The organism is Streptomyces sp. CB02414 (assembly GCF_001905385.1).
GTDB lineage: Bacteria > Actinomycetota > Actinomycetes > Streptomycetales > Streptomycetaceae > Streptomyces.
The window spans coordinates 278214-388242 of record NZ_LIPF01000010.1; the positions used below are offsets into that span (position 1 = coordinate 278214).

Sequence of the window (110029 nt, forward strand, 5' to 3'; positions counted from 1 at the left end):
GCTGCCGCGCACGGCGGCCCAGCAGTACAACAAGACCAGGCATGTCTCGGCCAAGAACCGCAAGGCCGGTGACCTGGTCTTCTTCCATTCGGGCCGCAGTGTCTACCACGTCGGCATCTACGCCGGTAAGGGCAAGATCTGGCACGCCCCGAAGACCGGGGACGTGGTGCGCCTGCAGAAGATCTGGACCGGCAGCGTCTGGTACGGCCGGGTCAAGTAGCCCGCCCGGGACGGGTGACGGTGTACTGATCCGCCGTCACCCGTCCCGGGTGCCGGATGCGCGCGGTGCCGGATGTCCGCGTCACCGCCGGGGTTGCTCCTGGGTGCCCGTGCCCTGTCCCGCGACCGCGGCCGGTTCGGGCGCGACCGCGCGGTCCGGCGGCGTCCAGGGAAGTTCGATGGAGATGGTCTTGCCCCCCTCCCGCGTGGGGCGCACCCTCAGCTTGCCGCCGCACTCCGCCGTCAGCCAGCGAATGATCACCATGCCCCGGCCGTTGTCCTGCTGGACGGCGGCCGGCAGGCGTTTGGGGAAGCGCGGATGGCTGTCGGTGACGCCGATGCGCAGCCGCTCGTCGCGGTCGAGCGCCAGGTCCACCGTGAAGGTGGGCGACTGGCCGAAGGTGTGCTGGACCGCGTTGGTCGCCAGCTCCGAGACGATGAGCCGGACGGTCTCGGACACCTCCGCCTCCGCCGGCAGGCCCCACTCCGCCAGTGTGCCGACCACGTAGGTCCGCGCGGCGGCCACCGAGGCCGGATCGCTCGGCAGAGTGACGGATGCTTCCAGATGGTCTGCCATGGCGACGTCGTCCCTTTCCCACGGGACCGCAGCCCGACACGGAGCGGATGGTTCGAGTACGGTCCCGGACTGGTGCTTCGCCGTCAGAGTGCCATCACCGGGGCGGTGATGAGCGGCGATCCACCAAGATATGCATATATCTGTCGCTCGATGCGGTGAACTCTGCGACGGCAGAGCGTATTCGGGCGACTCATAGGGAGTAGAGGAGTGGCCCATGCAGCACGGTCCCGTGGTGCGCCGTCGGAAGCTGGGCGCCGAACTGCGCGCCCTGCGCACGTCGGCGGGGATCACCAGCGGTGAGGCGGCCCGCCTCGTGGGCTGGCACCAGTCGAAGGTCAGCCGGATCGAGACCGGCACGAGCGGGGCGAAACCGGCCGACGTGCGGTTACTGCTGGACGCCTACGGCGTGGACGACGCCCAGCTGCGGGAACTGCTGGTGGTGCTGGCCGGCACCGACGGGCAGGGCGGCGGCCGGAACGACTGGTGGCACGCTTATCGCGGAGTACTCCCGCCGACCTACCGGGACTTCATCAGCCTGGAGTCCCAGGCGAGCGCGATGCGCACCCTGGAGACCACGGTGGTCCCCGGCCTGCTGCAGACGCCGGAGTACGCCCGCGCGGTGACGCGCGCCGCGGCGGACGGACTGCCGGAGGAACGGCTGGACACGTTGGTGGAGGTCCGGCTGGCCCGGCAGGACGTGCTGCGGGCCGAGCCGCCGCTCCGGCTGAGCGCGGTCCTGGACGAGGCGGTGCTGCGCCGCGAGGTCGGCGGACCGGGTGTCATGGCCCGTCAGCTGGAGCGGCTGGTCGAGGCCGCGCGCCTGCCCCATGTCCGGCTCCGGGTACTGCCGTTCGCCGCCGGGGCGCACATCGGTGTCACCGGCCCTTTCGTAATCTTCTCTTTTTCGAGCACTTCTGATCTCGACGTGGTTGTTCTCGACCACTTGACGAGTAGCCTGCATCTCGAACGGAAAGAAGACCTAGAGGCCTACACCGAGGCCTTCAACGCCCTTCTGGTTCATGCCCTTTCGCCCGAGGACTCGTTGGACTTCATCGCCGCGACCGCGGCGGGCGCGTAAGGAGGCACCATGTCAGGCACCACGTCAGGAACCGCGACGGCACGTGTGCGGAACATCCCCGTCAGTACCGAGTTGCCCGGCGCGCGCTGGCTGCGCAGCAGCTACAGCACCGGGGCGAACAACTGTGTGGAGACGGCCCGGCCGTCGGCCGGCCCCTGGGCCGGACTGCTCGCCGTGCGCGACTCCAAGGACCCGGCCGGACCCGCGCTGCTCTTCTCCCCCGGGAGCTGGGCGTCGTTCACCGCCTCGGTCCACCGCCACTGATCCGGTCGGTCGTCGGTCGGCGCACGGCCGTGTCACGCCGACTCATGGTCGCGTTCCGCCGATGACCCGTACAGCGCGTTCGATCTGTTCCCCGGAGAGGTCCGCACGAGCGGTCAGCCTGAGCCGTGAGACGCCGTCGGGCACGGAAGGAGGACGGAAGCAGCCCACGGCCAGGCCGGCCGCACGGCAGTCGGCCGCCCACCGTACGGCCCCCTCCGGGGAGGGGGCGCGCACCGAGACGACCGCGGCGTCCGGACGTACCGCGGAATGCCCCTCTGCGGTCAGGCGTGCGTGCAGTCCGGCCGCCACCGCCCGCGCCCGCGCCGCCCGTTCGGGCTCGCGGCGCAGCAGCGTCAGCGCCGCCAGCGCCCCGCCCGCCGCCGCGGGGGCGAGACCGGTGTCGAAGATGAACGTCCTGGCCGCGTTGACCAGATGCTCGATCACCCGGGCGGGCCCGAGCACGGCACCGCCCTGACTGCCGAGCGACTTGGAGAGCGTCACCGTCACGACGACGTCGTCGGCGCCCGCGAGGCCCGCCGCGTGCGCGGCGCCCCGGCCGCCCTCGCCGAGGACACCGAGACCGTGCGCGTCGTCGACGACCAGCCCGGCCCCGTACTCGCGGCAGGCCCCGGCGAGCGCGGCCAGTGGCGCCGCGTCACCGTCGACCGAGAAGACCGTGTCGGACACCGTGACCGCGGGACCGTCGTGCGTCGCCAGCGCCTTGCGCACGGCGTCCGGGTCGGCGTGTCCCACGACCTGGGTCGTGCCGCGCGCCAGGCGGCAGCCGTCGATCAGGGAGGCGTGGTTGCCCGCGTCGGAGACGACGAGGGAGCCGTGCGGGGCCAGGGCGGTGACCGCGGCGAGGTTGGCCGCGTAGCCGGAGGAGAAGACGAGGGCGGCCTCGAAGCCGCAGAAGTCGGCCAGTTCGCGTTCGAGTTCGGCGTGCAGTTCGGTCGTGCCGGTCACCAGCCGGGAGCCCGTCGCGCCGGCGCCCCAGCTCCGCGCGGCCCGCGCCGCCCCCTCGGTGACCTCCGGGTGCCGGGCCAGTCCGAGGTAGTCGTTGCTCGCCAGGTCCAGCAGCGGCGAGTCGGCCGGACGGGGGCGCAGAATCCGGACGAGGCCCGCCCGGCGACGCGCCCGGGCCTGCTCGTCGATCCAGCCGAACGCCATGGGTGAGCCCTCCGGGGTTTTGTAGGCAATGGACAGACGATAGCCGTACCGCCACCCCCGCGAGGTGTGGCAATACCCACACGGTGATCTGTCAGTGTTGTGCAAACTCTCCTTGGCCCCGGGCGGCCCCTTAGGACAGGATCGGCTCTCATGGACCTGCTGAACACGCTGGTGGACAAGGGGCTTCGGCGCGAGACGCCGACCCGCGAGGAGGCCCTTGCCGTCCTCGCCACTTCCGACGACGACCTGCTCGATGTGGTGGCCGCGGCCGGCAAGGTGCGCCGGCACTGGTTCGGACGGCGGGTGAAACTCAACTACCTCGTCAACCTCAAGTCGGGTCTGTGCCCCGAGGACTGCTCCTACTGCTCGCAGCGGCTCGGCTCCAAGGCCGAGATCCTCAAGTACACCTGGCTCAAGCCCGACCAGGCCTCGCAGGCCGCCGCGGCGGGCGTGGCCGGGGGCGCCAAGCGGGTGTGCCTGGTGGCCAGCGGACGCGGGCCGACCGACCGGGACGTGGACCGGGTCTCGGACACCATCAAGGCCATCAAGGAGCAGAACGAGGCCGTCGAGGTGTGCGCGTGCCTCGGCCTGCTCTCCGACGGCCAGGCGGAGCGGCTTCGCGAGGCCGGCGCCGACGCCTACAACCACAACCTGAACACGTCCGAGGCGACGTACGGGGACATCACGACCACGCACACGTACGCCGACCGGGTGGACACGGTCAACAAGGCGCACGCCGCCGGGCTGTCCGCCTGCTCCGGGCTGATCGCGGGCATGGGCGAGAGCGACGAGGACCTGGTCGACGTGGTCTTCTCGCTGCGCGAGCTCGACCCCGACTCGGTACCGGTCAACTTCCTGATCCCGATGGAGGGCACGCCGCTCGCCAAGGAGTGGCACCTCACCCCGCAGCGGTGCCTGCGCATCCTGGCGATGACGCGGTTCGTCTGCCCGGACGTCGAGGTGCGCATCGCGGGCGGGCGCGAGGTCCACCTGCGCACGATGCAGCCGCTGGCCCTGAACCTGGCCAACTCCATTTTCCTCGGCGACTACCTCACCAGCGAGGGGCAGGCCGGCCATGCCGACCTGGAGATGATCGCGGACGCCGGGTTCGAGGTGGAGGGCGCCGGCGAGGTGACGCTGCCGGAGCACCGGGTCGCGGACCGGGGCGGGTGCGGGTCGCACGGGGAGGGCGGGGGCTGCGGGTCCTCGCACGAGGGCGGCGGTGTCTGCGGGTCCGTCCCGGCCGAGGGCGCCGGCGGCTGCGGTGCCGCCGTGCCCGCCGAACCCGCCGTCGCGGGCGAACCGCGTACGGACCTGGTCGCCGTACGCCGTCGTGGTGCCGGAACGGATCTCGCGCCCAATGCCTGAGCCCGCACTGACCGTGGACGAACTGCTGGCGCTCGACCGGCGGCACGTCTGGCATCCGTACGGTCCCATGCCCGGCCGGCAGGACCCGCTCGTCGTGGAGTCGGCGAGCGGGGTGCGGCTGCGGCCGGCCGACGGCTCGGGCGAGCTGGTCGACGGGATGTCGTCCTGGTGGTCGGCGATCCACGGCTACAACCACCCGGTCCTGAACGAGGCCGCGCGCGAGCAGCTGGAGCGGATGAGCCACGTGATGTTCGGCGGGCTCACGCACGAGCCCGCCGTGCGGCTGGCGAAGCTCCTTGTCGACATGTCGCCCGAGGGTCTGGAGCACGTCTTCCTCGCCGACTCCGGATCGGTGTCGGTCGAGGTGGCCGTCAAGATGTGCCTGCAGTACTGGCGCTCGCTGGGCCGCCCGGCCAAGCGCCGCCTGCTGACCTGGCGCGGCGGCTATCACGGCGACACCTGGCAGCCCATGTCGGTGTGCGACCCCGAGGGCGGCATGCACGAGCTGTGGCAGGGCGCCCTGCCGCGCCAGGTCTTCGCGGACGCGCCGCCGGCGGAGTACGAGGAGACGTACGCGGATCACCTGCGCGCGTCGATCGAGCGGCACGCCGACGAGCTGGCCGCGGTGATCGTGGAGCCGGTGGTGCAGGGCGCGGGCGGGATGCGCTTCCACTCCCCCGCGTATCTGCGGGTGCTGCGCGAGGCGTGCGACGCGCACGGCGTGCTGCTGGTCTTCGACGAGATCGCGACCGGGTTCGGGCGCACGGGCGCGTTGTTCGCGGCGGAGCACGCGGCGGTGACGCCGGACGTGATGTGCGTGGGCAAGGCGCTGACCGGCGGTTATCTGACGATGGCGGCCACGCTGTGCACGTCGCGGGTGGCCGAGGGGATCTCGCGGGGCGAGGTGCCGGTGCTGGCCCACGGGCCGACGTTCATGGGCAATCCGCTGGCGGCGGCCGTGGCGTGCGCGTCGATCGGGCTGCTGCTCGGCCAGGACTGGCTCGCGGAGGTCAAGCGGATCGAGGCGGGCCTGCGGGACGGTCTGGCGCCCGCCGCCGCGCTGCCGGGCGTGACGGACGTACGCGTCCTCGGGGCGATCGGTGTGGTCCAGCTCGACCACGCCGTCGACATGCGGGCGGCGACGGCTGCGGCGGTGCGCGAGGGCGTGTGGCTGCGGCCGTTCCGCGACCTGATCTACACCATGCCTCCGTACGTCACGGGCGACGCGGACGTGGCACGGATCGCCCGCGCGGTGTGCGCGGCGGCACGGGAGGGATGACATGCCGGTACTGGTGATCACGGGAACGGGCACGGAGATCGGCAAGACGGTCGTGACCGCGGCCGTCGCCGCGACGGCGCTGGCGGCCGGGCGGTCGGTGGCCGTGCTGAAGGCCGCGCAGACGGGCGTACGGCCGGACGAGCCCGGGGACGCGCAGGAGGTCGCGCGCCTCGCGGGCGCCGTGACGGCGGCGGAGGTCGCCCGCTATCCGGAGCCGCTGGCACCGGCCACGGCGGCGCGCCGGGCCGGCCGGGCGCCCGTGCGCCCGCACGAGGTGGCCGAGGCGGCGGGCAAGCTGGCCACCGAGCACGACCTGGTGCTGGTCGAGGGTGCGGGCGGGCTGCTCGTACGCTTCGACGCGGCCGGCGGGACGCTGGCGGACGTCGCCGGTCTGCTGGACGCGCCGGTGCTGCTGGTGGCCTCGGCCGGGCTGGGCACGCTGAACACCACGGAGCTGACCGCGCGTGAGCTGCGCTCCCGTGGCCTGGAGCTGCCGGGCGTGGTGATCGGCAGCTGGCCCGGGGCGCCGGACCTGGCCGCACGCTGCAACCTGGCCGACCTCCCCGACGTGGCCGGCGCGCCGCTCCTGGGCGCCGTTCCCGCCGGCGCGGCGGCCCTCCCCCCGCCCGCCTTCCGGTCGGCGGCACCGCACTGGCTGGCACCACGGTTGCAGGGCACGTGGGACGCGCAGGCGTTCGGGCGCCGGGAGGCTCCCTGACCCGCGAGGTCACCGTGCCCGGCGCGGCGCGCCGGCGGGGCTCGCCGGGCGGAGGCCGCGACGGCAGGCTCGCGGGGGGCGCCGTGGCGGGCGGCGGCGGAACCCGTCGTCCGCGCGGCGGCGCACGAAGGCGAAACCGCAAGGCTCAGCGCGGGGCCGGCCCCGCACCGACCGGCTTGGCAAGCGCGAACGGAACCCACCGCGCCCGCGACGCGGCACGCGAAGGCGGAACCCGCGCGGCGGCGCGTGGAGCGACACCCGCACGGTGACGCCCAGGCCCCAACGGCGGAGCCCTTCGGCACGCACGGGCAGAACCCGCCGCCCGCGCGGTGGGTGCGGGGCGTGGGTGCGGGGGACAATCGCGGTAAGGCACCACCTCGTGAGGGAGGTCCCATGCCAGTGCGATCCGCCCGTTCCCGCGCGGTGCCGCGGGACGCCGTGCACCATCCGCTGTTCGCCCGCTACTACGCCCGGTTCAGCGTGAGCGCCGAGACCCGGATGGGCATGGGCCGCGTGCGCGAGCGGCTGCTCGCCGGGCTGTCCGGGCGGGTGATCGAGGTCGGCGCGGGCAACGGGCTGAACTTCGCCCACTACCCGGGCACCGTCTCCGAGGTCGTCGCCGTCGAACCGGAGCGCGTGCTGCGGCGGTTGGCCGTGGAGGCGGCGCTGCGCGCCCAGGTGCCGGTGGACGTGGCACCGGGCGCCGCGGAGGCGCTGCCGGTCAAGAGCGAGGCGTTCGACGCGGCCGTGGTGTCGCTGGTGCTGTGCAGTGTCCGCGACGTGCCACGCGCGCTGAGTGAACTGAGGCGGGTGCTGCGGCCCGGCGGCGAGGTGCGGTTCTTCGAGCACGGCCGGGGCGGCGGCCGGGTGATGACCTTCACCCAGCGCGCGCTGGACCGGACGCTGTGGCCCCCGCTCAGCGGCGGCTGTCACCTGTCCCGCGAGCCGATCACCGCGCTGCGGGAGGCCGGGTTCACGCTGGGGCCCTACCGGCGGACCATGATGCCGGAACACGGTCCGGCGCTGCCGAGTTCGTACTGCGTGCTCGGCACGGCGTGGCGTCCGCCCGGCGACGGGGCGTAGTCACGCGGTCCACCGGCGCAGCTCGTCCGCGATGTCGTCGACCGACGCGTCACCGTTCTTGACGAGCAGGGCCAGGTCCCGCACCTGCTCGGCCGTGGTGACGATCCGGACCCCGCTGGCGACCAGGTAGGCGTAGGCGACCGCGGAGGCGAACAGGGCGTTGGAGCGTTCCAGGGCGGGGACGTGGATGAGCAGCTGGAGCAGCGCGGCCGCGCGGGCGTGCGGGCCGTCGTAGACGGGGGTGTCGAATATCTCGGCCCGGTGGCGGGCGACCGCCGCGACGAGGGCGCCCCAGTCGGTGACCTGGGGGTCTCCGGGGGTGCGCTGTTCGGCGAGCATCAGCAGCCAGGCGAGGTCGATCGTGAGGTCGTTCATCCGTGTGCGTGCGACGGCTCAGCGGCGGCCCTGGCCCTCGCCGACCTCTTCCGCGAACACCTTCTCGTACTGCCGCATGAAGTCGGCGGCCGCGTCCACGAAGGTGCGGCCGGCCTCGCCGGTGTCCTGCCGGACCAGTTCCTCGATGTAGCGGTTGACGCTCATCCCCCGTGCCACGGCCCGCTCCCGGGCGGCCCGGGCGGTGCCCTCGTCCACCCGCACGTTCAGCTGGGCCTTCCTGCTCTTCGCCATACCTCGAAGCTAGCGCCGGAACGCTAGCAGTGGCAAGGGCGGCGCGGCGCCACCCGCGGCGCATCAGCGTGCGCTGGCGCCCGTCACCCCTGGGTGATTGACTGCCGTGACCCGAACTTCCGTCCGTGCGAGGAGAGTTCATGTCGCGTCCGTACCGCTTCGGTGTCAACCTGACGGTCCCCGCCCCGGCCGCGGAGTGGAGCGCGAAGTGCCGGCGGGCCGAGGAACTGGGGTACGACGTCATCCAGGTCCCGGACCACCTCGGCATGGTGGCACCGTTCCCGGCGCTCGTCGCGGCGGCCCGGGCCACCGACCGCCCCAGGCTGGGGACCTTCGTGCTCAACGCCGCCTTCTGGAACCCCGCCCTGCTGGCGCGGGAGGTGGCCACCACGGACGCCCTGACGGGCGGACGCCTGGAGCTCGGGCTGGGCACCGGCTACGTGCGGGCGGAGCACGACACGGCCGGGCTGCCGTTCGGCTCGCCGGGCGAGCGGGTGGACCACCTGCGGCGCACCGTCGAGGAGCTGGAACGGCTGCTCGGCGACGAGGAGCACCTGCCGCGCCCGGCACAGCGGCCCGGGGTGCCGCTGCTGATCGGCGGCAACGGCGACCGGATGCTGGAGCTGACGGCCCGGCACGCCGACATCGCGGCGTTCACGGGCGGGCGTACGGTGCGGGGCAGTACGACGGGGCAGCTGGCCCCGGTCACCGCCGACGAGCTCGACGAGCGCGTCGCCCGGTACCGGGAGTTCGCGGCGGACCGCGCGCAGCCGGCCGAGCTGAACCTGCTCATCCAGATGGTCGTCGTGACCGAGGACCGCGAGGCCGCCGTACAGCCGTTCCTCGAGTACCTGCCGGACCTGACCACGGACCAGGTGCTGGAGCTGCCCGTCTTCCTGGCGGGCACCGTCGAGGAGATCACCGCGCGTGTGCGGGCGCAGCGGGAGCGGTACGGGTTCACCTACCTGTCGGTGCTGGAGCCGTACATGGAGGCCTTCGCCCCGGTGATGCGGGCGCTGCGCGGCGACTGACGCTCCCGGGGACCTGGGCAGCCCCGGGACGCAGACGGTCCCGGCCGTCCGCATGCCGGAATTCGCACGTGAACGCGCGCCGTGCGTGGTGGGATCGCGTTATGACCGACCTGCGCATACGGGCCGCCGGGCCCGAGGACCTGGACGTCGTGCTGGCCTTCTGGAAGACGGCCGCCGAGGGGACGAGCATCAGCGACGACCGGGAGGGAGTGGAGCGGCTCGTCGCCCGCGATCCCGAAGCGCTGATCCTGGCCGAGCGGGACGGGGACCTGGTGGGCACGGTGATCGCCGGCTTCGACGGCTGGCGCTGTCATCTGTACCGGCTGGCCGTGCACCCCGGCCACCGGCGCCAGGGGATCGCCTCGGCCCTGCTGGCCGCCGCGGAGGAACGGTTCGTACGGCTCGGCGGGCGCCGCGGGGACGCGATGGTGCTGCGGCGCAACGAGCGGGCGCAGCATGCCTGGCGGGCCGCCGGGTACGCGCCCGAGGAACAGTGGCGTCGCTGGGTGAAGCCCCTCACCGGCTCCGTCACCGACTGAAAGGCTGTGACCGACGGCGCATGAGCGAGCCCCCATCGGCGACACCCCGGTCGGCGCCTCCGCCGTTGCCTCCGTCGGCGCACGACATCGCGCGGACTCCGGCGGCCTGGCCGATCATGGATCCGAGGTGACCCGATGACGGAAGTGCTCCTGCTGCTGGTGGCGGTCCTGCTCTCGCTCATGTGCGGCGCCTTCGTCGCGGCCGAGTTCTCACTGACCACCGTGGAGCGCGGTGAACTGGAGCGGGCCGCCGGGCGGGGCGAGCGGGGCGCGACGAGCGCGCTGAAGGCCGTACGAAACCTGACGTTCCAGCTTTCGGGGGCACAGCTCGGGATCACCGTGACCAACCTGGTGGTCGGCATGCTCGCCGAGCCCTCGGTCGCCGCGCTGATCTCGGGTCCGCTTCAGAGCGCGGGGATGTCGGGCTCGGCGGCCTCCTCGCTGGCGCTGGTGCTGGGCACCGCCCTGTCGACGGTCTCCCTGATGATCGTCGGGGAGCTGGTGCCGAAGAACTGGGCGATCTCCTCCCCGCTGGCGGTCGCGAAGCGGGTGGGAGGCCCGCAACGCTGGTTCAGCGCGGCGTTCCGGCCCTTCATCACCCACCTGAACAACACGGCCAACCGGCTCGTGCGCCGGTTCGGCGTCGAGCCCGCCGAGGAGCTGGCGTCCGCCCGGAGCCCGCAAGAACTGGCGGCGCTCGCCCGGCACTCGGCCAAGGAGGGCGCGCTGGAGGCCGACACCGCCGAGCTGTTCGTACGGACGCTGAACCTGGCCGACCTGACGGCGCAGAACGTGATGACCCCGCGCGTCCAGGTCGTCGCCCTCGACGCCCGGGCGACCTGCGAGGACGTGGCGAACGCGACGCGGGCCACCGGGCTGTCCCGGTTCCCCGTCTACCGGGACACCCTCGACGCCGTGGTGGGGACCGCGCACGTCAAGGACGTACTCGCGGTACCCGCCGAGCGGCGGGCGGGGCTGCCGGTCGCCGAGCTGATGCGCGAGCCGCTGCTGGTCCCCGAGTCGCTGACCGTCGACCGGCTGCTGGACCGGCTCTCCGGGCGGCGCACGATGGCCGTCGTGATCGACGAGTACGGCGGGACGGCGGGCGTGGCGACGCTGGAGGACATCGTCGAGGAGGTCGTCGGCGAGGTGCGGGACGAGCACGATCCGCACGAGACGCCCGAGCTGGACCCGGCCGGCAGCGACGAGCAGGGCCGCGCGCTGTACCGGGCCGACGGCGCGGCACGCGTGGACCGGCTCGCACGTCTGGGGCTCAAGGTGCCCGAGGGGCCCTACGAGACGGTCGCCGGGCTGGTCGCGGCGGAGCTGGGCCGTATCCCCGCCGTCGGCGACAGCCTGGAGGTCGCGGGCTGGCGGCTGGACGTCGTGGACGCCACGGGACGCAGGGCGGCCCGCGTGCTGCTGCACGCGCCGCTCGCCGACGCGCGCGCCGCCGACGACGACAAGAGCGCCGATGAAGGGGAGGCCGGGCGGTGACGGCCGTACAGCTGCTGATCGGTCTGGCGACGCTCGTCGTCAACGCGTTCTTCGTCGGCGCCGAGTTCGCCCTGATCTCCGTGCGCCGCAGTCAGGTCGAGCCGTACGCCGAGGAGGGCGACCGGCGGGCGAGGAGCGTGCTGTGGGGTCTGGAGCACGTGTCGGCGCTGATGGCGGCGGCCCAGCTCGGCATCACGCTGTGCACGCTGGTCCTCGGCGTGGTCGCGGAACCGGCGATCGCGCACCTGCTGGAACCGGTGTTCCACGCGGTGGGCGTGCCCTCCGGCGCGGGGCACGCGGTGTCGTTCGTGATCGCCCTCGCGCTGGCGACGTACCTGCACATGCTGCTCGGCGAGATGCTCCCGAAGAACATCGCCCTGGCCGAGCCGGTGCGCAGCGCGCTGCTGCTCGGGCCCCCGCTGGTGGCACTGTCCCGGGCGCTGCGCCCGGTGATCTTCACGATCAACGCCTTCGCGAACGCGCTGCTCAAGCTGCTCAGGGTGGAGACGAAGGACGAGGTCTCGGCGACCTTCACGGACGCGGAACTGGCCGAGATCGTCAAGGACGCCGGCGAGGCCGGGCTGATCGACGACCGGGCCCAGGAGCGGCTGCACGACGCGCTGGAGCTGGGCCGGCGTCCGGTGCGGGACGTGGTGCTGCCGCTGGAACGGGTCGTCCACGCGCGCGTGGGCATCACCGCGGAGCAGTTGGAGCGGCTGTCGGCGCAGTCCGGGTTCTCCCGCTTCCCCGTCGTCGACGACGGGCGGCGCATCGTCGGCTACCTGCACGTGAAGGACGCCTTGGACGCCTCGCCGCGGGACCTGCCGTTCCGGCTCGGCGACATGCGGCCCATCGCGCGGGTGCGGGAGAGCACCCCGCTGGACGACGTGCTCACTGCGATGCGCCGCAGCCGCACCCATCTGGCGGCCGTCCTCGGGTCCGACGGGCGGCTGGCGGGGCTGGTGACCATGGAGGACGTCCTGAGGGAGCTGTTCGGGCAGCGGACCTGAACTCGGGGGCCGGCGCACGTGGCCGGACCGGCGGAGCCGCGGCCGCTGCCCGACCGGCGGAGAGGGGGGCCCGCAGCCGGAGCGGCGGAAGGCCCGCCGGACCACGGCCCTCCGATCGGTCCGGCGGAACGCCGGCCGGGCCAGCGAACGTAAGTACGCGCTGTCCGGTGGGACGGGCTCGTGGCCGCACCCGTCGCCCGCACGGCGGCGGAGCCGGTCGTCGGAGAGGGACGGGAGCGCCTTCCGAGGGCGGCGGGAGCGGCTTCTTCCGAGGGTGACCGACCGTCGGGTATGTGCGTGGGGCTACCATTTCTGTCGCCATGCAGACGAATCCCACCCACACCAGTCTCGTCGCCGTCGGTGACTCCTTCACCGAGGGCATGTCGGACCTGCTCCCGGACGGCTCCTACCGGGGCTGGGCCGACCTCCTCGCCGCACGGATGGCGGCCCGCTCCCCCGGCTTCCGGTACGCGAACCTCGCCGTGCGCGGCAAGCTCATCGGGCAGATCGTCGACGAGCAGGTCGATGTGGCGGCGGCCATGGGGGCCGACGTGATCACCCTGGTCGGCGGCCTCAACGACACCCTGCGGCCCAAGTGCGACATGGCCCGGGTGCGGGATCTGCTGACGCAGGCCGTGGAACGGCTCGCACCGAACTGCAAGCAGCTGGTGCTGATGCGCAGCCCGGGCCGCCAGGGCCCGGTGCTGGAGCGGTTCCGGCCACGCATGGAGGCGCTCTTCGCGATCATCGACGACCTGTCCGCGCGCCACGGCGCCGTGGTCGTCGACCTGTACGGCGCCCAGTCGCTGGCCGACCCGCGCCTGTGGGACGTGGACCGGCTGCACCTGACCGCCGAGGGGCACCGCCGCGTCGCGGAGGCCGTGTGGCAGTCGCTCGGCTACGAGCCCGAGGACCCCGACTGGCACGCGCCGGTCCCGCCGACGCCGCCGCCCGGCTGGGTCATGCGCCGGACCGCGGACGCCCGGTTCGCCCGGCAGTACCTGCTGCCCTGGATCGGCCGCAGACTGACCGGCCGCTCGTCCGGTGACGGGCGGCCGGCGAAGCGTCCCGAGCTGCTGCCGTACGAGGACCTGACGCCGTGATCGTCCAGGTCACAGCGGTCTCGTAGGTTCCGACGAGGAACCCCGTGGCGCCGGCCTGCAGGAATCGCCAGTAAACTTTCGCTACGTGACTTCCGCTCCCGCCAAGCCCCGCATCCCGAACGTCCTCGCCGGACGCTACGCCTCCGCCGAGCTCGCCACGCTCTGGTCGCCCGAGCAGAAGGTGAGGCTGGAGCGGCAGCTCTGGCTCGCCGTGCTGCGGGCCCAGAAGGACCTCGGCATCGAGGTGCCCGACGCCGCCATCGCCGACTACGAGCGCGTCCTCGACCAGGTCGACCTGGCCTCCATCGCCGAGCGCGAGAAGGTCACGCGGCACGACGTGAAGGCGCGGATCGAGGAGTTCAACGACCTCGCCGGGCACGAGCACGTGCACAAGGGCATGACCTCCCGGGACCTGACGGAGAACGTCGAGCAGCTCCAGGTCCGGCTGTCGCTGGAGCTGATCCGCGACCGCTCGGTGGCCGTCCTGGCCCGCCTCGGCAAGCTGGCCGGCGAGTACGCCGAGCTGGTCATGGCCGGCCGCTCCCACAACGTCGCCGCGCAGGCCACGACGCTGGGCAAGCGGTTCGCCACCGCCGCCGACGAGCTGCTGGTCGCGTACGGCCGGGTGGAGGAGCTGCTGGGCCGCTACCCGCTGCGCGGCATCAAGGGCCCGGTCGGCACCGCTCAGGACATGCTGGACCTGCTCGGCGGGGACGCGGACAAGCTCGCGGAGCTGGAGCGGCGGATCGCCGGTCACCTGGGCTTCTCCGAGGCGTTCACCTCGGTGGGCCAGGTCTACCCGCGCTCCCTGGACTACGAGGTCGTCACCGCGCTGGTGCAGCTCGCGGCGGCGCCGTCGTCGCTGGCGAAGACGGTCCGGCTGATGGCCGGGCACGAGCTGGTCACCGAGGGCTTCAAGCCCGGCCAGGTCGGCTCCTCGGCGATGCCGCACAAGATGAACACCCGCTCCTGCGAGCGCGTCAACGGCCTGATGGTGATCCTGCGCGGCTACGCGTCGATGACCGGCGAGCTGGCGGGCGACCAGTGGAACGAGGGTGACGTGTCCTGCTCGGTGGTGCGCCGGGTGGCGCTCCCCGACGCGTTCTTCGCCCTGGACGGGCTGCTGGAGACGTTCCTGACGGTGCTCGACGAGTTCGGTGCCTTCCCGGCCGTCGTGGCCCGGGAGCTGGACCGCTACCTGCCGTTCCTGGCCACCACCAAGGTGCTGATGGGCGCGGTGCGGGCCGGGGTGGGCCGCGAGGTCGCCCACGAGGCGATCAAGGAGAACGCCGTCGCCTCCGCGCTGGCGATGCGCGAGCAGGGCGCCGAGCGCAACGAACTGCTCGACAAGCTGGCCGCCGACGAGCGCATCCCGCTGGACCGGGCCGGACTGGAGGCCCTGATGGCCGACAAGCTGTCCTTCACGGGCGCGGCGGCCGCCCAGGCCGGCGTCGTCGTCGGCCGGATCGAGGAGATCGTCAAGCAGCGCCCGGACGCCGCGGGATACACCCCCGGAGCGATCCTCTGACGCGCTTCACCCCGGCGGAGCTGGAGGCCGCCCGCGACCGTCTCGTCCCGGACGTCGTCGCGGACGGCCTGCGCGTGCTGTTCTGCGGCATCAACCCCGGTCTGATGACGGCGGCGACCGGCCACCACTTCGCCCGCCCGGGCAACCGCTTCTGGCCGGTGCTGCATCTGTCCGGGTTCACCCCGCGGCTGCTGAAGCCGTCGGAGCAGGGGGAACTGCCGTCGTACGGGCTCGGGATCACGAACGTCGTCCAGCGGGCCAGCGCGCGGGCGGACGAGCTGACCGCCGAGGAGTACCGGGAGGGCGGCCGGCTGCTGGCGCTGAAGGTGACGCGGCTGCGGCCGCGTTGGCTGGCCGTCGTCGGTGTCACCGCGTACCGCGCGGCGTTCGACGACCGGAAGGCGCGGGTCGGCCCCCAGGAGCGGACGATCGGGGACACGCGGATCTGGGTACTGCCCAATCCCAGCGGTCTCAACGCGCACTGGACGGCGCAGACCATGGCGGAGGAGTTCGCACGGCTGCGGGCCGCGGCGGACACGGAGGAGTAGTCCGGGTTCACGGGGGCGCCTCCTGTGTGACGACGGCCAGCAACTGCACCTCGTCGGTCTCGTCCAGGTCGGCGACGGCGACCGCTACCCAGCGGCCGGTCCCCTCGGCCTCCCACAGGTGTGCCAGGCGCGCACGGGCGCTGAGGGCGGCCCACGGCTCGGGTATCTCCTCCCGCTCGGTCCGCAGGAGGACCGTCTGCAGGTTCCAGGGCTCCGGCTCCCCCCAGCGGGTGGCGAAGCGCTCGTGGAGGGCATCGCGGCACTTCTCGTACTGCTCCTCGGTCGCCGCCCGCTCCCCTTGATCGCCGTCGCGCAGGCCGTGGCTGCTCTCCAGCACCGCCACGAAGTGGCCGTGCTCCGCCGGGAAGGGGCGGAAGCACAGCTCGTCGATGAGGGCGATGTGCCGCGCGATGTCCATGCCGTCCAGTAAACCGGCCGCCACTGACAATTGGCGGGGCGTCAGGCGTCCCGGCCGCGCAGCCGCCAGGCGCCGGCGATCAGGGCGGCCCCCGCCCAGACCGCTGTCACGGCGAGCCCCGCCCAGGGCCCCAGAATCCCGTCGTGCGTCTGGTGGATGACCACCTGTCCGGCCTGGTCCGGCAGGAACTCCGTGGCGCCGCCCGCCGCGTCGCCGATCACGAAGGCGATGATGAGGATGAACGGGATCAGGGTGGACAGGGTGGCCACACCACTGCGGAAGAGGGCGGTCAGGCCCGCCGCGAGCAGGGCCATCAGCATGAAGTAGATCCCGCATCCCACGACACCGCGCACCTGCTCGCCCGCGCTGAGCCCGTCCGCGGCCGCGCCGAGGCCCGCCCTGGCGGCGACGAGCGCGGCGAACGAGGTGAGCAGCCCGACCACGAGGGCCGGTACGGCGACGACGACCAGCTTCGCCGCGAACCACCGCCCGCGCTGCGGAACGGCGGCCAGGGACAGGCGGATTCCGTTGCCCTGGTACTCGGCCGACACGACCGTGGCGCCGAACGCGATGGCCGCGATCTGACCGGGCATGACGCCGGAGAGGGCCATGAACAGCGGGTCGAAGTCCGGGTCCGAGGTGTCGGAGACCCCCGCCAGCGCGGAGAAGGCGGTGGTGCAGACGAACACGGCCAGCAGTGTGCCGCACAGCGAGCGCAGGGTGAGCACCTTGAGCGCCTCGGAGCGGAGTACGGGTGCGAAGTGCATGGTCAGGCCTCCTGGGGCTGTGCGGTGAACTCGGCCTCGGTGGCCGTCAGGTCGAGGTAGGCCTGTTCCAAGGTGCCTTCCGTCGAGCTCAGTTCGAGGATCGGGACGCCGGCACCGGACACGGCACGGCCGATGTCGTCCACGCGTGCGTGCGGCACGGTCCAGTACCCGTCGTGGTGTTCCACCGCCTCGTGCCCGTGCCGGGCGAGAGCGGCCTTGAGCGCGGTGGGGTCCGAGGTCCGGACGCGGACACTGGGCTGCACGCGCGCGTCGATGAACTCCCGCATCGGGGTGTCGGCGAGCAGCCGGCCCCGGCCGAGGACGACCAGGTGGTCGGCGAAGGACGCGGTCTCGTTCATCAGGTGGCTGGAGACCAGGACGGTGCGTCCGTCGGCCGCGAGCCGGCCCAGCAGTCCGCGGATCCAGATGATGCCCTCGGGGTCCAGTCCGTTGGAGGGCTCATCCAGCATCACCACCTCCGGGTCGCCCAGCAGTGCGGCGGCGATGCCGAGCCGCTGGCGCATCCCCAGGGAGTACGTCCTCACCCGGCGGCGCGCCACCGACGCGATGCCGGTCTCCTCCAGGACCTCGTCGACCCGGCGTGCGGGAAGACGGTTGCTCGCCGCCAGGACGCGCAGGTGGTCCCGGCCGGTGCGGGAGCCGTGGGCGGCGTCCGCGTCGAGCAGGGCGCCCACGTGCCGCAGCGGCTCGTCGAGGGTGGCGTAGGGGCGTCCGCCGACGGTCGCGGTGCCGGAGGTCGGCCGGTCGAGGCCGAGGACCAGGCGCATGGTGGTGGACTTCCCGGCGCCGTTGGGGCCGAGGAAGCCGGTGACGCGGCCGGGGCGGACGGTGAAGGTGAGGTCGTCGACGGCTCGTCGGGTGCCGTACTCCTTGGTGAGGTTCTGGACGTCGATGCTGGTCATGGCATCAGCGTGCCGGTCCGTACGGGGGCGGGTCCTCCCCCGCCGGTGGAGATCGTCTCCCCCGTGCGGGGGAGCCGGGTGTCAGTGGCGGCTGGCACGATGTGCGAATGGTCCGCTTCCTGCGCCCGCTGTTCCGGGGGGCTACTTACACACGGCTCGTGTACCTGTGGGTGCCGATGCTGATCGTGAGCGTGTGGGCGCTCATCGACGACACCAACATGTGGGTGCCGGCGGCCCTGCTGCTCCCGGTCGGTCTCATTCCGGCGGTGCGGACCGGCGAGGGGGTGCAGGCGCGGTGGCTCCTCACGCCGGGTCAGGGGGACGGCGGCTTCTCGGTGGCCCCGTCGGCGACCTGGCGGGACCGCCTGCGCACGGTGGTGTGGCTGCAAGGCCGCCTCGTCCTCGGACTGCTGACCGCGGGTGTCTGCGTCTGGCTGCCGATCCTCTCCGTCGAACTGGTCCGGCACGCCGCCGGGCACCGGGTCGATGACATCCCGGTGCTGCGGGACACCGCGCCGCACTGGGCGTACGCCCTCCTCGCGCCACTCCCCCTCCTCGGCCTGTACGGCGCCGTCGTGGGCCTCGGCCTCCTGGCGACGGCGGGGGCCCGCGCGCTGCTCGGCCCGTCCGCCGCCGAGCGGCTCACCGCCCTGGAGGAGCGCACCGAACAGCTCCTGGAACGCAACCGCATCGCCCGTGAGCTGCACGACTCCATCGGCCACGCGCTGACCGTCGCCGTCATCCAGGCGGGGGCCGCCCGCGCGGCGAACAGCCCCGAGTTCACCGACCGCGCGCTGACCGCGATCGAGGAGACCGGCCGGGCCGCGCTGGAGGATCTGGAACGGGTGCTCGGCGTCCTGCGGGAGGCGGAGCGGCCCGTGAGCGCCCGGCCGACGCTCGCGGACGCCGACCGCCTCCTGGAGTCCGCCCGGGCCTCCGGGGCCAAGGTCGACGCCGAGGTCACCGGTCCGCTGGAGTCCCTGCCGGGTCCGGTGTCGCGCGAGGGATACCGCATCCTCCAGGAGGCGCTGACCAATGTGCTGCGGCATGCGGGCACCGTGCCCACCCGGGTGCGGGTCGATGTCAGCGACGGCGCGCTCACCCTTCAGGTGTGCAATCCGCTGCCGGACGGGAGGGCCGCGCCCGGTCGTGGCAGCGGGCTGCGCGGGATACGCGAGCGGGCCGCGCTGCTGGGCGGGCGGGCGCACACGGGCCCCGGCGACGCCGGTGACTGGGAGGTGCGGGTCGAGCTGCCGCCGGGCTGATCTACGCTGGGCGGATGCCGGTCAGAGTGCTCCTCGTGGACGACGAACCCCTGGTACGCGCGGGTCTGCGGGCGGTGCTGGAGGCGCAGCCGGACATCGAGGTGGTCGGGGAGGCAGCCGACGGGGCGGCGGTGATTCCGCTGGTGCGTCAGGTGCGGCCGGACGTGGTTGCCATGGACGTCCGGATGCCGCTGCTGGACGGGATCGAGGCCACGCGGGCGCTGCTGCGGACGATGACCGATCCGCCGAAGATCCTCGTGGTGACGACCTTCGAGAACGACGAGTACGTGTACGAGGCGCTGCGCGCGGGCGCGAACGGGTTCCTGCTGAAGCGGGCCCGCCCGGCCGAGATCGTGCACGCGGTGCGGCTGATCGCGGACGGCGAGTCCCTGCTGTTTCCGGCGTCGGTGCGGCAACTGGCCGCCGAGTACGGCGACGGCGGCGGCAACCGCGCGGCCCGCGCGCTGCTGGAGCGGGCGCAGCTGACCGAGCGGGAGGGCGACGTGCTGCGGCTGATGGCGCGCGGGCTGTCGAACGCGGAGATCGCCGCCCGGCTGGTGGTCGGCACGGAGACGGTGAAGTCGCACGTGAGCGCGGTGCTGGGGAAGCTGGGGGCACGGGACCGCACGCAGGCGGTGATCACGGCTTACGAGTCGGGGTTCGTGGCACCCGGCTGAGGCGCCGGTGCCGCAAGGGCGGGGGCGGACCGGCACTCGCCGGGGCGGAGCGGGCCGAGTACGATCCGCCCAACACGCGCACGAGCTGGGAGGACGGAGTTGGGCGGGCTGACCGGTGGGGACCCGTCGCTGCTGCGGAGGATCAACTCCGCTGTGGTGCTGCACGCGTTGCGGGCCACGGACTGCGCGACGCTGACCGAGATCACTCGGGTGACGGGACTGTCCCGGCCCACCGTCGAGGGCGTCGTCGAGGGGCTGATCGAGGCGGGTCTGGTCGTGGAGGCGGCCGCCGACGAGCGTACGACCCGCAGGCAGGGGCGGCCCGCGCGGCGGTTCCGGTTCCGGGCGGAGGCCGGGCACCTGCTGGGCCTGGAGATCGGTCCGCACCGCGTGGCCGCGCTCCTGTCCGACCTGGACGGCCGGGTGATCGGTGCCCAGGCCAAGGACGTCGACGTGAGCGCGCCGGCCGACGAGCGGCTGGAGCGGGTGCGCACCGCGGTCGCCGAGCTGCTGCGCCGGGCCGGGGTGGCGCGTGGCTCGCTGCGGGCCGTGGGTGCCGCCTCGCCGGGGATCGTGGAGGCGGACGGCACGGTGCGGCTGTGCACCGCGCTGCCCGAGTGGACGGGGCTGCGCCTGGGCGAGCGGCTGAACCGTTCCTTCAAGTGTCCGGTGCTGGTGGAGAACGACGCGAACGCGGCGGCGGTCGCCGAGCACTGGAAGGGCGCCGCCACCGAGTCCGACGACATCGTGTTCGTGCTGGCCGGGCTGAGCCCCGGGGCCGGGTCACTGATCGGCGGGCGGCTGCACCGGGGGTACGGCGGGGCGGCGGGCGAGACCGGCGCGCTGCACCTGCTGGGCCGGGACGTGACTCCGGAGACCCTGCTGTCCACCACGGACGAGCCGCTTCATCCGCTGGACGAGCAGGCGGTCGCCAAGGTGTTCGCCGAGGCCCGGCAGGGCGACCAGCGGGCCCGCGCGGCCGTCGAGCGGTACATCCACCGGCTGGTGCACGACGTGGCGGCGATGGTGCTGGCCCTCGATCCCGAGCTGGTCGTCATCGGAGGCTGGGCGGCCGGGCTGGACGACGTGCTGGAACCGTTGCGGCGCGAGCTGGCCCGTTACTGCCTGCGTCCGCCGAAGGTCGCGCTGTCCCTCCTCGGTGAGGCCGCCGTGGCGACGGGCGCGCTGCGCCTCGCCCTCGATCACGTCGAGGAGCAGCTGTTCGCCGTGGAGGGCGCCACGGCGCGCCGCTGAGCCGCGGGGCTCCGGGCCGGCAGGCTCAGGAGGCCCGGGTCTGGGGGCCGTGGTGGATCTCCACGTCGCCGGAGTCCCCGAAGGTCAGCCGGCAGGTGTCGGCGCGGTAGGTGGCGACGGAGAGCGCGGCGGTGCGGCCCTCGGCGAGGTAGCGGGTGGTGACGACGAGGACGGGCGCTCCCGGAAGGCGGTCCAGTTCCTTCGCGTCCTCGGCGCCGGCCGATCCCAGCTCCACGGCGCTGTCCCGGCGCTCCAGTTCGCCGCGCTGCAGTTCGCGCAGGACGGCACGGGCGCGTGCGGCCGCGGAGGGCGCGTCGATGGCGGTGAGGTCGGGCACCGAGGACGGCGGGACGTAGAGCAGCTCGGCGGCGACGGGCTGGCCGTGCGTCACGCGGGAGCGGCGGACGGTGTGCACGGGCTCGTCGCGGGCGGTGCCCAGGGCTTCGGCGACCGCGGCGGGCGGCGTCGCGAGCTCGCAGCCGGTGGCCTCCCAGGCGTCGTCGGCCGTTCCCGGCCAGGCGTGCTGTGCGGTGCCGACGGCCACGCCGACGCGCGGCGGGGCGACGGTGGTGCCGACGCCCCGGCGGCGCTGGAGGCGGCCTTCCAGTTCGAGCTGCTCAAGCGCCTGGCGGAGCGTGGCGCGGGCGACGCCGAAGCGGGCGGCGAGGTCCCGCTCGTTGGGGAGGATCTCGCCCACCGAGAACTCCGAGTCCAGGGCCTCGCTCAGTACGGTCCTGAGGTGCCAGTACTTCGGTTCCGGCACCGATTCCAACTGCGTGGTCCCCACCCTGTCCTCCGCAATCGCCGTGGTCCGGCGGCGTTTTGACGCCCTTGTTTATTAAAGGTTGTTGCAGTTCTCTGCGACGATAAGGCGGCCCACCCCCTTGGTCAAGACCAATCCGGCGACCGGACGGCGAAAGCCCCCGTCGCGGGACGGGGGCTTTCGGGGGTCGCGGCCGGTCGGCGGGGCGCCGCGGCGCGGCTAGCCGAGGTCGGCCAGGTGACGCAGTTTGTCGGGGTTGCGGACGATGTAGACCGACTGGACCCGTCCGTCGACGACGTCGAGCTGGAAGACGGAGTCCGGCTTGCCCCCCGACAGGACGAGCAGGGCCGGTCCGCCGTTGAGCTCCTGGAAGCGGAAGGAGACGTCCGGGATGCCCTTCCGCGCGACGCCGTGCAGGAAGCGGCCCACCTTGTCGGCGCTCTCCAGCACCCGCAGCGGCGCCTTGGACTTGCCGCCGCTGTCACCGATCAGCCGGACGTCCGGTGCGAGCAGGGCCATCAGGCCGTCCAGGTCACCGTCGGTCGCGGCGGCGAGGAAGCGTTCGGTCAGGTCACGGCGCTGGGCCGGGTCGACGTCGTAGCGCGGCCGGCGCTCCTCGACGTGCTTGCGGGCACGCCCGGCGAGCTGGCGCACCGCGGCCTCCCCGCGTTCCAGCATGGCGGCGATGTCGGCGTAGGGGTAGCCGAACGCCTCCCGCAGGACGAACACCGCCCGTTCCAGCGGGGACAGCGATTCCAGCACCACGAGGACGGCGAAGGACACCGAGTCGGCGAGGACGGCGCGCTCGGCGGTGTCCGGCACGGTCCGGCCGAAGTCCGTGGCACAGGGCTCGGGAAGCCACGGTCCGACGTACGTCTCGCCCCGCGACTTGATCTGGCGCAGCCGGTCGATGGCCAGGCGGGTGGTGGTCCGCACCAGGTAGCCGCGCGGCTCGCGGACGGCGGAGCGGTCGGCGCCGGACCAGCGCAGCCAGGACTCCTGGACCACGTCCTCCGCGTCGGCGAGGCGGCCCAGCATGCGGTAGGCGACGCCCAGGAGGACGGGGCGGTGCTCTTCGAAGATGTCGGTCGCGGTTTCGGTGGTCACCGTTCCATCCCAGCGGACGCGTTCGGCCGTGTCCAGGCGACGTCGCCCACACCGGCGGCCAGGGGGCTACCCGTCGGTAGCTCTTGCTGACAGGCTGTCTACGCAATGCCGTCATCGTTCATGTGTTCCCGACAAGGAGCCCCATGTCCGCAACGCTCTCCTTCACCGTCCCCACCGAGTACGGCCCCCAGGACATCACCCTTTCCTACGCGCGCGTCGGCGCCGGTGAACCGCTGCTCCTGCTGCACGGGATAGGTCACCACCGGCAGGCCTGGGACCCGGTGGTCGACATCCTGGCGACCGAGCGGGAGGTGATAGCCGTGGACCTGCCCGGGTTCGGGCAGTCGTCCGCGCTGCCGCCGTCACTGCCGCACGACCTGCCGACGACCAACGCGGTGCTCGCCGCCTTCTGCGCCGCGCTGGGGCTGGACCGGCCGCACGTGGCGGGCAACTCCCTGGGGGGCCTGCTGGCCCTGGAGATGGGCCGGGAAGGACTGGCGCGGTCGGTGACGGCTCTGTCCCCGGCCGGTTTCTGGAACCAGGCCGAGCGGCGCTACGCCTTCGGGGTGCTGCTGGGGATGCGCCGGACCGCCCGGAGCCTGCCCCTCCCCCTGGTCGAGCGCATGTCCCGCACGGCGCTCGGCCGTACCGCGCTCACCAGCACGATCTACGCCCGTCCCGGCCGCCGCTCCCCCGAGGCGGTGGTCGCCGAGACGCTGGCGCTCGCGCACGCCGAGGGCTTCACCGAGACCCTGCGGGCCGGACGGACCGTGCGGTTCACCGACGACGTCCCCGGCATCCCGGTCACCGTGGCGTGGGGCAGCCGCGACCGGCTGCTCGTGCCCCGGCAGGGCGTCCGCGCCAAGCGCGTCGTCCCGCGGGCCCGGCTCGTGCGCCTACCCGGGTGCGGCCACGTCCCGATGAACGACGACCCGGCGCTGGTCGCCCGCGTCGTCCTCGACGGCAGCCGCGCTCAGTCGGCGAGCGCCTCGAGCACCTCCTTCAGCACGGTCGCGTTGTAGGGCATGCTCACGTGCGGCGTGTGGTCGTCCGGGTCGATGTCCTGGAGGACGACGTTCTTGACGTAGCGCCCCTCGGTCTCCGCCAGGGCGCACGAGGTGTACGGGGTGACCACGTCGTCGTAGCGGGTGGCGATGACGGTGTGCCGCACGCCCTCCGTCGTCTCGCCGAGTTCGGCCAGCTCGCGCTGGAAGGGGTGGTCGTGCTGGAGCTGCGGCCAGGCCGGCACGACCTCCCCGACGGGGCCCTGTTCGACCAGTTCCACCGCTCCGGGGATCTGCCGGGCGAGGTTCATCAGGCCCTGGGCCGTGACGCCGTGGTTGCTGGGCGAGATGCCGACGAAGTTGTGCACCTTGGGCCCTCCGCCGAGGGCGTTGAGGTAGTAGCGCGGCATCATGCCGCCCTGTGAGAAGCCGACCAGGTCGACCTGCTGGGCTCCCGTGCGCCGCAGCACCTCGTCGACGAAGTCCGCGAGCTGCCGGGCCGAGTGCTTGATGTCGCCGAGGCCGAAGATCACGGGGTTGCCGTGCTGGCCGTAGTCGAGCCGGAAGACCCGGTGGCCGTGCTGCCGCAGCAGGGGCGTGGCCGTGTTCCAGGTGTAGCCGCGGTTGCCGAAGGTGCCGTGGACGAGCACCACGGGACGCGGATGCTCCTCGGTGGGCGGGAGGTTCCAGTCGTCCTCTCCCGCCTGTACGTCGACGGTGGCGATGACCTGCGCTCCGCCGGCCTGGGCGACCGCGCCCAGGCGGTGCGGCGCCTCGGTGATGTCGGTGACGACGTCGTCCGAGGTGACGCCGGGGAGGCGGGGGTTGAGGAAGCTCATGGTGTTCTCCCGGATGCTCACGGTGAGGGAGCGGCCGGCTCCCGGGCCGGTTCGGTGGGGCAGCTTCTGAAGGCGAGTACGGCGTTGTGGCCGCCGAAGCCGAAGGAATGGCTCAGGGCGAGGCCGACGGGCTGCGCCCGGCTGGTGCCGGTGACGGCGTTGATCTCGGCGTCTCCTTCCTGTTTCTCGAGGTTGGCCACGGGAGGCACCCGGCCATGGGCCACGGACAGGACGGTGATCGCCGCTTCGACCGCCCCGGCCGCGCCGAGCAGGTGGCCCAGGGTGCCCTTGACCGAGGTCACCGAGGGCTGGTGAGGGAAGAGGCGACGGATCAGACGGGCCTCGGCGGCGTCGTTGAGCGGCGTGCTGGTGCCGTGTGCGTTGATGTGCTGCACGTCCGCGGGGCGGGCGCCGGCGTCGTCGAGGGCCCGCCGCACGGCGAGGGCGGCGCCCTTGCCCTCGGGGTCGGGTGCCACGGGGTGGTGGGCGTCGGACGATGCCCCGTAGCCCGCCAGCAGGGCGTAGCCGGGGCGTCCGCGAGCCCTGGCCGCACTCGCCGGCTCCAGGACCAGGGCCGCACCGCCCTCCGCCATGACGAAGCCGTCCCGGGCGGTGTCGAAGGGCCGGGAGGCGGCCGGCGGGTCGTCGCCGCGCCGGGACAGCGCGCCCATCCGGTCGAAGCCGGTGACCCAGAAGGGCTGTACGACCGCGTCGGAGGCGCCCGCGACGGCGATGTCGCAGGCCCCGGAGCGCAGGAGTTGCAGGGCGGTGCCGATGGCGGTGGCGCCGGAGGCGCAGGCGGTGACCGTGCACAGCGCCGGACCCCGGGCCCGCAGGTGGATGGTGAGCTGTCCGGTGGCCATGTTGGGCAGGAACATCGGCAGCAGCAGCGGTGAGACGCGCGCCGTGCCCACTTCGAGCAGTTTGCGGTGCTGTTCCAGCATGGTGCCGGTGCCGCCGGCCGAGCTGCCGAAGACCACTGCGACGCGGTCCGCGTCCCAGTCGGCCGGGTCCAGACCGGCGTCACGGACCGCTTCCAGGGCGGCGTAGAGGGCGAACTGGGTGAAGCGGTCGTACTGCCAGGGGCGTGAGCCGGGGACGTGACCGCGGGGGGAGAAGTCCGGTACGAGGCAGGCGAAGTCGACCGGGAGGCCCTTGAGTTCGGGGACGTGCCGGGCGGTGGGGCGGCCCGCGCACACGCCGTCCCAGGTGGCCTCACGACCGGTGCCGGCCGGAGTGACCAGGCCGATCCCGGTGACAGCGACGTCGGGACGGGCGCCGGTCACGACTTGACGGCCTCGACCATGAGGTCGGCCACGCCGGCCAGGGTGAGGTCCGGGTCGGCCTCGCCGTCCTGTACTTCGATGCCGAGCTCCTCGGTGAGCACGACGAAGAGCTCCACCACGGCCAGCGAGTCGAGGTCCAGCTGCTCGAAGGTCGCGGTGGGGACGACGGCCTCGGGGGGCACTTCGAACTTGTTGCTGAGAACCGAGGCGAGCAGGTCGTAGGCGCGGCTGTGGGGTGTGGTGTCGGTGGTCATGTCGGGGGGTGTCCTTTCCAGTCCGACGGGCGGTACCCCGGGGGTGGTGGGGTCCCGTGTGGTGGGGTTTCGTGGCGGCGGGTCGGCGGTCAGCCGAGCGCGGCCGGTGCCTCCAGCTCCTCCTTGACGTCCTTGAGCAGGGCCATCGCGTCCCTGCCGTTGACCACCCGGTGGTCGTAGACCAGGCCGAGGTGGACGAACCGGTGGCTGCGAGGGGTGCCCTGCGCGTCCAGGAGCACCTGGTCGTCGACGGCGCCGACGGAGATCACGCAGGTCTGGCCGGGAAAGACGATGGGGGTGGCCAGGACCATGCCCTCGGTGGTGTGCGGGGCGACCATGATGTTGGCCCCGGCGAGTTCGGCGGCCTGGAACGTGCCCCGGAACGCCTTGCTCCGAAAGCCGGTCAGCAGGTCGGCGATCCGGTCGCCGCTCAGCTCGGCGGCGTCGTGCACCACCGGGGTGTACAGGCCTCGGCCCGCGTCCATGGTGACGCCCACATGGGCCCGTTCGCTCTCGCGCACCGTGCCGTCGTCGGTGAGCGCGGCGAACATCAGGGGGTGTGCCGCGTGCCGGCGCGCCACCGCCTTGATCAGCAGGACGGGCAGGGAGACGAAACTGCCGGTGCGCTCGGACAGCTGCCGGGCCAGTTCCTCCGCCTGTCCGACGTCGACCTTGGCGTAGGCGGCCGCGGCCGGAACGGTCCGCATCGACTCGGTCACCACCGCCCCCACCGTCCGCTGCCGCTTGGACAGTTGGCGCTCGGCGGAGGCGGGTGCCGACGCGGCCTGCCGCACCAGGGCCTCGACATCGGCGGTACGGATCACCGTGCGCCCGAGACCGCGCAGCTCGGCCTCGGACACGCCGTGGCGGTCGGCGAGCGCACGGGCCGCGTTGGTGATGCTCAGCTCCGCGCCGGGGGGTGCGGATGTCGCCGCCGGGGTGGCGGCCGACGCCCGGTAGGAGTCGCGTTCCTCGGCCGACTCGAAGAGGTAGGCGATGGTCTGCCCCGGCCGGCAGTCCTGGCCGCCGCCGACGAGGACGTGCAGGATTCCGGGGCCGGTGCTCTCGATCTCCTCGCTGGCCTTGGAGGTCTCCACGAGCGCCAGCGGTTCCTCGCCCTCGATGCTGCTGCCGTCGGGGACGAGCCACTCGACCAGGGTGTAGCTGGAGTCGTTCGTGTTGAGCGTGGGCAGCTCGATGCCGATCACTTCATCGCCTCCGTGATCGCGCGGTGGATGGTGGACGGCTGGAGCAGCACGTCGTGCTCCAGGTGTGCCGCGGTCGGCACGATGCTCGACTCGGCGCTCAGCGGCAGTACCGGGCGGGCCAGCCGGCTCCACAGCTGCTCGTGGATCTGCTGTGCGAGCAGCTCGCCCCAAGTCCCGTCGGCCGCGGAGTCCTCCAGGACACAGATGCGGTCGGCACGGGACAGCACCGGGAGCAGCGGCTTGCTGTCGAAGGGGTAGAGCTGGGAGGGCACCAGCAGTTCACACGTGATCTCCTCTTCGAGGAGCAGGGTGCGCAGGGCGGTGACGGCCCGTTCGGTGAGCCCGCCCGGGGCCAGGACGATCCAGTCGGGGGGCCCGCAGTCCGGCGCGAACACCCGGGCGGTCTCGCTGGGATCGGCCAGCACCTCGTAGCGGAAGAGGTCGTCCACGACCCCGTCCTGGTACATGGCGCGGGTGTAGAGCACCTTGTCCTCGAAGAGCACACCGGGCTCCTCGCGGTCGAGCATCGCGGTCAGTACGCGCTGGTTGTCGTGGAACGGCGAGACTTCCCGCAGGTGCAGCGAGGGAATGCCGAGGAAGTGCTTCTGCAGGCTCTGGCTGTGCGTCGGGCCGTACCCCCGATTGCCGCCGGTGGGGCAGCGGACGACCATGCTCATCGGGACCCTGCGGCCGTACATCGACACGGACTTGGCGGCGAAGTTCAGCAGCGGGTCGAAGGCCAGCGCGGCGAAGTCCGAGAACATCATCTCGACCACGGACCGGTTGCCGGACAGGGCCAGGCCCGCGCCCACGCCGGCGATGCCGCCTTCGCTCAGCGGTGAGGAGAGCACCCGGTCCGGGAAGCGGTCGGAGAGCCCCCGGGTCACTTTGAACGCCCCACCGTAGGGGTCGGCGACGTCCTCGCCGATCAGATAAGTGCCGGGGTGGGCGCCCAGGAGGTGGTGCAGTGCGCTGTTGAGGTTCTCGGCCACGCGCTGGCGCCTGGTCATCGGGCCTCCCATCGGGACGCCGGACGCGCGCCGACCTCTCGTACGACGGCCGCGACGGCCTCCGCCTGTGCCTGGTCGGCGGCGGCGAACTGCGCGGGATGGTCCTGCCGGTAGCGGCGGTACCAGTCGTGCCGGGCGGCTCGCTCACGGACCTCGGCCGCGCGGGTGTCGTCCCCCTTGCTGTGCGGGCCCACCCGGTGGGTGACGCACTCGACCACGTAGGGCCGGTGCCGGTCGCGGACCTGCTCGACCACGGGGGTGAGGGCGGCGCGTACGTCGGTGACGTCCACGGAGTCGATCCGCAGGTGCCCGACGCCGAAGGCCGCCGCCCGGGCCGCGACGGTGCCGGACATCTGCCGCTCGGTCGGTGTCGACTGGGCGATCCCGTTGTGCTCCACCACGACGAGCACCGGGACCTGCCAGAGCTGCGCCATGTTGAGCGCCTCGTACACGGCGCCCTCGCCCCAGGTGCCGTCGCCGATGTGGACCACCGCGATCCGGCCCGGCTCGGCCCCTTTCAGGTGCAGGCCGACTCCCACGGCGACGGGCAGGCTCTGGCCCTGTACGCCGGTCGACAGGTAGCGGTCGCGGTAGATGTGCTGGCTGCCGCCCACGCCGTGGCAGACGGCACCGGCCCGCCCCATGATCTCCGCGAGCAGACCGTGCGGGTCGTGGAAGCGGGCCAGGTAGTGGCCGTGCCCGCGGTGGTTGCTGAAGACGTAGTCGCCCTCGTCCAGCAGCGGGTAGAGCGCGACGGGGATGTACTCCTGGCCGAGGCAGGTGTGCGTGGTGCCGTGCAGCCGGCCCTGGGAGAACAGCCCCAGCACGGCCAGTTCGAAGTGGCGGATCATCAGCAGGGTGCCGAGATCGGCGTCGGACAGACGGGACAGAGGACGGGCCACGACACCGGCTTCGGGTGCGCCGACGGGCCCGAGGTCGGCCGCGGGGGACGCGGACGTGACGTTCATGAGGTGCTCCTTACGGAAGTTCGACCACCTGGGCGCACCAGGTCAGCCCGGCGCCGAAGCCCAGGAGCAGCGCCTTGTCGCCTGGCCGTACGGTGGCCGAGGCGAGCAGCGACTCCAGAGCCAGCGGGATGGACGCCGAACTGGTGTTGCCGTCGGTGACGATGCTGCGGGCGATCGCCACGTGCGCGGGCGGACGCAGTCGGCGCACCATCGCGTCGATGAGCCGCCCGTTGCACTGGTGCGGCACGAAGGCAGCGATGTCGTCCCAGGTGAGCCCGGCCGCGTCGAGTGCGTCCCGGGCCACTTGCGGCATATGCGAACCGAACCAGCGGACCACCCGGGTGCCGTCCATGTGCATGTACGGGCGGGCGGCACCGGGTTTGGGCGGGGCGCTGGTCATCCATGGCTCACCGGGGCCGTGGGTTCCCCACACCGCCGGTCCGATCCCCGCGTGCTCCGCGGCGCTGACCACCGCGGCCCCGGCGGCATCGCCGAAGACCATGACGGTCCCGCAGTCGTCGGGGTCGGTGATGTCGCTCAGCCGCTCGGCGGCGACGACCAGGATCTGATGCGCCTGCCGTGCGGCGATGAGTCCGGAGGCCACGGTCAGCCCGTAACTGAACCCGGCGCACCCGCCGTTGACGTCGAACCCGCCGGCCCGGCCGGCTCCGATGCGGTGGGTGAGACTGGCGGCCCGGCACGATGCCCGGCCGACGCTGCTGGCGGAGGAGAACAGGACGCAGTCCAGGTCCTCGGCGAGCACTCCGGCGTGAGCCAGGGCCTTGTCCGCCGCCTGCGCGGCCATCTCGACGAAGGTGTCGTCGGGGTCGGCCCTCAGCCTGGTCCGGATTCCGGTGATCTGCTCGATATAGCCGTCCTCGTGACCGAACCTGGTGTCGAGTTCGGCGCTGGTGAGCACGCCGCCGGGGCGGTAGACGCCGATACCGGTCAGCCGTCCCGCGCCCCGGGCCATCAGTGGGCTCCGTCCGCCGCGGTGACGGCTGCCCGGCCGTTCACGTAGTCGAGGGTCCGCCGGACGGTGCGCAGGTCGTGCACCGCCTCGTCCGGGATGGGAACGCGGTAGCGCTCCTGGATCCGCTCGGCCAGTTCGATGACGGCCATCGAGTCGAACCCCAGCGATGTGAAGGGCGCGTCGGCCGGCTGCTCCGAGATCGCCCGGGCCGCTTCGGCGCCGGCGATCTCGGCCACCATCGCCGTCAGGTCTTCCAGAGTGAAAGGGGGCATGCGAAAACTCCAGCTGATGAGATGTGGTAAGGGGTGCGCGGGAGGGGAGGACCGCGCGTGGGTCACTGGGCGGGCAGCATGGCGCCACGGCTCAGAAAGGCGAGCATCCTGCGGAAGTAGTCGGAGTCGAGCACGGGCGGGGCGCGGTGCGCGGACGCCGCGGTGGGGCCGGCGGTGTCCTGCCCGGGGGCCGGGATCATCTGCCGGAGGGTCTCGCCGGCCAGCCGCAGGGTGCTGCGGGGGACCTCGTCGCCCAGGTCGCGAAGCCGCTCCAGCCAGGTGTCGAACGGAACGAGCGGAAGGTCGACACCCGCGTCCGCGAAGCCCTGGAAGTACGACCGGAAGGGCAGCGGCTCGGGATCGATCACGTGGAACACCTGTCCTCGGGCACGCCGGCTCAGGGACAGGTCGACGATGGCGCGGCTGGTGAAATCGACCGTGCCCACCGGCAGGAGACCGGGGTGGTCGGGGGCGCAGCCGGCGCGGATGCTCGCCGTCGTCAGGTGGACGAACCAGTCCGACTTCCCCACCAGGCCGGTGCGCGAGTCCGCCAGGACCACACCGGGCCGGTGCACCATCGTGGGCGATCCGCGGTCCGCGGCCTGCGCGACCAACTGCTCGGCGACCCATTTGGTGGCGCAGTAACCGGAGACACCGGTCCCGGCCTCTCGGGCCGCCGGAATCACCCCCATCGTCGAGATGTAGTGCACGGGAATTCGGCGGGTCCGGGTCGCCAGTCTCAGGATTTCCTGAGTTCCCGACACATTGCAACCGCGCAGGATCGGGTAACTCGCCAGAAGATTGACCCAAGCACCGCAGTGGTAAATGACGTCGATGCCGCGCGAGAGGCCCGAGAACTCGGCGTCGGTCAAGCCGAACCGCGGCTTCGCCAGGCTACCGGGCACGACGTCGATCCGGGACATGTGGTGCTCGGGCACATCCCGGGCGCGTAGCTGACCCGCGAGCCGCTCCCGGGCCTCAGCGGCCGACTCCGCCCTCACCAGGCAATGGATTCGAGCTTCGGTGGCATCCAGCAGGTCGGCGAGCAGGAAGCCGCCGAGGAATCCCGTGGCTCCCGTCAGCAGAATTCCCTCGGGCGGCCCTTCGGGAACATCCGTCAGAGCCGACGCATCGATTTCCGCCGGAAGTCGCAAATCGTCGGTGATCGGAAAACTGGCCATACCAACACCGCATTTCAGCACAGACGAGATTCGGTCCTGCCCTGAACACTCCCCGCACCTCACGAGGTTTACTACAGGAATCTTCCACCAGTGGGAGCGCAGGGCGCATCCTCCTGGCCGTCACCCGCACCCGCACCCCCACAACGGGTGAGTAGGGCTCATTCATTCGAACAGGCGACGGCTCCGAATGGGCGGCCGGAACGCACGCCCGGAGCGCGATACCGGTGTCGCGCGCCGTCGGTTGCACGCCAACGCGCTTACTCAGACGGAGCGTTGCGAAACGGGGGGCGGGGGCGAGGGCCGCGCGAGCGTAAAGACAAGTGAGACGGACACAGCCAATTGGTCACGAGGCAAGGGGGGTTGAGCCATGACCGCAGGGCCTGAGATGCCGGAGGTCTCCGATTCCGGTGGGAGCGGGGCGAGTTCGCGCTCCGCTCCATCGAAGGTGTTGCCCGAGGCATGGCAGCCTCTGCTCGGCCGCCCGGCCCTCGCGGAGCTGCTCGGTCACCCCCTCGCGGGCGCCGCGCTGAAGGAGATGTGCCGGCTCCTGCCACCCCACGTCGCCGTGCACTCTCTGCGGACGTTCCTGCTGGCCGACGCCTGTGCGCGGGCCCACGGGACCGCCTACGACCGGGTCGGCCTGCTGGCCGCCGCGGCGTTCCACGACGCCGGGCTGGTAGGGCGTACTCCGCTCGGCCGCGGTGGATTCCCATGCCGCTCCGCCCAGTTGCTCGATCACTTCCTGGCCCTGCACCAGGTGGGAACGGTGCGGCGCACGGCCCTCACGCGTGCGGTGCGCGAGCACATGCGGCCGTTCCCCGCTCGCGACGCCGGACCCGAGGCGCGGCTGCTGCACTTCGGCGTGTGGCTGGACGTCACCGGGCGCGGCGGGCGTCAAGTGCCTGATGACCGCCGCCTGTTGGCCCGACTGGCGCCCACCCCCTGGTTCGCCGCGTCCTTCTCCGCCCGGTTGCTGGCCTGCGGGCTGCGCCGGGTGCTGCCGGGCTCCCCGGTCACCCACCGGTGACCGGGGAGCCCGGCGACTCGCCCTTCCCGTCGCGAAAGGAACCGCAGACATGCAAGAAGACCAGCGTGTTTTCGATGTCGCCATCGTCGGAGGCGGCATCGGCGGGACGATGCTGGGGACCGTGCTCGCGCGTCACGGCGTGCGCGTGCTGCTGCTCGAAGGCAGCGGCCACCCCCGGTTCGCCATCGGAGAGTCCACCGTCCCCGAGACCACGTTCGGCCTCCGGGTCCTGGCCGGCCGCTACGACGTCCCCGAGCTCGAGCACCTGGCGACCAACGCGGCACTGCGTCGCCACGTGTCGTCGAACAGCGGGGTCAAGCGGAACTTCAGCTTCATCTACCACCGGGAAGGTGAGCCCACCCGGCCCGACGAGTGCACCCAGTACCCCACCTGGGGACCTCCGCTCGGTCCCGACTCACACTACTACCGGCAGGACGTGGACGCGTACATGTTCCACGTCGCCGTGTCCTACGGCGTGACCGCGTACACCCACACCATGGTCGACGACGTGAAGTTCGAGGAGGACGGCGCGACTCTCGTCACCCGGGACCGGGGCACCTTCCGGGCCTCGTACGTGGTCGACGCCGGCGGCATGCGGGCGGTCCTGCCCGAGCGCCTCGGGCTGCGGCAGGAACCGCCCTACCTCACGAGGTCGCGCACGATCTTCACGCACATGGTGGACGTGCGGCCCTTCGACGCCGTGGCGCCTTCGCGTGCACAGCACGGCATGCCGAGCCCGTTCAGCCAGGGAACGCTCCACCACATGTTCCCGGGCGGATGGTTCTGGGTCATCCCGTTCGACAACCAGTCGACCAGCACGAACCAGTTGTGCAGTGTCGGCCTCAACCTCGATCTCGACCAGCACCCCCGGCCGGAGGGCATCTCGGCTCAGGAGGAGTTCTGGCAGTACGTGCGCCGGTTCCCCAGCGTGGCCCGGCAGTTCGAGCGGGCGCGGGCGGTCCGGCCGTACGTGTCCACCGACCGCACCCAGTTCGCCTCGCAGAAGGTCGTCGGCGACCGGTGGTGCCTGCTGCCGCACGCCAGTGACTTCATCGACCCGCTCTTCTCCAGCGGACTCGCCGTCACCGTGATGGCGCTCAACGCCCTGGGCCACCGGCTGATCGACGCCGTCCGCGAGGACGACTTCGACACCGCCCGGTTCGCGTACCTGGACCACTGGACCAAGCGCATGTTCCGGTTCTACGACGACCTGGTGTCCTGCAGCTACATCGCGTTCGACGACTTCGACCTGTGGAACGCCTGGAACCGCGTGTGGACCATCACCACGCTGTACGGCACGAACGCCCAGAACCAGGCCGCCGTGACGTTCGAGAAGACGCACGACCCGGCCTGTTTCGACATGCTGGAGCAGCCGCCGTACCGAGGTCTCCAGGGTATGGACAACCCCTGGGTGGAGCGGATGTTCGACCAGTCGCGGGATGCCGTACTCGCCTATCGTGCGGGCGAGTTGACGAAGGAGCAGACGATCGCACGCATCTACGAGCTGCTGGGCGAGAGCGGACTGGTCCCGGCGGTGTGGGGCACCCTGGACCCCGACGACCGGTGCCCGTCCGGGGTGTTCACCCTCTGGCCGCTGATGAAGATTCTGCTGTGGGGCAAGTTCCGCTCACCGCAGCACGTCCGGGGTTCCTACTTCACCGGCGGAGCGCGGCTGGTGGGCAAGGAAGCGGTCCAGGCGTACACCACCGAGCTGCGCGCCGGCAGCTCCCAAGTGCACCAGACCGTACGGGACATGTGGCGCAACTGGAACCGCGACTGGACGCGGCGGCCCGCTCCTCGGAAACGAGTACGGAAAAACATTCCTGCCGACTGACGGAGGCGTATATTCCGGTTTGCCGCTCCAGGGCCTCGGGTAGGAAATCCACATGGCCGAACAAATGGAAAGTCGGCCGCAGTTCTCCCTGCTCAATCCGAGAGACAACGGGCTGCAATCCACGATGGTGCGACATTCCACCTGCCAATCGCCCGCTGAATGCTCCTGGGAAGAAATCTTCCAGCATCAGGACCGCCTCATGCGGCTGGTTCGGCGAAGACTACCGAATTTTCAGGACGCCGAGGACTGCGTTCAGGAAACCATGGCCCGGGCAGCCGCCCACGCCGCGTTGGACAGGAATCGACTCGGTGCCTTTCTGACGTCCGTGGCGCTTCGCCTCTGCATCGACTTCTACCGTGACATGGACCGTCGCAGCAGACTCCTCCAGCGCGCGGCGCTCGCGGAGACCCCGGGTACGACTGAGGAAGACGTCTGCGACGAGGACTTCGGCAGATGGCTCCTGGGCCAGGTACAGCACCTGCGGGGGCGTGAGCAGGAGGTCATACTCGCCCGCGCCAAGGGTATTTCCACTGCGGAATTCGCCCGCATACACAACATCTCCGTCAAGGCGGCCGAAGCCGCCTTCACCAGGGGCCGCGCGCGATTGAAGAACGTCTGCGCGAAAGCCTTGGAAGGCTGCGCCCGATAACACCCGAAAACCGCACCTCTACCCTCGCAGAGAAACGGAAAGGGACCCCACTCATGGGCAACAGCAAGAACGTCCAAGACATCTTCAAGGATTTGGTCGGTGATATGACCGACAGCTGGAAGGAGGCTTTCGACGACCTCCTGAACCGAGACGACGACTCAGGATCGTCGCGCGGCTCAGGATCGTCGCGCGGCTCCGGCAACGCCGTCGACACACTGGCCGGGCTGCCCCCGAACGCCCTCGCCGCACTGGCCGGGGCCGTCAACCCGGCGACCGCGCTCGCGGGTGTCACCAATCCGCTGGCCGCCCTCGGCGGGATCGGCGCGGCCGGCAACCCGCTCGCCGGCCTCGCCGCGGGGGCCGCGGGCCCGCTGGGGAACATCGCAGGCGCGGCGCAGAACCCCCTGGCCGCGCTCACCGGTACCGCGGGCGGCGGCAACCCGCTCGCGGCCGCGCTGGGCGGGGCGGGCAATCCCCTGGCCGCGCTGGGCGGGGCGGCCAATCCGCTCGCCGCGGTCGGCGGCGCGGCCGGCGCGCTCGGCGGGCTCGGTCAGCTGGCCGGCGGCCTCGGGCACGCGGCGAGCGGGGCGGGCGACCTGATGGCGCTCCCGGGCCAGCTCACCCAGCTGCTCCAGGTGCTGCCCAAGCTCCTCGAGGCGGTCCAGGGCCTGCAGAACCTGACCAACCTGCCGGCCCAGGCCGGTCAGCAAGGGCTGGCGGCCCTGCAGGGCCTGACCGGTCAGCAGGGGCCGGGCGGAAAGCCGTCCCAGGGCGGACAGTCCTCGACCTCGGGCTGACCGGCCGTGCCACCGTCCCGCCCGGCCGTCTCCGTGGTGCACGCCGACCGCCGTTCCGTACCCGGATCCCGATCTGAGGAGGATCACACACGATGACGTCTGTCGTCGGCGATCGGCTGCGTCTCGTGGTCAGGGTCCTGGGCAGCCTCGTGGCCGACGAGGTGGGGCAGGCGACCCGGCTGCGGAGGCGTACGAAGCGGGACACGCGGTCCTCGGCGGAGGACACCGATGTCTCCGCCGGGTCCGCCGCCGACGCCACCGCCGGGGCGGAGCAGCGCCGTGCCAAGGCGGTACGGCATGCCCTGGAGAGCCTCGGCCCCTTCTATGTCAAACTCGGCCAGGTCCTCTCCACCCGGCCCGACATGGTCCCCCAGTCCATCCGGGACGAACTGCAGAACCTGCACGACGAGGTCGACGTCCAGCCGTTCTCGGAGTTCGAGCCGGTACTGGCCCGGGACCTCGGGCCGAACTGGAAGCTGCGCTTCGACGACATCGAGACCGTTGCCCCGCTGGGGGCGGCGTCCCTCGCCCAGGTCTACCGCGTGACGCTGCCCGGCGGGCGCGCGGCCGTGGTCAAGATCCAGCGACCCGGCATCCGCGAGGGCGTACTCGCGGACATGGCCCTGATGCGCCGGGCGTCGAAGATCGTGGCCCGCGTCGCGCCCCGGTTCAACGAGGTCATCGACATAGAGGCGATGCTCGGCTCGGTCTTCGACGCCATGGAGCCGGAGCTGGACTTCACCGGCGAGGCCCGCAACATGGACGAGGCCCGCGAGCACGTCCGGTCGTTCCGTTCGCTGGAGGTGCCCCGGGTACTGCACGCCAGCCCCCGGGTCCTCGTCCAGTCGCTGGCCGACGGGAAGTCGGTGCGGCACGTCGACCGCGCGCACTTCACGGACGACGAGCGCGTGGAGATCGGCAAGGACCTGCTGCGGTTCATGTACCACGGGTACTTCGTCCATCGCTTCTTTCACGCCGACCCGCACGCCGGCAACGTCTTCGCCGCTCCCGGCGGACCCGCGACGCTGATCGACTGGGGCATGGTCGGCCGCCTGGACCGCAGGACCAGTCTTCAGCTGCTGCCGCTGTTCATGGCCTTGGCGCAGAGCGACGGGGCCGGGACGGCGCAGCACTGGGCGGAGATGGGCCGGTTGACGCCGTGGGCCAACATGCCCGCGTTCGCCGCCGACATGGCCGCGTTCGTGCCCAGCGTCTCCCATCTCTCACTGGAGGACATGAACTTCGGCGTCGCGCTCACCACCGTGCTGGCCAAGGCGACCAAGCGCGGGATCGGTTCGCCGCCGGCCGTCTCACTGCTGGGCAAGTCCTTCGCGAACCTCGATGGTTCGGTGCGGTGCATGGCTCCCGAGATCACGCTGCCCGAGGTGTTCCAGGCGGAGGTGCCGAAGATCCTTTTCGCACTGGGCCGCGAGTTCCTCGGCCGCAACCAGTTCGCCCGGAACTCCATGGAGCTGCTGCTGGCCGCCGTCACCAGTCCGGAACAGGTCCGCGGCGTCCTCTCCGACGTGGCCAACCGTCAGTTCGCGCTGAACATCCACGAGCCGCGCACCCCCGCCGCGATGGGCGGCCAGCGGCCCACCCGCCCCTCCGGAAGCCTGCTCGCGCTGGGTGCCGCGGCCTTCCTGCTGGGCCGTCGCCGCTCCGGATGATCCGGATCCGCACAGCCACCCCGCCCCACCTCAAGGAGATCCCATGCCGGAATCCACACGTCGGCAGTCACCGTTCGCGCCGGCCGCCGCAACCCCGCACGGCATTTCCCGCGCGGCGCTCTGGACGGCCGCCGCACACGCGGCGGAGAACCTCCGGCCCGCGCCGCTCGTCCGCGACCCGTGGGCCGCCGACTTCCTCCACGCGGCCGGGTTCGACGGGGGCCCGCCCGGTGACGGACCGATGCAGCGCCTGCTGCCCGACTATCAGGTGGTCCGCACCCGCTTCTTCGACGACTGCCTTCTCGCCGCGGCCCGTTCGGGCTGCCGCCAGGTGGTGCTGCTCGGCGCCGGGCTGGACACCCGTGCCTTCCGGCTCGACTGGCCGACCGGGGTGCACGTCTTCGAGGTGGAGGACGCGGCCGTACATGCCTTCAAGGAGTACGTACTGGACTGGAGCCGGCTCTCCTGCGGACGCCGCACCGTCGTCGATGCCGACGGCACGGCATCCTGGGGAGAGGAACTCAGGGCGGCGGGATTCGATCCCGGCAGGCCCACCGCATGGCTCTGCGAGGCACCCCTGTACTTCCTCCGGCCCCCGGAGGTGGCGGCCGTCGTCGCCGCGATGACCGAACTCTCCGCGCCCGGCAGCATGTTCGGCGCCGAGTGCGTGAACTCCGCGACCACGTCCTCCCCGTTGGTCGCGCCCTTCATGGACGCCCTGTCGACGATCGGACTGGCCTGGAACTGGCAGATCGCCGACCCGGAGCGCTGGTGGGCCGAGCACGGCTGGGACGCGGCGGCCGCCGACCTGTACACGCTGCCGTACGCGGTCGAGCGCCTCACCCCGTATCTGCCGCTGATCGGCACGGCCGCCGCGGAGAGCGTCTTCCTCACCACCGGAACGCTGCGCGGCACTCCCTGACACGGCACCAGGCGCAGGCCCCGGACGGTGCGTCCGGGGCCTGCGCGTGGTGCCGTGGCTACGGCCGCTCCAGCTCCAGCAGCGCAGCGAGCCACAGGTCGGGGAGTTCGTCCGCGGTCGCCAGGGCCTCGTCGTGAACGACGCTCAGGCACGCGGTGTCGTGCTGGCTCGTCAGCGTCGTCACACACCGGATGCCTTGCGCGACGCCGGCGAAGACGGCCGCGCGACGGGCCGCGACCCCCTGGTGGACCAGGGCCGTGCCGAAGTTCACGCTGCTCACCGGGCCGGCCACGAACGCCCCGCGGACCAGGCGGGCGCCGACGGTGGCGCCGAGCGCCCGCGGGGAGGCGGACAGCAGCAGGCGCATGGCGTCGCGCCGCCGGCTCTCCCGCAGCCGGCCCGTACGGGCGACGACCCGGGCCAGGGCCCGCTGGGGTGACTCCTCGTCGCAGGGCAGCAGGAGCCGGGCGGTGACCATGCGGTTGCCGGGGGCGTACTCATCCCCCGGGGCCCGGACCGACATCGGGATCGACACGGGCAGCGGCGGATGGGCCGAGCCGGTGTCCTTCAGGTACCAGGTGCGGACGGCGTGGGACAGGGCCGCGAGATAGACGTCCGTGACCGTGCCGCCGTGGGCGCGGGCGATGGCGCGCAGCCGGGCCAGCGGGGTGTCGGCGTGGCAGACGTCGACGCGGCCCGTGGATTCTCCGTCGAACGCGGGTTTCGGGGTGGGCGCGCGGAAGGCGGCCACCACCTCGCCCAGGGCGTCCGCGAGGCCGTGTGCGGTGGGCCGGGCGGGACGCCGCGGGGCCGGTCCGCCCTCGGGGTGGTCTCCGAGGAGAGCACGGGCGGTGTAGGCGGCGCCCATGCCGTCCTGGAAGGTGTGGTCGGTTCGGTAGACCAGGGTGTAGCGGTCCGCCGGGCCGTGGACCAGCCACACATCCCAGGGCGGCCGGTCGTCCGTGCTCATCGGCCGGGACAGCATCAGGCGGCTGGTCTCCGACCCGTCGGTGTCCTCGGGCAGCCACGCCTCGTGCACATGCCGGTCCGCCGCGACCCGGTCCACTCGCCGGAATTTCCTGCGGTCCCGTGCGATGCGGTAGCGCAACGTCGGGACGCGGTGGACGCGTTCGGCGACCCGCGCGCGTACGGAGTCCAGGCTGGGGGCACGGCCTTCGAACCCGAACGTGAACGCGAGGGGCACCGGGTTGCCGCCCGTCGCCAGGTGGAAGGCGACATCTGCGGTCCCCATGGACAGGGCCGACGGCAGGCGGCCGTCCATACCGAAGTCGGGTCGCACTGTGGAACCTCCTGGTCGGGTTCTGAGAGTCTGCGGGGCTGCGGGGGGCTGGGGTCCGCGGAGCTGGGGTACGGATGCGTGCCGCGCCCGCCGTCAGCATGTATGCCGCGCGATTCGCCCCATTGCGTCCACGTACGCCTGCAGCAGGGGCCGAGCGGGTCCGCGTGCGGGCAGGCGCGGGGCCCGGGAGCGGTGCCACGGGAGCGGTTCGCCGGATTCCGGCTCACCCAGCAGGGCCGCGGCCACGTGCGCGCCGTGCGCCACGGACAGGGCGAGTCCGTGCCCGCAGCAGCCGCCGATGTACCAGACGTCGTCGAAGCCCGGCACCGGTCCCACCACCGGCAGGTCGTCGCCCGTCATGCCGATGCGGCCGGACCAGCGGTGCGTGACCCGTACCCGGGCGAGGTCCGGATGCAGGGACCGCAGCCACCTCTCCAGCCAGACCCAGGCACGCTCCCTGACGGCCTGGAGACGGGGAGCGCCCATACCCGCCGGGACCGTGGCGGTACCGCCGCCCGCCACCAGGCCCCGGTCCGGGAGCAGCCGGAAGTACGGTGCCATCGGGACGGCGTCGACGACGGAGTGTCCGGCGCGCCCGCCCAGGGCCTCGTAGGCCGGGGCGCTCAGCGGTTCGGTGGCGACGGCGTACACCTCGAGCGGCAGGACGGTGCCGACCGGCAGGTCCAGTGCCTGCGCGGCGGAGTTGACGGCCAGCACCGCCTGACCGGCGTAGAGCCTGCCGTGCGGGAGGACCAGCTCGGGGCCGACCAGGTCGCCGGGGCGGAGGGCCAGCAGCGGGCTGCGGCCGTAGAACCGCACGCCCTTGTCGGCGCAGGCACGGGCGAGGGCGCAGGTCAGGGCGGCCGGGTCGAGGGTCGCGGCGGGGCGGTGCAGGAGTGCCGCCCGGTAGGGCACGCCGACCCGGTCGCGGATGCCGGCCGGGGTGAGGACGGGGACGTCCAGACCGAGTTCGCGGCAGACGCGGGCCTGGCGGGCGAGTGCCACCAGGCCCGCGGTCGACCGCGTGGCCACCAGCTGCTCGCCGGGCCGCAGCCCGCAGGGCACGTCGAGCCGGGCGCACAGGGCGAGAACGTCCCGCACCGCCCGCTCACTGGCCCGGTGCATCCTGCGCGCCGTCTGCGGGCCGAAGCGGCGCACCGCGCGGTCGACCGCGGGGCCGGCCCGGGGGCCCAGCAGACCGGTGCCCCGGCCGCTGGCGCCGGCGGCCGGGTACTCGGCGTCCACCACCGCGATGTCGAGCCCGGGGGCACGTTCCGCCAGGTGGTAGGCGCAGGACAGCCCGGCCAGCCCGGCCCCGACGACGGCCACGTCCGCGGTGGCCACGCCGTGCAACTGGGGCTGCGCCGGCAGTTCCGCGGGGTCCCAGTACGGCGTTCCGGCCGGCGGCCTGGTCATCCGGCGGCGTCCGGCACCGGCTCGGTCAGCGCACCGAACCGGCGGTCGTGCCACAGCAGCGGGCGTCCGCCGCCCACGTGCACGGCGGCGACCCGGCCGACGACGAGGTGGTGGTCGCCGTAGCGGCGTACGTCCTCGGTCAGGCACACCGACCAGGCGAGCGCGCCGGCCAGCACGGGCACCCCCAGGACCTGCCGGGTGTCGGTCCCGGCGAACCGCTCGTCCGCGGTCGTCGTCGGGGACGCGAACCGGCCCGCGAGGTCCTGCTGTTCCTCGCGCAGCAGGTGCACGGCGAAGGCCCGGCGGGCGCGGACGGCGGCGAGGGTGCGGGAGCCGTCACGCAGACAGGCCAGCAGCAGCGGCGGGCGGGCGGAGAGCGAGGTGACGGCGGACACCGTCATGCCCAGCGGGCCGCCCTCGCCGCGGGCGGTCACGACGGTCACGCCGGCGGCCAGCTTGGCGTACAGGCCGAGACAGCGGGCAGCGCCGGGCCCCGGTTCCTCGTGCAGCGGTTCCTCGTGCGGCGGGTCGGCGGCCGGGGGCGGGGCGCCCGCGACGGCCGCCCGGTCAGCCACGAGCCTCAGCCGCGCGCTCATCGATCACCTCCGCGCCCGCGAGGCCCCGCAGCACGCGGGCGATGTTGGTCCGCAGGGTCGACTCGGCCACCGGGTCGAGGATCTCGGCCATGGAAGGGATGCCGAGGTCGAAGGCCGCGGTGTAGACGACGAGCGTGCCGCCGTCCCTCGCTTCGCAGCGCCAGCTCCCCTCGAAGGTCTGGAAGTCGCCGCTGAGCTGTTCGAAGGCGATGGAGTACGTCTCGGGCGAGTAGGTGTCGCGTTCCCGCCACCGCATCAGGCCGCCCCGGAACTCGACGGTCCAGTCCGAGACCGTGGAGCCGTCGGGCAGCGAAGGCTCGACGTGCACCTCGCGGAAGGTGTCGCTGTGCTCGGGATAGCGGCGGAAGTCGCTGATGCGGCCGTAGACGTCGGCGGGTGCCAGGTCGTCGGCGAGGGCGTGCAGAACCACGTGGCGCATGGGTCGTTCGGTTCCTTCCCGGAGGGTTTCCGGACGCTGGTGTCCGGAGCTGGTGGCTGGCGCCGGCGCTTGGAGCCGGTGTCAGCTGGTCATGCGGTCGGCCGTGCCGCGCAGGGCCGCGCCGAGGGTGGTGAGGAACAGGTCGAGCGCGGAGTCCTCGACCACGGCCGGCGGGGTCAGCCGCAGCACCCGGGTGGAGTTGAGGGAGTTGTTGACGAGCACACCGCGGGAGATCAGTTCCAGCATGAGTTCGCCGACCGCCTGTTCTTCGGCGAACTCGATACCGATCAGCAGGCCCCGGCCGCGCACTTCGCGGACCAGTCCGCCCTCGTACGGCGCGCACACGTCCCGTACGGCGGAGAGGATGCGCAGTCCGAGCGCGGCGGCCCGGGCCACGGTGTCCTCCTCCTCCATCGCCCGTACGGTGGCGAGGGCGGCGGCGCAGGCGATCGGCGAGGCGCCGAAGGTGGAGGTGTGCAGGTAGGGGTCGCGGCTGAAGGGGGCGTAGGCCTCCGCGGTGGCGGCCATCGCGGCGACCGGTACGACACCGCCGCTGAGTCCCTTGCCGACGAGCAGCACGTCCGGACGCACGCCCTCGGCGTCGACGCCCCACCAGGTGCCCAGCCGTCCCATGCCGGTCTGGATCTCGTCGACGACCAGCATGGCGCCGTACGCCTGGCACAGGGCGCGGACCTGGCTGAGGTAACCGGGACGCGGGATGCGTACGCCGCCCTCGCCCTGGACGGGTTCGACGATGACGCAGGCCCGGTCGCGGCGGGCGGCCAGCGCCTGTTCGAGGTCGGCCAGGTCGTCGTAGGCCACCTGGGTGACGTCCGGGAGCAGGGGCTGGAAGGGCGTCTGGTACGTGGCGTTGGCGGTGACGCTCAGCGCGCCGAGGGTCTTGCCGTGGAAGCCGCTGCGGGTGGTGATCACCGAGGTGAGTCCGTGGGCGCGGGCCAGTTTCAGGGCCGCCTCGGTGGCCTCGGCGCCGGAGTTGACGAAGTGGACGTAGTCGAGGCCGGGCGGGGTGTGGGCGGCCAGGGCCTGGGCGGCCCGGGCGGCGACGGGTTCGAGGAAGACGCGGCTGGCCAGCGGGTGGGTGTCGATCTGCCGGTGCACCGCTTCGACGACGGCCGGGTGGCGGTGACCCATGATGAAGACGCCGTAGCCGCCGAAGTCCAGGAAGCGGCGGCCGTCGTCGGCGTGGATCCAGGCCCCCTCGGAACGGACCTCGGCCATGCCGCCCATGACACGGCCCATCACAGCACGGCCGGAGCCGATGTGCTTCAGGTAGAGGTCCACGATGTCGGGCCGGTCGGTCGGCGCGGCGGTTCCGGAGCGCGGCCCGGCGGCCCCGGAGGACGGGGTGGAGGACCCGGCGGACGGCCCGGTGGTCCCGGTGGTGGACGGGGGTGACACGGTCATGACGCCACCTCCATGGGGGCGGTCGCGGCGGATCGGTTCCGGCTGAGCAAGCCGGCCCTGTCCCCGGTCCAGCACTCCGCGTTGCGTACGAGCGCGGCCCGGATGTCGGTCCGGGTCAGGCGGGTGCCGCAGTCGGGTTCGCCGAGGGAGGTGTCGAACGGCAGCTCCCGCTGGAACACCAGCAGCAGCTCCGCGTAGTACTCCAGCCGCCGCCGGAGGGACGCGGGCAGCGAGGTGCCCTCCAGCATGGGCAGGAGCAGCCGGTGCACGGCATCGACGGGGACGAGCCGGGGCCGCTGGGGCCGGGGCAGGCCGTGGCGTACGGCGACGTCCGCGCAGACGTCGGCGAACTCCCGCAGGCCGATGGCCTCCTTGCCGGCCGTCAGCCAGTACTCGCCGTCGGCCACACCGCCCCGGACCAGGTCGCCGATGGCCCGCGAGACGTAGTCCCGGGGCACCATGTCGATCCGGGCCTCGGGGGCTCCGGGCAGCACCGGGGTCTGCCCCAGGACCATCGAGCCGATCGCCTCGGTCAGCCCCTGCTGACCCATGACGACCGAGGGCCGGACGATGGCGCCGGGCACGCCCGCCTCGCGTGTCATCTGTTCGGCCCTGGCCTTGGAGTCGAGGTAGGCAGCTGCACCCGGGAAGCGCCGGCGGTCCTCCTCGGTGGGGGTGTTGGCCACGAACGCGGTACTCACCAGGTACAGCGGGGCGTCGGCCCGGGCCGCCAGGTCGAGCATGTTGTCGGCACCGCGCAGATTGGTGCGCGTGATGTCCTGTGGCGGGGTACGCCAGTCGGTCTCGGCGGCGCAGTGCAGCACCACGTCCACCTCGAGGGCCAGTTCGTGCCAGGCCAGTGGACTCAGTCCGAGCCGGGGAGCGACCAGGTCGCCCTGGAGCTCGCGCACCCGCGGATCGCGCAACGGTGTCTTGCGGCGCAGGCACAACAGGTCGAAGTCGGGTGCCAGCTCGTCGATCAGGGCACGTCCGAGCACTCCGGAACCGCCGGTGAGCAGCAGGGAGGGGCGGTCGCGCCGTCTCGTACGGCCGACGGGCAGGAGGGCGAGACGCTGGTTGTCTGACGGCATGGGGGTGTGTTCTCCCAACGGGTCTCGGCCCACCGGTGGACGGTGGGGGCGCGGTCAGGCGATGGCGAGTGGCCGGTCGGCCAGGTACGCGGCGAACGGGGCGGTCATCCGGGAGCGCGACGGCGGGTGCAGGGAGAGTCCGTTGGCGCAGGCGGCCAGGTGGCCCACCTCGTCGGACGTCATGAAGTTGAGGCCGCCGAGGAGTTCGACCGCGCGCGGGACGACCCGGGCGATGGCGTCCTGGACGCCGTATCGCACGTACAACGCCTGTGCGAGCGCCGACTCGTCGAGGTCACCGGCGTCGATACGCCGGGCGACGCCCTCGGCGGTGGCCACGGCGGCCTCGGTCTCGACGAAGAGGCGTACGCGCTCGTGCTCGGGGATGCGGTCGTTCAGCAGCACCCGCTCCACCAGCGCGCTCGCGGCGCCGAGGTAGCTGCCCGTCATCAGCGTCTGGAACCAGATCAGACCGGCCGTCTGAAGTTCGTCGAGCTGTTCACCGGAGGTCGTCCCGGTGCGCAGCAGGAGTTCCGGCGGTACGAGGACGTCGGTGAGCGTGACCTGTTCGCTCTCCGCCCCGGCGAGGAAGGCGCTGGACCAGAAGCCGCTGACGCTCATCCCCTCGCTCTCCGCGGGCACGACGGCTACGGCGAGTTCGTCGCCCTGCCCGTCCTCGCGCGGGATCGTCACGCTGGCGGTGAGCACGTCCATGGAGCGGGCCAGGCTGCACGGCCGTTTGACGCCGTTGATCCGGACGCCGTCCGCGGTCACCGTGGCGGTCATCGACGGGTCGAGGATGCCCGCGCCGCTGTGGCCCTCGGCGAAGCCAGAGGCGATCACGCGGTTGGACGAGGCCACGCCCTCGATCAGCATCCACTCCAAGCCGTCGCCGAGGCCGCCGATCCCGACCAGGGTGGCCATGGAGAAGTGGTGCATGGTGGTGGCCACGGCCAGGGACGGCGAGCGGCTGCCGATGGCCCGCTGCACGCGCAGGGCATCGAGCGCGGTGGCACCCCTGCCCTGGTGGGACTCGGGCACGAGCAGACCTGGACCGCCGCTGTCCCGGAAGTGCCGGATGCCCGGGCTGCCCGGCCGCTCCAGTTCCATCAGCGGAGCCTCGCGCAGGGCGGGGTCCAGTTCGGGCAGCAGCTTCGCGAGGGTGGCGCGTTCGCGCTCCAGGAATCTCATGGGCGTGCGGTCCTCCGGGGTGGGATGAATACGGAATCGGCGCGGCACTCGCGCGGCCGTGGACGCGGTGGCTCAGAGGGCGTTGGTGGCGCGCAGCAACTGCCAGACCGCGCCGGGGCGGGGCCTGCCGCGGAAGGCGATGTACTCCGGCAGGACCACGTGCGGGGCCCACTTCTGCTTGTACTCGAGCTGGGAGGCCGCCGGGTAGATCACGTCGCCGTGCTCGGCCAGCAGGCGGGCGAGCCGGGCGAACATACGGCTGGCACCGGGTAGTTCGTGCTCCGGGTCGAGTCCGGTGAACGGGGTGAAGCCGAAGTGCAGCCAGCCCGCTCCTTCGGCGGTCAGCCGTTCCATGACGGTGGCGTTGAGCGCCTCCATCACGCCGGGCGGAGCGTCGGGGCGGCGCCGGCTGAGGTCGTGCAGCCAGCCGGAGCGGCTGCCGTAGACCGGCGAGTAGTTGATGTAGCCGGCCGTCTCGCCGTCGATCCGGCCGACGAACAGACGGCGGTGCCTCTGCAGGCTCCCGTTGCGCTGGCCGACGAGGAAGCGCAGCTCCTTGACGTGCCGGCCCTTGTCCCGCAGCCAGCACTGGTCGATCCGGTCCAGTTCGGCGCAGTCGTCGCCGGCCATCACCTCGGTGACCTCCAGGCCGGCCCGCCTGGCGCGCGAGATCTTGTTCCGCAGCCGGACGAAGCGTGAGCCGCGCAGGGTGAAGCGGCTCAGGTCGACGGCGTACGAGGCACCGAGCTGGTTGACCGTGAAGCCGTGCGCCGCGTACAGCTCGGCGTCCGCCCGCTGCAGTTGCACGGCGACCAGACGGCGGCCGGCATGGGCGGCGAAGGCGTCCAGGAGCCGTGCGCGGTGGTCCGGCGCGGTGAACGGGCCGCCGAATTGGAGGACGTAACGGCCGGAGGTGCGAAAGGCGCAGGCGCCGTCGAACCGGTCGTCGCGGAAGTAGGTGTTCCCGTCGTTGAGGGCGAGGAACGCGCTGGGGTTGTCGCTGTGCGCGGCGAGCGTGTCAAGCACGGACGGCATCGGTGTCCTCCACGGAAGTCCGCGTGGCGGCGCTTTCGCCGGAATCCGCGGCCGAGCGGTACCGCACCTCGAACATCCGGAAAGCCGGGACGGTTTCCGGTTCGAAGGCGACACCGAAGGGTTTGAGGGAGTTCCCGAAGAGCGCGCGGTCGCCCATGAGGTGGATCGGAAGGGCGAGCAGGGCCCATTCCGGCTGCACGAACAGTGCCCATGCCCCGGCGAGGAGACCCGCCGTGACCAGGCTGTGCATCGTGTTGTAGGCGACGTAGTAGCCGCGTGGAACACGTCCGTCCGGGCTGCGCCGGAAGGCGATCGCGCCGGGCAGGTAGCCGATGACGTCGATCACCGCGAACAGCAGCACGAAGACGCCCCAGCGGATTTCGGAATGGTGCTGGACCGCGAGCACGAGCGACACGGTGAGAAAACCCAGCCATTCGAGTCGGGAGAGAGCGAAGGTGGTCTTCGTCTCGAAACGGTTCTTGGCATCCACGTCGGCCTGCCCCCTCGCTGTGGTCTGTCACTCCGGTTTACGCACCGGCGGCTGCGACCCCTCGGCTCCAACACCTCGTAAAGTGGGGGCGTTTGGGGGGCGAGATTTCCGGGGGGCCGCATCATGGCGTCAGTACCTACAGGTCCGGAGGGCCGCACCGCGGCGTGGGAGCTGCTGCTGCCCGCCGCCTCGGCACCGGCGCGGTCGCGCGGGCGCGCCCTGCAGGCGGCGCTGCGGGAGGCGGTCCGCGCGGGCCGGCTCACGCCGGGCACTCGTCTGCCGTCGAGCCGCGACCTGGCGGCCGACCTCGGGGTGTCGCGGGGACTGGTCACGGAGACGTACGAACAGCTGACGGCGGAGGGGTACCTGCGCAGCGGGCGGGGCGCGGGAACCTGGGTCGGTGACGCCGTACGGGCCGCACGCCCGCGCGCGCGTGATCTCGCCCCGCGTCCCGGCGGTGACCGCGCGGACTTCGTGCCGGGGACACCGGACCTGTCGCTGTTCCCGCGCGCGGCGTGGGGCGCCGCCCAGCGGAGTGTGCTGGCTCAGCTGCCGCACGAGGCCCTCGGCTACCCGGACCCGCGCGGGCTGCCCCGGCTGCGGACCGCGCTGGCCGAGCTGCTCACCCGGCGCCGGGGTGTGGTGGCGGACCCGGAGCGGCTCGTGGTCGTCTCCGGGGTGGCGCAGGCGACGGCGCTGCTCGCGAGCGTGCTCCACGCGCGGGGGGTGCGTACCGCCGGCGTCGAGGACCCCGGCAGCCCGCGCCACGACGACCTGTACGCGTCGGCGGGCGTCGCCACCGTGCCGTTGCCCCTCGACGAGGAGGGACTCGCCCTGGGCCCGCTGCACGACTCGGGCGTCCGGGCCGTCGTGACGACGCCGGCCCACCAGTTCCCCACCGGGATCGCCTACTCCGCGCGGCGCCGCGCCGCGCTGCTGGACTGGGCGCGGTCCGTGGACGGGCTCGTTCTGGAGGACGACTACGACGGCGACTTCCGCTACGACCGGGCTCCCGTGGGCGCGCTCCAGGGGCTCGACCCCGAACGGGTCGCCTACACGGGTTCGGTCAGCAAGTCCCTCGCCCCGGGGCTGCGGCTCGGCTGGCTGCTGGTGCCGGAGTGGCTGGCGGACGACGTGGTCGAACGCAAACGCACCACCGACCTCGGGCATCCGGCCCTCGACCAGGCGCTCTTCGCCCACTTCGTGGAGCACGGCGAGTACGACCGCCAGCTGCGCCTGTGCCAGCGTGCCTACCGGGAGCGGCGCGACGTGATGGTCGCCGCCCTGGCGGAGCACTTCCCCGGCTCACGGATCTCGGGCATCGCCGCCGGCCTCCACGCCATCGCCACGCTCCCCGGCCGGTACGGCCCCGAGGAGCGGTTCCTCGCACGCGTGGGGCGGGCCGGGATCGCGGTGCGTTCGCTGGCGGAGTACGGGCACGGGCCGGACGGCGAGGAGGAGGTGGCGGGGAAGGCGGTGCGGCTGGTGCTGGGGTACGCGCATCTGACGCCGGGACGGATCCGGGCGGGGGTGGAGTCGATGGCGAGGGCCGTGTGACGGGCGTACGGGATGCCGCTCACGCGCGCGGGCGGCCGGTTGTTCACACGGAGTTTCCGTGACCGCCGCGCCGCACCAGTAGGTCTGGCTGTGCACACTGGCCTCGTCACTGGCCGGATCCCGTCCCTGGACGTCCCTGGAGGCGCATCCATGTCACACCGTCCGTTGCCCGGTCGCCGCAGCGTGCTGCGCGGCTCCCTCGCCGCGTCGGCGGCCCTGACCCTGCCCGCGGCCCTCGGTGCCGCGCCGGCGTTCGCGCGTTCCGGCCGGCCGGGTGCGGGCTGGGGCGTGCAGACGGGAGACGTGACCTCCCACTCGGGTCTGGTGTGGGTGCGGTCCGACCGGCCGGCCCGGATGATCGTCGAGACGTCCGCGACCGAGTCGTTCCGCAACCCGCGCAGATGGCGCGGCCCGCTGCTCGGGGCCGGCACGGACTTCACCGGCACGACCCGGCTGCGCGGCCTGCCGCCCGGCGAGCAGATCCACTACCGCGTGCTCCTCGCCGACCCGGACGACCCGCGCCGCACCGGCGAGCCGGTGCCCGGCACCTTCCGCACGGCGCCGGTCCGACGGCGCGAGCCGGTGCGTTTCGTGTGGTCCGGCGACCTGGCGGGCCAGGGCTGGGGCATCAACCCGGACATCGGCGGCTACCGCATCTACGACGCGATGGGCGCCCTGGACCCGGACTTCTTCCTGTGCAGCGGCGACAACGTCTACGCCGACGGGCCCATCGCCGCGACGGCCGAGCTGCCCGACGGAAGCACCTGGCGGAACATCACCACCGAGGAGAAGTCCAAGGTCGCCGAGACCCTGGCCGAGTTCCGCGGCAACTTCCGCTACAACCTGCTCGACGAGAACCTGCGCCGCTTCAACGCCCGGGTGCCGTCGGTCGTCCAGTGGGACGACCACGAGGTCCGCAACAACTGGTACCCGGGTCAGACGATCGCGGAGACGGACGGCCGCTACACGGAGAAGAGCGTGGACGTGCTGGCCGCCCGGGCCCGGCGCGCGTTCGCCGAGTACTTCCCGGTCTCCACGCTGCGTCCCGGCGCGCGGGAGGGCCGCGTGCACCGGGTGCTGCGCCAAGGCCCGCTGCTGGACGTGTTCGTGCTGGACATGCGGACCTACCGCAACGCCAACTCCTCCGGCGACCAGAGCGTGGACCCGCAGGGCATCCTGGGCCGCGAGCAGTTGGAGTGGCTCAAGCGGGAGCTGTCGCGCTCGCGCGCGGTGTGGAAGGTCATCGCCGCCGACATGCCGATCGGCCTGGTCGTGCCCGACGGCGGCGAGGGGAAGGCGAACATCGAGGCGATCGCGCAGGGCGACCCCGGGGCGCCTCTGGGGCGTGAGTTGCAGATCGCCGAGCTCCTGCGTTTCGTCAAGCACCGGCGGATCACCGGCACGGTGTGGCTGACGGCGGACGTGCACCACACCTCCGCCCAGCACTACCAGCCCTCGCGTGCCGCGTTCACCGACTTCGAGCCGTTCTGGGAGTTCGTGTCCGGGCCGCTCAACGCGGGCGCCTTCCCGGCCAGCGCCCTGGACGGCACCTTCGGCCCCCAGCGGGTGTTCGTGAAGGCGCCGACCGCCTCCAACGTCTCGCCCGCGGAGGGCTACCAGTTCTTCGGCGAGGTCGAGATCGACGGCGACAGCGCCGAGATGACGGTGCGGCTGCGCGAGCAGGACGGCACGGTGCTGTTCACGAAGGTGCTCCAGCCGGGCCGGGTGGGTCAGTAGGTCCCGTAGCCTGTCCGTGGTGTCGCGCACCGGCGTCATCCCCCGGTGCGCGACCCGAGCGATCCCATGGGTGAATTGCGAAGAATAACCCCGGAAGCCTTCTTTACCCATCCGTCACAGGGCGTTCGTGATCACGCAACACCGTTCCTTCACAGTGGCCGCATGAGTCGAGACATGTCCGATGTGACGGATGCCGTGGCCCGCCTCGTCGAGCACGGCCCCGGGGTGCCCGTGATGCTGCTCGCCTCGGTGGCGGCGCTGATGACCACGGCGGGCTTCCGGAGTTGGTGGACACGACGCCACGGACACGCACCGCCGGCGGACGATACCGGCTCCCGGCCGCCGTCCGCGGCGGTGGCCGGGAACCTGGTCGAAGCCGAGCCCGGGGACGCGGGGGCGACCCGTGCCGCGACCGGTGACGGCGCCGCCGACACCGCGCTGTGGCGGATGCGGACGACGGTGCGCGACGCGCCCGGGTCGCTGGCCGTGCTCTGCGCCGCCCTCGCCGAACGGCGGGTCGACATCCTGAGCCTGCAGACGCACCCGCTGGCCGAGGGCACGGTGGACGAGTTCCTGCTCCGCTCCCCCGGCGAACTGACGGCGTCCGGGCTGACGGACGTGGTGTCGGCGGCGGGCGGTGCCGGCACGTGGACCGAGCGGGCGGACGCCCACGACCTGGTGGACGCCCCGACCCGGGTGCTCGCCCTGGCGGCCCGTACGGCCCAGGACACGGCGGAACTCCCCCTGGCTCTCAGGCAGTTGCTGGGCCGCTGCACCATCCGGTCGCTGCCCGCGACGGCCGTGGGACGTACGGCCGGGGACGTACCGCCGGAGGGTTCGCTGGAGGACACCGTGCTGCGGCTGCGCGCCCCGGAGGGCGGGGTGATCAGTGTGGAGCGGCCGTATCTGCCCTTCACCCCGGCCGAGTTCGCCCGGGCGCGGGCCCTGGTCGAGCTGGACGCCCGGCTCGGTCCGCGCGTCCCGCACGGCCGTGACGTGCTGACGCTGCCCGAGGGGAGCGACATCACCGTCCGCCGGGCCGACACGCGTGACGTCCCGGCGGCGAAGGCGATGCACGAACGGTGCTCCGCGCGAACGCTCGGCATGCGGTACCACGGCCCGGTCGGGGACGTCGACCGGTACCTCGACCACCTGCTCAGCCCGCGCTTCGGCCGCACCCTCGCCGTACAGACGGCGTCGGGCCGGATCGTCGGGCTCGGTCACCTGCTGTGGGACGGGGACGAGACGGAGGTCGCGCTGCTGGTCGAGGACGCGTGGCAGCACCGGGGCATCGGCGGCGAACTCCTCGGCCGGCTCGTGGCCATGGCCGCCGAGACGGACTGCGCGAGCGTGTACGCGGTGACGCAGGCGTCGAACACCGGCATGGTCGCCGCGATGCGCGGCCTGGGCCTCCCCCTCGACTACCAGATCGAGGAGGGGACCCTGGTGATCACGGCGCGCCTGGACCCGGCGGCCCGGGCCGCGGCGCGGCTGCCGCGCGGGGAGCGGATCGGCAAGGACTGAGCCGTCCCCGGAGAGGGGGAGGCGTCAGTCGGCCCGCGCCAGCGCCTCCCGCAGCGGGATCGCCTCGGCGGCCGGCTCCCCCAGCGCCTGGTCCAGGTCGGCCCACAGGTCCTCGACGTCCTCCAGGCCGACCGACAGCCGCAGCAGCCGGTCGCCGACCCCGGCGTCCCGGCGGTCGTCGGCGTCCACGATGCGGTGGCTGATGGACGCCGGGTGCTGGATGAGCGTGTCGACGCTGCCGAGGCTGACGGCGGGGGTGATCAGACGGACTTGGCGGATCACCTCGTGCGGGTCGCCGTGGACCTCGAAGGAGACCATCGCGCCGCCGATGCGCGGATAGTGCACGCGGGCCACCCTCGGGTCGGCGGCGAGCCGCTCGACGAGTGCGGCGGCGTTCGCGGAGGCGGCCCGTACCCGAACGGGCAGGGTGGACAGCCCACGCAGCAGCAGGTAGCCGGCCAGCGGGTGCAGTACGCCGCCGGTGGCGAAGCGGACCTGTCGCAGCCGCCCGGCGAACTCCTCGTCGCAGGCCACCACGCCGGCCAGCACGTCCCCGTGGCCGCCGAGGTACTTCGTGGCGCTGTGCAGCACCAGCCGCGCGCCGTGCTCGGCGGGCCGCTGGAGCACAGGGGTGGCGAAGGTGTTGTCCACCAGCAGCGGCACCGACCCGCAGGCGTGGGCGACGGCCTTCAGGTCGACCTCGGCCAGCGTGGGGTTGGCCGGCGACTCCACGAGTACCAGGCCGGTGTCCGGGCGCAGCGCGTCGGCGATGCCGGCCGGGTCCGTCCAGGTGACCTCGGACCCGAGCAGCCCGGCGGTCAGCAGGTGGTCGCTGCACCCGTACAGGGGCCGTACGGCGACCACGTGGCGCAGTCCCATCGAGGCGCGGACCAGCAGGACGGCGCTCAGGGCGGCCATGCCGCTGGCGAAGGCGACGGCGGCCTCGGTGCCCTCCAGCCGGGCCAGGGCCGTCTCGAAGCGGGCGACGGTCGGGTTGCCGAGGCGTCCGTAGACCGGCGGGCCGTCCGGGTCGGCGCCGGTGGTGGCGAACGCGTCGATGCGGGCGGCCTCGCCCCGGCTGTCGTACGACGGGTAGGTCGTCGACAGGTCGATGGGCGGGGCGTGCAGTCCCCGGGCCGCGAGATCGTCGCGGCCGGCGTGCACGGCCTCGGTGGCCAGTGCCCTGCCCGTGGGTGCGGTGGAGCGTACGTCGTCGGGTGGTGACGTGTGCGTGCGCGCGGATTCCATGGACCGAAGGGTGAACACCGACCGGGTCATGGGGACAGGAACCCGTGCTACGTTCGGCCGATGGCGGAATCTGTCGTACTCGATCCGGTCGATCTCCATCTGCTGCGGCTGCTGCAGAACGACGCCCGGACCACCTACCGCGATCTCGCCGCCCAGGTCGGGGTCGCCCCGTCGACCTGCCTGGACCGGGTGGCCCGGCTGCGGCGGGCCGGGGTGATCCTCGGGCACCGGCTGGAACTGGACCCCGCCCGGCTGGGGCGCGGCCTCCAGGCGCTGCTGTCGGTGCAGGTGCGGCCGCACCGGCGGGAGCTGGTCGGGCCGTTCGTGGACCGCATCCGGGCGCTCCCGGAGTCACGCACCGTCTTCCACCTCACCGGCCCGGACGACTACCTGGTCCACGTCGCGGTCGCGGACATGGCGGACCTGCAGCGGCTGGTCCTGGACGAGTTCACCTCCCGGCGCGAGGTCGCGCGCGTAGAGACGCGGCTGATCTTCCAGCAGTGGGAGTGCGGCCCGCTGCTGCCGCCCTCCGCGCCCGACGGCACGCCCTGAGCGAAATCCGGCCGCCCGCGGCGGCGGCCCGGGGAAAGCGGGCTGACGCGGCACCGGGATCCGTACGAGGATGTCCGCATGTCAGAGACCAAGAGCCCGCTGCCCCGCGAGGTCGCCGACGCCTACGTCGACGAGCTCATCGCCCTCGACCCGGTCACCGGTACGTTTCTCGGCGTCCAGGAGAGTTCCAGCCGCCTGCCCGACCTCTCACCCGCGGGTCAGGAGGCTCTCGCGGAGCTGGCGCGGGCCACGCTGGCCCGGCTGGACGAGGCGGAGCTCCGGCCCGGTGGGGACAGTGACGTGGAGCGGCGCTGCGCCCGGCTGCTCCGCGAGCGGCTGACCGCCGGACTCGCCGTGCACGACGCGGAGGAGGGCCTGCGTTCGGTCGGCAACCTGGGCACCGTCGCGCATTCGGTGCGCGAGGTCTTCACGGTGACGCCGACGCAGACCGACGAGGACTGGGCGCGGATCGCCGAGCGGCTGCGCGCGGTTCCCGCGGCGCTCGGGGGCTACCGCGAGTCCCTGGCCCTGGGTCTGGAGCGCAAGCTGTACGCGTCGCCGCGCCCGACCGGCGCCTTCGTCGGCCAGCTCGGCGAGTGGGCGGACACGGGCGAGGGCCGGGGCTGGTTCGAGGACTTCGCGTCCGCCGGCCCGGACGCGCTGCGGGCGGAGCTGGACGAGGCGGCCCGGGGTGCGACCGCGGCCGTGGTGGAGCTGCGGGACTGGCTGCGCGACGTGTACGCACCGGCGATCGAGGGGGCCCCGGACACGGTGGGCCGTGAGCGCTACGCCCGTTGGTCGCGCTACTACAACGGCACGGACCTGGACCTGGACGAGGCGTACGCGTACGGCTGGGCCGAGTACCACCGCCTGCTCGCCGAGATGAAGCAGGAGGCCGAGAAGATCCTGCCGGGCGCCGAGACGCCCTGGGTGGCGCTGGCGCACCTGGACGAGCACGGCAAGCACATCGAGGGCGTCGACGAGGTCCGCGACTGGCTGCAAGGGCTGATGGACCAGGCGGTCGAGGCGCTGGACGGCACCCACTTCGAACTCGCCGAGCGGGTGCGGAGGGTGGAGTCGCGGATCGCCCCGCCCGGCAGCGCGGCGGCCCCGTACTACACGCAGCCGTCGGAGGACTTCTCGCGCCCCGGCCGCACCTGGCTGCCGACGATGGGCCAGACCCGCTTCCCGGTCTACGACCTGGTCTCCACCTGGTACCACGAGGGCGTGCCGGGCCACCACCTCCAGCTCGCCCAGTGGACGCACGTCGCCGAGGACCTGTCCCGCTACCAGGCCTCGGTCGGCATGGTCAGCGCCAACGCCGAGGGCTGGGCGCTGTACGCCGAGCGGCTCATGGACGAACTGGGCTTCCTGACCGACGCCGAGCAGCGGCTCGGCTACCTGGACGCGCAGATGATGCGGGCCGCCCGGGTCATCGTGGACATCGGCATGCACCTGGAGCTGGAGATCCCGGCGGACTCGCCGTTCCACCCGGGCGAGCGCTGGACGCCGGAGCTGGCGCAGGAGTTCTTCGGCGCGCACAGCAGCCGCCCGGCGGACTTCGTGGAGAGCGAGCTGACCCGGTACCTGACGATCCCGGGCCAGGCGATCGGCTACAAGCTCGGTGAGCGCGCGTGGCTGCTGGGCCGGGAGAAGGCCCGCGAGCGGCACGGTGACGCCTTCGACGCGAAGGCCTGGCACATGGCGGCCCTCTCCCAGGGCTCGCTGGGCCTGGACGACCTGGTGGACGAGCTGTCGCGGCTCTGAGCCGGACCGCTCAGCGCCGGAAGCCGCCCTCCGAGTCGACGACCTGGCCGGTGACCCACTCCGCCTCGTCCGTGGTGAGCCACGCGACGAGGCGGGCCGGGTCGTCGGGCATGCCCCACCGCCCGGCGGGGAAGAGCGCGGCGATGGCGTCGTAGTCCTCGCCGGTCATGTAGTCGGTGTCCACGGGCCCGGGGTTGACCGCGTTCACGGTGACCGCGTGTTCGGCGAGAGCCGTGGACAGGGAACGGGTGATCGAGGCGAGGGCGCCCTTCTGCAGCGCGTAGGCGATCTCGCCGGGCATGCCGCCCGCGATGTCCTGGCCGGAGGTCATCATCACGACGCGTCCGCCGGGCGTGCGGGGCGGCAGCGCGGCGCGGTGCCGGGCGTAGGCCTGGACGAGGAGCAGCACCGAGCGGGTGTCGACCTGCCAGTGCGCGTCGAGCATCGCGGCGTCGATCGTGTCGAGGGTGCCGTCGGAGCCGCTGAGGGCGTGGTTGGCGATCAGGACGTCCAGCCGCCCGCCGAGCGCTTCGGCGGCCGTGGCGAGGAGTTCGCCCGGTGCGGCGGGGTCGGCCAGGTCGCCGGGGCCGGCCACCACGGTGGCGTCCGGGTCGCCGAGCGCGGCGCGCACGGAGGCGGCGACGTCCTCGGGCCGGTCGGCGCCCCAGGGCATGGCGGCGTCGTGCGGGACGTGGTGGTGCAGGTAGACACTGGCCCCGTACGCGGCGAGCCGCCGGGCCACGGCGTGGCCGATGCCGCCGCGCCGGCTGGCGCCGGTGACGAGGGCGGTGCGGCCGCGCAGGGGCAAGGGGGCGCGGCGCAGCTCTTCGGGGGTGGGATGCGGAAGTCGGGGCATGGGCACCCATCATGGGCGGCGCGCCGCCGGTGCGCATTCCAATATCACCGCGGCGCGGATCGCCCGCCCGTCAGCAGCCGCAGTCGGCCGCGTCCACCGGGACGGTCAGGGGGTCGGCGGCGCGGCGCGCGGCGCCCTCCCACGTCTCGTGGGTGAACCCCTCACGCACCCAGTACTCGAAGCCTCCGAGCATCTCCTTGACCTGGTAACCGAGTTCCGCGAGGGCGAGGGCGGCGCGCGTCGCGCCGTTGCAGCCGGGGCCCCAGCAGTACGTCACGACCGGTACGTCGCGGTCGAGGAGCCGGCCGGCCTGTTCGGCGATGAGCGCCGTAGGCAGGTGAACGGCGCCGGGGATGTGCCCCTGGTCCCAGGACTCGGTGGAGCGGATGTCCACGAGGACGAATCCCGGGTCGCCGCCGGCCGCGAGCGCGGCGGCGACGTCCGAGACGTCGGTGTGGAAGGCGAGGCTCGCGCGGAAGTACGCGGCGGCTTCGGCGGGGCGCGCGGGGGCGACGCGCAGGACGGGGTTCGCGGGGGTGGCGGTCATCGTCTTCCGGCCTTTCCTCGGTGGATCTCCTGGCCGCAAACCTATGTTCGGCGAGCAGATCACCAGAAGTGAGATTCCCCGGCCTGTCCTTGCCTCCGCCGGTGATTCACTGGTACTTCTGCCGGATGACGACGTATACCCCGGACCCCACCGACTGGCTCATCCTGGACGCCCTCCAGCGCAACGGGCGGGCGGGGTACGCGGAGTTGGCGCGTGCCGTCTCGATGTCCGCCAGCGCGGTGACCGAGCGGGTGCGCCGGATGGAGGAGGCGGGGATCATCCAGGGGTACGCGGCGGTCGTCGACCCGGAGCGGCTGGGGCTGCCGATCCTGGCCTTCGTGCGGCTGCGCTACCCGGTCGCCAACTACAAGCCGTTCCACGACCTGGTGGCGGTCACGCCCGAGATCCTGGAGGCGCACCACGTGACGGGGGACGACTGCTTCGTCATCAAGGTCGCGGCCCGTTCGATGCGGCACCTGGAAGAGGTGTCCGGCCGGATCAGCGCGCTGGGGTCGGTCACCACGAGCGTCGTCTACTCCTCGCCGCTCCCCCGCCGGCCGCTGGGCCGCTGAGTACGGCCCGGTCGGCCGGATTCCTCAGCCGGTGCCCCGCTGCCGCAGCACCGACCCCGACCGTCCCTTCACGACCTCCAGCTGGGCGTGGACGCGCCGGCGGAGGTCGGCGACGTGGCTGACGATGCCGACGCTGCGGTCCCGCTCGCGCAGTGCGTCGAGTACGTCGAGGACCTCGTCGAGGGTCTGGTCGTCGAGGCTGCCGAAGCCCTCGTCGATGAAGAGGGTGTCCAGACGCACTCCGCCGGCCTCGTCCGTGACGACGTCGGCGAGGCCCAGCGCGAGGGCGAGGGAGGCGAAGAACGTCTCGCCGCCGGAGAGTGTGGCCGTGTCGCGCTCGCGGCCGGTCCAGGCGTCGACGACGTGCAGTCCGAGGCCGCTGCGGCCGCGTCCGGTCCGGTCGTCGGAGTGGACGAGGGTGTAGCGGCCGGAGGACATGCGCCGCAGGCGGGCGGTGGCGGCGGCGGCGACCTGTTCGAGGCGGGCCGCCAGGACGTAGGACTCCAGGCGCATCCGGCGTTCGTTCTCCGCCGAGGTGCCCGCGGTCAGGGTGGCGAGCCGGGCGACGCGGTCGTGTTCCTGTCGCAGCGGGGCGAGGCCGTGCACGGAGGTGGTGGCACGGTCGGAGAGCCGGTCCAGCTCGGCGCAGCGCCGGGCGGCGGCGTCGCGGGCCGATGCGGCGTCGCGCAGGCGGCGGCCGGCGTCGGCGGCGGCGCGTTCGGCCGCGGCCGGGTCGGCGGGCGGGCGCTGGGCCGCGGCGGCGGTGTCGGCCTCGGTGAGGACGGCGTGGACGGCGGCCTCCTCCGCGTCCCAGGCGTCGAGCCGGCGCTGCAGTTCGCGGTGGGCGTCGTCGTCGAGCAGCGCGGCGGCGGCTTCGCGCGGGGTGTCGAAGCCCGCGCGGTAGGCGGCGTCGGACAGGCGGGCGTCGGCGTCCTTGAGCCGCTGCGCCGTGTCCTCGGCGGCCCGGGAGGTGTCGGCGGCCTCGGTGAGCAGCGCGGCCCGGCGTTCGAGCTGCGCGGCCCGGGCCGCCACGCTGCCGGCGGTGCCGCGGGCCCGCACCAACTCCTCCTCCAGCGCAGCCCGTTCCGTCTCCAGCCGTTCCCGGTTGGCGACCCGGGAGGCGGTCCGTACGGCCGCCTGCTGCTGGGCCGCGATCCTCCGCTCGCGTTCCTGCTCCGCCCGGCGCAGCTCCTCCTGCGCGGCGTGCAGTCCGGAGGCGGCCGCCCGCGCTTCCGAGTACAGCCGCTCCAGTTCCTCGGCCTCCTCGGCGAGCCGTGCGGTGGTCGCGTCCCCGGCCTCCGCCGTGGCGGCGGCCAGTGCCTCCCGTACGGTGCCCAGGCGCCGTTCGGCCTCCGCGCGGCGCTCCTCGGCCTTCTGGTGGGCGGCGAGCGCGCGCTCCTCGGCCGCGCGGTCGACGTGCCCGGCGACCTTCCGGGCGGGGGCGGGGTGTTCGGTGGCTCCGCACACCGCGCACGGCGCGCCGTCGGTGAGGTCGGCGGCGAGCTCGGCGGCGATGCCGGCCAGCCGCTGTTCCTTGAGGTCGAGCCACTGGGCACGGGCCTCGACGGCACGCTCGGCCGAGACCAGCGCCTGCCGCCCCGCCTCCTCCGTGTCCAGCGCGAACCGGTCCCGCTGCCGGGCGGCCTGCAGCCGGCGCCGGGCCGGGTCGCGCCGCTCGGCGAGCGGTTCGGCACGGGTCGCGGCCTCCTGGGCGTGCTTGACGCGTGCCTGGAGCCGGTCACGGGCCGGCTCCCAGTCGGCCAGCCAGGCCTCCGCCTCCCGCAGGGCCTCGTCGTCGGCGCGTTCCTGGCGGTCCAGTCCGGCCCGCTCCTCGGTCAGCCCGGCGAGGCGCTGCTCGGCCCGCCGGGCGGAGTCGAGGCCGCCCAGCTCCTGGGCGGCCCGGCGCGCGGCGGCGGCCAGCCCGGCGGTACCGGCGTCCGCGAGGTCGTCCGGGAGCAGGGCACGCGCGCGGGTCTCCGCGTCCGCCGCCCGCCGGTGTTCGGCGTCGGCGGCGTCCCGCAGCTCCAGGGCCGGGGCCACCGCCTCGGCCTTCCGGCTGCGCCGCATGCGCTCCTGCGCCGCGCGGTGGGCGTCGGCCCGCTCGGCCAGCCGCCCCGCCCACTCCCTGGCATCGGCGAACCGCCGCTGCAGCCGGTCCAGTTCCCGTACGCCGTCCAGGTCCCGCTCGGCGGCGGCCTGGGCGGACTCGGCGGCGGCGAGCCGGCTGTCGGCGACGGCCAGCAGCTCCCTGGCCGTGGAGCGGGCGACGGCGGCGGCGCCCAGCACGGTCTCGGCCAGGCCGGGCTCGCCCGGGGCCAGTTCCGGCAGTTCCATGGCCCCGCCGGCGGCCTGCTGCATCCGGTGGGCATCGGCCAGCAGCGCGGCGTCGCCCTCGCGCACCCGTGCCTCCGTCGCGCGGCGCCGCTCGGCGAGGCGCTTCTCGACCTCGGCGAAGCGCCGGGTGTCGAAGAGCCGGCCGAGCAGCTTGCCGCGGGCCTCCGCGTCGGCGCGCAGGAAGCGCGCGAAGTCGCCCTGCGGCAACAGCACGACCTGGCAGAACTGCTCGCGGCTCATGCCGAGCAGCTGGGTGATCTCCTCGCCGATCTCCTGGTGGGAGCGGCTGAGGTCCTTCCAGGCCCCAGTGCCCGCGTCGTACTCGCGCAGCCAGGTCTGGGCCTTGTCGACGGTGGTGCCGACCCCCTTCTTCTTCGGCCGCTCCCAGGGCGGCTGCCGGGTGACCTCCAGCCGCCGTCCGGCGACGGTGAGTTCGAGGCGCACCTCGGTGCGGGTGCCGACGGGCGCGTGGTCGCTGCGCAGGGTCATGCCCTGGCCGCTCTGGCGGGCGCCGGGCACCGAGCCGTACAGCGCGTAGCAGACGGCGTCGAGAACGGAGGTCTTGCCCGCGCCGGTCGGTCCGTGGAGCAGGAAGAGGCCGGCGGCCGACAGGTCGTCGAAGTCGACGCTCTGCGATCCGCCGAAGGGCCCGAAGGCGGTGATGTCGAGCCGGTGCAGTCTCACCGGGCCACCTCCCGCAGGGTGTCGTCGGCGCGCACCGCGTCGAAGGCGTCCCGCAGCACGGTCTGTTCGTGGTCGTCGGGTCCGGCGCCGCGCACGTGGCTCACGAAGTCCTCGGCGATCTGCTGGTCGCTGCGGCCGGCGAGACGCCGCGCGTAGGACACCGCCGGGTCGTCCGGGGCGCGCTCGGGATCGAAGACGAGGCTCAGGGTGTGCGGGAAGCGCTCGGTGAGCCGGGCCATGGGCTCGGCCGGGCGGACCGCGTCGGTGAGGGTCGCCTCGACCCACGCCTCCTCGTGCGCGGTGAGCTCCGGGTCGGCGAGCAGCTCTTCCAGGGTGCCGCGCAGACGGGCCAGCGCGCGCGGCACCGGGCAGTCGACGCGTTCGGCGGTGACCGTACTGTCGGCGTCCAGGTCGACGAGCCACATGCTCTTGCGGTGCGCGGCCTCGGAGAAGGAGTACGGCAGGGGGGAGCCGGAGTAGCGGACGCGCCCGGTGAGGGTCTGACAGCCGTGGAGGTGGCCGAGTGCCACGTAGTCGACGCCGTCGAAGACGCCACAGGGCACGGCGGCGACTCCGCCGACGGTGATGTCCCGCTCGCTGTCGCTCTGCTCGCCGCCGGTGACGAAGGCGTGCGCGAGGACGACGGAACGGGTGCCCCGCGCGCGCGTGGCGAGGTCGGCCCGGACCCGGTCCATGGCGGCGGCGAGAACGGCCTCGTGACCGGCCTTCTCCACCCCGAACTCGGCCTTCACGAGGGCCGGTTCCAGGTAAGGCAGCCCGTAGAAGGCCACGTCGCCGTGCGCGTCGTGCAGCACCACCGGCGACCCGCACCCCGCCGGGTCGGTGCGCAGGTGGATGCCGGCACGGTCGATGAGCCCGGCGCCGACGCCGAGGCGGCGGGCCGAGTCGTGGTTCCCGGAGATCATCACCGTGGGCACGCCGAGGCCGGCGAGGCGGTGCAGGGCGTCGTCGAACAGCTCGACCGCGGCGAGCGGCGGGACCGCCCGGTCGTACACGTCTCCCGACACGACCACGGCCTCGACGCCGTGCTCGCGCACGGTCTCGACGAGGTGGTCGACGAACCCGGCCTGGACGCCGAGCATGTTCACCCGGTGGAACGCCCGGCCGAGGTGCCAGTCGGAAGTGTGCAGCAATTTCATCAAACGGCCCTGACCTGCATATTTCTCTCGGTAACAGCCCCAAGAACCAGCACAAACCGGCACGGGAGGCCCGGGCCGGCACCCACCACGCTAACGCCTGTCGGCACCCGGTTCACCATTGACCTCGCATCGCGGTCCGGCATCGGCCGACACGCACACCGACACAGCACTCCGCCACTTCACCACTTCACCACTTCACATCGGAACAGAATGTGGTCACGGAGGGTGCTGCACTGGTCAGGACGCGCACGGGGTTGGGCGACTTTCAGTCATTGCGTGAAGAAGCGCTGCACAGCGTCAGCCTCTGCTCCTAGATTGGCTCCCTGTTTCAGCAGAACACGGGGGAGAACATGGATCCGGTGACGGCCGTCGCGGCAGCAGGCGTAGCGCTCGTGGTCAAGGGAGCGCTCGAGTCGGCGGGCCAGGAGGCCGGCCGGTCCGGCTGGAGCGGGGGTGCACGACTCGTCGAGCGCATCCGCGCACGGTTCCGCGGCAATACGCAGGCCGAGGGCGCCCTGGACCAGGTGGCGCGTACACCCGACGACGAGGACGCCCAGCAGCAGTTGGAGCGTCAGCTCGCCGCTCACATGTTGCTCGACTCGGGATTCGAGACCGAGATCCGGCGGTTGGTCGACGAGGCCGTCGCCGCCCAGGGCCGCAACGGGGCGCAGATCAGCGCGGCGCTGATCAAGAACGCCCAGGTGTTCAACGGCAAGGTCGAGGTGCAAGGGGACTGGACCACGTCGTAGGGCCGGCTCGGTCCCGCGGGTCGGCGCCGGCGCCACAGCCGGACGACCGCCCGCGTTCGCACATGACCGTGCGTGTCCACATCCCGCCGCCGACGTGAAGGCCGAAAAGCACCATGAGTGAGGACACCCCCGCCGGGGAGACGTCCCGGGGATTCCCGGGCGGCCGGGGCACGCCCGGACACGGAGAGGCACCCCGGGGGGAGACGGACACCCGACGCGACCCCGCCGACGAGAAGGAGTCGCCGGAGAACCGGAAGGGCGACGAGGCGCCCGGCGCCGGACCGCGCGTCGACGCCGAGGAGCACGACGGGCCGGTCAGCGAGCAGGACGCGCTGCGCCTGCTCGTCGACGGCAGCGGACGCGACGACGCCGAACGGCACGAGGCGCTGCGGGCCGGGGCCCTCGCCGACGAGATCGCCCGGAGACTGAACGCCGACGCCTCCGGCACCCGCATCGGCACCCTCGCGCTGTTCAACGACAGCGTCACCTTCGGTGGCGGATTCCACCCCGGAGGCACCCGCGCCGGCGCGAGCGGTCCGGCCGTGGCACCGGCGTCCGCCATGGACTCGGCCGAACTCACCGGCCACACCGAACTCTTCCTGCCACCCGACGGATACGAGGAGGCCGTGGACGCGCTGCGCGAGCGGCGGGTGCTGGTGCTGACCGGCCCGCCCGGCAGCGGGCGGGAGGCGACCGCCGTGAATCTCCTCGCCGAGGCCCAGGTCATGGAGGACGGCGGTGCGGGAGGATGCCACTGGCTGCTGACACCGTCGGCCGTACTGCGGGCGGGCTGGGAACCACCGGTGAAGGACGCCGGATATCTCGCGGTCCTCGAGGACGGACCTGACGGACTGCGCGAGTTCGCGGCCGCCTTCGGCACCTCCGGCGGTGCGGGCCAGTGGGCCTCGGTGGTCTCCGCGCTGCGCTCCGCCGACTGCCTCCTGGTGCTGACCGGCGGACACGACCTGGAGGTCCTGGCGGCCGGCCCCGGCGGCGACCAGGTGGCCCGGCACCCTGTCACCCCTGTCGACCCCCTGGCGCTCGTCGAACGGCGCGTCCTCGGTCACGGCGGCGGCCCGGACGCCCGTGCCGAACTTCACGCCCTGCTGGAACGCACCGGCGCGACCACGGCGCTGCGCGAACAGCCCGCGGCGCGCAACGCCGCGCGGCTGGCCTCCGTGATCCGCGCGGACGGCGACGTGACCGCGGCGGTGGCCCAGCTGCGCGACCCCAGTGAGCAGGTACGCGCCTGGTTCAACCGCTACCGCGAACCGGAGGCGGTCGCCTTCGCCCTTGCCGCGGCCGTCCTCGAGGAATGCGGCTATCTCACCGTCGCGGAGGCCGCGGTGCACCTGCGAGCGGCCCTGACGGAGCCCGATACCGCCCCGCCCGACCTGCGGTTCGCCGACCGGCTCGGGCACGAACAGCAGTGGATCCGACTCGAGCTGCCCGACGAGAGCCGGCTCGCGCCAGGCCCGCCACGGGTCCGCTTTCGCAACGCACTGCTGGCCCAGACCATCCTCGCCTACGCCTGGAACGCGCTCGACGGGCGCCGCGACGCCATCCTCCAGTGGCTGCGTCGGCTGCTGAACCACACCGACCTTCAGGTGCGTGCCCGGGCCGCCGTCGCGGCCGGGGTACTGGCCCTCGCCGACCCGCACTACGCCGTGCACCGCTTTCTGACCACCTGGGCGGGCAGCACGTCCTGGCCGCTGCGCCAGGCCGCCGCCACCGCGCTGGGCGTGGCGGGCAGCCGGCCGGAGACCGCCGAGGCGGTGTGGGAACTGCTGCACCGCTGGGCGCGGGGGGACGCCTCCGCCTACCAGCGGCGCCTGGCCGGCACGGCGGCCAACGCCGTGGGCGGGCTACTGGGCCGCACCGCGCCCGAGCGGGCCGTGGTCGTCCTGCGCGCCGCGCTGGACCGGGAGGGCGACTGGGGCACTCTGCCCGCGGTGGCATGGGGAGGAGTCCATCTCGTCCACCAAAGGCAGACGGCGGCCCTGCTGGACGCCTATCTGGAGTGGTCGGAGCCGCAGGACCTGTCGCCGATGGTCGTCAAGTCACTGTCCGCGTTCGTGTTCGCCGTGTCGGTGCCCTACGAGGAGCCGGTCGTCGACGCGGCCGGGACCGACGCCGACCGCACACGGGTACCCGGCGTTCCCGTCCTGCTGTCCGAACTTCCGCGGTACCCCGAACGGCTCGCGGAGCTCTGGGCACGCGCCCTGGCCCGCAAGCCGGTGCAGGACGCCGCGCTGGACGCCCTGCGCGACTGGATCGACGACTATGCCGACGCCTGTCCCGGTGCTTTGGAGGCCATCGGCGTACTCCTGCTCTCCGTCGCCCGCCGTCCCGGACGGCACCGGGAGCGGCTGACGTGGTGGCTGGAGAAGTGGGCCGCTGACCGCAGGAGCCCGTCCGCCAACGCCGCCGGCCTGCTGCACACGCTCGACCGGGACCGGTGACCCGCCCCGCGCGCACCGCGAGGCCCGCGGCACCGGAAAGAGAGGGGGACACATGGAGGAGCAGACCTACGATCCGATCCTGGGCAGCGAGGAACTGCCCAGGTGGCGGCTGACCAGCCCACTGCGGCCGCCGACTCCCGGCCGGGCCCTGGTCCTGGTCCGGGACAGCGGTCCCTCGCTGACGATTCGCAGCGGAGAGGAGATCCCCTCGTCACGGTTCGGGGTGTACAGCACCGTGTTCACGGTCGACATGACCGAGCACCGGCTCGTCCTGGACATCCCGCTGCTCAGCCGCGACCCCACGTTCAGCTTCCGCAGCCGGGTGGACCTCGTGTGCCGGGTCGCCGATCCTGCCAAGGTGGTCGCGCGGGGCATCCGCGACATGAGCGGTGCCCTTTACGGCTACCTGCGCAAAGCGTTGCGCACGGTGGCCCGGGACTACGACATCGCCGAGTTCCACGAGGCGGAGATGGCTCTCAACGCCTCTCTGGCCGGGTTCGGCGGCGATGACGCGGTGCGGTTGCGCAACATCCAGATCGAACTCCTCGTCGACGAGGACGAGATCGCGACCGCCGGGCGTGAGTTTCGCGACGTCGTGCGCGAGACCCGGCTGGACGGCATGCGCCGCAGGCGGCATCTGGACATGATGCGTGAGGAGGGCGTCGACGGCCTGATCGCCGAGATCATGGAGAAGGAGGGGGCACGCGCCGCCCTCGCCTGGATCGAGAAGGGCGAGGCGGAGAAGCGGGAGGTCCGGCGCGAGGTCATGCGCATGGTCCTGGAGCGCGGCGACGCCGACCGCGAGCCGTTCGAGCAGGCGGAACTGGAACGTGCCGTCCTCGACGAGGTCCTTCGCGACGGTGACGGTCTGTTCGAGACCGCGACTACCCGGCGCGGACGGCTGAGGGGTAGTCTCGCCCGTCCCCTGGAGCCCGGTTCCGGCGAGAGCGACGGCGCGGATCTGACCGGGCGCGACCGTGAGCGCGGACCGCTCAGGGGCGAAGTGCTCCGCGGCCGCCACGAGGCCGCCGACCACGACCGCGGCGGCTCCCGCCCCGAGGACAGGAGCGCCGGCACGGCTCGCGCCCGCCTCTCCGGCACGGCCGGCCGGCCGCCGGGGGGCGCGGCGGCGCCCCCCGAGGACGAGCCGCTGCCGGACGCTTTCGGCGGACCGTCGGACGCCCGGTCGTGGGACCGTCGTGCCGACGGCACCACTGCCGGCCGCACTGGATCGGACCGCGAGGAAGGCGGCCCCGTCGACGGTGCCCACGGGGACGGCAGCCACAGGGGCGGTGGTCGCGTGCCCCCGGGCCGGGGCGGTACCAGCGCGCCGCCCCACGACGGATCGGGGGTCGCCCGCACCGCCGACGGCCCCGCCCGCCCCGGCGACGATCCCGGTCCCCGGCGCAGCCGCGTTCGCGGGACCGCCAAGCGCCCCCGCCCCGGCGGGCCCGGCACCGGCACGCGTGAGGGAGAAACACGATGACCGACCACGACCGCCCGGCCCCGACGGGCGTGCCCCACGGGTACCCGGCCACCCGGCCGCCGCTCCCCCGGCACCGGGCTCCCCTCCCGTCACCCGTCGGCCAGGGACCTTCCACCCCGCTCGGTGCTCCCCTGCCCGGGGCGGAGGGCGGGCCGGGCACTCGACCGGTGCCCCAGCGGATCTGGTGCGTGGACGACGACCAGCAGGGACTGCTGGCCATGTCCGTGTGGACCGAGCGAGTACCGGGCCGCGGCGAGGACGCGGAGCCGTTCATCGCCCATCACAGGCCCAGTTCCCAGGGGCTGCTCGCGGTGTTCGACGGGTCCGGCGGCTCCGGGGCGGCACCGGCGTGGCAGGCCGCCGACGGGAACTCCCGCACCGGCGCCTGGGTAGGCGCCCGGGTGGCGCGGCTGGCCACGGACGTCTGGTTCCACGAAGTGGCCGAGGACGCCGAGACGGCCGCGCCGGAGAGGCTGTGCGAGTACCTCCAGTACTTCCTGGAACACGCTCCCCAGCGCCGTAGCAAGATCAGCGGCACCATGCGCCGTCGGTTGCCGACGACCCTCGCGGCGCTGCACTACCGGCTGGCGCCCGCCCGTGACGAGCCGGAGCTGGAACTGCGGCCACTGTGGGCAGGCGACTCGCGCGCCTACGTGCTCAGTCCCGGAGCCGGGCTTCAGGTCCTCACCCGCGACCACACCCGGGAGGCCGACGCCCTGGAACTGTTGCGGACCGATCCGCCGATGACCAATCTGGTCTGCGCGGACCGTGACTTCACGGTGGACAGCCAGCGGCTGACGTATCCGCTGCCCTGTGTCCTGGTGACCGCCACCGACGGGTTCTTCGGCTATGTGCACACCCCGGCGGATTTCGAGTCGCTGCTGCTGCGGACCATGCGCGAGGCACACAACGGGGACGAGTGGGCCGACCGGGTACGCCGGGAGGTGCAGGGCTACACCGCGGACGACGCCTCGCTGGCCGTCGTGGCACTCGGCTACCACGGCTTCAAGGACCTGCGGGCGCAGTTCTGGCCCCGTTTGGAGGAGGTGACCGCCCGGTACGTCCGCAGTCGTCCGCAGGGCCTGGACCGTCTGTCCGCCACCGCGGGAGAGACCGGAGGCGGACCGGCCGCGCCGGAGGACCCGGCGGAGCTGCCGGCCAGGGTCCGTGCCTGGCAGGACAGCACCTGGCACACCTACCGCCCCGACTACGAGACCCACCTGCCCCTGGCACCCGAGGAGCACGCATGAAGCAGGGCGATGTCATCGGGGGCTACCGCATCACGAGCGAGCCCACGAACGCCAACGGCGGCAAATGCATATGGGCGTTCGCCGAGAAGGACGGCCACCAGTACTTCATCAAGCGGTTCCTGGAGCCCAAGCGGCCTCGGGACGACGCGGCGGAATCACCGAGCGTGCGCATCCGCCGGCAGGTGGCCCGCGAGTTCGAGAACCGGCACCGCACGATCATGAAGCGGTTGCGTCCCGACGCACGCGGCGGCGGCAACCTGGTGCTGGCCACGGACTTCTTCCACGAGGGCAGCACCTATTACAAGGTCACCGAGCGGATCGACACCTCCAGCCTGGAGAAGCCGCAGGCGCTGGAGCCCCGGCAGAAGATGGTGCTGCTCAAGACACTCGGCATGAGCCTCAAGCAGCTGCACGACATCGACGTCGTGCACGGCGATCTCAAGCCGCTGAACGTGCTGGTGCAGAAGCGGGACGGCGCCGCCTTCCACACGGCGAAGCTGATCGACTTCGACGACTCCTACGTGTCCGGAAGCCCGCCGGAGCCCGACGACATCGCGGGTGACTCGGTGTACGGGGCCCCGGAGTGGCGCCGCTACATGCAGCGCGACGACTCGGTGGGCCCGCGGCACCTGACCTGTGCGGCTGACGTCTTCGCTCTCGGCCTGATGACCCACCTGTATCTCACGGGTGAACTGCCGCACCTCGACGACCGGTACGGCTCCCCCGCGGACGCCGTCAACGCGGGTGACCACCTGGAACTGGACACCCGGTTGTCGGACGCCATGCTGGGCCTGCTGCGTGCCATGACGGCCCGGACCCCCGGCGCCCGACCACGGATGGCAGCGTTCCTGAAAGCGCTGGCCGACCCGAAGGTGTGTGCCCTCCAGCCACGGCGCCCGGGCACCAGCGGGCCGAAGAAGCCTGCGGTGCCTGCCACCGAAACCGAGCCGGGTACCGCCAAGCCCGCCGGGTCCGGGCCGCGCACCAGCCGGATCAAGGCCAACCTGACACCGCGTCCGCGCACCGCGGGCCCGGCCGGCGCAACCCCGCCGTCCCCGCCGTCCCCGGTCGAGGACGATTCCGCCGCACCGCCCGCCACCCCGGCAACCCCGTCGGCCGGAGCATCCGGGGCACGTTCCTCCCGCGTCCGCATCAACCTCGGTCACCGGCGCCCCCGCTCCGGCCCTTCGTGACCTCTCGCCGCGCGCCCGACCCATCCGAACGACCAGGAGAGTCCCGTATGAGCAACATCGAGCAGTACCAGGGAAATCTGCAGTACGCCGTCGACATCGTGCTGTGCGTCGACGCGACGGGCAGCATGTTCCCCGTCCTCGACAACGTGAAGTCGAGCGCCCTGCAGTTCCACGACCGGCTCAACGACGTGATGGGCAAGAAGGGCAAAGCGATCAGCCAGCTGCGGCTGAAGGTGATCGCCTTCCGCGACTTCGGCGAGGACGCCTCGGACGCCATCCAGCAGACCGGTTTCCTGCGGCTGCCCGAACAGGCGCGCGACTTCGAGGAGTTCGTCCGCGGCATCGACGCGTCCGGAGGCGGCGACATTCCCGAGTCCGGTCTGGAGGCGCTCGCGCTGGCCGTCAACTCGCCGTGGGAGACGGGGCTGGACCGACGCCGCCACGTCATCGTGATGTTCACCGACGCTCCGGCCCACCCGCTGGGCGCCCACGCCTCCGTTCCGTCGTACCCGGCTGAGATCCCGCGCAGCCTGGACGACCTGTTCGAGCAGTGGGGGTACGCCCGCAGCCAGACGGCGGTCATGGAGCAGTCCGCGAAGCGGCTGGTGCTGTTCGCGCCTGAACAGGCGCCCTGGTCCGATCCGATCGCCGAGGAGTGGGACCTGACGCTGCACTTCGCGTCCAAGGCGGGTCAAGGTCTCGAGGAGTTCGAGATGGACGAGATCATCGAGACGATCGCGAACAGTCTGTGAGGCTCGACTGGCCGGACTTCCGGCTGGAGTGCGACGAGGCCACGGGACGGTTGTCCTTCCACTGGGTCCGGTTCTGCGGCTTCGAGACGCACGTGCGCCACTGCGCCCACGTCAGGCTGGTCCCGCAGGGCGCGGACGGATGGTGCCAGTGGATCTTCCAGCTTGCCGTGCGTGAGGGGCCGACCCCCGGGCTCGTCGTGGTCCGGGTGGACGTCCCGCCGGACCGGGTTCCCGAGGCGGAGGAGTACACCGATCTGTTGCGCCGCCGCTTCGGCGTCCCCGACCACCGTGAGGAGGGCCCCGAGGAGGAGCCACTGGAACGGGTGCCGCAGGACGCGCCGGAGTGGGTCACGGCGCCTGCGGGGGCGGCCACGGAGGAACTGTTCGGAACCGTGATGACCCGTGTCGCCGAGGACACCGGCTGACGGTCCGGCACCGGCCGGACGGGACGAGGGAAGAGGAGGGCGCGGCGGGTGGCGGCATCGGCCAACTGGCGTTGCGCGGACTGCGACACGTACAACGGCCCCGCGGAGGCGTTCTGCGAGGCCTGCGGCGGCACCCGGCGCGGTGCCGCGTCGGCCAAGGCCCCGCCGGCCGGCCGGGCCACCGGGAAGGGCGCGGCGAAGCCGACGCCCGAACCGGCTGCGAAGGCGACGTCGAAGCCGACGGGCCCCGCCCGCCCCGCCGCCAAGCGGCCGGGCGGCGGAGGGCGCCCGGCCGGAAACTGGCGTTGCGCGAAGTGCGACACGAACAACGCGCGCACGGACCTGTCCTGCATCGTGTGCGGTACCGGCTGGCGTTCGTCGGCGAAGAAGACGGCGCCGAAGCCGTCGGCGTCCGCGAAGAAGTCGCCCGGGAAGAAGGCCACGCCCGCCGGGACTCCGCCCAAGAAGCCTTCGCCGAAGCGGTCGACGCCGGCCGCTCCGGCGAGCCGCGCCACACCCGGCCCCTCGCGCCCCGGCTCATCCGGTGCCGCGGCCGCGTCGTCGCGTCCACGACCGGGCACCGCCTCGGGCGTCACTCGGCCGCGGAGCGAAGCAGGGGTCTTCTTCCCTTCCTCCGGCACGGGCTATCGCCCGGCCCCGACGCCCACGCCGACTCCCCCACCGCGACGCCCGGACCCGGTCCGCACGCCCAGCCCCAAACCGCGCGGCACCCCTCCCCGGCCCGCCAAGCAGGGCGGATGCGGGACCGGCTGTCTGGGCTTCGTCCTGGTCCTGTTCGTGCTCGGCCTGCTGGCCCGCGGCTGCGACGGTGTCTTCGACTCGGGTGACGACTCGTCCGGCTCGGGCGACACCCGCACGGCGGCCGACTGCCCGGCTCGTATCGCGGCGGAGATTCCCGGCGGCGCGAGCGCCGAGCTGGTCCAGGCGTTCCGAACGACGAACAAGCAGATCACCCTGTGTCGCACCGAGTCCGGAGCGCTCTACTACTACGGCGAGTTCAGCGACGGGCGCGAGCCCGGCATCGCCATGGAGGCGGAGGAGACGAGCACCGGATTCGAGGCCCGCAACGGCGTCTACCGGTACGAGATCCACGACGGCGTCGTGACCATCTACCAGTCGGGCACGCGCATCGGCGAGGAGACCCTCGTCCCGGAGCCGTCGCCCACCTGACCGCCGGGCCCGTTTCAGGCGTCCCCGTACGCCTCTCCGCCCAGCTCGAACCCGGCCGATCCCGCGGTGGCGTCCGCGAGCCACGCGCGGAAGGTGTCCACGTCGGCCTCCGGCAGTCCGATCTCGATGGTGACCGCCTCGGCGTACCGGACGTCGCGCACCGCGCGTCCCGACGTGCGCAGGTCGTTCTGGAGCTTCCCGGCGCGCTGGTGGTCGACGGTCACGGTGGCCAGGCGGAACCGGCGGCGGGTGAGGGTGCCCAGGTCGTCCAGGGCTTCGCCGACCGCGCCGCCGTACGCGCGGATGAGTCCGCCCGCGCCGAGCTTGACCCCGCCGTAGTAGCGGGTGACGACGGCGACGACGTAGCGCATGTCGCGGCGGAGCAGCATCTGGAGCATGGGGACGCCGGCGGTGCCGCCGGGCTCGCCGTCGTCACTGGCCTTCTGCACGCCGGCGTCGGCCCCGATGACGTACGCCCAGCAGTTGTGGGTGGCGTCCGCGTGCTCCTTGCGCACGCCCGCGATGAACTCCTGGGCCTCCTGCTCGGTGGCGGCCGGGGCGAGGGCGCACAGGAAGCGGGAGCGGTTGATCTCGGTCTCGTGCACACCCGCGCGGGCGACCGTGCGGTACTCGTCCTGCATCCGCCCAGCCTATGCGCTCGCCGGATCCCGCCCCTCGGCGCGGTCGTCCTGGTCGGGGCGGCGGCCGCCGCGTCACTGCGGGGCCCCGACGTCCCGGGCGAGGTGGAGGCCGAGGAACCGGTCGGCGTAGGCGTAGGTCTCGAACCGGGCTCCGTCGGGCAGGTCCGGTGCCGTCTCCACCTGGCCCAGGACCCGCAGCACCCCGGGCGCGTCCACGTCGTTCTCCCAGGCGGTCCGCAGCCGGTCGCGCACCTCGCCGGGCACCGGGCGCGACGGCTGCCGCGCCCAGGCGGCGACCGCGCGGCGCCAGCGGGCGAGGGTGTCGCGGGCGTCGTCCAGCGCGGTCGCGTCGAGCTCCACGCGCGCGTGGTGGTTCTGTGCCAGCAAGGCGAGACGCAGGGCGTCGGGGTCGGAGAGGTCGGGCGCGGACGGTTCCGCCGCGGCCACCGCGACCGTCGTCCCCTCGGGAGCCGCGCCGCCCTCGCGCACCACGTGCACGGTCTGGCCGGCGCCCGGGCCGAAGGCGCCGGCGTCCTCGAAGGGGCGGATGCCGAGGGCGGCCGCCGCGTCGCGCAGCCGGGTCCCGTCCTTCCCGTCGCTCAGCAGCGCCCACGCGGGCGTGCCGTCGAGTTCCAGGGCGCGGATCAGCAGGTCGGCGACGAGCAGCACACGCGCCCCGGCCGTCCCGGGACCCGGCGCGTGGACGTGGACGCGGGTCGGGCCCCGCCGGGCGGGCGCGGCGGGAACGGGCTGTCCGGTTCGGGCGTCGATGATGCGCAGCACGGGGTGAGCGTAGGCGTGGTGGGGCCGTGCCGCACCGGGGGCGCGCTCGCCGGCCGTTCACCCTTTCCCTCGGGAATCCCGGGACCGCGCCGTCCGTTGTCCCACCGGAAGGCCCGACACGCGAGTCGTCCAGGAGTCCAAGGAGGCCGCCGGTGTACGGCGACGAGGCAACCGCCCGCAAGATCCTCACCGAGCTCGGCGACACCTGGGCCGTGGTCGGCCTGTCGTCCAACCGGCAGCGCGCGGCGTACGGGGTCGCCGAGGTGCTCCAGCGCTTCGGCAAGCGCGTCGTACCCGTGCATCCCAAGGCGGAGACGGTGCACGGGGAGCAGGGTTACGCCTCCCTGGCGGACATCCCCTTCGAGGTGGACGTCGTGGACGTCTTCGTCAACGGCGAGCTGGCCGGCGCGGTCGCCGACGAGGCGGTCGCGAAGGGCGCCGCCGCCGTCTGGTTCCAGCTCGGTGTGATCGACGAGGCCGCGTACGAGCGGACCCGGGCCGCGGGCCTGGACATGGTGATGGACCGCTGCCCCGCGATCGAGATCCCCCGGCTCGGCTGAGTCCGCACCGCCCGTCAGGCCGCCGCGTGGGCGTCAGGCGACGCCCAGCCCTTCGAGGACCACGGCCCCCGGCAGCTCGGCGAAGGCCTTGCCCGGCACCAGGAGCTTGCCGCGCCGGCGTCCGCTGCCGACGAGGACGTACGGCAGGTCGACGACGGCCGGGTCCACCAGCACGGGCCAGTCGGCGGGCAGGCCGACCGGGGTGATGCCGCCGTACTCCATGCCGGTCTCGCCGGTCGCCGTGTCCATGGACGCGAAGGATGCCTTGCGGGCGCCCAGGTGACGGCGTACGACACCGTTGACGTCGACCCGGGTGGTGGAGAGCACCACGCAGGCGGCGAGGGTCGTGCCGCCGCCCCGCTTGCCGGTGACCACGACGCAGTTGGCGGACTGTTCGAGCAGCTCACCGCCGTAGTGCTCGACGAACGTGGCGGTGTCGGCCCACTCCGGATCAGTGTCGACGTAGACGATCTGGTCGGCGGGGACGCTGCCGCGCCAGTGGCGTACGGCGTCAGCGACCGGGCGGGTCAGCTCGTCGAGGGCGTCCGGGGCGGGCTTGGCGCTGTCGAAGGTGCCGATGGGTGCGTGCATGGCCGCACGCTAGCAACGGCGGGCGCCGGAGCGGACGGTCGTCTCAGCGGACGGGCGGCACCGAGACCGCCAAGATCATCTCCATCGGTGCGTCGCCCTCGTTGCCGTAGGTGTGGGCGGTGTCGGACTCGAAGGAGGCGCTCGCCCCCGCCGGGACCCGGTGCGCCACGCCGTCGACGGTGAGCGTGAGTTCCCCGGCCGTGACGTGCACCAGCTCGACCGTGCCGGTGGGGTGCGGGTCGGACGGGCTGCTCTCGCCCGGCATCAGCCGCCACTCCCACATCTCCAGCGGGCCGGGCGCCTCCCTCCCGGCGAGCAGCCGGCTGAAGCTGCCCGCGTCGGTGTGCCAGAGCCGTACCGCCTGCTCGGCGGGGACGACGCGGACCGTGGAGCCCTGTTCCCAGTCGAGGAGGGTGGTGATGCTGACGCCGAGTGCGTCGCCGATCTTCACGACCGTGCCGAGGCTGGGGTTGGTGCGGGCCTGCTCGACCTGGATGAGCATGCCGCGGCTGACACCCGCCCGCGCGGCGAGCGCCTCCAGGGTGAAGCCGCGTTCGGCGCGCCAGCGCCTGACGTTGCGCGCCAGGGACTGGGTCAGCAGGTCGAGGTCCGCCACATTCCGTCCATGCGTTGGTTCACTGATCCGGGCGACGCGGTGCGGTGCCCCGGACCGCCGTCGGCCGCACCCGAACGTTCACCGAACTGTACTGCGGGGGCGCCCTGAACCGTACCGCCGGGCGCCCGAACCCTCAGCTCTCGCCCGCCGGTTCCGCCAGTTTCCCCGCCGTCGCCGGCCGGTCGTCCAACTCGGCGAGCCGGGCCACCGCCTCGTCGTCCAGTTGCGACAGCGCCCGGAGCTGTCCGGGCGTGATCCCGTCGGGTATCGGCACGGGAGCGGGCGTCCGCAGGGGCGGCTGCCAGCCGGCGTCGGGCGTCCAGCGCCGTACGACCCGTGCGGGGGCGCCCGCCACCACCGCGTGGTCGGGGACCGTGCCCCGGACCACCGCGCCGGCGGCCACCACCACGTTCCGGCCGACGCGGGCGCCGGGCAGGATCACCGCGCCGGTCCCGATCCAGCAGCCGGGGCCGATCTCCACCGGGTCCATGCGGGGCCACTGCTTGCCGATGGGCTGGTGCGGGTCGTCGTAGGAGTGGTTGGTGGAGGTGACGTAGACGTACGGGCCGAAGTAGCAGTCGCTGCCGATGGTGACCGTGGTGTCCGCGATGACGTGGCTGCCGCGGCCCAGGACGACTCCGTCGCCGATGCGCAGGATCGGCTCGGGCCCCAGATCCAGGTCGGGCATGAGTCCGGCGGTGAGGGTGACCTGCTCGCCGATGATGCAGTGGGCGCCGACGTGGATCCAGGGCTCGCCGAAGACCGTGCCGAGGGGGAAGGCGAGGCGGGTGCCCGTGCCGAGGGCGCCGAAGCGGAAGCGTCCGGGGTGTGCGGCGGTGACGGAGCCGGTGCGCTGCACCCAGGCCCAGCCCGCGTGGACGGCCCGCTGCGCGAGGCGGGTCCGCCAGGACGGATACGTGTTCTTGCGCTTCGGCACCCGCTCACGGTAGTCCGCGTGCCCTGCGGCCATGACGCGGGAGGCCTGTGATCTTCACCCCACCGGGTGGCGTACGGTGCCGTACATCACCCCGGGTATCACCCGAACAGGAGGCGAAGATGACGCAGCAGGCGCTGATCACGGGCATCGGCGGCAGGGAACCGAAGGTGGACGCGGAGGCCTTCGTGGCACCGACGTCCTCGGTCGTCGGCGACGTGACGCTGCACGCCGGGGCGAGCGTCTGGTACGGGGCGGTGCTGCGCGGCGACGTCGAGCGGATCACCGTCGGCGCGGACAGCAACGTCCAGGACAACTGCACGCTCCACGCCGACCCCGGTTTCCCCGTCACGGTCGGCGAGCGGGTCTCCATCGGGCACAACGCCGTGGTGCACGGGGCCGTCGTCGGTGACGACTGTCTCATCGGCATGGGGGCGACGGTCCTCAACGGCGCGGTGATCGGCGCCGGGTCGCTGGTCGCCGCGCAGGCGCTGGTACCGCAGGGCATGGAGGTGCCGCCGGGGTCGCTGGTGGCGGGGGTGCCGGCGAAGGTGAAGCGGGAGCTGACGGAGGAGGAGCGTCAGGGGGTCACGCTGAACGGCACGATGTACGCGGCGCTGGCCTCGCAGCATCGGGAAGCGTTTACTGAGTGACGGCGAGAGGCCGTCCGCGGGTTGTTCGTGGTTGCTCGCGCCGTTCCCCGCGCCCCTGTCGGGGCGCCTCAGTCCCCGGCGGTCAGAGGCTGGGCCTTGGCCGCCTTGCGCCTCAGGATCAGCATCGACGCGATGCCGATGGCCACGGCCAGCACCAGGCCCAGCCACGAGAAGCGCTTCAGCCAGGACTCGGCGACGACGCCGACGTAGTAGATGACGGCGGTGGTGCCGCCCGCCCAGACGATGCCGCCGAGGACGTTGGCGACCAGGAACTTCCAGTACGGCATCCGCAGCACACCGGCGAGCGGACCCGCGAAGATGCGCAGCAGGGCGACGAAGCGGCCGAAGAACACGGCCCACATGCCCCACTTCTGGAAGGACCGTTCGGCGGTGGCGATGTGCCCCTCGCTGAAGTGCTTGGGGAACTTCTTCCCCAGCCGGGCCAGCAGTGGCCGACCGCCCTTGCGGCCGATGGCGTACCCGATGGAGTCGCCGATCACCGCGCCGGCGCTGGCGCAGGCGCCCAGGACGAGCGGGTCGATGCCGCCGTGCTGGGAGGACAGCAGGGCCGCCGAGACCAGGATGATCTCGCCCGGCAACGGGATGCCCAGGCTCTCCAGTGCGATGACGAGTCCGACCACGGCGTAGACGGCCACCGCGGGCACCGTGTCGAGCCACTCCTGGACGTGCAACGCCACACCCTCCGATTCGCGCCCCTGCTTCCGGGTCCGGGTGGGCCTGACTGCCGCTTCCCGGGTCGCCTCGACCGAGGCGACCCGGGAAGCCTACCTGTTCAGCGGGTGTCAGCCGTTGGGACGCAGGGTCCAGGTGACGGTCATCTCACCGGTCACGGCGCCGTCCTCGCGCTGGATGGTGACGCCGACCGGGAACTCGGGGCGGCTGCCCGCGTCCAGCTCCGCCACGACCTCGGCGATCGGGCGGCCGAGCGTCGCCGTGGCGGTGACCGGGCCGAGCGCGATCTTCTTGAAGGCGATCTCCGCGGTGACCGGCAGCGGCACCGCCCGGGAGAGCTGGTCGCCGAAGGCCGCCAGCACGATCGCGCCGCTGGCCGACTCGCCCAGGGTGAACATGGCTCCGGCGTGCGGTCCGCCGACGTGGTTGCGGTACTCGCTCTGGTCCGGGAGGGCCAGTACGGCCTTCTCCGGCGTGGTCTCCAGGTACTCGAGGTTCAGGGTCCTGACCATCGGCACCGTGGCGGCGAGCAACTCGCCTATCGACATCTGGTCTGCGCTCATGGACGACAGGTTACCCGTGAGTAGCATCCGAGGACCAGGCACGCCGAATGATCGCCGTATGCTTGTCGGCCATGTGGCCAGGAGAACAGCCGTCCGCCGGCGGACCGAACTCGCAGCGTCCCGACCCGTATCCGCGGCCCGGCCACCAGCCGCCCCAGCCCTACGCCGGGCAGCCCCCGTACGCCGGGCAGCCCCAGCCGTACGCCGGGCAGTCGCCCTACGCGGGCCAGCAGCCGCCCGCGGCCTGGCACACCCCCGCGTTCACGGGCGCCCCGCCGCCCGGCCGGCGACCGGGCGGCGGCCGTACGAAGGTGGTGGCGATCGTGGCAGCCGCGGCCGTCGTGGTCGCCGCCGCCGTCACGGGGACTCTCCTGCTGGGCGGCGGTGACGACCGGGCCGAGCCCGGCCCCACCGCCTCCTCGGCGCCCGCGTCGGCCGCCGGTGCGGACGGACCGCGGGCGACCGTCGAGGGCTGGCAGGCCGTCACCAACCCCGACCTGGGCATCGCCTTCGACGTGCCGGCCTCCTGGGTGCCGAAGGTGCCCACCTGGGTCACCTACGTGGCGGAGAACGACGACCCCGAGGACAAGCCCCTGGTCGCCATGAGGGCCCCGGCCGTCCTCGAGGAGAAGTGGTGCGCGGCGGACAGCGACCGGGACGGCTGGGTCGACCACGTCCCCCTGGCCAGTGCGGGCACCCGGGGCAACGACGGGGCGCGCGGCACCGAGGAGATCGCCCGGAAGGACTCGGCGGCCTGGGTCTACGGGGCCTTCGCCCAGCCGGCGCACGACAAGGTGACGACGGGACCGGTGACCTCCTTCACCACGTCCTCCGGCATCGCGGGCAGCGTCGCCACCTCCCGGTCGACCGGGGTCGAGAAGCGGGACAAGTGCGACGTGGACGGCAAGGCGACGACGTTCGCCTTCGAGACCGCAGACGGCGACCTCGTCTCCTGGTCGTTCTACGGTGCGGCGGACGTCGCCGACGAGGTGCCGGACGGCACCGTCCGGAAGATCCTCGCCACCGTTCGGTACGTCCCTGACAAAGGGCAGTGACCGAATCGTGTCCTCGGCGGCATTAGGGTGACTGCTCATGTGGCCAGGACAGCAGCCGCCCGGGGGCGAGCAGAACCCGCAGAACAATCCGCCGAACAATCCGCAGAACAACCCGTACCAGCAGCCGGGGTACCAGCAGCCGAATCCGTACCAGCAGCCCGGCTACCAGCAGCAGCCCGGCGCGTACGGGCAGCAGCAGTGGAGCACGCCGCAGCCCGTCACCACTCCGATGGCGGCCACCGGCGGCAGCGGTGGCGGTGGCGGGAACCGGACCAAGGTGGTCGCGATCGTCGCGGCGCTCGCGGTCGTGGTGGCCGCCGGGGTCACCGGGTTCCTGGTGCTGGGCGGTGACAAGGACGACCAGGCCGACGACGGCAAGGACAAGAAGCCGACCGCGTCCGCGTCCGCGGAGAAGTCGCAGTCCCCGACCGCCGATCCCAGCGCGTCCGGCACCGGCGACAATCCGCGCGGCGGTGGCGAGCTGAAGCCGACCGTCGAGGGCTGGCAGGTCGTCGCCAACCCGCGCTTCGGCACCATGTTCGACGTGCCCGCCGACTGGGAGCTCGACAGCACCGACACCAGCGTCGGTTTCGAGTGGGAGAAGGAGGACGGCAAGCTCGACCGGACCACGGTCACCGCCCCGGCCTACCTCAAGTCCGAGTGGTGCACCACGGACGAGAACAAGGACGGCCGCAAGGAGAGCACCGCCCTCGCCACCGCCGGTACGCGCGGGGAGAGCGGCGCCAAGGACACGAACATGGCGGCCGAGACCCGGGTGCCGTGGTGGATCTTCGGCGGTTACACCCAGCCGGACAAGAAGAGCGTCAAGTACGGCAAGCCGAAGGCGTACACGACCGCCTCCGGCCTCGAGGGCAGCGTCATCACGGCGCACTCAGAGGGCACGCCCCAGAAGGGGAAGTGCGACAGCGAGGGCAAGGCGATCACCTTCGCCTTCAAGAACGGCGCCGGGGACTTCGTCACCTGGAACCTCTACGGCGCCAAGGGCGTCAAGGAAGAGGTGCCGGAGGCCACGATCCAGAAGATCCTGAGCACCGTCCGCCTCACCGAGGAGCCTCCGACCGAGTCCTAGGAACCCGGTACTCAGCCGTTGTACTCAGCCGATGCCGAACGCCCCCGCGGGAGGCACGGGCGAGGGCACCGCGTCCTCCTCCCGCACCGGGCGCGCGTCGCCGGTGAAGTCCCGCAGGGCGGGCCCGTGCTCGACCCTGGCCGGGAAGGCGTCGGCGGCGGTGCGTCTGGCCAGCGCCGCCGTGTCGAGGGGCCGGTGCGCGGCGACGAGGACGATGTTGCCGAAGCGGCGTCCGCGCAGCACGCCCGGTTCCGCGATGATCGCGAGCTCCGCGAAGAGGGCGGCGAACGTCGCCAGTTGGGAGCGCAGGAAGCCGAACGGCGCCGTGTCGGCCAGGTTGGCCACGTACACGCCGTCGGCGCGCAGGACGCGGGCCGCCGCACCGGCGTAGCCGATGGAGGTCAGGTGCGCGGGCACGCGTGAGCCCCCGAAGACGTCGGCGACCAGGACGTCGGCCGAGTCCTCGGGGGCAGCTTCCAGCCAGGCGCGGGCATCGGCGCCGTGGGCGGTGACGCCCGCGCCGTCCGGAAGGGGCAGGTGCTCGGCGACCAGGTCCAGCAGTCCCCGGTCTGCCTCGACGACGTCCTGGCGGGAACCGGGCCGGGTCGCGGCCAGGTACCGGGGCAGGGTGAACGCGCCACCGCCCAGGTGCAGCGCGTCCAGCGCTCGCGCCGGCTCGGCGACCGTGTCCAGGACGTGGCCGAGCCGGCGCGTGTACTCGAACTCCAGGTGCGCCGGCTCGTCCAGGTCGACGTAGGACTGCGGAGCCCCGTCGACGGTGAGCAGCCAGGCCCGTTCCCGGTCGACGTCGGGCATGAGCTTGGCGGTGCCGTGGTCGGTGACACGGGTGACGGGTATGGCTTCGTTCACCTACCCATTGTGCCAACCGACGGCCGACTCAGCCGACGGCCGTCACGGTCCCCGCGCCCACGGTCCGCCCGCCCTCGCGGACGGCGAACCCGAGCCCGGTCTCCAGCGGCACGTCCCGCCCCAGCTCCACGGTCATCGTGACCGTGTCCCCGGGCCGGGCGACGGCCGCCTCACCGAGGTCCACGTCCCCGACCACGTCGGCGGTCCGGATGTAGAACTGCGGCCGGTATCCCGTGGCGACGGGCGTCGAGCGCCCGCCCTCGCGCGCCGACAGCACGTACACCCGCGCCGTGAACCGCCGTGCCGGTACGACGCTGCCGGGCGCGGCGACCACGTGTCCCCGGCGCACCGTGTCACGGGCGACGCCGCGCAGCAGCAGCGCCACGTTGTCCCCGGCCTGGGCCTCCTCCATCGGCTTGCCGAAGGTCTCCAGGCCGGTGACGACCGTCTCGACGGACGCGCCGAGCACCTCGACGCGGTCGCCGACGCGGACCGTGCCGCGCTCGACGGCTCCGGTGACGACCGTGCCGCGGCCGGTGATGGTGAGCACGTTCTCCACCGGCAGCAGGAACGGCGCGTCCAGGTACCGCTCGGGCATGGGCACGTACGTGTCCACGGCGTCGAGCAGCGCCTCCACGGAGGCCGTCCACCGCGGGTCGCCTTCCAGCGCCCTCAGCCCCGAGACCCGTACGACGGGCACGGCGTCCCCGCCGTAACCGTGCGCGGTGAGCAGTTCCCGGACCTCCAGCTCCACGAGGTCGGTGAGCTCCTCGTCCCCGGCGTCGGCCTTGTTGAGGGCGACGACGATGTGGTCGACGCCCACCTGCCGGGCCAGCAGGACGTGTTCGGCGGTCTGCGGCATGATCCCGTCCAGCGCGGAGACGACCAGGATCGCCCCGTCGAGCTGGGCGGCGCCGGTGACCATGTTCTTGACGTAGTCGGCGTGGCCGGGCATGTCGACGTGCGCGTAGTGCCGGGTGTCGGTCTCGTACTCGACGTGCGCGATGTTGATCGTGATGCCGCGCGCCGCCTCCTCGGGGGCGCGGTCGATGCGGTCGAACGGCACGAACGTGCCGGCGCCGCGCTCGGCGAGCACCTTGGTGATGGCGGCGGTCAGGGTGGTCTTGCCGTGGTCGACGTGGCCCATGGTGCCGATGTTGAGGTGCGGTTTGGTGCGGACGTACGCCGTCTTGGACATGGCGGTTCCTCGAAGCCTCGTGGCGGTGGTGGGACCCCAGGGGGGACTGGCCGACCCTCCCCCTGCGGGGTCCGCCGGACGATCCGGGGAGGGTCAGCTTCGGGCGCCGTCGACGGCTGCCGGGAAGAGGATGACGGCAGCCTTCGGGGCATCCGCGACCGCGGACGCTGCGAGGTGGAAGGCGTGCCGGAACATGACGCCGATCCTCGCCGACGCGCTGCCCGGGGTCGAATGGTTTTTGACGGCACGGAAGTCCGGAGCGTGCCGCCCCGGTCGGCTACGGACCGATGTTCCGCAGCGCCTCCCGCACGGACAGCGGTGCCAGGCGCGGCCCGTGCCCGGCCACGAAGGCGCGTACGGCGTCCGGGTCGGTCTTGGCGTACTCGCGCAGGCTCCAGCCGATGGCCTTGCGGACGAAGAAGTCGTCGTGGCCGCCCTGGCGCAGGCAGTAGCCGAAGAGCCGGTCGGTGTCGGTGCGTTCCTTGTACCGCAGTTGGTGGAGCAGCGCCGTGCGGACCAGCCACCTGTCCTCGTCCGCGCTCCAGGCGTCCATGTCGGCGGTGAGGCCGCGGTCGGCCGCGACCAGTCCCCCGACGACGTGCGCCGCGAGCAGGTCGACGGTGTCCCACCACGGGGCCGTGGTGAGCAGATGCCGGACCACGGGCAGGAATCCGGAAGAGCAATGCGTCACATGACGGCGCAGGAGATCGACGGCGAAGTACTGGTACTCGCGCTCGGGCAACCGCCAGCAGCGGAGCGCCACGGCGGTGAGGTCCGCCTCCGCCGGACGGGGTGTTCCCGCCAGGACGGTGCGGGTCAGGGCGCGGCGAACGGGCGAGGTCAGACCCAGGAAGGGAGCGACGTCCTTCATGTACGCCCGCATGCCGGCGGCCCGTTCGGGTTCGGCCGCGGCGCCGTACACGGCGGTGAGCCGCTCCATCACGGTGTCCGCGTAGGGGCTGCGCGGCACGTCCGGAATTTCCTTGGCTGTGACGCTCATGAGACGCACCATACGGCGATCACACACATTTGTCGGTTAGTGTCACCGGATGTTCGATGCCACCACCCGCTCTGGGGGCACCGCCACGGTCTCTCCCCGGACCGCCGCGACAGAGCTCGCCGTCGCCACGGCCGCCGGGCCGGTCCCACCGGCCGGTGCCGCCGCCCGCGTGACGAGAGTCCTGCTCTCCCCGTGGTCCCGGCTCTCCCTGCTCGTCCTGCTGCTGGCCTCCGCCGCCACGGCGGTCCTGCTGTTCCAGCCGCAGGAGTTGCTGACCGACGGCTGGCCCCCGCAGCTCGGCGGGCTCGCGGCGGCGGTCGCGTACGCGGTGGCGTACGGAGTGTGCACTGTCGCGTTCGTACCGCGTCCGCTGCTGAATCTGGCCGCCGGCGCCCTGTTCGGCTCCCAGCTCGGCCTCGCCTCCGCGCTGGCGGGGACGGTGCTCGGCGCGGGCATCGCCTTCTGCCTGGGCCGGGTGCTGGGCCAGGAGGCGCTGCGCCCGCTGCTGCGGGGCAAGTGGCTGAAGGCCGCGGACGGGCAGCTGAGCGGGCACGGTTTCCGTTCGGTGCTGGCGGCACGGCTGTTCCCGGGGGTGCCCTTCGCCGCCGTCAACTACTGCGCGGCCGTCTCCCGCATGGGGCTGCTGCCCTTCCTGCTGGCGACAGGGCTGGGCTCGATCCCCAACACCGCCGCCTACGCCGTGGCCGGCGCCCGTGCCTCGACGCCGACCTCACCGGCCTTCCTGATCGCGCTGGCCTGTATCGCGCTGCCGGGGCTGGCGGGCGCGGTGGTGGCCTGGCGCAAGCGGCACCGGCTGCGCGGGAACTGACGGGAGGCTCCCGGAGGTCAACTCCCTGTGGGCTGATCTTCACTTTGGGGCGCTACGCTGCCCCTCGACACGCCTGATCCTGATCACCGCACACGGCGGTTCGGTGTGTCCATGCCCGTTTTCGATCGGCACTTGGACTCCGTAACTTCATGTCTTGGTTTGAATCACTCATCCTCGGACTCGTCCAGGGGCTGACCGAGTTTCTTCCCGTGTCGTCCAGCGCGCACCTGCGCCTGACCGCGGCGTTCTCCGGCTGGCACGACCCGGGCGCGGCCTTCACCGCGATCACGCAGATCGGCACCGAGGCCGCCGTCCTCATCTACTTCCGCAAGGACATCGGGCGGATCCTCTCCGCCTGGACGCGGTCGCTGACGAACAAGGAGATGCGCCACGACCCCGACGCCCGCATGGGCTGGCTGGTGATCGTCGGCTCGATCCCGATCGGTGTGCTGGGGCTGACGCTGAAGGACCAGATCGAGGGTCCGTTCCGCGACCTGCGGATCACCGCGACCATGCTGATCGTCGTCGGCGTGATCATCGGCATCGCGGACCGGATGGCCGCGCGGGACGAGAAGGGCGGCCGGCACCGCGCGCCGCAGCAGCGCAAGGAACTGACGGACCTGACCGTCCGGGACGGCCTGATCTACGGCCTCTGCCAGGCCATGGCCCTCGTCCCCGGCGTCTCCCGCTCCGGGGCGACCATCAGCGGCGGCCTCTTCATGGGCTACCGGCGCGAGGCCGCGGCCCGGTACTCGTTCCTGCTCGCCGTCCCGGCGGTGCTGGCCTCCGGCCTGTTCGAGCTCACCGACGCGATGGAGAGCGACCACATCTCCTGGGGCCCGACGCTCTTCGCGACGGTCATCGCCTTCGCCGTCGGGTACGCGGTGATCGCGTGGTTCATGAAGTTCATCTCCACTAAGAGCTTCATGCCGTTCGTCTGGTACCGGATCGCGCTCGGCATCGTCATCATCGTCCTGGTCTTCGCGGGTGTCCTGAGCCCGCACGCCGCGGAGTCGGCCCACTGACCGGACCGCTTGTGTAGCCGTCCGGTAGCGCACTGTCAGTGCGGGCCCCTAGGCTTGTCCGCATGTCCCCCGATTCCGTGACTCCTGGTTCCGTGCGGTCCGCGGCGGAGCTGAACGACCAGATCCGTGCCCTGTGGCGGCGAGCGGGCGGGACCCTGTCGGCACAGGAGCGCGTGGAGTACGAGCTGCTGGTGGTCGAATGGGCCACCGCGATCCGCGGCGAGGTCATCGAGGCGGCCTGAGCGGCCCCGGGCCCGGACGTCAGCGTCCGCCGGCCACCCGCAGCACCGATCCCGTCGTGTACGAGGCGTCCGGCGACATCAGCCAGGAGATCGCCGCGGCGATCTCCTCCGCCCGGCCGGGGCGCCCCATCGGGACGGCCGCACCCATCCGCCGGGCGCGTTCCGGGTCGCCCATGGCCGCGTGCATCTCGGTGTCGATGACCCCGGGCGCGACGGCGTTGACGCGGATCCCGTCCGGGCCGAGTTCCTTGGCCAGGCCCAGGGTGAGGGCGTCGACGCCCGCCTTGCTCGCCGCGTAGTGGACGTACTCCCCCGGGCTGCCGATGGTCGCGGCGCCCGACGACACGTTCACGATCGCGCCGCCGCCCCGCGCGGTCATCAACTGCGCGGCGCGGCGGGAGCACAGCAGCACGCCCAGCAGGTTGACGTCGAGGACCCGGCGCAGGGTCGCGGTGTCGCTGTCGGCGAGCCGGCCGAGCGGTCCGGTCACCGCCGCGTTGTTCACCAGGCCCGTCACCGGTCCGAGCCGCTCCTCCGCCACCTCGAAGAGCCGCTCGACGTCGGATTCGGCCGAGGTGTCCGCCCGCACCGCGAGGCCGCGGCCACCCGCCTCGCGCACCCCGGCCGCGACCGCCTCGGCGGCCGAGGCGTCCCGCACATAGCCCACGACGACGTCGTGCCCGTCGGCGGCGAGCCGCAGACAGGTGGCGGCACCGATGCCCCGGCTGCCACCGGTGACCACCGTGAGGGGACGTGACATGCGTACCTCCAGTGAGCGAGGGCCGGGAGCGCGGAGCCGCCCGACCTTTTGATCGATCATCGATCATCCTACGCGGAGGTCGCGCTTCACCGGGTGCGGACATCCGATGTGATCAACTGAATCCGCCCTCGTCGAGAGCGCACACTGAAGGGACCACGGGGTAGGGAGGCGCCCATGAAGATCCTCGGTCACTGGCTCGCCTCCCCGTGGCGCCGCTCGGCCACCGCCGTACTCGCCGGCGCGCTGCCCGTGCTCGCCTTTCCGGGCCCGGCCCTGTGGTGGTGGGCCTGGATCGCCCTGGTGCCCTGGCTGCTGCTGGCCCGCAGCGCGCCGCGCGGGAAGCGCGCCGTGTACGACGGCTGGTGCGGCGGCTTCGGCTTCATGCTGGCCATGCACCACTGGCTGCTGCCCAACCTGCACGTGTTCACGTTCGTCATCGCGGCGCTGCTCGGCGCGCTGTGGGCGCCCTGGGGCTGGCTGGTGCGCCGGATGCTGGGCGGGGCGCCCTCGGCCGGCCGGGTGGCGGCGGCGCTCGTGGTGCTGCCGTCGGGCTGGCTGGCGGTGGAGCTGGTCCGCTCCTGGGAGGGGCTCGGCGGCCCCTGGGGCGTGCTCGGCGCGAGTCAGTGGCAGGTGGCCCCGGCGCTGCGCCTCGCATCGGTGGGCGGCGTGTGGCTGCTGAGCTTCCTGGTGGTGGCCGTCAACGTCGCCGTGACGGTGCTCGTCGCCGTCCGCCGGGCCCGGGTGCCCGCTCTCGCGGGGCTGCTGGCCACCGCCGCGGCGACCTCCGCCGCCTGGGTCTGGTCCCCGCGCCCCGAAGGCGGTGAGCGGGTGGCGATCGGGGTGGTGCAGCCGGGCGTCGTCGCCGGGGCGGACAGCGCCGACCGGCGTTTCGACCGCGAGGAGGAACTGACCCGCGGGCTCGCCGGCCGGGACCTCGACCTGATCGTCTGGGGCGAGAGCAGCGTCGGCTTCGACCTGGACGACCGGCCCGACCTGTCCCGGCGGCTCGCGGCGCTGTCGCGGGAGACCGGCGCGGACATCCTGGTCAACGTGGACGCGCGGCGCTCGGACAAGCCGGGCATCTACAAGAGTTCCGTGCTCGTCGGTCCCGACGGCCCGACCGGCGACCGGTACGACAAGATGCGGCTCGTCCCCTTCGGGGAGTACATCCCGGCGCGCTCCCTGCTGGGGTGGGCCACGTCGGTGGGCGAGGCTGCGGGCGAGGACCGGCGGCGGGGCAGTGAGCAGGTGGTGATGGAGGTCGGGGACGGGCTGCGCATCGGGCCGATGGTGTGCTTCGAGAGCGCGTTCCCCGACATGAGCCGCCAGCTCGCCGCCGACGGCGCCGAGGTGCTGTTCGCCCAGTCGTCCACGTCGACCTTCCAGGACACCTGGGCGCCGGAGCAGCACGCCTCGCTCGCCGCGCTGCGCGCCGCCGAGACCGGCCGGCCGATGGTGCACTCGACGCTGACCGGCGTCTCGGCCGTCTACGACGCGAACGGCGCGCGGATCGGTTCGTGGCTCGGTACGGACGCGAGCGAGTCGCGGGTGTACGAGGTTCCGGTGACGCACGGGACGACGCCGTACGTCCGCTTCGGCGACTGGACGCCGCACGCGTCGCTGCTGATCCTCGCGGCCTGGGGCGTCGGCGAAGGCGTCCGGGCGGTGCGGCTCAGGCGGAACGCTCGTGCACCGCGCGTACCACCCGCTCACACAGCTCATGGGTCTCCAGCGCGTCCCGGGCACTGAGCACCTTGCCGGCGCGCACCGCGTCCAGGAAGCCGAGCACCGCCTGTTCGATGCCGCGCTGCCGGGCCACCGGGACCCAGTCGCCGCGCCGCCGCACGGTCGGCTGGCCCTTGTGGTCGATCACCTCGGCGAGGTTGACCACCTGGCGTTTGGTGTCCTGGCCGGAGACCTCGAGGATCTCCTCCGCCGAGCCGCTGAGCCGGTTCATGACGCCGAGGGCGGTGAAACCGTCGCCGGCGAGCTGGAGGACGACGTGGTGGAGCAGGCCGTCCTGGACGCGGGCGCGCACGGTGACGTCGTCGACCGGGCCCGGCACCAGGAAGCGGAGCGTGTCGACGACGTGGATGAAGTCGTCGAGGACCATCGTGCGGGGGTCCTCGGGCAGACCCGTGCGGTTCTTCTGCATGAGGATCAGCTCGCGCGGGTGCTCGGCGCACTGCGCGTAGCCGGGGGCGTGGCGCCGGTTGAAACCGACGGCGAGGCTGGTGCCGCGCTCCTCGGCGAGGGTCACCAGGCGCTCGGAGTCGGCGAGTTCGTAGGCGAGCGGCTTGTCGACGTAGGTCGGGACGCCGGCTTCGAGCAGCCGGGTCACGATCTCGGGGTGGACGGCGGTCGGCGCGTGCACGAAGGCGGCGTCGAGGCCCGCGGCCAGGAGTGCGTCGAGGTCGGCGTGGAGCCGCTCCGACGGGAGGCGCAGCTTCTCGCCGACCCGGGTGAGCGTGGCGGGGGTGCGGGTCTGCAGGTGCAGTTCCACCCCGGGCAGGACGGCGAGCACCGGCAGATAGGCCTTCTGCGCGATGTCGCCGAGTCCGATGACGCCGACCTTCACGGGGTGTGCTCCTCTAACGCTCGCCTGCCTGGGTCTGCCGGGAAGCATACGGGGACCGCGGGGGCCGCCAGTCGGCGATGCCGTCGAAGCTCCGCAGGAAGAGGGCGGGTCCGGCCTTGGACAGCGCGGCGATCGCGGCGTCGCGTACGGCGGTCCCGGCCCGGCCGGTCATCAGGTTGAGGCGCGCGACCTTCACGGCCTGGCGGGCGACGGCGGTGGTGCGGGGCAGGCGCGCGGCCGTGTAGGCGGCGAGGTCGTCGCAGTGGTGGGCGAGGACGATCGCGTCCTCGATCGCCTGGTTGCCGCCCTGGCCGAGGGTGGGCGGCATGGCGTGCGCGGCGTCGCCGACGAGGGCGACCCTGCCCCCGTGGTAGGCGGGCAGCGGCTCGGCGATGTGGTGCACGTCGTGGCGCAGGACGTCCTCGGGGCGGGCGGCGGCGAGGACGGCGGGGATCGGGTCGTGCCAGTCGCCGTACCGGTGCAGCAGCTCGGCCCTCTCGTCGGACGCGTGCCCGCCCGCCGGGGCGACGGCGGCGGCGTAGGCGTAGACCCGGCCGTCCTTGAGCGGGTGCGTGCCCCAGATGCGGCCCCGGCCCCAGGTCTCGTGCGAGGCGAAGTCGGCGCCGGGGACCGGGATCACCACCCGCCAGGTGGTGAAGCCGGAGTAGACGGGCCCCGGGTGGCGCGGGAACAGCGTGCCGCGTACGGCGGAGTGGATGCCGTCGGCCGCGACGACCAGGTCGGCCTCCAGCTCGCCGTGCGGGGTGCGCACGCGGGCCGGCCGGTCGCGGTCGCCGGCGTCGGCGAGCCGCGTGTCGGCGCCGGTGCGGACGGCGTCCGCCGGCAGCAGCGCGGCCAGGCGGTCGATGAGCGTGGCCCGGTGCAGCAGCACCAGTGGACCACCGAACCGTGCCGCGGCGGCCTCGGCGTTCGAGCGGGAGAGCCAGCGTCCGCCCGGTGTGCGCAGTCCCCCGTCGCCCTGCCAGGCGGCGAGGCCGCGGATCTCGTCCCCGAGCCCGATGACGTCCAGGGCGCGCAGCGCGTTGGGCGACAGGGAGATCGCCGCGCCGACCGGCTGGAGCGAGGCGGCCCGCTCCAGGACGGTGACGCGCAGACCGCGCCGGTGCAGGGCCGCCGCCGCGGTCAGCCCGCCGATCCCGCCGCCGATCACGACGGCCCGTTTCGTGTCTGGCATGGCTCTGTCCCTTCTCCGACCCACCGACTTAACTACAAGTGTAGTGAAACCCTCGACTCGACTGTACTACAGCCGTAGTAGGGAAGGTAGGTTGACTTCATGCCCGCACGCACCGCATCCCCCGCGCCCCCCACGGGCGCCTCCCGCGCCGACCTCGTCGCCGACGCCGCTCTCGCCCTGCTCGCCGAGCGCGGTATGCGCGGACTCACACACCGCGCGGTCGACGAGGCGGCCGCACTCCCCCAGGGCTCCACCTCCAACGTCGCGCGCACCCGGCAGGCACTCCTGGAACTGGCGGTGCGCCGCCTGGCCGACCGGGAGGCACGGGTGCTGGCGCTGCACGAGATGCCGGACCCGCGGGCCGGTCTCGACGCCCTGGTGGACGCGCTGGCGCTGGCCACGCACCGGGCGCTCACCCGGAACCGTGAACTGACCCTGGCCCGCTACGAACTGGCCCTGGAGGCCACGCGCCGCCCGGAACTGCGGGCCCACTTCGACGCTGCGGGCGCCCGATTCCGGGACCAGCTGGGCGCGCTCGTCATCGCCATGGGCTCGGCCCACCCCGCCCGGCACGTGCTGTCGCTGGTCGCCTGGGCGGACGGGCTGATGTTCAGCTGCGTGGCCGGGTCCTTCCACGCCGAGGTTCCGGACCTGGCGGAGGTGCGGGCCGGGTTGCGCGAGCTGCTGGACGGGCTGCTGGACGGATGAAACCAGATGGTGGGCGGGGCACCGGGTGAGCGAGGATGCCGCCATGACGACCGAGCGCCGCGAACCCGTCCCCGAATCCGACGAACGCACCATGCTGGAGGGCTGGCTGGAGTACCACCGGCAGACCCTCGCGTGGAAGTGCGAGGGCCTCACCGACGCCCAGCTCAGGACCGCCGCCGTCGAACCCTCCACGCTGTCCCTGATGGGGCTGGTGCGGCACATGGCCGAGGTGGAGCGCAGCTGGTACCGCAGGGTGCTGGCCGACGAGGACGCGGACCCCATCTACTACTCCGACGCGGACCCGGACGGCGAGTTCCGCCTGACCGAGTCGGACACCTTCGCGCAGGCCCACGCCACCTGGCAGGCCGAGATCGAGGCGGCCCGGCGCAACGCCGCCGGTGTCCCCCTGGACGCACCGACCCGGGGCAAGCACCGGCGCACCGGTGAGCGCTACACCCTGCGCTGGATCCACACCCACATGATCGAGGAGTACGCGCGCCACAACGGGCACGCCGACCTGCTCCGCGAACGCATCGACGGCGTCACGGGCGACTGACGTCACCCAGGGCGGCACACGGGCCTCCGTACGGGGCCGGAGATCACCCGTGCGGGGCAACCTGCGCCTGTCCGCCGTCGCGGCAGGGGCCCGACCCGCCAGAGTGGCGCGGGTGCATCGAACGACGACCACCGCAGCTCTCCTGGTGACCGTGGCCGCGGCCCTGACCGGCTGTACGACGGTCCAGGGCCCGACCGCGGCCGACCCGTCGGCACCCGGCGCCCGCTCGTCCGCGCCCCGTCCGGACGGTCCGGCCGAACCGCGGGTCGTGCAGGCGCCGGCCCGCGAGGCACTGGAGATGATCGGCCCCTCCCGGGCCCCGGACCACCCGGCCGACGAGCCGCGCCGCACGGCGCCCCCGGCGGACCCGCCGGAACACGAGCCGCCGGCCGCCCGGGCCCGCCCGGAACAACAGCCGCCCCCGGCCCGCCCCGAGCCGCCGGAGCGGACCCGAGCGCCCGAGCGCCCCCGTGCCGTGGTCCCCGACGTCCCGCGGTCGCCCGGCGGCGACACCGGCACCGGGAAGAACGCGGACATCTGCTCCCTGGGCAAGAAGTACGGCGGCTGGCGTCCGGGCAGCCCCGAGGCGGTCATCTGCGACCGGACGTACGGCCGTTGAGTACGGAGCGAGTCCCGCGGCGGCGGCCGGGCTACGGCCGCTGCCGCGGCGGCCCCCACCACCCGTCGGGGCGCTCGGGCCCGTCCGCGGGCGGCCCGGCCTCGCCCGGCGGCCCGGCATCGGCCAGGCGACGGGCCAGCCGGTCGATCGCCGCGCGCACACCCTCGCCGTAACGGTCGAAGGCCAGCGCGCCGGCGGCCGTGCGGGCGCGCCGCAGATGCAGCCGGGCGGCCTCGCCGTGGCCGAGGCGGTCGTAGTCGGCGGCCAGGTTCAGATGCAGCGAGGGGTAGAGGGCCCGCGCGGCGAGCTCGCCGCTCTCGCCCCGGCCGGCCGGCCCGCCGTCCGCCAGTTCCTCGGCGGCCGACAGGGCCCGCAGGTCCCAGGCCAGTTCGTCACCCGGGTCGTCCTGGGTGTCGGCCAGGTAGTGGGCGAGGGTGCAGCGGTGCAGCGGGTCGCCGTGCTCGCCGATCTCCGCCCACAGGCTCAGGAACCGGAGCCGGGCCTCCTCGCGGTCACCCGCGTGGTGCAGCATGGCGACCTGCCCGATCCGCGTCAGGACGGCGTCCGGCGCCGCCTGCTCCTGTCCCTTGGCCACCGCGTCCTCCGTGCCCGTCGTCGGCTGTCCCCGACGACGCTAACGGCACATGCCGGCGATCCCGGTCAGGCGGCCCATAACGCGCGGGTCAGCCCAGGTTCGGGAGGGCCCAGTCGATCGCCTCGTGGCCCTGCGCCGCGACCGCCTCGTTGATCTGCGTGAACGGGCGGGAGCCGAAGAACTTCTTCGCCGACAGCGGCGAGGGGTGCGCGCCCTTGACCACCGCGTGCCGCGCCTCGTCGATCAGCGGCAGCTTCTTCTGCGCGTAGTTGCCCCACAGGACGAACACCGCCGGGTCGGGCCGGTTCGCCACCGCGCGGATCACCGCGTCGGTGAACAGCTCCCAGCCGCGGGCCTTGTGCGAGTTCGCCTCGCCGGCCCGGACCGTGAGCACCGCGTTGAGCAACAGGACGCCCTGCTCCGCCCACGGCATCAGGTAGCCGTTGTCCGGGATCGGGGTGCCCAGCTCCGCGTGCATCTCCTTGTAGATGTTGCGCAGGGACGGCGGGACCTTGACGCCCGGCCGGACCGAGAAGCACAGCCCGTGCCCCTGGCCCTCGCCGTGGTACGGGTCCTGCCCGAGGACCAGCACCTTCACCCGGTCGTACGGCGTGGCCTCCAGCGCGGCGAAGACCTCCTCGCGCGGCGGGTAGACGGGGCCGTTCGCCCGCTCCTCCTCGACGAACTCCATCAGCTCCTTGAAGTAGGGCTCCTGCAGTTCGCCGCCCAGCACCTCGCGCCAGGACTCGGGCAGCATGGCGATGTCGGTCACGTCAACTTCCTTACGCTGTGCGGTCGCTTCCAGTCCTGAAGAACCTACCGGCGACCACTGACAACGCACGCACCCACCGGGGGAACGGCAGCCCCTACCAGCTGGTCTTGCGGTACAGCTGCCACATCATCATGATCGTCGACGGGTCCATGGCCCGCTCCGCGCCCGAGATGTCGGTGCTGGTGGCCACGTACTGCTTGCCCTGCCACAGCGGCAGCAGCCGCACGTCGTCCACGAGGATCTGCTGCGCGCGCTCGAAGTCCTTCTCCACGTTGGCCCGGTCGCTCTGCCGGCGTGAGCGCGGCAGCAGCTCGCCGGTGATCTCCGGTGCCAGGTAGGGCGTCCCGAGCGCGTTCTGCTCACCGACGAAGGGTGCGATGAAGTTCTCCGCGTCCGGGAAGTCGGGCGACCAGCCGCGTCCGAACACCGGGTACTCGCCCTTCTGGTATCCGGTGACATACGTCTTCCAGGGGCGGCTCTTCAGCGCGACGTCGAACAGGCCCGAGGCGTCGAGCTGGCGCTTGATCTCCTTGAACTCCAGCTCCGTCTCGGAGCCGTAGCGGTCGCTCGTGTACCAGAGGGTGAGCGGGACGGGTTCGGTGATGCCGGCGTCGGTGAGGATCTCGCGGGCCTTGTCGACGCTGGGGTCGCCGTAGTCGTCGAAGAAGCCCGTGGTGTGACCGGTCAGGCCCTTGGGGACCATGGAGTACAGCGGGTCGACGGTGTCCTGGTAGATCTTGTGGGCGATCGCGTTCCGGTCGATCACCTGGGCGACGGCCTGGCGCACTTCCTTCCGGCCCGCCCACGGGTCCTCGGGGTTGAAGACGAGGTAGCGGATCTCCGTGCCGCTGCCCTCGACCAGCTGGAGGTCCTCGTCCTTGCTGGTCCTGCCCTGCAGCGTGATGATGTCGTCGGCCGCGAGACCCCGGTAGGTGACGTGGATGCCCCCGTCGCGCAGGGCCTTGACCATGCCGGCGGAGTCCTTGAAGTAGCGGATGGTGACCGCGTCGTTGTGGCGGTCGGCGAAGCCCTTGTAGCGGTCGTTGCGGACGAGTTCGGCGCGCTCTCCCTCCTCGTACGACTGGAGCGTGTACGGGCCCGAGCCGACGATCCCGCCGTCCTCGCGCAGGGCGTCCGCCGGGTAGCTGCCCGGTTCGACGATCGACATGGCGGGTGTGGCGAGCACGAAGGGGAAGGTGGCGTCGGGCTTGCCGAGGTGGAAGACCACCTCCCGCTCGCTCGGCGCCTGGACCCTCTCGAGGGTGCCCAGCAGTCCGGCGGGGCCGCCGTTGACGTTGATGTCCTTGATCCGGTCGATCGAGTGCTTGACCGCCTGGGCGTCCAGCGGCTCCCCGTTGGAGAAGGTGAGGCCCTCGCGCAGCTCGCAGCGGTACACCTGGTTCGCGGAGTCGGTGAACGCGCAGTTCTCGGCGGCGTCGGGCTCGGGCGCGGTCGCACCGTTGGGGTAGCTGAGGAGCGTCTGGTAGACGTTGCGGAACAGCTCCCAGGAGCCGTCCCAGGAGGCGGCCGGGTCGAGGGTGCTGGGGGCGCTGGTCGTGCCCACCACGATGGGTCCCTCGTCCTCCGAACTGTCGGACGACAGGATGCCGCACCCGGTGACCAGCGTCGATATGGACACGATGGCCGCGATCCGCCGCAGGCCTCGGTTCCGGTTGAACACGCGCACGCTCCTCGATCCGCCGTACCAAGGGTCGGCAGACCATACCGCAGCCCCACGCCACCTGAACCCCCTTCTGAACAGGGGTTTTGATCATTCGACGATGACTACGTTGTCATCGCCCATTGGTCTCGAAACGCGGACACGGGCGCCGTCGTCGTCGACGGCGCCCGTGTCCGGACGTGTCCCGGCGGGCGGGAGGCGGGCGAGATCAGGCCACGCCGGCGTTGAGGAAGATGCCGCCGTCGACCACGAGGGTCTGGCCGGTGACCCAGGCGGACTGCTCCGAGGTGAGGAAGGCGGCGGCGCCGCCGATGTCGGAGGGCACGCCGAGCCGGCCCAGCGGGTAGCCCGCCGCGGCCTCCTCCTCGCGGCCCTCGTACAGGGCGGCGGCGAACTTGGTCTTCACGACCGCCGGGGCGATCGCGTTGACCCGCACCCCCGGCGCGAACTCGTGCGCCAGCTGTGCCGTGAGGTTGATCAGCGCGGCCTTGCTGACGCCGTAGGCGGCGATGAAGGGCGAGGGCGACAGGCCCGCGACGGAGGCGATGTTGACGATCGCGCCGCCGTTGTCCTTTTGCCAGGCGTGCCAGGTGCGCTGGGCGAAGCCGAGCGCCGAGATCACGTTGGTCTCGAAGACCTTGCGCGCGACGTTCAGGTCGAGGTCGGCGATCGGCCCGAAGACCGGGTTGGTGCCGGCGTTGTTGACCAGGAAGTCGACGCGGCCGAAGGCCTCCATCGTGCGCTCGACGGCGACGGCCTGGTGGGCCTCGTCGTGCGCCTTGCCGGCGACGCCGATGACCCGGTCGGCGCCGAGCTTGTCGACGGCCTCCTTCAGCGTGTCCTCGTTGCGGCCCGTGATGCAGACGCGGTCGCCGCGTGCGACGAGTGCCTCGGCGACGCCGTAGCCGATGCCGCGGCTGGCGCCGGTGACGAGCGCGACCTTCCCGGAGAGGGCGGGGAGTTCAGTCATGTCAGTGGTCCCTAATCCCGGTGTTCCCTGGTCTCCGCGTGCCCTAGTCGAGCGGTCCGCCGGCGACGTACAGCACCTGGCCGGAGACGAATCCGGCCGCCTCGCCGGTGAAGAAGGCGATGGCGTTGGCGATGTCGTCGGGCTCGCCGACGCGGGCGACCGGGATCTGGGTGGCGGCGGCGGCCTTGAAGTCGTCGAAGCCCATGCCGACGCGGTCGGCGGTGGCCTTGGTCATCTCGGTGGCGATGAAGCCGGGGGCGACGGCGTTGGCGGTGACGCCGAACTTGCCGAGCTCCTTGGCGAGGGTCTTGGTGAAGCCCTGCAGACCGGCCTTGGCGGCGGAGTAGTTGACCTGGCCGCGGTTGCCGAGGGCGGAGGACGAGGACAGGTTGACGATGCGGCCGAAACCGGCGTCCACCATGTGCTTCTGGCAGGCCTTCGACATCAGGAAGGCGCCGCGCAGGTGCACGTTCATGACGGTGTCCCAGTCGGAGACGCTCATCTTGAACAGCAGGTTGTCGCGCAGCACGCCCGCGTTGTTGACGAGGATGGTCGGCGCGCCCAGTTCCTCGGCGATCCGGGCGACGGCCGCCTCGACCTGCGCCTCGTCGGAGACGTCGCAGCCGATCGCGACGGCCTTGCCGCCGGCCGCGGTGATCTTCTCGACGGTGTCCTTGCAGGCGGCCTCGTCGAGGTCGATGACGGCGACGGCGCGGCCTTCGGCGGCCAGTCGTACGGCCGTGGCGGCACCGATGCCACGCGCGGCTCCGGTGACGACGGCGACCCGCTGCTCAGTGGTGGACATTGCTGCTTCTCCTCGTCCTGGGGATGCGGCCCGTGCGGGATTCCACGGTGCCACCTTGGGTGAGCGACCGCTTAGTACCTTCCGCAGACGTGACGCTAGAAGCCCTGGCACCCGGTGTCAACGGGACACCGGTGCGGTGTGATCCATTCCCCGGCGGCCGAACGCGGGACCAGTCGCCGCGCTCGCCCGATCGGCCCAGCGCTGCGGGCCGCCGCGTCGCGGCGCGCCTAGCGTCGGAGCGGAGCCATTCGTGGCCGGAAAGGAGGCGTCCATGCGCCGTCGTACCGGTGCCGCAGGCATAGCCGTCGCGATCGCCGCGATCGTGCCGCTGGCCGACCCCGCACACGCCCAGGACCCGGATTCCTGGACCCTCACCCACCAGAAGGCGGTGCAGACCGTCTCCGACAGCGACCCGGGCGGCACCGACCCGTGGTCGCCCGACGCACTCTCGCCGGACGCGCTCTCGCCCGACGAGCTCTCGCCGGACGCACTCGGCGACGGACCGCCGGGCGACGGAGAGACCGGCGAAGCCGGAGCCGACTCGGGCGGGCCCGGCGACGGCGGTCTCGAGGAGTACCGCCCCGACGGGACGGGGCTGGAGGAGTACCGCCCGGACCAGGGCGGCAACGGTGAGGGCGGATTCGGCCAGGACAGCCCCGAAGAGGGCCGGACCGACCAGGCCGGCACTGGTCACATGGGCATCGAACAGGCCGGGTTCGGCCAGGTGGGCAACGACCAGGCCGGGATCGGCCAGGGCCGGATCGACCAGGCCGGGGTCGGTGCCGCCCGGGAGGCGGACGGCGGCGCGGCCGGTGGGGCACCGCCGCGTCGGGACGCGCCCCCGACCATCTCCGCGACCTCCAAGCCTCGTCCCACCCCCACCACCACCCCCGCCCCGGCCGCGCCGACCACGGCCGTGCCGGGTCCCGCGACCTCGCCGGCCGTCACGCCGACGCTCGGCACCCAGGGCGGACTGGGCGGAGCCTCGGGCACGGGCCCGAGCGGCAGGGACATCGGCATCGGCCTGACCGGCGTGGCGAGCGTGGCGATCGCCGCCGCGTTCGTCCTCAGGCGCCGGCGTCGCGTCTGACCACCCCCGGGCAGGCGGACCGCCTACCGCACCAGCAGTTCGAGGAGCCGTTCCGTCTCGGCCGCCGGATCGCCGGTGAGGCCGGTGTGGACGGGGCCGGGCTGGACGATCGTGGAACGGGGCGCGATCAGCCAGCGGAAACGGCGCCCCGGGTCGTCGCCGGCCGCCTGTCCCGCCGCGTCCCCGCCGGCGCAGACGCCCTCGACGGCACGGAGCGCGGCGCGGACGCCGGGGAGGTCCACGTGCGGGTCGAGGGCCAGCAGCCGGTTCTCGTCGAGGTGGGTGCGGACACCGACGTAGGACCTGGCCCGGCAGTAGACGAGCACTCCGGCGTTGGCGCACTCCCCGCGCTCGACGCGGGGGACGACGCGCAGCAGCGCGTACTCGTAGACGTGGCGGTCGCTCACCGGTCCCCCTCGGTCCTGATGCGCTCGTGGATGGTCGCGGCCCGCTCGATCAGGGGCCGTGCGTAGGCGCGGCGCAGGTCGTCGGGGGACGCGAAACCGGGTTCGTCCAGCAGCCAGACGTCCGGGATCTCAGCGGTGACCTCGGCGAGGAGTTCCTCGGTGACCAGCGGTGCCAGCGCGTCGGCGGCCGAGCGGATGTCCGGGGCGAAGCGGGCGAGGGCGTGGTCCGAGGCGTCGTAGGGCCGGGCGGCGGAGGCCTCGGCGCCGGGCCAGTTGTGGTGCCAGATCATGGTCGCGCCGTGGTCGACCAGCCAGACCTCGCCCTGCCACCGCAGCAGGTTGGGGTTGCGCCAGGACCGGTCGACGTTGTTGACCAGCGCGTCGAACCACACGATCCGGCCGGCTTCCTCGGAGCCGGCCTCGAAGGCGAGCGGGTCGAAGCCGAGGGCACCGGAGAGGAAGTCCATGCCGAGGTTGGTGCCGCCGCTCGACTTGAGCAGTTCCTGCACCTGCTGGTCGGGTTCGCCGAGCCCGAGCACGGGGTCGAGGCCGACCGTCACCAGCCGCGGCACCCGGAAGCCCAGCCGGCGGGCGAGTTCCCCGCAGACCACCTCGGCGACGAGCGTCTTGCGTCCCTGCCCGGCGCCGGTGAACTTCAGGACGTAGGTGTCGAGGTCGTCGGCCTCGATCAGCCCGGGCAGCGAGCCGCCTTCACGCAGGGGGGCGATGTAGCGGGTGGCGGTGACATTTCTCAACATTCCCGAAGCCAACCTGTCTTAGTGGCCTTGCTTTCCATGGCCGCCTCCTGGGGTGCCCATGCCCATACCCATGACCGTTTCCGTCGGACGGAATCGCACGGACGAGGCGCGTGCATAGTAACCGAGTGTGATCGTCGACGCGGAACGCCCCCGTCGGGCGTCCGCCATCACCGCCGCATCACCGCCTGGACACCCCGGCCGCCGGCCCGCCCGACGCCGGGCCAATGAAAATGATTGTCATCATGCTACGGTCGTTCCACACTCAACCATTGACCGGCCCTTTCCCCGGAGTGACCCCGTGCGCGTCCCTGCCCGTCTCCTGCCTCTCCCGGCGGCACTCGCCGCCTCCGCACTGCTCACCGGATGCTTCGCGTCCACGGAGGCCACCGGCGCCGACGCGGGCGAGCGCGTCCGCGTCGCGATGATGCAACCGCCTCGTTCGGGCCTGTCCCCGCTCTCCGACGACGCCTTCAAGCTGTCGCGTTGGTCGACGGCGGAGACGCTCGTGAAGCTGGACGCGGACGGCAACGCCGAGCCCGCGCTCGCCACCGGGTGGAATCAGTCCGGCCGGAGCTGGACCTTCACCCTCCGCGAGGGCGTCACCTTCCACGACGGCACGGACCTGACCGCCGAGGCCGTGGTCCGCTCCCTCACCCGGGCCGCGGGCGCCTCCCCCAAGCCCCGCATCCTCGACGGCGTCGAGCTGACCGTGAAGGCCGGGGACGCCGGCACCGTGGTCGTCACCACCGCCGAGGAAGACCCCTTGGTCCCGCAGCGGCTCAGCTCCCCGCAGTTGTCGATCCTCGCGGCGAAGGCGTACCGGGGGAAGACGGTGAACCCGGTCGGCGCCGGCACCGGCCCCTTCGAGCTGACCGAGGTCAACGGCACGTCCTCCGCCGCCCTCGACCGCTACGACGACTACTGGGGCGGCACGGCCAAGGCTCCCGGCATCGACGTGACGTTCGTACCGGACGGCACCGCCCGCGCCGCCGCCCTGCGCAGCGGCGAGGCCGACATAGTCGAGGCGGTGCCCGTCTCGCAGGCCGCGCTGCTGGACGAGGAGCTGATCACCGAAGTCCCGATGCCGCGTACCAACACCCTGTACCTCAACACGGAGAAGGGCGCCTTCAAGGACCCCTCGCTGCGGGCCGCGGCCCGGGAGGCCATCGACGCCGAGTCGATCGTGAAGGGCGTGTACGAGGGCAGGGCGGACGTGGCGGAGGGACTGCTCGGGCCCGCGTTGCCGTGGGCGTCCGGCCTGCGCGAGCCGGTGCGGCGCGCGGAGGCGGGCGACCCGGACGGCCGGACCATCACGATCGGCACGTTCACGGACCGGGCGGAACTGCCCGAGGTGGCCGCCGCGCTGCAACAGCAGCTGAAGAAGGCCGGTTTCCAGGTGAAGCTGGAGGTCCGCGAGTACGCCAACATCGAGTCCGACGCCCTGGCAGGCGCGTTCGACGCGTTCATCCTCTCCCGGGCCACCGTGCTCGACTCCGGTGACCCGGCCGCGTACCTCTACAGCGACTTCGCCTCCGACGGTTCCTTCAACATCTCCCAGCTCGCCGACCCGGCCGTGGACAAGGCCCTGCACAAGGCGGGTGCGACGCCGACCGGTGACGCCCGCCGACGGGCGGTCGTCGACGCCGAGGCCGCCGTGCTCGCCACCGACGCGGCCGTGCCGATGCTCCACGAGCGCGTGATCCAGGGTGACGCAGCCGACGTGGTCGGCGCGGCCCACGACCCGCGCGAGCGGGAGCTGGTCACGCTCGACACGCACGTCAAGTGAGGCCGTCCGCAGCGGGGGTGACCCGCGCCGTCTCCCTGCTCGCCGTGCTGGCCGCCGTCGGCCTGCTGCCCTGGCTCTCCGGCCGGGACCCGGCCCTGACCGTGCTGCGCGCCCGGTCCGCCGAACAGGAGCCGACCGAAGAGGCGCTGTCCGCGATCCGCCGGGACCTGGGGCTGGACGCCGGACCGCTCTCCCTGCTCGGCGACTGGGCGGCCGGGCTGGTCCGTGGCGACCTCGGCACCTCGTGGGTGTCGGGGACGGACATCCTGCCGTCGGTCGTCTCCGGACTCCAGGTGTCGCTGGGCCTGATGGCCGCCGCGCTGACCGTGGCGGTGCTGCTGGCCGTGGCGCTGGTGTCCCCCGTACTGGTGCGGGGGCGGGAGTCGGCCGGGGCGTTCGCCGCCATGGCCGCCGCCGTGCCCGAGTTCCTCCTGGCCACCGTGGCGCTGCTGGTGTGCGGAGTGTGGCTGGGGTGGCTGCCGACGTCCGGCTGGCAGGGACCCGAGTACATGGTCCTGCCGGCCCTCGCGCTCGGCGTCCCGGCGGGCGGCCTGCTCGGCCGGCTCGTCGCGGACGCGCTGCCCGCCGTGCTGGACGAACGGTGGGTGGAGCTGTGGCGGAGCGCGGGCGTGAGCCGTACCCGGATCTCGGCCGCCGCGCTGCGCCGGGTACTTCCGCCGCTGGTCCCGCAGTTCGGGATGGTCGCCGTCGGCCTGACGGGCGGCGCGGTCGCGGTGGAGGCCGTGTTCGCGGTGCCCGGCATCGGGCGTACGGCGCTGGGCGCGGCCAAGTCGCAGGACCTGCCGCTGCTCCAGGGTTCGGTCCTCGCCCTGCTCGCCCTGGGTCTGGTCACCGGCGCGCTGGCCGCCCTCGTACGGCGCCGGCTGCTGGGCCCGGCCCTGCGCGACGCCGGGCTCGCGCTGCCCCCGGCCCGTCCGGTCCGGGCACACCCGGCGATCCCGGCCCTCCTCGCCGCCGTACTGCTGACGGCGATCGGCTGGGGCCTGCTGCGCGACCCGTACGCGGTGGACACCACGGCCCGGCTGGCGTCGCCCTCGTGGGCGTACCCGCTGGGCACCGACGGGCTCGGCCGTGACGTACTGGCCCGGCTCGGGCACGGGGCCGCCTCGACGGTCGGCACGGCGGCGGCCGTCTGCCTGCTGAGTCTGCTGGCCGGGCTGGCGCTGGGCTTCCTGCCCGGCGTCGCGGCGGGCGCGGCGGACATCGCCAACGCGCTGCCGCCCGTGATCGTCGGCATCCTGGTCGCGGCGGCGGCCGGTCCCGGCACCGGCGGCGCCGCCCTCGCCGTCGCGCTGATCTCCTGGCCGCCCCTGGCGGCGCACGCTGCGGCGCTGGTGCAGGAGGTGCGGGCGTCGGCGTTCCTGACCGCCCAACGCGCCATCGGTGCACCGCCGCTGTGGATCCTCACCCGGCACGTCCTGCCGTCCGTCGCGGCGCCGGTCGCACGCCACGCCCTGCTGCGACTGCCCGGCATCGCTCTCGCCCTCGCCTCCCTCGGCTTCCTGGGCCTGGGCGCCCAGCCGCCCACTCCCGAGTGGGGGCTCCTCCTCGACGAATCCCGCGCCTACATCGAACGCGCCCCCTGGGCCGCCCTCGCCCCGGCCCTGGCCCTGGCTCTGCTGGCGGGTCTGGCCGTGTCGGGGGCGGCGTACGCGCGGGGCCGAGGAGCCCGGCGCGCCACCGGCCGCCCTGTACGGAAGGAGACCACTCATGTCGTCCGACGCACTGCTGTCGGTGCGTGACCTGCGGGTCGCGTTCGGCCCCGTCGAGGCGGTCCGCGGACTGTCCTTCGACGTACGGGAACGTGAGGTGTTCGCCGTCGTCGGAGAGTCGGGCGCGGGCAAGTCCCTCACCGCCCGGGCGCTGCTCGGCATGGTGCCGCGGGGCGCGACGACCGGCGGCAGCGTGCGGTTGCGGGGCTCCACCGACCTCGCCGCCGAACGCGGGCGCGGGATCACCCTCGTTCCGCAGGACGCCCTGTCCGCCCTCTCCCCCGTCCACCCGGTCGGCGACCAGCTCGCCGCCGCCGTACGGTCGGTCCGGGGCCTGTCCCGTGGCCGGGCGCGCGCCCTTGCCGTGGCGGCGCTGGACCGGGTCGGCATCCCGGACGCCGCGCGCCGGGCGCGGGCCTACCCGCACGAGTACTCGGGCGGCATGCGGCAGCGCGCGGTGATCGCCATGGCGACGGTCAACGAGCCCGACGTCGTCGTCGCCGACGAACCGACCACCGCGCTGGACGAGGAGCGCCGCGAGCAGGTGCTGCGGGTCCTCGCCGAGCAGCGCGAGGCGGTCGGTGCCGCGCTGGTGCTCGTCACCCATGACCTGGAGGTCGTACGGGAACACGCGGACCGCGTTCTGGTGATGTACGCGGGCCGGGCGGCCGAAGTCGGCCCGGCCGGGCGGGTCCTCGGCCGCCCGCGCGCCCCCTACACGGCGGGCCTGCTGGCCTCGCTCCCGCAGGACGGCCCCCGGCGCCGCCGGCTGCCGGCACTCCCGGGCACCCCGCCCGCACCGGACGCCCTCGGGCCGGGCTGCGCCTTCGCACCGCGCTGCCCCCTGGCCACGGCCCCGTGCCGCGACCACGAACCCGAGGCGCGGGCCGTGGACGGACACCTGGTCGCCTGCCATCACGCCGATGACCTGTCCGACCCTCTCGGGGAGTTCGTGTGAACAGCCCTCTTCTGGACGTACGCGACCTCGTCGTCCGCTACGGCTCGGTGACCGCCGTGGACCGTCTCTCGTTCACGCTGGACGCCGGTGAGACCCTCGCCCTCGACGGCCCTTCGGGCTGCGGAAAGTCCTCCACGGCGTTCGCGGTGCTCCAACTGCGCCGGCCCGATGGCGGGGAGGTCCGTTTCGAGGGCCGGGAGCTGACGACGCTGACGGAACGGGAACTGCGCCCGCTGCGCCCGCGCATGCAGCCCGTCTTCCAGGACCCGTACGGCTCCCTGAGCCCCCGCCACCGCATCCGCGACGCGGTGGCCGAGCCGCTCAAGGTCCAGGGCACCTGGGACCGGGTCGCCGGTCCCGCCCGCGTGGCCGAACTGCTCGACCGGGTCGGCCTCGACCCCTCGTACGGGGACCGGCGCCCGCACGAACTCTCCGGTGGCCAGTGCCAGCGGGCCGGGATCGCCCGCGCCCTGGCGTCCCGACCGCGACTGCTCGTCCTCGACGAGCCGGTGTCGGCGCTCGACGCCTCCGTGCGGGCCGGCGTGCTGAACCTGCTCTCCGACCTGCAGGACGACCTGGGCCTTGCCTACCTGTTCATCTGCCACGACCGGGCGGTGGTACGGCACTTCACGGACCGGGTGGTCGAGATGCGGGACGGACGCGCCGTCCACGCCTGACGTCCGCCAGGAGAACCACGCCGGGCGCGGCGCCCACGCCCGTGCACGCCGTTCAGCGCAGCTTCACGGACCCGCCGTCGGTCATCACCGTCCGCCCGGTCAGGTACCTCGCGTCGTCGCTCGCGAGGAAGGCGACGATGGGGGCGACGTCCCCATCGGGGTCGCCGAAACGGCCCAGCGGCACTCGGGTTCGACCACGGCTTCGAGCAGTTGGAGGGACGTGCGTGGGTCCGCTCCGGCGGGACGGACACCCGTCCGCCGGACGACGGCACGTCGCGGTGAGCGCGAGCGTCGCCGGTGCCGGGCAGGCTTGACCGGACCGTGGGCGGGAAGGGCCGACAGCGAAACGACAGCCGTGTTTTACGCCCGTCCGACCGCCGGCGCGACAGCATCTCGGCACGGTCTGAACAGCATGTGTCCCGGGGCCGTACCTCTCGGCAGATCATCACGCGTCCACCCCGGAAGGAACCCCAGCATGACCAGCGCACCGTTCCACCCCGCAGGACCGGCCCGTCGTACCGTCGTGGCGGCGGCCGGAGCGGCGGGGCTCGCCGTCGCGCTGACCGCGTGCTCCGGCTCCGACGACGCCGCGTCGGACGACAGCGGCGCCGCCGCCGCGCCGCCCGCCTCCGAGGGCGCGGGCGGCGAGGACGCCGGAGCCGCGCTGGCGGCCACCGCGGACATCCCCGAGGGCGGCGGGAAGGTCTTCGCCGACCAGAAGGTGGTGGTCACGCAGCCGACGGCGGGCGAGTTCAAGGCGTTCTCCGCCACCTGCACGCACCAGGGGTGCGCCGTGAAGAGCGTGTCCGACGGCGTCATCAACTGCCCCTGCCACAACAGCAACTTCTCGATCACCGACGGCAGCGTGCAGGGCGGTCCGGCGCCCAAACCGCTGCCGGCCGTACAGATCACGGTCAGCGGGGACTCGATCCGGCTGGCCGGATGACCGTCACCCAGCGCCGGGGCCGGAAGATCATGATGACGCCCGGCGAACTGGACGCCTTCCTCACCACCCAGCGCACCTGCCGCGTGGCCACGGCGTCGGCCGACGGCGCCCCGCACGTGAGCACGCTCTGGTTCGTCTGGGACGGCTCCTCCATGTGGCTGTACTCGGTGGTCCGCAGCCGCCGCTGGGCGGACCTGCGGCGCGACCCCAGGGTGGCGATCGTGGTCGACACCGGCGAGGAGTACGACGAGTTGCGGGGCGCGGAGCTGTCCGGCCGGGTGGACTTCGTGGGCGAGGCGCCGCGCACGGGCGAGCTGTGCGCCGAACTCGACTTCCCGGAGACGCTGTTCGCCCGCAAGAACTTCCGTCTGGAGGAGATGCCGCACGACGGCCGACACGCCTGGCTGCGGCTGACGCCCGAGAAGGTCGTCTCCTGGGACTTCCGCAAGCTGGCGTCCCGGTAGGCGCCCCGCGGGGCCCGTCAGCCGAGCCGTCCCGCCGCCGCCCGCAGCGCCTGGACCGCCGCCCGGATCGACGGGCGGCGGTCGGCGTCCGCGCGCCAGACCACATACACGTGCCGGCGCACCCGCTGCCTGAGCGGCACGGTGAGGACTCCCTGAGGCATCGGGTGACGGCCGAGCAGCGGGGCGATGCACACGCCGAGCCCCGCGGCGACCAGGCCGAGCTGGGTGTGGGTCTCGGCGGCGCGGTGGCCGATGATCGGCTCGATGCCCTTGGAGCGCAGCGTGAACATCAGCCACTCGTGGCAGAACTCGCCCTCCCCCCACGTGATCCACTCGTCCTCGGCGAACTCGGCGAGGTCCACCTCGTCCCGGCCCGCGAGCCGGTGGCCGGCGGGCAGGGCCACGTCGGCCGGGTCGTCCAGGAGCGGCGCCTTGACCAGGCCGTCGGGCAGCGGCATCGGCTTGTTGTACCAGTCGAGCACGACGGCCAGGTCCAGGTCACCACGCACCACGCCGCTGACGCCGCGCTCCGGCTCCAGCTCGCAGGAGCGGATGCGCAGCGCGGCGTGCTCGGCGCGCAGGGCGGCCAGGGCTGCGGGGAAGAGTCCGCGGGCGGCCGTCGGGAACGCCGCGATCCGCAGCTCGCCCGCCACCTGCCCGCGCTGCGCCTCCAGGTCGGCCTGGGCCAGCTCGACCTGGGAGAGGATGCGGGCCGCGTGCTCGGCGAGCAGCCGGCCCGCGTCCGTGAGCCGTACACCGCGTCCGTTCTTGGCGAGCAGTCGCTGTCCGGCCTCGCGCTCCAGCTTGGCCATCTGCTGGGAGACGGCGGAGGTGGTGATGTGCAGACCGGCGGCGGCGCCGCTCACCGACCCGTGCCGGGCCAGGGCGTCGAGGGTGCGCAGGCGCTCCAGGTTCAACATATAAGCAATGCTACGAGATATCGGGTGCGAAATCTCGATTGTGCTACGAGGACGACTGCCCCATCGTTGACCGCATGAGCAGCGGTGCTACTTCCTCTCCCGCGGTCCGGCGCGCCTTCGATTGGCGGCTGCGCTTCGGGCTCCTTTCCCTCGTCTGGGGCTTCAGTTTCCTCTTCATGAAGGTGGGGACCGAGGCCTTCGCCCCCTTCCAGGTCACGCTGGGGCGGCTGGTGTCCGGTGCCGCGGTGGTGGCGGTGGCGATGGCGGTGAAGCGGGAGCGGCTGCCGCGAGGGGTGTGGACCTGGGTGCATCTGGCGGTCGCCGGCTTCCTGCTGAACGCGCTGCCGTTCTCCCTGTTCGCGTTCTCGGAGCTCACCATTCCGTCGTCCCTGGCGGGCATCTGCAACGCGACCTCGCCACTGTGGGGCATGGCCCTGTCGCTGGTCGCCCTGTCGGAGGACCGGCCGACCCGGCGCCGGGTGGCGGGCCTCGGCATCGGCTTCCTCGGCGTCCTGACGGTGCTGGGGGTCTGGCAGGGCTTCCACGGCCTGGACGTCACGGGCACCGCGCTGGCGCTGCTGGCCTCGCTCAGCTATCCGGTCGGCTGGATCTACGTCCGCCGCACGCTGGCCGGCTCCAGCCACTCCCACCTCTCGCTGACCGGCGCCCAGCTGGGTCTGGCCACGCTGCAACTGGCCGTCGTGACACCGCTGTTCACCTCCATGCCCACCAGCTTCCCGGTCGTGCCGCTGCTGGCGGTCGCGGCGCTCGGCACCCTCGGCACCGGGCTCGCCTTCCTGATCCAGTACGACCTGGTCGCCGAGGTCGGCCCGACGACGGCCCAGATGGTCACGTACTTCACGCCCGTCATCGCCACGGCCGCGGGTGTCGTGCTCCTCGGCGAGTCCCTGTCCTGGTCGACGCCGGTCGGCGCGGTGATCGTCCTGGCGGGCGCAGCCCTGACCCAGGCACGGCCGAGGAAGGCCGCGGACACCGGTGAAGGGCCGACGGAGTCCGCGGCCACCGGTGAGCGGGCCGGGCGGACGCGAGAACGCCAAGGGGCGTCGGCTGCCTGAGCGGCGGCAGACGGCGGTACCGGCGGGCCAGGACGGCGGCCGGCCCCGGACGGAACGAGCGACCGCCCGCCTCAGACCTGGCTGCGCAGCCACCCCGGCCCCGGCCCCACCGCCGACGCGACCGCGTCCGCCAGCGGACCGACGTCCCCCTCCCCCAGTGTGGAGACGGTGATGCGGACAGCGGGCGGCGCGCCCATGCGGAAGCGGGCGCCGGGGGCGACGGCCCACCCGGCCTGCAGCAGCCGGGCGACGGCGCCGGTCTCGTCCGGCACCGGGACCCATACGTTCATGCCGCTGCGCCCGTACGCGGTGATCCCCCGGTCGGCGAGCGCACCGAGCAGCGCCTCCCTGCGCCGTCCGTACGCCGCCGCCACGGCCGGTGTGTCCACCGAGCCGTCCGCCCACAGCCGGGCCACGGCACGCTGGGTGACGCGGCTGACCCAGCCGGGGCCCAGCCGCTGCCGGCCGCGCACCCGGTCCAGCGTGACGGTGTCCCCGGTGAGCACGGCGAGGCGCAGATCGGGTCCGTAGGCCTTGGCGGCGGAGCGGACGAAGGCCCAGTGGCGCGTCGTACCGGCGAGGGGGTGCAGGGGCAGGTCGACGATGCGGTGGCCGTGGTCGTCCTCGATCAGCAGTGTCTCCGGGTGCTGACGCAGTACGGCACGCAGGTCCCGCGCGCGTGCGGCGCTCAGCGCGGCGCCCGTCGGGTTCTGCGCGCGGTCCGTGACGACCAGGGCGCGCGCGCCGGCCGCCAGGACGCGGCGCACGTCGCCGGTCAGCGGCCCCTCGTCGTCGACGCCGACGGCGACCGTGCGCAGGCCGAGCGCCGGGACCAGGTCGAGGAGGCTGCCCCAGCCCGGGTCCTCGACGGCGACGGCGTCGCCCGGCCTGAGGTGGGTCGCCAGGACCCGCTCCATGGCGTCCAGCGATCCGGACGTGACGGCCACGGGCCCGTCCGGCACCCCGTCGGCGTCGAGTTCGGCACGCGCGAGGCGCACCAGGTCCGCCTCCACGGGCGAGCTTCCGTACAGCACCGGCTCCCGGTCGCCCTGCGCCGCCGCCGCGGCGAACGCCGGGCCCAGCGCGGGCAGCAGCGCCGGGTCCGGGTTGCCTTCGGAGACGTCCCGCACGCCCTGCGGCACATCGACCCGGATGAACTCGCGTCCGGTGGTGGCCGGCTTCGCGCGCACCCTGCTGCCCCGGCGCCCGGCCGTCTCGATTACCCCGCGCTCGCGCAGGGTGCGGTAGGCGGCGGCGACGGTGTTCGGGTTCACGCCCAGGCGCTCGGCCAACTCCCGCATCGGCGGCAGCGATTGCCCCGGCTCCAGCTCCCCGGAGGCCACCGCGCGCTCGACACTCGCGGAAATCTCCGCTGCGCCCCGTCCAGTGATCCGATACTCTCCTAGCACAAAGCCAATTATGCACTAGTGCAATGGAGAGCGCCATGCAGGGGTCCACGCGGACGCACACACCGTCGCAGCCCGGTACCGCCTACCCGCCCACCGACCGCACCGTCCCGACCCGCTCCCCCGAGCGGGCCTCCTACGACAAGGAGCTGGTGCACTCGATACTCGACGAGGGCTACGTCTGCCATCTGGGCTTCGTCCGCGACGGCGCCCCGGTGGTGCTGCCGACGCTCTACGGCCGGGTCGGCGAGCGGCTCTACGTGCACGGTTCGACGGGCTCGCGCCCGCTGCGGATGACGGGCGCGGCCGACCCGGGGCTGCCGGTCTGCCTGACGGTGACGCACGTGGACGCGCTCGTGCTGGCCCGCTCGGCTTTCCACCACTCGATGAACTACCGGTCGGTGGTGGTGCACGGCACCGCGTACGACGTGACGGACCCGGAGGAGAAGCGCACGGCCCTGGACGCCCTGGTCGACCACGTCGTGCCCGGCCGCTCCCGGGACTCCCGGCCGGCCAACAAGAAGGAGCTGGCCGCCACCGCCGTGATCCGCCTCGACCTGAACGAGGTCTCCGCCAAGCTCCGCACCGGCGGCGTGAACGACGAGCCCGAGGACCTCGCCCTCCCGCACTGGGCCGGCCTCGTCCCGCTGCGCAAGGGTTATGACGCCCCGGTCGCCGACCCCGGCCTGGACCCCGGCACCGGGCTGCCGGAGTATCTCGCGGCTCCGGCCGGGCAGTAGGGAGGCCCCTCGGCGGGGCTCCCTACCAGGGCCCCGACGTCACGCGGGCGCCGGTCGCGTCCTCGCCGCCCGGGTCTCCGCCACCGCGAGCCCCGCCACCGAGCCGAGCATCAGCAGCGTGCCGGCCAGGGTCGCCGCGGTGAGGTGCTCACCGAGCAGCAGGACGGCGAGCGCCGCCGCGCTGACCGGCTCGAGGAGCATGATCACGGAGACGGTGGCGGACCGGACGACGGCCGCGCCGGCGAAGTAGAGCCCGTAGGCCAGGGCGGTCGGCACGGCCGCGACGTACACCAGGAGCCACACCAGCCGGACCGGGTCCGCGGTGTGCGGCACCAGGCCCTCCGCCAGGGCGAGCGGCAGCAGGCACAGGCTCGTCACGGCGAACGCGCCGACGGACGTACTGGCCGCGTCCGCGCCGCCGTCGCGTCCCCACCAGCGGGTGAGCAAGGTCATCACCGAGTACCCGGCCGCGGACAGCAGGGCGAGGAGCAGCCCGGACAGCCGCACGGTGGTTCCTCCGCCGCCGAGGACGAGGACCACCAGTCCGGCGAGGGCCCCGGCCACGGCCGCGACTCCGCCCAGGCCCAGGTGTTCCCCGAGGGCGAGACGCGCTCCGAGCGCGATCAGCACCGGGCCGGCGCCGAGCGTGACGACGGTGGCCACCGCGAGGCCGGTGGACTGCACCGCGGCGAAATAGGCGGTCTGGAACACCGCGAGGCCGACGCCGGTGACGACGGCGCGCAGGGCCTTGCG

Annotated in this window: 114 protein-coding genes (2 of these 114 only partly in view); 58 read left to right on the plus strand and 56 right to left on the minus strand. The window is 73.1% G+C overall.

Annotated elements, in window-relative coordinates:
- On the plus strand, positions 1-220 hold the end of the coding sequence (locus AMK11_RS30550) for a C40 family peptidase (RefSeq protein ID WP_073731338.1). 254 nt of this gene lie to the left of the window's left edge; the window shows 220 of its 474 coding nt (coding positions 255-474); its start codon lies beyond the left edge, outside the window; its stop codon occupies positions 218-220.
- Between the two features lie 81 nt (positions 221-301).
- On the opposite strand, the gene AMK11_RS30555 is transcribed toward AMK11_RS30550, so the two are convergent.
- Positions 302-796 (minus strand): ATP-binding protein, encoded by a 495-nt coding sequence (locus AMK11_RS30555; protein WP_073731339.1) that lies wholly within the window; start codon positions 794-796, stop codon positions 302-304.
- 214 nt (positions 797-1010) lie between these two features.
- Between AMK11_RS30555 and AMK11_RS30560 the strand changes: the two genes are divergently transcribed.
- Together AMK11_RS30560 and AMK11_RS30565 are read left to right on the plus strand one after the other, a co-directional pair.
- Positions 1011-1874 (plus strand): helix-turn-helix domain-containing protein, encoded by an 864-nt coding sequence (locus AMK11_RS30560; RefSeq protein WP_073731340.1) that lies wholly within the window; start codon positions 1011-1013, stop codon positions 1872-1874.
- A 9-nt stretch (positions 1875-1883) separates the two neighbouring features.
- Positions 1884-2138: a DUF397 domain-containing protein gene (locus AMK11_RS30565; protein WP_073731341.1), complete on the plus strand. Its 255-nt coding sequence runs from the start codon at positions 1884-1886 to the stop codon at positions 2136-2138.
- Positions 2139-2180: 42 nt separating this feature from the next.
- On the opposite strand, the gene AMK11_RS30570 is transcribed toward AMK11_RS30565, so the two are convergent.
- Entirely contained in the window at positions 2181-3308 is a 1128-nt protein-coding gene (locus tag AMK11_RS30570; protein WP_073731342.1) for an 8-amino-7-oxononanoate synthase, read from the minus strand.
- A 150-nt stretch (positions 3309-3458) separates the two neighbouring features.
- Here AMK11_RS30570 and bioB point away from each other — a divergent pair, with 150 nt between their 5' ends.
- The 4 genes from bioB (at position 3459) to AMK11_RS30590 (ending at position 7756) form a co-directional block, all read left to right on the plus strand.
- Complete coding sequence (bioB, locus tag AMK11_RS30575) at positions 3459-4676, plus strand: biotin synthase BioB (protein ID WP_073731343.1); 1218 nt, start codon at positions 3459-3461, stop codon at positions 4674-4676.
- Positions 4669-5955, plus strand: coding sequence for an adenosylmethionine--8-amino-7-oxononanoate transaminase (locus tag AMK11_RS30580; protein WP_073731344.1), 1287 nt, complete (start codon positions 4669-4671; stop codon positions 5953-5955). The genes bioB and AMK11_RS30580 overlap by 8 nt, the downstream gene beginning before the upstream one ends.
- A 1-nt stretch (position 5956) precedes the next feature.
- Positions 5957-6673, plus strand: a complete 717-nt coding sequence (gene bioD, locus AMK11_RS30585) for a dethiobiotin synthase (protein ID WP_073731345.1) — start codon at positions 5957-5959, stop codon at positions 6671-6673.
- 393 nt (positions 6674-7066) lie between these two features.
- Positions 7067-7756, plus strand: a complete 690-nt coding sequence (locus AMK11_RS30590; RefSeq protein WP_073731346.1) for a class I SAM-dependent methyltransferase — start codon at positions 7067-7069, stop codon at positions 7754-7756.
- On the opposite strand, the gene AMK11_RS30595 is transcribed toward AMK11_RS30590, so the two are convergent.
- Both AMK11_RS30595 and AMK11_RS30600 read right to left on the minus strand, forming a co-directional pair.
- A complete protein-coding gene (locus AMK11_RS30595; protein ID WP_073731347.1) occupies positions 7757-8131 on the minus strand; it encodes a fic family toxin-antitoxin system, toxin component in 375 nt (124 codons plus the stop codon).
- A gap of 18 nt (positions 8132-8149) precedes the next feature.
- Positions 8150-8383, minus strand: coding sequence for a toxin-antitoxin system, antitoxin component (locus AMK11_RS30600; protein WP_073731348.1), 234 nt, complete (start codon positions 8381-8383; stop codon positions 8150-8152).
- 140 nt (positions 8384-8523) lie between these two features.
- Here AMK11_RS30600 and AMK11_RS30605 point away from each other — a divergent pair, with 140 nt between their 5' ends.
- The 7 genes from AMK11_RS30605 to mug all read left to right on the plus strand — a co-directional run bounded on the left by AMK11_RS30605 (position 8524) and on the right by mug (position 15639).
- Positions 8524-9414, plus strand: a complete 891-nt coding sequence (locus AMK11_RS30605) for an LLM class F420-dependent oxidoreductase (RefSeq protein WP_073731349.1) — start codon at positions 8524-8526, stop codon at positions 9412-9414.
- Between the two features lie 101 nt (positions 9415-9515).
- Positions 9516-9953, plus strand: coding sequence for a GNAT family N-acetyltransferase (locus tag AMK11_RS30610; protein ID WP_073731350.1), 438 nt, complete (start codon positions 9516-9518; stop codon positions 9951-9953).
- A gap of 135 nt (positions 9954-10088) precedes the next feature.
- Complete coding sequence (locus AMK11_RS30615) at positions 10089-11450, plus strand: hemolysin family protein (RefSeq protein WP_073731351.1); 1362 nt, start codon at positions 10089-10091, stop codon at positions 11448-11450.
- Positions 11447-12460 (plus strand): hemolysin family protein, encoded by a 1014-nt coding sequence (locus tag AMK11_RS30620; protein ID WP_073731352.1) that lies wholly within the window; start codon positions 11447-11449, stop codon positions 12458-12460. Before AMK11_RS30615 ends, AMK11_RS30620 begins: the two co-directional genes overlap by 4 nt.
- Positions 12461-12780: 320 nt before the next feature.
- A complete protein-coding gene (locus tag AMK11_RS30625) occupies positions 12781-13563 on the plus strand; it encodes an SGNH/GDSL hydrolase family protein (RefSeq protein ID WP_073731353.1) in 783 nt (260 codons plus the stop codon).
- Positions 13564-13648: 85 nt separating this feature from the next.
- Positions 13649-15091 carry an adenylosuccinate lyase gene (purB, locus tag AMK11_RS30630; protein ID WP_073731354.1) on the plus strand — a complete coding sequence of 481 codons (1443 nt, stop codon included), beginning with the start codon at positions 13649-13651 and terminating at the stop codon, positions 15089-15091.
- Positions 15088-15639 carry a G/U mismatch-specific DNA glycosylase gene (gene mug, locus AMK11_RS30635; RefSeq protein WP_073731355.1) on the plus strand — a complete coding sequence of 184 codons (552 nt, stop codon included), beginning with the start codon at positions 15088-15090 and terminating at the stop codon, positions 15637-15639. The genes purB and mug overlap by 4 nt, the downstream gene beginning before the upstream one ends.
- A gap of 7 nt (positions 15640-15646) precedes the next feature.
- Here the strand turns inward: mug and AMK11_RS30640 are convergent, their stop codons facing one another.
- Genes AMK11_RS30640 through AMK11_RS30650 form a run of 3 tightly spaced genes read right to left on the minus strand, consistent with a single transcriptional unit; the run spans position 15647 to position 17747 of the window.
- Entirely contained in the window at positions 15647-16057 is a 411-nt protein-coding gene (locus AMK11_RS30640; RefSeq protein WP_073731356.1) for a hypothetical protein, read from the minus strand.
- Between the two features lie 41 nt (positions 16058-16098).
- A complete protein-coding gene (locus AMK11_RS30645) occupies positions 16099-16824 on the minus strand; it encodes an ABC transporter permease (RefSeq protein WP_073731357.1) in 726 nt (241 codons plus the stop codon).
- Between the two features lie 2 nt (positions 16825-16826).
- The gene (locus tag AMK11_RS30650) at positions 16827-17747 is read right to left on the minus strand and encodes an ABC transporter ATP-binding protein (RefSeq protein ID WP_073731358.1); all 921 of its coding nucleotides are present in this window, start codon (positions 17745-17747) and stop codon (positions 16827-16829) included.
- A gap of 107 nt (positions 17748-17854) precedes the next feature.
- Here AMK11_RS30650 and AMK11_RS30655 point away from each other — a divergent pair, with 107 nt between their 5' ends.
- The 3 genes from AMK11_RS30655 (at position 17855) to AMK11_RS30665 (ending at position 20943) form a co-directional block, all read left to right on the plus strand.
- Entirely contained in the window at positions 17855-19012 is a 1158-nt protein-coding gene (locus AMK11_RS30655) for a sensor histidine kinase (protein ID WP_073731359.1), read from the plus strand.
- Between the two features lie 14 nt (positions 19013-19026).
- Positions 19027-19689, plus strand: a complete 663-nt coding sequence (locus AMK11_RS30660; protein ID WP_073731360.1) for a response regulator transcription factor — start codon at positions 19027-19029, stop codon at positions 19687-19689.
- 99 nt (positions 19690-19788) lie between these two features.
- Complete coding sequence (locus AMK11_RS30665) at positions 19789-20943, plus strand: ROK family transcriptional regulator (RefSeq protein WP_073731361.1); 1155 nt, start codon at positions 19789-19791, stop codon at positions 20941-20943.
- Between the two features lie 25 nt (positions 20944-20968).
- Here AMK11_RS30665 and AMK11_RS30670 read toward each other — a convergent pair whose 3' ends face one another.
- A complete protein-coding gene (locus AMK11_RS30670; protein ID WP_073731362.1) occupies positions 20969-21730 on the minus strand; it encodes a GntR family transcriptional regulator in 762 nt (253 codons plus the stop codon).
- A gap of 195 nt (positions 21731-21925) precedes the next feature.
- Positions 21926-22813 carry an RNA polymerase sigma-70 factor gene (locus AMK11_RS30675; protein ID WP_073731363.1) on the minus strand — a complete coding sequence of 296 codons (888 nt, stop codon included), beginning with the start codon at positions 22811-22813 and terminating at the stop codon, positions 21926-21928.
- A gap of 143 nt (positions 22814-22956) precedes the next feature.
- On the opposite strand from AMK11_RS30675, the gene AMK11_RS30680 reads away from it, so the two are divergent.
- Positions 22957-23835 (plus strand): alpha/beta fold hydrolase, encoded by an 879-nt coding sequence (locus AMK11_RS30680; RefSeq protein WP_073731364.1) that lies wholly within the window; start codon positions 22957-22959, stop codon positions 23833-23835.
- Here AMK11_RS30680 and AMK11_RS30685 read toward each other — a convergent pair.
- From AMK11_RS30685 to AMK11_RS30725, 9 genes are all read right to left on the minus strand, one after another.
- Positions 23787-24656, minus strand: coding sequence for an alpha/beta fold hydrolase (locus tag AMK11_RS30685; protein WP_073731480.1), 870 nt, complete (start codon positions 24654-24656; stop codon positions 23787-23789). The genes AMK11_RS30680 and AMK11_RS30685 overlap by 49 nt on opposite strands.
- Before the next feature lie 17 nt (positions 24657-24673).
- Positions 24674-25942, minus strand: coding sequence for a beta-ketoacyl-[acyl-carrier-protein] synthase family protein (locus tag AMK11_RS30690; RefSeq protein ID WP_073731365.1), 1269 nt, complete (start codon positions 25940-25942; stop codon positions 24674-24676).
- Complete coding sequence (locus AMK11_RS30695; protein ID WP_073731366.1) at positions 25939-26196, minus strand: acyl carrier protein; 258 nt, start codon at positions 26194-26196, stop codon at positions 25939-25941. The genes AMK11_RS30690 and AMK11_RS30695 overlap by 4 nt, the downstream gene beginning before the upstream one ends.
- An 89-nt stretch (positions 26197-26285) precedes the next feature.
- Positions 26286-27404 (minus strand): 2-oxo acid dehydrogenase subunit E2, encoded by a 1119-nt coding sequence (locus tag AMK11_RS30700; protein WP_073731367.1) that lies wholly within the window; start codon positions 27402-27404, stop codon positions 26286-26288.
- Positions 27401-28414, minus strand: coding sequence for an alpha-ketoacid dehydrogenase subunit beta (locus AMK11_RS30705; RefSeq protein WP_073731368.1), 1014 nt, complete (start codon positions 28412-28414; stop codon positions 27401-27403). Before AMK11_RS30705 ends, AMK11_RS30700 begins: the two co-directional genes overlap by 4 nt.
- Positions 28411-29382 carry a thiamine pyrophosphate-dependent dehydrogenase E1 component subunit alpha gene (locus AMK11_RS30710; protein WP_073731369.1) on the minus strand — a complete coding sequence of 324 codons (972 nt, stop codon included), beginning with the start codon at positions 29380-29382 and terminating at the stop codon, positions 28411-28413. The genes AMK11_RS30705 and AMK11_RS30710 overlap by 4 nt, the downstream gene beginning before the upstream one ends.
- 10 nt (positions 29383-29392) lie before the next feature.
- Positions 29393-30355 carry a ketoacyl-ACP synthase III gene (locus tag AMK11_RS30715; protein ID WP_073731370.1) on the minus strand — a complete coding sequence of 321 codons (963 nt, stop codon included), beginning with the start codon at positions 30353-30355 and terminating at the stop codon, positions 29393-29395.
- A complete protein-coding gene (locus AMK11_RS30720; protein WP_073731371.1) occupies positions 30355-30627 on the minus strand; it encodes an acyl carrier protein in 273 nt (90 codons plus the stop codon). Before AMK11_RS30720 ends, AMK11_RS30715 begins: the two co-directional genes overlap by 1 nt.
- Positions 30628-30689: 62 nt before the next feature.
- A complete protein-coding gene (locus AMK11_RS30725) occupies positions 30690-31808 on the minus strand; it encodes a thioester reductase domain-containing protein (RefSeq protein WP_073731372.1) in 1119 nt (372 codons plus the stop codon).
- A gap of 367 nt (positions 31809-32175) precedes the next feature.
- Between AMK11_RS30725 and AMK11_RS30730 the strand changes: the two genes are divergently transcribed.
- The 6 genes from AMK11_RS30730 to AMK11_RS30755 all read left to right on the plus strand — a co-directional run bounded on the left by AMK11_RS30730 (position 32176) and on the right by AMK11_RS30755 (position 38707).
- Positions 32176-32835, plus strand: coding sequence for a hypothetical protein (locus AMK11_RS30730; protein WP_073731373.1), 660 nt, complete (start codon positions 32176-32178; stop codon positions 32833-32835).
- Between the two features lie 49 nt (positions 32836-32884).
- Complete coding sequence (locus tag AMK11_RS30735) at positions 32885-34669, plus strand: NAD(P)/FAD-dependent oxidoreductase (protein WP_073731374.1); 1785 nt, start codon at positions 32885-32887, stop codon at positions 34667-34669.
- A 52-nt stretch (positions 34670-34721) separates the two neighbouring features.
- Positions 34722-35318, plus strand: coding sequence for an RNA polymerase sigma factor (locus AMK11_RS30740; protein ID WP_073731375.1), 597 nt, complete (start codon positions 34722-34724; stop codon positions 35316-35318).
- Between the two features lie 53 nt (positions 35319-35371).
- Complete coding sequence (locus tag AMK11_RS30745) at positions 35372-36115, plus strand: hypothetical protein (RefSeq protein ID WP_073731376.1); 744 nt, start codon at positions 35372-35374, stop codon at positions 36113-36115.
- Positions 36116-36207: 92 nt separating this feature from the next.
- Positions 36208-37785, plus strand: a complete 1578-nt coding sequence (locus tag AMK11_RS30750) for an ABC1 kinase family protein (protein WP_073731377.1) — start codon at positions 36208-36210, stop codon at positions 37783-37785.
- A gap of 43 nt (positions 37786-37828) precedes the next feature.
- Positions 37829-38707: an SAM-dependent methyltransferase gene (locus AMK11_RS30755; RefSeq protein WP_073731378.1), complete on the plus strand. Its 879-nt coding sequence runs from the start codon at positions 37829-37831 to the stop codon at positions 38705-38707.
- A 58-nt stretch (positions 38708-38765) separates the two neighbouring features.
- Here AMK11_RS30755 and AMK11_RS30760 read toward each other — a convergent pair whose 3' ends face one another.
- The 9 genes from AMK11_RS30760 to AMK11_RS30800 all read right to left on the minus strand — a co-directional run bounded on the left by AMK11_RS30760 (position 38766) and on the right by AMK11_RS30800 (position 47687).
- Positions 38766-40007, minus strand: coding sequence for a wax ester/triacylglycerol synthase domain-containing protein (locus AMK11_RS30760; RefSeq protein ID WP_073731379.1), 1242 nt, complete (start codon positions 40005-40007; stop codon positions 38766-38768).
- A gap of 93 nt (positions 40008-40100) precedes the next feature.
- Positions 40101-41423, minus strand: a complete 1323-nt coding sequence (locus AMK11_RS30765) for an NAD(P)/FAD-dependent oxidoreductase (RefSeq protein ID WP_073731380.1) — start codon at positions 41421-41423, stop codon at positions 40101-40103.
- Positions 41420-42019: a flavin reductase family protein gene (locus tag AMK11_RS30770; protein WP_198941498.1), complete on the minus strand. Its 600-nt coding sequence runs from the start codon at positions 42017-42019 to the stop codon at positions 41420-41422. The genes AMK11_RS30765 and AMK11_RS30770 overlap by 4 nt, the downstream gene beginning before the upstream one ends.
- Positions 41991-42458 carry an aromatase/cyclase gene (locus AMK11_RS30775; RefSeq protein ID WP_073731381.1) on the minus strand — a complete coding sequence of 156 codons (468 nt, stop codon included), beginning with the start codon at positions 42456-42458 and terminating at the stop codon, positions 41991-41993. Before AMK11_RS30775 ends, AMK11_RS30770 begins: the two co-directional genes overlap by 29 nt.
- 81 nt (positions 42459-42539) lie before the next feature.
- Complete coding sequence (locus AMK11_RS30780) at positions 42540-43883, minus strand: aspartate aminotransferase family protein (protein WP_079187798.1); 1344 nt, start codon at positions 43881-43883, stop codon at positions 42540-42542.
- Positions 43880-44974, minus strand: coding sequence for an SDR family oxidoreductase (locus AMK11_RS30785; RefSeq protein WP_073731382.1), 1095 nt, complete (start codon positions 44972-44974; stop codon positions 43880-43882). The genes AMK11_RS30780 and AMK11_RS30785 overlap by 4 nt, the downstream gene beginning before the upstream one ends.
- A 54-nt stretch (positions 44975-45028) precedes the next feature.
- The gene (locus tag AMK11_RS30790; RefSeq protein WP_073731383.1) at positions 45029-46162 is read right to left on the minus strand and encodes an acyl-CoA dehydrogenase family protein; all 1134 of its coding nucleotides are present in this window, start codon (positions 46160-46162) and stop codon (positions 45029-45031) included.
- A 72-nt stretch (positions 46163-46234) separates the two neighbouring features.
- Entirely contained in the window at positions 46235-47197 is a 963-nt protein-coding gene (locus AMK11_RS30795; protein WP_073731384.1) for a bifunctional lysylphosphatidylglycerol flippase/synthetase MprF, read from the minus strand.
- Positions 47181-47687, minus strand: a complete 507-nt coding sequence (locus AMK11_RS30800; RefSeq protein ID WP_073731385.1) for a hypothetical protein — start codon at positions 47685-47687, stop codon at positions 47181-47183. Before AMK11_RS30800 ends, AMK11_RS30795 begins: the two co-directional genes overlap by 17 nt.
- Before the next feature lie 123 nt (positions 47688-47810).
- Between AMK11_RS30800 and pdxR the strand changes: the two genes are divergently transcribed.
- From pdxR to AMK11_RS30815, 3 genes are all read left to right on the plus strand, one after another.
- Complete coding sequence (gene pdxR, locus AMK11_RS30805) at positions 47811-49244, plus strand: MocR-like pyridoxine biosynthesis transcription factor PdxR (RefSeq protein WP_073731386.1); 1434 nt, start codon at positions 47811-47813, stop codon at positions 49242-49244.
- Positions 49245-49394: 150 nt separating this feature from the next.
- On the plus strand, positions 49395-50981 hold the full coding sequence (locus AMK11_RS30810) for an alkaline phosphatase D family protein (protein WP_073731387.1): 1587 nt from the start codon (positions 49395-49397) through the stop codon (positions 50979-50981).
- Positions 50982-51155: 174 nt separating this feature from the next.
- On the plus strand, positions 51156-52505 hold the full coding sequence (locus AMK11_RS30815) for a GNAT family N-acetyltransferase (protein ID WP_073731388.1): 1350 nt from the start codon (positions 51156-51158) through the stop codon (positions 52503-52505).
- Between the two features lie 24 nt (positions 52506-52529).
- On the opposite strand, the gene AMK11_RS30820 is transcribed toward AMK11_RS30815, so the two are convergent.
- Positions 52530-53753 (minus strand): trans-sulfuration enzyme family protein, encoded by a 1224-nt coding sequence (locus AMK11_RS30820; RefSeq protein WP_073731483.1) that lies wholly within the window; start codon positions 53751-53753, stop codon positions 52530-52532.
- Positions 53754-53813: 60 nt separating this feature from the next.
- Here AMK11_RS30820 and AMK11_RS30825 point away from each other — a divergent pair, with 60 nt between their 5' ends.
- Positions 53814-54305, plus strand: a complete 492-nt coding sequence (locus AMK11_RS30825) for an Lrp/AsnC family transcriptional regulator (RefSeq protein WP_073731389.1) — start codon at positions 53814-53816, stop codon at positions 54303-54305.
- Between the two features lie 78 nt (positions 54306-54383).
- Positions 54384-56072: a DUF885 domain-containing protein gene (locus AMK11_RS30830; protein ID WP_073731390.1), complete on the plus strand. Its 1689-nt coding sequence runs from the start codon at positions 54384-54386 to the stop codon at positions 56070-56072.
- Between the two features lie 10 nt (positions 56073-56082).
- On the opposite strand, the gene AMK11_RS30835 is transcribed toward AMK11_RS30830, so the two are convergent.
- Complete coding sequence (locus AMK11_RS30835; protein WP_073731391.1) at positions 56083-56928, minus strand: SDR family oxidoreductase; 846 nt, start codon at positions 56926-56928, stop codon at positions 56083-56085.
- Positions 56929-56998: 70 nt separating this feature from the next.
- Positions 56999-57475, minus strand: coding sequence for a rhodanese-like domain-containing protein (locus AMK11_RS30840; protein WP_073731392.1), 477 nt, complete (start codon positions 57473-57475; stop codon positions 56999-57001).
- Positions 57476-57600: 125 nt separating this feature from the next.
- On the opposite strand from AMK11_RS30840, the gene AMK11_RS30845 reads away from it, so the two are divergent.
- Positions 57601-58047 carry an Lrp/AsnC family transcriptional regulator gene (locus AMK11_RS30845; RefSeq protein WP_073731393.1) on the plus strand — a complete coding sequence of 149 codons (447 nt, stop codon included), beginning with the start codon at positions 57601-57603 and terminating at the stop codon, positions 58045-58047.
- Between the two features lie 24 nt (positions 58048-58071).
- On the opposite strand, the gene AMK11_RS30850 is transcribed toward AMK11_RS30845, so the two are convergent.
- Together AMK11_RS30850 and AMK11_RS30855 are read right to left on the minus strand one after the other, a co-directional pair.
- Positions 58072-61065, minus strand: coding sequence for an AAA family ATPase (locus AMK11_RS30850; protein WP_073731394.1), 2994 nt, complete (start codon positions 61063-61065; stop codon positions 58072-58074).
- Positions 61062-62225 (minus strand): exonuclease SbcCD subunit D, encoded by a 1164-nt coding sequence (locus AMK11_RS30855; protein WP_073731395.1) that lies wholly within the window; start codon positions 62223-62225, stop codon positions 61062-61064. Before AMK11_RS30855 ends, AMK11_RS30850 begins: the two co-directional genes overlap by 4 nt.
- A gap of 350 nt (positions 62226-62575) precedes the next feature.
- On the opposite strand from AMK11_RS30855, the gene AMK11_RS30860 reads away from it, so the two are divergent.
- From AMK11_RS30860 to AMK11_RS30895, 8 genes are all read left to right on the plus strand, one after another.
- The gene (locus AMK11_RS30860) at positions 62576-62974 is read left to right on the plus strand and encodes a hypothetical protein (protein WP_073731396.1); all 399 of its coding nucleotides are present in this window, start codon (positions 62576-62578) and stop codon (positions 62972-62974) included.
- 113 nt (positions 62975-63087) lie between these two features.
- A complete protein-coding gene (locus tag AMK11_RS30865) occupies positions 63088-65436 on the plus strand; it encodes a hypothetical protein (RefSeq protein ID WP_073731397.1) in 2349 nt (782 codons plus the stop codon).
- 52 nt (positions 65437-65488) lie between these two features.
- Positions 65489-66922, plus strand: a complete 1434-nt coding sequence (locus AMK11_RS30870) for a hypothetical protein (RefSeq protein ID WP_073731398.1) — start codon at positions 65489-65491, stop codon at positions 66920-66922.
- The gene (locus tag AMK11_RS37645) at positions 66919-68172 is read left to right on the plus strand and encodes a serine/threonine protein phosphatase (RefSeq protein WP_241847111.1); all 1254 of its coding nucleotides are present in this window, start codon (positions 66919-66921) and stop codon (positions 68170-68172) included. Before AMK11_RS30870 ends, AMK11_RS37645 begins: the two co-directional genes overlap by 4 nt.
- Positions 68169-69365: a protein kinase domain-containing protein gene (locus AMK11_RS30880; RefSeq protein WP_073731399.1), complete on the plus strand. Its 1197-nt coding sequence runs from the start codon at positions 68169-68171 to the stop codon at positions 69363-69365. The genes AMK11_RS37645 and AMK11_RS30880 overlap by 4 nt, the downstream gene beginning before the upstream one ends.
- A gap of 47 nt (positions 69366-69412) precedes the next feature.
- Positions 69413-70117, plus strand: a complete 705-nt coding sequence (locus AMK11_RS30885) for a vWA domain-containing protein (protein WP_073731400.1) — start codon at positions 69413-69415, stop codon at positions 70115-70117.
- The gene (locus tag AMK11_RS30890; RefSeq protein WP_073731401.1) at positions 70114-70542 is read left to right on the plus strand and encodes a hypothetical protein; all 429 of its coding nucleotides are present in this window, start codon (positions 70114-70116) and stop codon (positions 70540-70542) included. Before AMK11_RS30885 ends, AMK11_RS30890 begins: the two co-directional genes overlap by 4 nt.
- 48 nt (positions 70543-70590) lie before the next feature.
- Positions 70591-71733, plus strand: a complete 1143-nt coding sequence (locus tag AMK11_RS30895) for a hypothetical protein (protein ID WP_073731402.1) — start codon at positions 70591-70593, stop codon at positions 71731-71733.
- Between the two features lie 14 nt (positions 71734-71747).
- Here AMK11_RS30895 and AMK11_RS30900 read toward each other — a convergent pair whose 3' ends face one another.
- On the minus strand, positions 71748-72374 hold the full coding sequence (locus AMK11_RS30900; RefSeq protein WP_073731403.1) for a YigZ family protein: 627 nt from the start codon (positions 72372-72374) through the stop codon (positions 71748-71750).
- Between the two features lie 72 nt (positions 72375-72446).
- Positions 72447-73157 (minus strand): hypothetical protein, encoded by a 711-nt coding sequence (locus AMK11_RS30905; protein WP_073731404.1) that lies wholly within the window; start codon positions 73155-73157, stop codon positions 72447-72449.
- Positions 73158-73309: 152 nt separating this feature from the next.
- Between AMK11_RS30905 and AMK11_RS30910 the strand changes: the two genes are divergently transcribed.
- On the plus strand, positions 73310-73717 hold the full coding sequence (locus AMK11_RS30910; protein WP_073731405.1) for a CoA-binding protein: 408 nt from the start codon (positions 73310-73312) through the stop codon (positions 73715-73717).
- A 33-nt stretch (positions 73718-73750) separates the two neighbouring features.
- Here the strand turns inward: AMK11_RS30910 and AMK11_RS30915 are convergent, their stop codons facing one another.
- The 3 genes from AMK11_RS30915 to AMK11_RS30925 all read right to left on the minus strand — a co-directional run bounded on the left by AMK11_RS30915 (position 73751) and on the right by AMK11_RS30925 (position 75861).
- Positions 73751-74308, minus strand: coding sequence for a YbaK/EbsC family protein (locus AMK11_RS30915; protein ID WP_073731406.1), 558 nt, complete (start codon positions 74306-74308; stop codon positions 73751-73753).
- A 43-nt stretch (positions 74309-74351) separates the two neighbouring features.
- On the minus strand, positions 74352-74924 hold the full coding sequence (locus tag AMK11_RS30920; protein WP_073731407.1) for a helix-turn-helix domain-containing protein: 573 nt from the start codon (positions 74922-74924) through the stop codon (positions 74352-74354).
- 133 nt (positions 74925-75057) lie between these two features.
- On the minus strand, positions 75058-75861 hold the full coding sequence (locus AMK11_RS30925) for an acyltransferase (protein WP_073731485.1): 804 nt from the start codon (positions 75859-75861) through the stop codon (positions 75058-75060).
- A gap of 119 nt (positions 75862-75980) precedes the next feature.
- On the opposite strand from AMK11_RS30925, the gene AMK11_RS30930 reads away from it, so the two are divergent.
- Entirely contained in the window at positions 75981-76511 is a 531-nt protein-coding gene (locus AMK11_RS30930) for a gamma carbonic anhydrase family protein (RefSeq protein WP_073731408.1), read from the plus strand.
- A gap of 68 nt (positions 76512-76579) precedes the next feature.
- Here the strand turns inward: AMK11_RS30930 and AMK11_RS30935 are convergent, their stop codons facing one another.
- Positions 76580-77203, minus strand: coding sequence for a DedA family protein (locus AMK11_RS30935; RefSeq protein ID WP_073731409.1), 624 nt, complete (start codon positions 77201-77203; stop codon positions 76580-76582).
- A 111-nt stretch (positions 77204-77314) separates the two neighbouring features.
- Positions 77315-77752: a DUF4442 domain-containing protein gene (locus tag AMK11_RS30940; protein WP_073731410.1), complete on the minus strand. Its 438-nt coding sequence runs from the start codon at positions 77750-77752 to the stop codon at positions 77315-77317.
- Between the two features lie 86 nt (positions 77753-77838).
- On the opposite strand from AMK11_RS30940, the gene AMK11_RS30945 reads away from it, so the two are divergent.
- Entirely contained in the window at positions 77839-78822 is a 984-nt protein-coding gene (locus tag AMK11_RS30945) for a hypothetical protein (RefSeq protein WP_073731411.1), read from the plus strand.
- Between the two features lie 37 nt (positions 78823-78859).
- A complete protein-coding gene (locus AMK11_RS30950) occupies positions 78860-79912 on the plus strand; it encodes a hypothetical protein (RefSeq protein ID WP_073731412.1) in 1053 nt (350 codons plus the stop codon).
- A gap of 24 nt (positions 79913-79936) precedes the next feature.
- Here the strand turns inward: AMK11_RS30950 and AMK11_RS30955 are convergent, their stop codons facing one another.
- The 3 genes from AMK11_RS30955 to AMK11_RS30965 all read right to left on the minus strand — a co-directional run bounded on the left by AMK11_RS30955 (position 79937) and on the right by AMK11_RS30965 (position 82980).
- A complete protein-coding gene (locus tag AMK11_RS30955) occupies positions 79937-80782 on the minus strand; it encodes a spermidine synthase (protein ID WP_073731413.1) in 846 nt (281 codons plus the stop codon).
- A gap of 28 nt (positions 80783-80810) precedes the next feature.
- Positions 80811-81980, minus strand: coding sequence for an elongation factor Tu (gene tuf, locus AMK11_RS30960; protein WP_073731414.1), 1170 nt, complete (start codon positions 81978-81980; stop codon positions 80811-80813).
- 277 nt (positions 81981-82257) lie between these two features.
- Positions 82258-82980 carry a DNA alkylation repair protein gene (locus AMK11_RS30965; protein ID WP_073731486.1) on the minus strand — a complete coding sequence of 241 codons (723 nt, stop codon included), beginning with the start codon at positions 82978-82980 and terminating at the stop codon, positions 82258-82260.
- Positions 82981-83029: 49 nt separating this feature from the next.
- Between AMK11_RS30965 and AMK11_RS30970 the strand changes: the two genes are divergently transcribed.
- The 3 genes from AMK11_RS30970 (at position 83030) to AMK11_RS30980 (ending at position 85076) form a co-directional block, all read left to right on the plus strand.
- On the plus strand, positions 83030-83809 hold the full coding sequence (locus AMK11_RS30970) for a TVP38/TMEM64 family protein (RefSeq protein ID WP_073731415.1): 780 nt from the start codon (positions 83030-83032) through the stop codon (positions 83807-83809).
- 149 nt (positions 83810-83958) lie between these two features.
- On the plus strand, positions 83959-84834 hold the full coding sequence (locus tag AMK11_RS30975) for an undecaprenyl-diphosphate phosphatase (RefSeq protein ID WP_073731416.1): 876 nt from the start codon (positions 83959-83961) through the stop codon (positions 84832-84834).
- 62 nt (positions 84835-84896) lie between these two features.
- Complete coding sequence (locus tag AMK11_RS30980; RefSeq protein ID WP_073731417.1) at positions 84897-85076, plus strand: hypothetical protein; 180 nt, start codon at positions 84897-84899, stop codon at positions 85074-85076.
- 19 nt (positions 85077-85095) lie between these two features.
- Here the strand turns inward: AMK11_RS30980 and AMK11_RS30985 are convergent, their stop codons facing one another.
- On the minus strand, positions 85096-85836 hold the full coding sequence (locus AMK11_RS30985; RefSeq protein WP_073731418.1) for an SDR family oxidoreductase: 741 nt from the start codon (positions 85834-85836) through the stop codon (positions 85096-85098).
- A 174-nt stretch (positions 85837-86010) separates the two neighbouring features.
- Here AMK11_RS30985 and lnt point away from each other — a divergent pair, with 174 nt between their 5' ends.
- Positions 86011-87585 carry an apolipoprotein N-acyltransferase gene (gene lnt / locus AMK11_RS30990; protein WP_073731419.1) on the plus strand — a complete coding sequence of 525 codons (1575 nt, stop codon included), beginning with the start codon at positions 86011-86013 and terminating at the stop codon, positions 87583-87585.
- On the opposite strand, the gene AMK11_RS30995 is transcribed toward lnt, so the two are convergent.
- Positions 87509-88414 (minus strand): Gfo/Idh/MocA family protein, encoded by a 906-nt coding sequence (locus AMK11_RS30995; RefSeq protein WP_073731420.1) that lies wholly within the window; start codon positions 88412-88414, stop codon positions 87509-87511. The two genes, lnt and AMK11_RS30995, sit on opposite strands and share 77 nt — an antisense overlap.
- A 13-nt stretch (positions 88415-88427) precedes the next feature.
- Positions 88428-89609, minus strand: a complete 1182-nt coding sequence (locus AMK11_RS31000) for an FAD-dependent monooxygenase (protein WP_073731421.1) — start codon at positions 89607-89609, stop codon at positions 88428-88430.
- 99 nt (positions 89610-89708) lie between these two features.
- On the opposite strand from AMK11_RS31000, the gene AMK11_RS31005 reads away from it, so the two are divergent.
- From AMK11_RS31005 to AMK11_RS31015, 3 genes are all read left to right on the plus strand, one after another.
- Entirely contained in the window at positions 89709-90317 is a 609-nt protein-coding gene (locus AMK11_RS31005) for a TetR/AcrR family transcriptional regulator (protein WP_073731422.1), read from the plus strand.
- Between the two features lie 43 nt (positions 90318-90360).
- Positions 90361-90873 carry a DinB family protein gene (locus tag AMK11_RS31010; RefSeq protein WP_073731423.1) on the plus strand — a complete coding sequence of 171 codons (513 nt, stop codon included), beginning with the start codon at positions 90361-90363 and terminating at the stop codon, positions 90871-90873.
- Positions 90874-90985: 112 nt separating this feature from the next.
- On the plus strand, positions 90986-91492 hold the full coding sequence (locus AMK11_RS31015; protein WP_383583343.1) for a hypothetical protein: 507 nt from the start codon (positions 90986-90988) through the stop codon (positions 91490-91492).
- Between the two features lie 31 nt (positions 91493-91523).
- Here the strand turns inward: AMK11_RS31015 and AMK11_RS31020 are convergent, their stop codons facing one another.
- From AMK11_RS31020 to fabG, 5 genes are all read right to left on the minus strand, one after another.
- Complete coding sequence (locus AMK11_RS31020) at positions 91524-92087, minus strand: hypothetical protein (protein WP_073731424.1); 564 nt, start codon at positions 92085-92087, stop codon at positions 91524-91526.
- An 88-nt stretch (positions 92088-92175) separates the two neighbouring features.
- On the minus strand, positions 92176-92859 hold the full coding sequence (gene ung, locus AMK11_RS31025; RefSeq protein WP_073731425.1) for a uracil-DNA glycosylase: 684 nt from the start codon (positions 92857-92859) through the stop codon (positions 92176-92178).
- A gap of 94 nt (positions 92860-92953) precedes the next feature.
- A complete protein-coding gene (locus tag AMK11_RS31030; protein ID WP_073731426.1) occupies positions 92954-94540 on the minus strand; it encodes an ABC transporter substrate-binding protein in 1587 nt (528 codons plus the stop codon).
- Positions 94541-94748: 208 nt separating this feature from the next.
- Positions 94749-95510, minus strand: coding sequence for an SDR family oxidoreductase (locus AMK11_RS31035; RefSeq protein WP_073731427.1), 762 nt, complete (start codon positions 95508-95510; stop codon positions 94749-94751).
- Positions 95511-95553: 43 nt separating this feature from the next.
- Positions 95554-96315: a 3-oxoacyl-ACP reductase FabG gene (gene fabG / locus AMK11_RS31040; protein ID WP_073731428.1), complete on the minus strand. Its 762-nt coding sequence runs from the start codon at positions 96313-96315 to the stop codon at positions 95554-95556.
- Between the two features lie 271 nt (positions 96316-96586).
- On the opposite strand from fabG, the gene AMK11_RS31045 reads away from it, so the two are divergent.
- Positions 96587-97405, plus strand: coding sequence for a hypothetical protein (locus AMK11_RS31045; RefSeq protein ID WP_073731429.1), 819 nt, complete (start codon positions 96587-96589; stop codon positions 97403-97405).
- Between the two features lie 23 nt (positions 97406-97428).
- Here AMK11_RS31045 and AMK11_RS31050 read toward each other — a convergent pair whose 3' ends face one another.
- Together AMK11_RS31050 and AMK11_RS31055 are read right to left on the minus strand one after the other, a co-directional pair.
- Positions 97429-97812, minus strand: a complete 384-nt coding sequence (locus AMK11_RS31050) for a DUF3037 domain-containing protein (RefSeq protein WP_073731430.1) — start codon at positions 97810-97812, stop codon at positions 97429-97431.
- Entirely contained in the window at positions 97809-98570 is a 762-nt protein-coding gene (locus tag AMK11_RS31055) for a HipA family kinase (protein ID WP_073731431.1), read from the minus strand. Before AMK11_RS31055 ends, AMK11_RS31050 begins: the two co-directional genes overlap by 4 nt.
- Before the next feature lie 298 nt (positions 98571-98868).
- Here AMK11_RS31055 and AMK11_RS31060 point away from each other — a divergent pair, with 298 nt between their 5' ends.
- The 4 genes from AMK11_RS31060 to AMK11_RS31075 are packed head-to-tail and all read left to right on the plus strand — an operon-like array spanning position 98869 to position 103724.
- On the plus strand, positions 98869-100356 hold the full coding sequence (locus AMK11_RS31060) for an ABC transporter substrate-binding protein (RefSeq protein WP_073731432.1): 1488 nt from the start codon (positions 98869-98871) through the stop codon (positions 100354-100356).
- Positions 100353-102119 (plus strand): ABC transporter permease subunit, encoded by a 1767-nt coding sequence (locus AMK11_RS31065; protein WP_073731433.1) that lies wholly within the window; start codon positions 100353-100355, stop codon positions 102117-102119. The genes AMK11_RS31060 and AMK11_RS31065 overlap by 4 nt, the downstream gene beginning before the upstream one ends.
- Positions 102088-103047 carry an ABC transporter ATP-binding protein gene (locus AMK11_RS31070; protein WP_073731434.1) on the plus strand — a complete coding sequence of 320 codons (960 nt, stop codon included), beginning with the start codon at positions 102088-102090 and terminating at the stop codon, positions 103045-103047. Before AMK11_RS31065 ends, AMK11_RS31070 begins: the two co-directional genes overlap by 32 nt.
- Complete coding sequence (locus tag AMK11_RS31075) at positions 103044-103724, plus strand: ATP-binding cassette domain-containing protein (protein ID WP_073731435.1); 681 nt, start codon at positions 103044-103046, stop codon at positions 103722-103724. Before AMK11_RS31070 ends, AMK11_RS31075 begins: the two co-directional genes overlap by 4 nt.
- Before the next feature lie 52 nt (positions 103725-103776).
- On the opposite strand, the gene AMK11_RS39025 is transcribed toward AMK11_RS31075, so the two are convergent.
- Positions 103777-104124, minus strand: a complete 348-nt coding sequence (locus AMK11_RS39025; protein WP_079187800.1) for an SDR family oxidoreductase — start codon at positions 104122-104124, stop codon at positions 103777-103779.
- Positions 104125-104199: 75 nt separating this feature from the next.
- Between AMK11_RS39025 and AMK11_RS31085 the strand changes: the two genes are divergently transcribed.
- Together AMK11_RS31085 and AMK11_RS31090 are read left to right on the plus strand one after the other, a co-directional pair.
- The gene (locus AMK11_RS31085) at positions 104200-104670 is read left to right on the plus strand and encodes a Rieske (2Fe-2S) protein (protein ID WP_073731436.1); all 471 of its coding nucleotides are present in this window, start codon (positions 104200-104202) and stop codon (positions 104668-104670) included.
- Positions 104667-105134, plus strand: coding sequence for a pyridoxamine 5'-phosphate oxidase family protein (locus AMK11_RS31090; protein WP_073731437.1), 468 nt, complete (start codon positions 104667-104669; stop codon positions 105132-105134). Before AMK11_RS31085 ends, AMK11_RS31090 begins: the two co-directional genes overlap by 4 nt.
- A 17-nt stretch (positions 105135-105151) precedes the next feature.
- On the opposite strand, the gene AMK11_RS31095 is transcribed toward AMK11_RS31090, so the two are convergent.
- On the minus strand, positions 105152-106054 hold the full coding sequence (locus tag AMK11_RS31095) for a LysR family transcriptional regulator (RefSeq protein WP_073731438.1): 903 nt from the start codon (positions 106052-106054) through the stop codon (positions 105152-105154).
- Positions 106055-106128: 74 nt separating this feature from the next.
- On the opposite strand from AMK11_RS31095, the gene AMK11_RS31100 reads away from it, so the two are divergent.
- Entirely contained in the window at positions 106129-107130 is a 1002-nt protein-coding gene (locus AMK11_RS31100) for a DMT family transporter (RefSeq protein WP_073731439.1), read from the plus strand.
- Positions 107131-107201: 71 nt separating this feature from the next.
- Here AMK11_RS31100 and AMK11_RS31105 read toward each other — a convergent pair whose 3' ends face one another.
- Positions 107202-108539 (minus strand): aminotransferase class I/II-fold pyridoxal phosphate-dependent enzyme, encoded by a 1338-nt coding sequence (locus tag AMK11_RS31105; RefSeq protein WP_073731440.1) that lies wholly within the window; start codon positions 108537-108539, stop codon positions 107202-107204.
- A gap of 35 nt (positions 108540-108574) precedes the next feature.
- Between AMK11_RS31105 and AMK11_RS31110 the strand changes: the two genes are divergently transcribed.
- A complete protein-coding gene (locus AMK11_RS31110; RefSeq protein ID WP_073731441.1) occupies positions 108575-109276 on the plus strand; it encodes a pyridoxamine 5'-phosphate oxidase family protein in 702 nt (233 codons plus the stop codon).
- A gap of 39 nt (positions 109277-109315) precedes the next feature.
- Here the strand turns inward: AMK11_RS31110 and AMK11_RS31115 are convergent, their stop codons facing one another.
- A protein-coding gene (locus tag AMK11_RS31115; protein ID WP_073731442.1) for a DMT family transporter crosses the window boundary here: on the minus strand, positions 109316-110029 show its 3' portion. The gene runs 231 nt beyond the window's last position; 714 of the gene's 945 nt are visible here — the last part of the coding sequence; the start codon falls outside the window, past its right edge; its stop codon occupies positions 109316-109318.

Coding starts and splice junctions, on each gene's coding strand:
- AMK11_RS30555 (WP_073731339.1), bottom strand. CDS start 796: ATGGCAGACCATCTGGAAGCATCCGTCACTCTGCCGAGCGATCCGGCC.
- AMK11_RS30560 (WP_073731340.1), top strand. CDS start 1,011: ATGCAGCACGGTCCCGTGGTGCGCCGTCGGAAGCTGGGCGCCGAACTG.
- AMK11_RS30565 (WP_073731341.1), top strand. CDS start 1,884: ATGTCAGGCACCACGTCAGGAACCGCGACGGCACGTGTGCGGAACATC.
- AMK11_RS30570 (WP_073731342.1), bottom strand. CDS start 3,308: ATGGCGTTCGGCTGGATCGACGAGCAGGCCCGGGCGCGTCGCCGGGCG.
- bioB (WP_073731343.1), top strand. CDS start 3,459: ATGGACCTGCTGAACACGCTGGTGGACAAGGGGCTTCGGCGCGAGACG.
- AMK11_RS30580 (WP_073731344.1), top strand. CDS start 4,669: ATGCCTGAGCCCGCACTGACCGTGGACGAACTGCTGGCGCTCGACCGG.
- bioD (WP_073731345.1), top strand. CDS start 5,957: ATGCCGGTACTGGTGATCACGGGAACGGGCACGGAGATCGGCAAGACG.
- AMK11_RS30590 (WP_073731346.1), top strand. CDS start 7,067: ATGCCAGTGCGATCCGCCCGTTCCCGCGCGGTGCCGCGGGACGCCGTG.
- AMK11_RS30595 (WP_073731347.1), bottom strand. CDS start 8,131: ATGAACGACCTCACGATCGACCTCGCCTGGCTGCTGATGCTCGCCGAA.
- AMK11_RS30600 (WP_073731348.1), bottom strand. CDS start 8,383: ATGGCGAAGAGCAGGAAGGCCCAGCTGAACGTGCGGGTGGACGAGGGC.
- AMK11_RS30605 (WP_073731349.1), top strand. CDS start 8,524: ATGTCGCGTCCGTACCGCTTCGGTGTCAACCTGACGGTCCCCGCCCCG.
- AMK11_RS30610 (WP_073731350.1), top strand. CDS start 9,516: ATGACCGACCTGCGCATACGGGCCGCCGGGCCCGAGGACCTGGACGTC.
- AMK11_RS30615 (WP_073731351.1), top strand. CDS start 10,089: ATGACGGAAGTGCTCCTGCTGCTGGTGGCGGTCCTGCTCTCGCTCATG.
- AMK11_RS30625 (WP_073731353.1), top strand. CDS start 12,781: ATGCAGACGAATCCCACCCACACCAGTCTCGTCGCCGTCGGTGACTCC.
- AMK11_RS30640 (WP_073731356.1), bottom strand. CDS start 16,057: ATGGACATCGCGCGGCACATCGCCCTCATCGACGAGCTGTGCTTCCGC.
- AMK11_RS30645 (WP_073731357.1), bottom strand. CDS start 16,824: ATGCACTTCGCACCCGTACTCCGCTCCGAGGCGCTCAAGGTGCTCACC.
- AMK11_RS30650 (WP_073731358.1), bottom strand. CDS start 17,747: ATGACCAGCATCGACGTCCAGAACCTCACCAAGGAGTACGGCACCCGA.
- AMK11_RS30655 (WP_073731359.1), top strand. CDS start 17,855: ATGGTCCGCTTCCTGCGCCCGCTGTTCCGGGGGGCTACTTACACACGG.
- AMK11_RS30660 (WP_073731360.1), top strand. CDS start 19,027: ATGCCGGTCAGAGTGCTCCTCGTGGACGACGAACCCCTGGTACGCGCG.
- AMK11_RS30680 (WP_073731364.1), top strand. CDS start 22,957: ATGTCCGCAACGCTCTCCTTCACCGTCCCCACCGAGTACGGCCCCCAG.
- AMK11_RS30685 (WP_073731480.1), bottom strand. CDS start 24,656: ATGAGCTTCCTCAACCCCCGCCTCCCCGGCGTCACCTCGGACGACGTC.
- AMK11_RS30695 (WP_073731366.1), bottom strand. CDS start 26,196: ATGACCACCGACACCACACCCCACAGCCGCGCCTACGACCTGCTCGCC.
- AMK11_RS30705 (WP_073731368.1), bottom strand. CDS start 28,414: ATGACCAGGCGCCAGCGCGTGGCCGAGAACCTCAACAGCGCACTGCAC.
- AMK11_RS30710 (WP_073731369.1), bottom strand. CDS start 29,382: ATGAACGTCACGTCCGCGTCCCCCGCGGCCGACCTCGGGCCCGTCGGC.
- AMK11_RS30715 (WP_073731370.1), bottom strand. CDS start 30,355: ATGGCCCGGGGCGCGGGACGGCTGACCGGTATCGGCGTCTACCGCCCC.
- AMK11_RS30720 (WP_073731371.1), bottom strand. CDS start 30,627: ATGCCCCCTTTCACTCTGGAAGACCTGACGGCGATGGTGGCCGAGATC.
- AMK11_RS30725 (WP_073731372.1), bottom strand. CDS start 31,808: ATGGCCAGTTTTCCGATCACCGACGATTTGCGACTTCCGGCGGAAATC.
- AMK11_RS30730 (WP_073731373.1), top strand. CDS start 32,176: ATGACCGCAGGGCCTGAGATGCCGGAGGTCTCCGATTCCGGTGGGAGC.
- AMK11_RS30735 (WP_073731374.1), top strand. CDS start 32,885: ATGCAAGAAGACCAGCGTGTTTTCGATGTCGCCATCGTCGGAGGCGGC.
- AMK11_RS30740 (WP_073731375.1), top strand. CDS start 34,722: ATGGCCGAACAAATGGAAAGTCGGCCGCAGTTCTCCCTGCTCAATCCG.
- AMK11_RS30745 (WP_073731376.1), top strand. CDS start 35,372: ATGGGCAACAGCAAGAACGTCCAAGACATCTTCAAGGATTTGGTCGGT.
- AMK11_RS30750 (WP_073731377.1), top strand. CDS start 36,208: ATGACGTCTGTCGTCGGCGATCGGCTGCGTCTCGTGGTCAGGGTCCTG.
- AMK11_RS30755 (WP_073731378.1), top strand. CDS start 37,829: ATGCCGGAATCCACACGTCGGCAGTCACCGTTCGCGCCGGCCGCCGCA.
- AMK11_RS30765 (WP_073731380.1), bottom strand. CDS start 41,423: ATGACCAGGCCGCCGGCCGGAACGCCGTACTGGGACCCCGCGGAACTG.
- AMK11_RS30770 (WP_198941498.1), bottom strand. CDS start 42,019: ATGAGCGCGCGGCTGAGGCTCGTGGCTGACCGGGCGGCCGTCGCGGGC.
- AMK11_RS30775 (WP_073731381.1), bottom strand. CDS start 42,458: ATGCGCCACGTGGTTCTGCACGCCCTCGCCGACGACCTGGCACCCGCC.
- AMK11_RS30780 (WP_079187798.1), bottom strand. CDS start 43,883: ATGACCGTGTCACCCCCGTCCACCACCGGGACCACCGGGCCGTCCGCC.
- AMK11_RS30785 (WP_073731382.1), bottom strand. CDS start 44,974: ATGCCGTCAGACAACCAGCGTCTCGCCCTCCTGCCCGTCGGCCGTACG.
- AMK11_RS30790 (WP_073731383.1), bottom strand. CDS start 46,162: ATGAGATTCCTGGAGCGCGAACGCGCCACCCTCGCGAAGCTGCTGCCC.
- AMK11_RS30795 (WP_073731384.1), bottom strand. CDS start 47,197: ATGCCGTCCGTGCTTGACACGCTCGCCGCGCACAGCGACAACCCCAGC.
- pdxR (WP_073731386.1), top strand. CDS start 47,811: ATGGCGTCAGTACCTACAGGTCCGGAGGGCCGCACCGCGGCGTGGGAG.
- AMK11_RS30810 (WP_073731387.1), top strand. CDS start 49,395: ATGTCACACCGTCCGTTGCCCGGTCGCCGCAGCGTGCTGCGCGGCTCC.
- AMK11_RS30815 (WP_073731388.1), top strand. CDS start 51,156: ATGTCCGATGTGACGGATGCCGTGGCCCGCCTCGTCGAGCACGGCCCC.
- AMK11_RS30820 (WP_073731483.1), bottom strand. CDS start 53,753: ATGGAATCCGCGCGCACGCACACGTCACCACCCGACGACGTACGCTCC.
- AMK11_RS30825 (WP_073731389.1), top strand. CDS start 53,814: ATGGCGGAATCTGTCGTACTCGATCCGGTCGATCTCCATCTGCTGCGG.
- AMK11_RS30830 (WP_073731390.1), top strand. CDS start 54,384: ATGTCAGAGACCAAGAGCCCGCTGCCCCGCGAGGTCGCCGACGCCTAC.
- AMK11_RS30835 (WP_073731391.1), bottom strand. CDS start 56,928: ATGCCCCGACTTCCGCATCCCACCCCCGAAGAGCTGCGCCGCGCCCCC.
- AMK11_RS30840 (WP_073731392.1), bottom strand. CDS start 57,475: ATGACCGCCACCCCCGCGAACCCCGTCCTGCGCGTCGCCCCCGCGCGC.
- AMK11_RS30845 (WP_073731393.1), top strand. CDS start 57,601: ATGACGACGTATACCCCGGACCCCACCGACTGGCTCATCCTGGACGCC.
- AMK11_RS30855 (WP_073731395.1), bottom strand. CDS start 62,225: ATGAAATTGCTGCACACTTCCGACTGGCACCTCGGCCGGGCGTTCCAC.
- AMK11_RS30860 (WP_073731396.1), top strand. CDS start 62,576: ATGGATCCGGTGACGGCCGTCGCGGCAGCAGGCGTAGCGCTCGTGGTC.
- AMK11_RS30865 (WP_073731397.1), top strand. CDS start 63,088: ATGAGTGAGGACACCCCCGCCGGGGAGACGTCCCGGGGATTCCCGGGC.
- AMK11_RS30870 (WP_073731398.1), top strand. CDS start 65,489: ATGGAGGAGCAGACCTACGATCCGATCCTGGGCAGCGAGGAACTGCCC.
- AMK11_RS37645 (WP_241847111.1), top strand. CDS start 66,919: ATGACCGACCACGACCGCCCGGCCCCGACGGGCGTGCCCCACGGGTAC.
- AMK11_RS30880 (WP_073731399.1), top strand. CDS start 68,169: ATGAAGCAGGGCGATGTCATCGGGGGCTACCGCATCACGAGCGAGCCC.
- AMK11_RS30885 (WP_073731400.1), top strand. CDS start 69,413: ATGAGCAACATCGAGCAGTACCAGGGAAATCTGCAGTACGCCGTCGAC.
- AMK11_RS30900 (WP_073731403.1), bottom strand. CDS start 72,374: ATGCAGGACGAGTACCGCACGGTCGCCCGCGCGGGTGTGCACGAGACC.
- AMK11_RS30915 (WP_073731406.1), bottom strand. CDS start 74,308: ATGCACGCACCCATCGGCACCTTCGACAGCGCCAAGCCCGCCCCGGAC.
- AMK11_RS30930 (WP_073731408.1), top strand. CDS start 75,981: ATGACGCAGCAGGCGCTGATCACGGGCATCGGCGGCAGGGAACCGAAG.
- AMK11_RS30940 (WP_073731410.1), bottom strand. CDS start 77,752: ATGTCGATAGGCGAGTTGCTCGCCGCCACGGTGCCGATGGTCAGGACC.
- AMK11_RS30945 (WP_073731411.1), top strand. CDS start 77,839: ATGTGGCCAGGAGAACAGCCGTCCGCCGGCGGACCGAACTCGCAGCGT.
- AMK11_RS30950 (WP_073731412.1), top strand. CDS start 78,860: ATGTGGCCAGGACAGCAGCCGCCCGGGGGCGAGCAGAACCCGCAGAAC.
- tuf (WP_073731414.1), bottom strand. CDS start 81,980: ATGTCCAAGACGGCGTACGTCCGCACCAAACCGCACCTCAACATCGGC.
- AMK11_RS30965 (WP_073731486.1), bottom strand. CDS start 82,980: ATGAGCGTCACAGCCAAGGAAATTCCGGACGTGCCGCGCAGCCCCTAC.
- AMK11_RS30970 (WP_073731415.1), top strand. CDS start 83,030: ATGTTCGATGCCACCACCCGCTCTGGGGGCACCGCCACGGTCTCTCCC.
- AMK11_RS30975 (WP_073731416.1), top strand. CDS start 83,959: ATGTCTTGGTTTGAATCACTCATCCTCGGACTCGTCCAGGGGCTGACC.
- AMK11_RS30980 (WP_073731417.1), top strand. CDS start 84,897: ATGTCCCCCGATTCCGTGACTCCTGGTTCCGTGCGGTCCGCGGCGGAG.
- AMK11_RS30985 (WP_073731418.1), bottom strand. CDS start 85,836: ATGTCACGTCCCCTCACGGTGGTCACCGGTGGCAGCCGGGGCATCGGT.
- lnt (WP_073731419.1), top strand. CDS start 86,011: ATGAAGATCCTCGGTCACTGGCTCGCCTCCCCGTGGCGCCGCTCGGCC.
- AMK11_RS31000 (WP_073731421.1), bottom strand. CDS start 89,609: ATGCCAGACACGAAACGGGCCGTCGTGATCGGCGGCGGGATCGGCGGG.
- AMK11_RS31005 (WP_073731422.1), top strand. CDS start 89,709: ATGCCCGCACGCACCGCATCCCCCGCGCCCCCCACGGGCGCCTCCCGC.
- AMK11_RS31010 (WP_073731423.1), top strand. CDS start 90,361: ATGACGACCGAGCGCCGCGAACCCGTCCCCGAATCCGACGAACGCACC.
- AMK11_RS31035 (WP_073731427.1), bottom strand. CDS start 95,510: ATGACTGAACTCCCCGCCCTCTCCGGGAAGGTCGCGCTCGTCACCGGC.
- fabG (WP_073731428.1), bottom strand. CDS start 96,315: ATGTCCACCACTGAGCAGCGGGTCGCCGTCGTCACCGGAGCCGCGCGT.
- AMK11_RS31045 (WP_073731429.1), top strand. CDS start 96,587: ATGCGCCGTCGTACCGGTGCCGCAGGCATAGCCGTCGCGATCGCCGCG.
- AMK11_RS31055 (WP_073731431.1), bottom strand. CDS start 98,570: ATGTTGAGAAATGTCACCGCCACCCGCTACATCGCCCCCCTGCGTGAA.
- AMK11_RS31070 (WP_073731434.1), top strand. CDS start 102,088: ATGTCGTCCGACGCACTGCTGTCGGTGCGTGACCTGCGGGTCGCGTTC.
- AMK11_RS31085 (WP_073731436.1), top strand. CDS start 104,200: ATGACCAGCGCACCGTTCCACCCCGCAGGACCGGCCCGTCGTACCGTC.
- AMK11_RS31090 (WP_073731437.1), top strand. CDS start 104,667: ATGACCGTCACCCAGCGCCGGGGCCGGAAGATCATGATGACGCCCGGC.
- AMK11_RS31095 (WP_073731438.1), bottom strand. CDS start 106,054: ATGTTGAACCTGGAGCGCCTGCGCACCCTCGACGCCCTGGCCCGGCAC.
- AMK11_RS31100 (WP_073731439.1), top strand. CDS start 106,129: ATGAGCAGCGGTGCTACTTCCTCTCCCGCGGTCCGGCGCGCCTTCGAT.
- AMK11_RS31110 (WP_073731441.1), top strand. CDS start 108,575: ATGCAGGGGTCCACGCGGACGCACACACCGTCGCAGCCCGGTACCGCC.